The organism is Moraxella sp. K1664 (genome assembly GCF_039693965.1).
Lineage (GTDB): Bacteria > Pseudomonadota > Gammaproteobacteria > Pseudomonadales > Moraxellaceae > Moraxella.
The window spans coordinates 2,650,854-2,766,196 of sequence record NZ_CP155576.1; the positions used below are offsets into that span (position 1 = coordinate 2,650,854).

The 115,343-nt window shown below is 43.4% G+C and carries 110 protein-coding genes, 2 tRNA genes, 1 other RNA gene and 2 pseudogenes (2 of these 115 cut by a window edge); 64 read left to right on the forward strand and 51 right to left on the reverse strand.

Going from position 1 to position 115,343, the window contains the following annotated elements:
- Both AAHK14_RS12830 and AAHK14_RS12835 read left to right on the forward strand, forming a co-directional pair.
- On the forward strand, window positions 1-411 hold the 3' portion of the coding sequence (locus AAHK14_RS12830; protein WP_194092534.1) for a D-amino acid dehydrogenase. It extends 843 nt beyond the left edge of the window; only the last 411 of its 1,254 coding nucleotides appear in the window; its start codon lies off the left edge, out of view; the stop codon is at window positions 409-411.
- Between the two features lie 172 nt (window positions 412-583).
- Window positions 584-931: a RidA family protein gene (locus AAHK14_RS12835; protein ID WP_062498475.1), complete on the forward strand. Its 348-nt coding sequence runs from the start codon at window positions 584-586 to the stop codon at window positions 929-931.
- On the opposite strand, the gene AAHK14_RS12840 is transcribed toward AAHK14_RS12835, so the two are convergent.
- The 3 genes from AAHK14_RS12840 to AAHK14_RS12850 form a co-directional block, all read right to left on the reverse strand.
- Window positions 928-1,644, reverse strand: a complete 717-nt coding sequence (locus AAHK14_RS12840) for a 16S rRNA (uracil(1498)-N(3))-methyltransferase (RefSeq protein ID WP_062498474.1) — start codon at window positions 1,642-1,644, stop codon at window positions 928-930. The genes AAHK14_RS12835 and AAHK14_RS12840 overlap by 4 nt on opposite strands.
- A 431-nt stretch (window positions 1,645-2,075) precedes the next feature.
- A complete protein-coding gene (locus AAHK14_RS12845) occupies window positions 2,076-3,554 on the reverse strand; it encodes a pitrilysin family protein (protein ID WP_065255888.1) in 1,479 nt (492 codons plus the stop codon).
- A 558-nt stretch (window positions 3,555-4,112) separates the two neighbouring features.
- Window positions 4,113-5,567: a pitrilysin family protein gene (locus AAHK14_RS12850; RefSeq protein ID WP_172823610.1), complete on the reverse strand. Its 1,455-nt coding sequence runs from the start codon at window positions 5,565-5,567 to the stop codon at window positions 4,113-4,115.
- 312 nt (window positions 5,568-5,879) lie between these two features.
- Here AAHK14_RS12850 and AAHK14_RS12855 point away from each other — a divergent pair, with 312 nt between their 5' ends.
- From AAHK14_RS12855 to trpC, 8 genes are all read left to right on the forward strand, one after another.
- Window positions 5,880-6,143 carry a type II toxin-antitoxin system Phd/YefM family antitoxin gene (locus AAHK14_RS12855; protein ID WP_065255890.1) on the forward strand — a complete coding sequence of 88 codons (264 nt, stop codon included), beginning with the start codon at window positions 5,880-5,882 and terminating at the stop codon, window positions 6,141-6,143.
- Window positions 6,118-6,426, forward strand: a complete 309-nt coding sequence (locus tag AAHK14_RS12860; protein WP_065255891.1) for a type II toxin-antitoxin system RelE/ParE family toxin — start codon at window positions 6,118-6,120, stop codon at window positions 6,424-6,426. The genes AAHK14_RS12855 and AAHK14_RS12860 overlap by 26 nt, the downstream gene beginning before the upstream one ends.
- A 107-nt stretch (window positions 6,427-6,533) precedes the next feature.
- Complete coding sequence (gene rpiA, locus AAHK14_RS12865) at window positions 6,534-7,226, forward strand: ribose-5-phosphate isomerase RpiA (protein WP_065255892.1); 693 nt, start codon at window positions 6,534-6,536, stop codon at window positions 7,224-7,226.
- Between the two features lie 39 nt (window positions 7,227-7,265).
- Window positions 7,266-7,889, forward strand: a complete 624-nt coding sequence (locus AAHK14_RS12870; RefSeq protein ID WP_065255893.1) for an aminodeoxychorismate/anthranilate synthase component II — start codon at window positions 7,266-7,268, stop codon at window positions 7,887-7,889.
- A 267-nt stretch (window positions 7,890-8,156) separates the two neighbouring features.
- Window positions 8,157-9,185: an IS110 family transposase gene (locus AAHK14_RS12875; protein WP_346818194.1), complete on the forward strand. Its 1,029-nt coding sequence runs from the start codon at window positions 8,157-8,159 to the stop codon at window positions 9,183-9,185.
- A 178-nt stretch (window positions 9,186-9,363) separates the two neighbouring features.
- Window positions 9,364-10,425, forward strand: a complete 1,062-nt coding sequence (gene trpD / locus AAHK14_RS12880; RefSeq protein ID WP_065254937.1) for an anthranilate phosphoribosyltransferase — start codon at window positions 9,364-9,366, stop codon at window positions 10,423-10,425.
- A 284-nt stretch (window positions 10,426-10,709) separates the two neighbouring features.
- Window positions 10,710-11,738: an IS110 family transposase gene (locus AAHK14_RS12885; RefSeq protein WP_083108321.1), complete on the forward strand. Its 1,029-nt coding sequence runs from the start codon at window positions 10,710-10,712 to the stop codon at window positions 11,736-11,738.
- Between the two features lie 174 nt (window positions 11,739-11,912).
- Window positions 11,913-12,731 (forward strand): indole-3-glycerol phosphate synthase TrpC, encoded by an 819-nt coding sequence (gene trpC, locus AAHK14_RS12890; RefSeq protein WP_065256323.1) that lies wholly within the window; start codon window positions 11,913-11,915, stop codon window positions 12,729-12,731.
- Window positions 12,732-12,784: 53 nt separating this feature from the next.
- Here trpC and AAHK14_RS12895 read toward each other — a convergent pair whose 3' ends face one another.
- Window positions 12,785-15,748 (reverse strand): insulinase family protein, encoded by a 2,964-nt coding sequence (locus AAHK14_RS12895; protein WP_065256324.1) that lies wholly within the window; start codon window positions 15,746-15,748, stop codon window positions 12,785-12,787.
- 318 nt (window positions 15,749-16,066) lie between these two features.
- On the opposite strand from AAHK14_RS12895, the gene glmM reads away from it, so the two are divergent.
- The 7 genes from glmM (at window position 16,067) to AAHK14_RS12930 (ending at window position 20,135) form a co-directional block, all read left to right on the forward strand.
- The gene (gene glmM / locus AAHK14_RS12900; RefSeq protein ID WP_065256325.1) at window positions 16,067-17,422 is read left to right on the forward strand and encodes a phosphoglucosamine mutase; all 1,356 of its coding nucleotides are present in this window, start codon (window positions 16,067-16,069) and stop codon (window positions 17,420-17,422) included.
- Window positions 17,423-17,799: 377 nt separating this feature from the next.
- Window positions 17,800-18,048 carry a hypothetical protein gene (locus tag AAHK14_RS12905; protein WP_062498464.1) on the forward strand — a complete coding sequence of 83 codons (249 nt, stop codon included), beginning with the start codon at window positions 17,800-17,802 and terminating at the stop codon, window positions 18,046-18,048.
- The gene (locus AAHK14_RS12910; protein ID WP_065256326.1) at window positions 18,045-18,410 is read left to right on the forward strand and encodes a hypothetical protein; all 366 of its coding nucleotides are present in this window, start codon (window positions 18,045-18,047) and stop codon (window positions 18,408-18,410) included. The genes AAHK14_RS12905 and AAHK14_RS12910 overlap by 4 nt, the downstream gene beginning before the upstream one ends.
- 21 nt (window positions 18,411-18,431) lie before the next feature.
- The gene (gene pdxH / locus AAHK14_RS12915) at window positions 18,432-19,085 is read left to right on the forward strand and encodes a pyridoxamine 5'-phosphate oxidase (protein ID WP_065256327.1); all 654 of its coding nucleotides are present in this window, start codon (window positions 18,432-18,434) and stop codon (window positions 19,083-19,085) included.
- A gap of 2 nt (window positions 19,086-19,087) precedes the next feature.
- Complete coding sequence (locus AAHK14_RS12920) at window positions 19,088-19,417, forward strand: metallophosphoesterase (RefSeq protein ID WP_065256328.1); 330 nt, start codon at window positions 19,088-19,090, stop codon at window positions 19,415-19,417.
- Complete coding sequence (locus AAHK14_RS12925) at window positions 19,414-19,593, forward strand: hypothetical protein (RefSeq protein WP_065254970.1); 180 nt, start codon at window positions 19,414-19,416, stop codon at window positions 19,591-19,593. The genes AAHK14_RS12920 and AAHK14_RS12925 overlap by 4 nt, the downstream gene beginning before the upstream one ends.
- A gap of 32 nt (window positions 19,594-19,625) precedes the next feature.
- Entirely contained in the window at window positions 19,626-20,135 is a 510-nt protein-coding gene (locus AAHK14_RS12930; RefSeq protein WP_065254969.1) for a hypothetical protein, read from the forward strand.
- 2 nt (window positions 20,136-20,137) lie between these two features.
- On the opposite strand, the gene AAHK14_RS12935 is transcribed toward AAHK14_RS12930, so the two are convergent.
- On the reverse strand, window positions 20,138-21,070 hold the full coding sequence (locus AAHK14_RS12935; RefSeq protein WP_065254968.1) for a DUF2628 domain-containing protein: 933 nt from the start codon (window positions 21,068-21,070) through the stop codon (window positions 20,138-20,140).
- A gap of 222 nt (window positions 21,071-21,292) precedes the next feature.
- On the opposite strand from AAHK14_RS12935, the gene trmB reads away from it, so the two are divergent.
- On the forward strand, window positions 21,293-21,982 hold the full coding sequence (trmB, locus tag AAHK14_RS12940; protein ID WP_253842421.1) for a tRNA (guanosine(46)-N7)-methyltransferase TrmB: 690 nt from the start codon (window positions 21,293-21,295) through the stop codon (window positions 21,980-21,982).
- Window position 21,983: 1 nt separating this feature from the next.
- Here trmB and mtgA read toward each other — a convergent pair whose 3' ends face one another.
- Window positions 21,984-22,655, reverse strand: a complete 672-nt coding sequence (gene mtgA / locus AAHK14_RS12945) for a monofunctional biosynthetic peptidoglycan transglycosylase (RefSeq protein ID WP_065254985.1) — start codon at window positions 22,653-22,655, stop codon at window positions 21,984-21,986.
- A 167-nt stretch (window positions 22,656-22,822) separates the two neighbouring features.
- On the opposite strand from mtgA, the gene AAHK14_RS12950 reads away from it, so the two are divergent.
- The 3 genes from AAHK14_RS12950 to AAHK14_RS12960 all read left to right on the forward strand — a co-directional run bounded on the left by AAHK14_RS12950 (window position 22,823) and on the right by AAHK14_RS12960 (window position 26,632).
- The gene (locus AAHK14_RS12950; protein ID WP_065254966.1) at window positions 22,823-23,239 is read left to right on the forward strand and encodes a glutaredoxin family protein; all 417 of its coding nucleotides are present in this window, start codon (window positions 22,823-22,825) and stop codon (window positions 23,237-23,239) included.
- A 320-nt stretch (window positions 23,240-23,559) separates the two neighbouring features.
- Entirely contained in the window at window positions 23,560-25,320 is a 1,761-nt protein-coding gene (locus AAHK14_RS12955) for an L-lactate permease (protein WP_065254965.1), read from the forward strand.
- A 103-nt stretch (window positions 25,321-25,423) separates the two neighbouring features.
- Complete coding sequence (locus tag AAHK14_RS12960) at window positions 25,424-26,632, forward strand: alpha-hydroxy acid oxidase (RefSeq protein WP_065254964.1); 1,209 nt, start codon at window positions 25,424-25,426, stop codon at window positions 26,630-26,632.
- 84 nt (window positions 26,633-26,716) lie between these two features.
- Here AAHK14_RS12960 and lolD read toward each other — a convergent pair whose 3' ends face one another.
- Window positions 26,717-27,397, reverse strand: coding sequence for a lipoprotein-releasing ABC transporter ATP-binding protein LolD (gene lolD, locus AAHK14_RS12965; protein ID WP_065254963.1), 681 nt, complete (start codon window positions 27,395-27,397; stop codon window positions 26,717-26,719).
- Between the two features lie 9 nt (window positions 27,398-27,406).
- On the reverse strand, window positions 27,407-28,645 hold the full coding sequence (locus AAHK14_RS12970) for a lipoprotein-releasing ABC transporter permease subunit (RefSeq protein WP_065254984.1): 1,239 nt from the start codon (window positions 28,643-28,645) through the stop codon (window positions 27,407-27,409).
- Between the two features lie 174 nt (window positions 28,646-28,819).
- On the opposite strand from AAHK14_RS12970, the gene AAHK14_RS12975 reads away from it, so the two are divergent.
- Entirely contained in the window at window positions 28,820-29,776 is a 957-nt protein-coding gene (locus AAHK14_RS12975) for a hypothetical protein (RefSeq protein WP_065254962.1), read from the forward strand.
- Window positions 29,777-30,074: 298 nt separating this feature from the next.
- On the opposite strand, the gene AAHK14_RS12980 is transcribed toward AAHK14_RS12975, so the two are convergent.
- From AAHK14_RS12980 to AAHK14_RS12990, 3 genes are all read right to left on the reverse strand, one after another.
- The gene (locus tag AAHK14_RS12980) at window positions 30,075-31,796 is read right to left on the reverse strand and encodes an efflux transporter outer membrane subunit (RefSeq protein WP_194092529.1); all 1,722 of its coding nucleotides are present in this window, start codon (window positions 31,794-31,796) and stop codon (window positions 30,075-30,077) included.
- Window positions 31,797-31,871: 75 nt separating this feature from the next.
- Window positions 31,872-35,018 carry an efflux RND transporter permease subunit gene (locus AAHK14_RS12985; RefSeq protein WP_065254960.1) on the reverse strand — a complete coding sequence of 1,049 codons (3,147 nt, stop codon included), beginning with the start codon at window positions 35,016-35,018 and terminating at the stop codon, window positions 31,872-31,874.
- Window positions 35,019-35,027: 9 nt separating this feature from the next.
- Window positions 35,028-36,506: an efflux RND transporter periplasmic adaptor subunit gene (locus AAHK14_RS12990; RefSeq protein ID WP_065254959.1), complete on the reverse strand. Its 1,479-nt coding sequence runs from the start codon at window positions 36,504-36,506 to the stop codon at window positions 35,028-35,030.
- A gap of 540 nt (window positions 36,507-37,046) precedes the next feature.
- On the opposite strand from AAHK14_RS12990, the gene AAHK14_RS12995 reads away from it, so the two are divergent.
- Window positions 37,047-37,120: transfer RNA gene (locus AAHK14_RS12995), tRNA-Cys, on the forward strand.
- Window positions 37,121-37,143: 23 nt separating this feature from the next.
- Window positions 37,144-37,230: transfer RNA gene (locus AAHK14_RS13000), tRNA-Leu, on the forward strand.
- A gap of 530 nt (window positions 37,231-37,760) precedes the next feature.
- Here the strand turns inward: AAHK14_RS13000 and rpmG are convergent.
- The 9 genes and pseudogenes from rpmG to alaS form a co-directional block, all read right to left on the reverse strand.
- Complete coding sequence (gene rpmG, locus AAHK14_RS13005) at window positions 37,761-37,916, reverse strand: 50S ribosomal protein L33 (RefSeq protein WP_003659281.1); 156 nt, start codon at window positions 37,914-37,916, stop codon at window positions 37,761-37,763.
- Window positions 37,917-37,936: 20 nt separating this feature from the next.
- On the reverse strand, window positions 37,937-38,173 hold the full coding sequence (rpmB, locus tag AAHK14_RS13010; RefSeq protein WP_029102716.1) for a 50S ribosomal protein L28: 237 nt from the start codon (window positions 38,171-38,173) through the stop codon (window positions 37,937-37,939).
- A 251-nt stretch (window positions 38,174-38,424) separates the two neighbouring features.
- On the reverse strand, window positions 38,425-38,769 hold the full coding sequence (locus AAHK14_RS13015) for a HopJ type III effector protein (RefSeq protein ID WP_062498159.1): 345 nt from the start codon (window positions 38,767-38,769) through the stop codon (window positions 38,425-38,427).
- A gap of 91 nt (window positions 38,770-38,860) precedes the next feature.
- Window positions 38,861-39,028 (reverse strand): annotated as a pseudogene (gene csrA, locus AAHK14_RS13020) (carbon storage regulator CsrA); the annotation flags it as partial.
- 147 nt (window positions 39,029-39,175) lie between these two features.
- Entirely contained in the window at window positions 39,176-40,462 is a 1,287-nt protein-coding gene (locus tag AAHK14_RS13025; protein WP_065254957.1) for an aspartate kinase, read from the reverse strand.
- A gap of 36 nt (window positions 40,463-40,498) precedes the next feature.
- On the reverse strand, window positions 40,499-41,014 hold the full coding sequence (locus AAHK14_RS13030) for a hypothetical protein (RefSeq protein ID WP_156064956.1): 516 nt from the start codon (window positions 41,012-41,014) through the stop codon (window positions 40,499-40,501).
- Complete coding sequence (locus AAHK14_RS13035) at window positions 41,014-41,265, reverse strand: hypothetical protein (RefSeq protein WP_156064954.1); 252 nt, start codon at window positions 41,263-41,265, stop codon at window positions 41,014-41,016. Before AAHK14_RS13035 ends, AAHK14_RS13030 begins: the two co-directional genes overlap by 1 nt.
- Before the next feature lie 187 nt (window positions 41,266-41,452).
- Window positions 41,453-41,845 carry a carboxymuconolactone decarboxylase family protein gene (locus tag AAHK14_RS13040; RefSeq protein WP_065254955.1) on the reverse strand — a complete coding sequence of 131 codons (393 nt, stop codon included), beginning with the start codon at window positions 41,843-41,845 and terminating at the stop codon, window positions 41,453-41,455.
- 45 nt (window positions 41,846-41,890) lie between these two features.
- The gene (gene alaS, locus AAHK14_RS13045) at window positions 41,891-44,560 is read right to left on the reverse strand and encodes an alanine--tRNA ligase (RefSeq protein WP_197035869.1); all 2,670 of its coding nucleotides are present in this window, start codon (window positions 44,558-44,560) and stop codon (window positions 41,891-41,893) included.
- Window positions 44,561-44,835: 275 nt separating this feature from the next.
- Here alaS and AAHK14_RS13050 point away from each other — a divergent pair, with 275 nt between their 5' ends.
- Both AAHK14_RS13050 and AAHK14_RS13055 read left to right on the forward strand, forming a co-directional pair.
- The gene (locus tag AAHK14_RS13050; protein WP_194092530.1) at window positions 44,836-45,063 is read left to right on the forward strand and encodes a hypothetical protein; all 228 of its coding nucleotides are present in this window, start codon (window positions 44,836-44,838) and stop codon (window positions 45,061-45,063) included.
- A gap of 385 nt (window positions 45,064-45,448) precedes the next feature.
- Window positions 45,449-47,215, forward strand: coding sequence for a GspE/PulE family protein (locus tag AAHK14_RS13055; RefSeq protein ID WP_065254953.1), 1,767 nt, complete (start codon window positions 45,449-45,451; stop codon window positions 47,213-47,215).
- 89 nt (window positions 47,216-47,304) lie between these two features.
- Here the strand turns inward: AAHK14_RS13055 and AAHK14_RS13060 are convergent, their stop codons facing one another.
- The 5 genes from AAHK14_RS13060 to pgsA form a co-directional block, all read right to left on the reverse strand.
- Window positions 47,305-48,090, reverse strand: a complete 786-nt coding sequence (locus AAHK14_RS13060; RefSeq protein WP_346818206.1) for a hypothetical protein — start codon at window positions 48,088-48,090, stop codon at window positions 47,305-47,307.
- Between the two features lie 241 nt (window positions 48,091-48,331).
- A complete protein-coding gene (locus AAHK14_RS13065) occupies window positions 48,332-48,985 on the reverse strand; it encodes a ComF family protein (RefSeq protein WP_065254952.1) in 654 nt (217 codons plus the stop codon).
- Window positions 48,986-49,093: 108 nt separating this feature from the next.
- On the reverse strand, window positions 49,094-50,368 hold the full coding sequence (locus AAHK14_RS13070) for a phospholipase A (RefSeq protein WP_156064950.1): 1,275 nt from the start codon (window positions 50,366-50,368) through the stop codon (window positions 49,094-49,096).
- Window positions 50,369-50,618: 250 nt separating this feature from the next.
- A complete protein-coding gene (locus AAHK14_RS13075; protein ID WP_172823661.1) occupies window positions 50,619-52,769 on the reverse strand; it encodes a protein-disulfide reductase DsbD domain-containing protein in 2,151 nt (716 codons plus the stop codon).
- Between the two features lie 146 nt (window positions 52,770-52,915).
- Window positions 52,916-53,563, reverse strand: a complete 648-nt coding sequence (gene pgsA, locus AAHK14_RS13080; protein WP_065254950.1) for a CDP-diacylglycerol--glycerol-3-phosphate 3-phosphatidyltransferase — start codon at window positions 53,561-53,563, stop codon at window positions 52,916-52,918.
- Window positions 53,564-53,693: 130 nt separating this feature from the next.
- Between pgsA and AAHK14_RS13085 the strand changes: the two genes are divergently transcribed.
- The 3 genes from AAHK14_RS13085 to AAHK14_RS13095 all read left to right on the forward strand — a co-directional run bounded on the left by AAHK14_RS13085 (window position 53,694) and on the right by AAHK14_RS13095 (window position 56,476).
- Window positions 53,694-54,917, forward strand: a complete 1,224-nt coding sequence (locus tag AAHK14_RS13085) for an NAD(P)/FAD-dependent oxidoreductase (protein WP_065254949.1) — start codon at window positions 53,694-53,696, stop codon at window positions 54,915-54,917.
- Window positions 54,918-55,140: 223 nt separating this feature from the next.
- Complete coding sequence (gene pnuC / locus AAHK14_RS13090; RefSeq protein WP_065254948.1) at window positions 55,141-55,914, forward strand: nicotinamide riboside transporter PnuC; 774 nt, start codon at window positions 55,141-55,143, stop codon at window positions 55,912-55,914.
- 118 nt (window positions 55,915-56,032) lie between these two features.
- Window positions 56,033-56,476: an Mpo1-like protein gene (locus AAHK14_RS13095; protein ID WP_065254947.1), complete on the forward strand. Its 444-nt coding sequence runs from the start codon at window positions 56,033-56,035 to the stop codon at window positions 56,474-56,476.
- A gap of 443 nt (window positions 56,477-56,919) precedes the next feature.
- Here AAHK14_RS13095 and AAHK14_RS13100 read toward each other — a convergent pair whose 3' ends face one another.
- A complete protein-coding gene (locus AAHK14_RS13100; protein WP_065254946.1) occupies window positions 56,920-57,216 on the reverse strand; it encodes a hypothetical protein in 297 nt (98 codons plus the stop codon).
- A gap of 136 nt (window positions 57,217-57,352) precedes the next feature.
- On the reverse strand, window positions 57,353-58,000 hold the full coding sequence (gene nth, locus AAHK14_RS13105) for an endonuclease III (RefSeq protein WP_065254980.1): 648 nt from the start codon (window positions 57,998-58,000) through the stop codon (window positions 57,353-57,355).
- A 181-nt stretch (window positions 58,001-58,181) separates the two neighbouring features.
- On the opposite strand from nth, the gene AAHK14_RS13110 reads away from it, so the two are divergent.
- Complete coding sequence (locus tag AAHK14_RS13110) at window positions 58,182-58,784, forward strand: 4'-phosphopantetheinyl transferase superfamily protein (protein WP_065254945.1); 603 nt, start codon at window positions 58,182-58,184, stop codon at window positions 58,782-58,784.
- A 118-nt stretch (window positions 58,785-58,902) separates the two neighbouring features.
- Here the strand turns inward: AAHK14_RS13110 and AAHK14_RS13115 are convergent, their stop codons facing one another.
- The 4 genes from AAHK14_RS13115 to AAHK14_RS13130 all read right to left on the reverse strand — a co-directional run bounded on the left by AAHK14_RS13115 (window position 58,903) and on the right by AAHK14_RS13130 (window position 64,872).
- Complete coding sequence (locus AAHK14_RS13115; protein ID WP_065254944.1) at window positions 58,903-60,423, reverse strand: spermidine synthase; 1,521 nt, start codon at window positions 60,421-60,423, stop codon at window positions 58,903-58,905.
- Window positions 60,423-61,025 carry a fused MFS/spermidine synthase gene (locus tag AAHK14_RS13120; protein WP_065254943.1) on the reverse strand — a complete coding sequence of 201 codons (603 nt, stop codon included), beginning with the start codon at window positions 61,023-61,025 and terminating at the stop codon, window positions 60,423-60,425. Before AAHK14_RS13120 ends, AAHK14_RS13115 begins: the two co-directional genes overlap by 1 nt.
- A gap of 1 nt (window position 61,026) precedes the next feature.
- Window positions 61,027-62,391: a sulfatase-like hydrolase/transferase gene (locus AAHK14_RS13125; RefSeq protein WP_065254942.1), complete on the reverse strand. Its 1,365-nt coding sequence runs from the start codon at window positions 62,389-62,391 to the stop codon at window positions 61,027-61,029.
- A gap of 111 nt (window positions 62,392-62,502) precedes the next feature.
- Window positions 62,503-64,872, reverse strand: a complete 2,370-nt coding sequence (locus AAHK14_RS13130) for an ATP-binding protein (protein ID WP_065254941.1) — start codon at window positions 64,870-64,872, stop codon at window positions 62,503-62,505.
- A gap of 168 nt (window positions 64,873-65,040) precedes the next feature.
- On the opposite strand from AAHK14_RS13130, the gene rsmG reads away from it, so the two are divergent.
- Window positions 65,041-65,703: a 16S rRNA (guanine(527)-N(7))-methyltransferase RsmG gene (gene rsmG / locus AAHK14_RS13135; protein WP_065254979.1), complete on the forward strand. Its 663-nt coding sequence runs from the start codon at window positions 65,041-65,043 to the stop codon at window positions 65,701-65,703.
- 265 nt (window positions 65,704-65,968) lie between these two features.
- The gene (locus tag AAHK14_RS13140) at window positions 65,969-66,721 is read left to right on the forward strand and encodes a ParA family protein (protein ID WP_065254978.1); all 753 of its coding nucleotides are present in this window, start codon (window positions 65,969-65,971) and stop codon (window positions 66,719-66,721) included.
- Here the strand turns inward: AAHK14_RS13140 and AAHK14_RS13145 are convergent, their stop codons facing one another.
- The 12 genes from AAHK14_RS13145 to AAHK14_RS13200 all read right to left on the reverse strand — a co-directional run bounded on the left by AAHK14_RS13145 (window position 66,722) and on the right by AAHK14_RS13200 (window position 75,677).
- The gene (locus tag AAHK14_RS13145) at window positions 66,722-67,183 is read right to left on the reverse strand and encodes a threonine/serine exporter family protein (RefSeq protein ID WP_065254977.1); all 462 of its coding nucleotides are present in this window, start codon (window positions 67,181-67,183) and stop codon (window positions 66,722-66,724) included.
- Window positions 67,183-68,007, reverse strand: coding sequence for a threonine/serine exporter family protein (locus tag AAHK14_RS13150; protein WP_062498115.1), 825 nt, complete (start codon window positions 68,005-68,007; stop codon window positions 67,183-67,185). Before AAHK14_RS13150 ends, AAHK14_RS13145 begins: the two co-directional genes overlap by 1 nt.
- 133 nt (window positions 68,008-68,140) lie before the next feature.
- Window positions 68,141-69,073, reverse strand: a complete 933-nt coding sequence (locus AAHK14_RS13155) for an FAD-binding protein (RefSeq protein WP_065254976.1) — start codon at window positions 69,071-69,073, stop codon at window positions 68,141-68,143.
- Between the two features lie 149 nt (window positions 69,074-69,222).
- Complete coding sequence (locus AAHK14_RS13160) at window positions 69,223-69,972, reverse strand: electron transfer flavoprotein subunit beta/FixA family protein (RefSeq protein WP_065254975.1); 750 nt, start codon at window positions 69,970-69,972, stop codon at window positions 69,223-69,225.
- Between the two features lie 424 nt (window positions 69,973-70,396).
- A complete protein-coding gene (locus AAHK14_RS13165; RefSeq protein ID WP_062498109.1) occupies window positions 70,397-70,609 on the reverse strand; it encodes a cold-shock protein in 213 nt (70 codons plus the stop codon).
- Between the two features lie 291 nt (window positions 70,610-70,900).
- Complete coding sequence (locus AAHK14_RS13170) at window positions 70,901-71,422, reverse strand: hypothetical protein (RefSeq protein WP_083108092.1); 522 nt, start codon at window positions 71,420-71,422, stop codon at window positions 70,901-70,903.
- Between the two features lie 33 nt (window positions 71,423-71,455).
- Window positions 71,456-72,478, reverse strand: coding sequence for a ketol-acid reductoisomerase (gene ilvC / locus AAHK14_RS13175; protein WP_065254974.1), 1,023 nt, complete (start codon window positions 72,476-72,478; stop codon window positions 71,456-71,458).
- A 46-nt stretch (window positions 72,479-72,524) separates the two neighbouring features.
- The gene (locus AAHK14_RS13180; protein WP_194092531.1) at window positions 72,525-72,893 is read right to left on the reverse strand and encodes a PIN domain-containing protein; all 369 of its coding nucleotides are present in this window, start codon (window positions 72,891-72,893) and stop codon (window positions 72,525-72,527) included.
- Window positions 72,880-73,122, reverse strand: a complete 243-nt coding sequence (locus tag AAHK14_RS13185) for a hypothetical protein (protein WP_062498099.1) — start codon at window positions 73,120-73,122, stop codon at window positions 72,880-72,882. Before AAHK14_RS13185 ends, AAHK14_RS13180 begins: the two co-directional genes overlap by 14 nt.
- 37 nt (window positions 73,123-73,159) lie before the next feature.
- Window positions 73,160-73,447 (reverse strand): antibiotic biosynthesis monooxygenase, encoded by a 288-nt coding sequence (locus AAHK14_RS13190; RefSeq protein WP_062498097.1) that lies wholly within the window; start codon window positions 73,445-73,447, stop codon window positions 73,160-73,162.
- A complete protein-coding gene (gene ilvN / locus AAHK14_RS13195; RefSeq protein WP_063514543.1) occupies window positions 73,447-73,959 on the reverse strand; it encodes an acetolactate synthase small subunit in 513 nt (170 codons plus the stop codon). The genes AAHK14_RS13190 and ilvN overlap by 1 nt, the downstream gene beginning before the upstream one ends.
- Window positions 73,959-75,677 (reverse strand): acetolactate synthase 3 large subunit, encoded by a 1,719-nt coding sequence (locus AAHK14_RS13200; protein WP_227514644.1) that lies wholly within the window; start codon window positions 75,675-75,677, stop codon window positions 73,959-73,961. The genes ilvN and AAHK14_RS13200 overlap by 1 nt, the downstream gene beginning before the upstream one ends.
- Window positions 75,678-76,260: 583 nt before the next feature.
- On the opposite strand from AAHK14_RS13200, the gene AAHK14_RS13205 reads away from it, so the two are divergent.
- Complete coding sequence (locus AAHK14_RS13205; protein WP_062498091.1) at window positions 76,261-76,722, forward strand: hypothetical protein; 462 nt, start codon at window positions 76,261-76,263, stop codon at window positions 76,720-76,722.
- Between the two features lie 156 nt (window positions 76,723-76,878).
- On the opposite strand, the gene rpoN is transcribed toward AAHK14_RS13205, so the two are convergent.
- Window positions 76,879-78,483: an RNA polymerase factor sigma-54 gene (gene rpoN, locus AAHK14_RS13210; protein ID WP_065254972.1), complete on the reverse strand. Its 1,605-nt coding sequence runs from the start codon at window positions 78,481-78,483 to the stop codon at window positions 76,879-76,881.
- 293 nt (window positions 78,484-78,776) lie between these two features.
- Here rpoN and AAHK14_RS13215 point away from each other — a divergent pair, with 293 nt between their 5' ends.
- Window positions 78,777-79,643: a nitrilase-related carbon-nitrogen hydrolase gene (locus AAHK14_RS13215; protein WP_065254971.1), complete on the forward strand. Its 867-nt coding sequence runs from the start codon at window positions 78,777-78,779 to the stop codon at window positions 79,641-79,643.
- A 29-nt stretch (window positions 79,644-79,672) separates the two neighbouring features.
- Window positions 79,673-79,795 (forward strand): hypothetical protein, encoded by a 123-nt coding sequence (locus AAHK14_RS13220; RefSeq protein ID WP_255518660.1) that lies wholly within the window; start codon window positions 79,673-79,675, stop codon window positions 79,793-79,795.
- A 54-nt stretch (window positions 79,796-79,849) separates the two neighbouring features.
- Here the strand turns inward: AAHK14_RS13220 and AAHK14_RS13225 are convergent, their stop codons facing one another.
- Entirely contained in the window at window positions 79,850-80,995 is a 1,146-nt protein-coding gene (locus tag AAHK14_RS13225; RefSeq protein WP_083108095.1) for a tyrosine recombinase XerC, read from the reverse strand.
- Window positions 80,996-81,558: 563 nt separating this feature from the next.
- A complete protein-coding gene (locus AAHK14_RS13230) occupies window positions 81,559-81,819 on the reverse strand; it encodes a hypothetical protein (RefSeq protein ID WP_346818207.1) in 261 nt (86 codons plus the stop codon).
- 299 nt (window positions 81,820-82,118) lie between these two features.
- Between AAHK14_RS13230 and AAHK14_RS13235 the strand changes: the two genes are divergently transcribed.
- The 4 genes from AAHK14_RS13235 (at window position 82,119) to ssrA (ending at window position 85,877) form a co-directional block, all read left to right on the forward strand.
- Entirely contained in the window at window positions 82,119-84,251 is a 2,133-nt protein-coding gene (locus tag AAHK14_RS13235; protein ID WP_065256416.1) for an OmpA family protein, read from the forward strand.
- A gap of 386 nt (window positions 84,252-84,637) precedes the next feature.
- Window positions 84,638-85,087 (forward strand): transporter substrate-binding domain-containing protein, encoded by a 450-nt coding sequence (locus AAHK14_RS13240; protein ID WP_065256417.1) that lies wholly within the window; start codon window positions 84,638-84,640, stop codon window positions 85,085-85,087.
- Window positions 85,075-85,461 (forward strand): transporter substrate-binding domain-containing protein, encoded by a 387-nt coding sequence (locus AAHK14_RS13245; protein WP_065256418.1) that lies wholly within the window; start codon window positions 85,075-85,077, stop codon window positions 85,459-85,461. Before AAHK14_RS13240 ends, AAHK14_RS13245 begins: the two co-directional genes overlap by 13 nt.
- 57 nt (window positions 85,462-85,518) lie before the next feature.
- Window positions 85,519-85,877, forward strand: a transfer-messenger RNA (tmRNA) gene (ssrA, locus tag AAHK14_RS13250).
- 151 nt (window positions 85,878-86,028) lie between these two features.
- Here the strand turns inward: ssrA and AAHK14_RS13255 are convergent.
- The 4 genes and pseudogenes from AAHK14_RS13255 to glnE all read right to left on the reverse strand — a co-directional run bounded on the left by AAHK14_RS13255 (window position 86,029) and on the right by glnE (window position 91,556).
- Window positions 86,029-86,607: a TIGR03915 family putative DNA repair protein gene (locus AAHK14_RS13255; RefSeq protein WP_227712983.1), complete on the reverse strand. Its 579-nt coding sequence runs from the start codon at window positions 86,605-86,607 to the stop codon at window positions 86,029-86,031.
- Window positions 86,538-86,852, reverse strand: a complete 315-nt coding sequence (locus AAHK14_RS13260; RefSeq protein WP_227514742.1) for a hypothetical protein — start codon at window positions 86,850-86,852, stop codon at window positions 86,538-86,540. Before AAHK14_RS13260 ends, AAHK14_RS13255 begins: the two co-directional genes overlap by 70 nt.
- Before the next feature lie 96 nt (window positions 86,853-86,948).
- A pseudogene (locus AAHK14_RS13265) lies at window positions 86,949-88,213 on the reverse strand (putative DNA modification/repair radical SAM protein).
- Window positions 88,214-88,517: 304 nt separating this feature from the next.
- Window positions 88,518-91,556: a bifunctional [glutamate--ammonia ligase]-adenylyl-L-tyrosine phosphorylase/[glutamate--ammonia-ligase] adenylyltransferase gene (gene glnE / locus AAHK14_RS13270; protein ID WP_065256419.1), complete on the reverse strand. Its 3,039-nt coding sequence runs from the start codon at window positions 91,554-91,556 to the stop codon at window positions 88,518-88,520.
- Between the two features lie 112 nt (window positions 91,557-91,668).
- On the opposite strand from glnE, the gene AAHK14_RS13275 reads away from it, so the two are divergent.
- From AAHK14_RS13275 to AAHK14_RS13290, 4 genes are all read left to right on the forward strand, one after another.
- Window positions 91,669-92,052, forward strand: coding sequence for a DsrE family protein (locus tag AAHK14_RS13275; RefSeq protein ID WP_065256427.1), 384 nt, complete (start codon window positions 91,669-91,671; stop codon window positions 92,050-92,052).
- Window positions 92,053-92,054: 2 nt separating this feature from the next.
- Entirely contained in the window at window positions 92,055-92,375 is a 321-nt protein-coding gene (locus tag AAHK14_RS13280; RefSeq protein WP_065256420.1) for a hypothetical protein, read from the forward strand.
- A 22-nt stretch (window positions 92,376-92,397) separates the two neighbouring features.
- A complete protein-coding gene (locus AAHK14_RS13285) occupies window positions 92,398-92,739 on the forward strand; it encodes a TusE/DsrC/DsvC family sulfur relay protein (protein ID WP_065256428.1) in 342 nt (113 codons plus the stop codon).
- A gap of 176 nt (window positions 92,740-92,915) precedes the next feature.
- Window positions 92,916-93,056 carry an entericidin A/B family lipoprotein gene (locus AAHK14_RS13290; RefSeq protein ID WP_062498678.1) on the forward strand — a complete coding sequence of 47 codons (141 nt, stop codon included), beginning with the start codon at window positions 92,916-92,918 and terminating at the stop codon, window positions 93,054-93,056.
- Between the two features lie 86 nt (window positions 93,057-93,142).
- Here AAHK14_RS13290 and AAHK14_RS13295 read toward each other — a convergent pair whose 3' ends face one another.
- Window positions 93,143-95,689: a heavy metal translocating P-type ATPase gene (locus tag AAHK14_RS13295; protein ID WP_065256421.1), complete on the reverse strand. Its 2,547-nt coding sequence runs from the start codon at window positions 95,687-95,689 to the stop codon at window positions 93,143-93,145.
- A 386-nt stretch (window positions 95,690-96,075) separates the two neighbouring features.
- Here AAHK14_RS13295 and AAHK14_RS13300 point away from each other — a divergent pair, with 386 nt between their 5' ends.
- From AAHK14_RS13300 to AAHK14_RS13400, 21 genes are all read left to right on the forward strand, one after another.
- Window positions 96,076-96,813 carry a DUF4261 domain-containing protein gene (locus AAHK14_RS13300; protein ID WP_065256422.1) on the forward strand — a complete coding sequence of 246 codons (738 nt, stop codon included), beginning with the start codon at window positions 96,076-96,078 and terminating at the stop codon, window positions 96,811-96,813.
- 305 nt (window positions 96,814-97,118) lie between these two features.
- Window positions 97,119-97,610 carry a DUF1629 domain-containing protein gene (locus AAHK14_RS13305; protein WP_194092727.1) on the forward strand — a complete coding sequence of 164 codons (492 nt, stop codon included), beginning with the start codon at window positions 97,119-97,121 and terminating at the stop codon, window positions 97,608-97,610.
- Between the two features lie 30 nt (window positions 97,611-97,640).
- The gene (locus AAHK14_RS13310; protein ID WP_065256424.1) at window positions 97,641-98,339 is read left to right on the forward strand and encodes a hypothetical protein; all 699 of its coding nucleotides are present in this window, start codon (window positions 97,641-97,643) and stop codon (window positions 98,337-98,339) included.
- Window positions 98,340-98,370: 31 nt separating this feature from the next.
- Entirely contained in the window at window positions 98,371-98,781 is a 411-nt protein-coding gene (locus tag AAHK14_RS13315) for a hypothetical protein (RefSeq protein WP_065256425.1), read from the forward strand.
- Window positions 98,782-98,896: 115 nt separating this feature from the next.
- Window positions 98,897-99,838 carry a calcium-binding protein gene (locus AAHK14_RS13320; protein WP_065256426.1) on the forward strand — a complete coding sequence of 314 codons (942 nt, stop codon included), beginning with the start codon at window positions 98,897-98,899 and terminating at the stop codon, window positions 99,836-99,838.
- Window positions 99,839-100,310: 472 nt separating this feature from the next.
- Window positions 100,311-101,339: an IS110 family transposase gene (locus AAHK14_RS13325; protein WP_346818194.1), complete on the forward strand. Its 1,029-nt coding sequence runs from the start codon at window positions 100,311-100,313 to the stop codon at window positions 101,337-101,339.
- Window positions 101,340-101,532: 193 nt separating this feature from the next.
- Entirely contained in the window at window positions 101,533-102,123 is a 591-nt protein-coding gene (locus AAHK14_RS13330; protein WP_065255353.1) for a hypothetical protein, read from the forward strand.
- Window positions 102,124-102,478: 355 nt separating this feature from the next.
- Window positions 102,479-102,742 (forward strand): hypothetical protein, encoded by a 264-nt coding sequence (locus AAHK14_RS13335; RefSeq protein WP_156065005.1) that lies wholly within the window; start codon window positions 102,479-102,481, stop codon window positions 102,740-102,742.
- Between the two features lie 114 nt (window positions 102,743-102,856).
- Window positions 102,857-103,198 (forward strand): hypothetical protein, encoded by a 342-nt coding sequence (locus AAHK14_RS13340; protein ID WP_065255355.1) that lies wholly within the window; start codon window positions 102,857-102,859, stop codon window positions 103,196-103,198.
- A 104-nt stretch (window positions 103,199-103,302) separates the two neighbouring features.
- Window positions 103,303-103,899 carry a hypothetical protein gene (locus tag AAHK14_RS13345; protein WP_065255356.1) on the forward strand — a complete coding sequence of 199 codons (597 nt, stop codon included), beginning with the start codon at window positions 103,303-103,305 and terminating at the stop codon, window positions 103,897-103,899.
- 177 nt (window positions 103,900-104,076) lie between these two features.
- Window positions 104,077-104,535, forward strand: coding sequence for a hypothetical protein (locus AAHK14_RS13350; RefSeq protein ID WP_346818208.1), 459 nt, complete (start codon window positions 104,077-104,079; stop codon window positions 104,533-104,535).
- A 103-nt stretch (window positions 104,536-104,638) separates the two neighbouring features.
- A complete protein-coding gene (locus AAHK14_RS13355) occupies window positions 104,639-105,184 on the forward strand; it encodes a hypothetical protein (protein ID WP_065255358.1) in 546 nt (181 codons plus the stop codon).
- A complete protein-coding gene (locus AAHK14_RS13360; protein ID WP_065255359.1) occupies window positions 105,174-105,785 on the forward strand; it encodes a hypothetical protein in 612 nt (203 codons plus the stop codon). The genes AAHK14_RS13355 and AAHK14_RS13360 overlap by 11 nt, the downstream gene beginning before the upstream one ends.
- Window positions 105,786-105,963: 178 nt before the next feature.
- Entirely contained in the window at window positions 105,964-106,524 is a 561-nt protein-coding gene (locus AAHK14_RS13365) for a hypothetical protein (RefSeq protein WP_065255360.1), read from the forward strand.
- Window positions 106,508-107,125, forward strand: coding sequence for a hypothetical protein (locus AAHK14_RS13370; RefSeq protein WP_194092681.1), 618 nt, complete (start codon window positions 106,508-106,510; stop codon window positions 107,123-107,125). Before AAHK14_RS13365 ends, AAHK14_RS13370 begins: the two co-directional genes overlap by 17 nt.
- A gap of 102 nt (window positions 107,126-107,227) precedes the next feature.
- On the forward strand, window positions 107,228-107,791 hold the full coding sequence (locus AAHK14_RS13375; RefSeq protein ID WP_029103623.1) for a hypothetical protein: 564 nt from the start codon (window positions 107,228-107,230) through the stop codon (window positions 107,789-107,791).
- Window positions 107,781-108,383, forward strand: coding sequence for a hypothetical protein (locus tag AAHK14_RS13380; RefSeq protein WP_194092682.1), 603 nt, complete (start codon window positions 107,781-107,783; stop codon window positions 108,381-108,383). Before AAHK14_RS13375 ends, AAHK14_RS13380 begins: the two co-directional genes overlap by 11 nt.
- Window positions 108,384-108,714: 331 nt before the next feature.
- Window positions 108,715-108,999, forward strand: coding sequence for a hypothetical protein (locus AAHK14_RS13385; protein WP_066888294.1), 285 nt, complete (start codon window positions 108,715-108,717; stop codon window positions 108,997-108,999).
- Between the two features lie 17 nt (window positions 109,000-109,016).
- Window positions 109,017-109,538, forward strand: coding sequence for an SEL1-like repeat protein (locus AAHK14_RS13390; RefSeq protein WP_194092683.1), 522 nt, complete (start codon window positions 109,017-109,019; stop codon window positions 109,536-109,538).
- 8 nt (window positions 109,539-109,546) lie between these two features.
- On the forward strand, window positions 109,547-114,922 hold the full coding sequence (locus AAHK14_RS13395; protein WP_194092684.1) for a calcium-binding protein: 5,376 nt from the start codon (window positions 109,547-109,549) through the stop codon (window positions 114,920-114,922).
- A gap of 238 nt (window positions 114,923-115,160) precedes the next feature.
- A protein-coding gene (locus AAHK14_RS13400) for a hypothetical protein (protein WP_194092685.1) crosses the window boundary here: on the forward strand, window positions 115,161-115,343 show its beginning. It continues 2,157 nt past the right edge of the window; 183 of the gene's 2,340 nt are visible here — the first part of the coding sequence; the start codon lies at window positions 115,161-115,163; its stop codon lies off the right edge, out of view.

Genomic DNA, 115,343 nt, shown 5'->3' on the forward strand with positions numbered 1-115,343 from the left:
ATCATCGATGAGACCAAAGCCCCCATCTCTACCGTGCTTGATGAGACCTACAAAATCGCCATCACCCGTTTTGACAATCGCATTCGGGTAGGTGGCATGGCAGATCTGTCGGGCTTTGATTTGTCATTAAACCCTGCCCGCCGCGAGACTTTAGAGATGGTTACAAAAAGTCTGTTTGACGGTGGCGACCTGCCAAATGCCAAATTTTGGACAGGGCTACGTCCGATGACCCCAGATGGCACACCCATCATTGGGGCGACCAAATTTGACAACCTATTCATCAATACAGGGCATGGCACGCTTGGCTGGACAATGGCATGCGGCTCTGGTAAACTGCTTTCTGATATCATCATGGGCAAACAAACCGAGATTTCATTGGAAGGCTTAGATATGAGCCGTTATCAGAAGTAATGTAGTTTTGATACTGTTAATCAACACACCTTTGGGTGGATTTGTAGGGGCAAATCACATTTACTCTTTGATAAAACGTTGATTTTTGGGTAAATTGCAATTTGCTCCTACACGTCCAAATTTTAAAATGTTTCTTTATTGAACAACACCATTTATTTTTAAGGAAAATGTTATGAACATTCAAAAAATTGACAGCAACGACACCATCACCGAAATTGCCATTTATAATGGCGTGGTCTATTTGGCAGGGCAAGTACCTGATGATGACAGCCTTGATATCGTCGGACAAACTCGTGAAGTCCTAGCCAACATTGACAAAGCCTTAGTCAAGGCAGGCACGGACAAATCTCGCCTTTTGACCGCACAGGTGTTTATCAAAAATTTAGAAGATTTTGATGAATTTAATGCCGAATACGCCGCTTGGATAGCAGGCAACGTTCCGCCCACTCGTGCCACGGTTCAGGCAAATTTGGTAAATCCCAACTGGCTGGTTGAGATTGTGGTAACGGCAGGCATCTAATCTACCCCCACCACTTGTAGCCCTGCCAACGCCACCACCCCTGCCGTCTCGGTACGAAGTATCCGCTCGCCTATCGTCCACGACAAAAAGCCATGCTTGTGGCACTCATCTATCTCATCATCGGACAGTCCGCCTTCTGAACCGACCAGTATGCCTATCGTGGACGGCAAGGGGGCTTTTGGAGTGTAGCGGTGCACGTCGTCCGCTAGGCTCATGACGATTTTTAGCTCATCGGTACAACTTGCTAGGCAGTCCGAAAGTGCCACAGGGGGCAAAATGGCAGGGATGATATTAAGCCCGCATTGCTCACAGGCAGAGACAGCGATTTTTTGCCAATGAGCAAGTTTTTTGTTATCACGCTCATATCTGAGTCGCTCGGAGCGTTCGGTGGTGATGAGCTGTATGGCGGACACGCCCATTTCACACGCCTTTTGAATGGTGTAATCCATACGCTCGCCCTTACTCATCGCTTGGATTAGGGTAACACGGTAAGACAAGGTGCGATTGGTGGGGTTAAAGTCATCTATACGCACATGGGCGGACTTTTTGTCAATGTGGGTCAACGTGGCGGTGTATTCGCCCCCTTGCCCGTTAAAAAGTGTGGCACTATCACCAATATTTGCCCGCAAAACCTTTGTCCAATGATGATACACGTCATCAGGCAGGGTTATCGTGTCATGTACGGCTAGGGGCATATCTACAAAAAAACGCATGAAATCGCCTTTGAAATGATTTATTAAAAATAAATTGGCAACCATAAAATGATTTAATATTTCATTTATTTTTATTTGCCGATTTTATGTTTATTTTATGATTGTTTAACTTAAAAATACACCAATGGGCGTGTTCAACACGCCCCTACAAAAGTATTGTTTAAAAATGTAGAATTGGTGTGAATTGGGGTTAATTTACTACACCCGAGAAGCTTTAAAATTACCACAAACATAATGAAGTTTGGGTGTAGGGGCGTGCTGTGCACGCCTATAAAAATTGGCATGTTATCAAAGGACGTGCGGAGCCAGTCCCTACAAAGCCTGTGTTAAATATTAAGTTTGTTAGGTGTATATTAAAAGATGGATATTATAAATTGATAATGATTTGGGCAAATTGCAATTTGCCCCTACGCATTTATCCAAAAAATAACTCATCTCTTTTTTAAATCAACCTTTTTTGACTCTTTTTTATCTTGTTTAAACACACTTGATAAATCAGGTTTTTCTTTACCAATGGTAACGATGATAAATTCATCAGGGCGGATATAGGTATTTAGCGATTGATTGACCGTATCCAATGTCGCCTTGTCTAGTCGCACCAAATAATCGGTGATATGACTGTCGGGCAAATTGTCATAGTTTAGTTCAGATGCTTTGTTGTGAATGGCGGTATTGGTGGCAAGGCTCATGGGATAGGCGTATTTACGACTGGTGCGTTCTAGGTTAAACTCACTGTCTTTTATGCCATTTTTTCTTGTGTTTTCAATGACTTGTAAGGTTTTGATGATCGCCTCTTTTGCTTTGTCCGATTGGGTAGAAAAGCTGATACGATAATAGCCACGCTCATCAAAGACATTCATAGCACCTGTGATGCCATAGGTGTAGCCGTGCTTGTCTCGAATCTCTTTCATAAGATGGGCATTAAAATCACCCCCTGCCAGCACGCTGTTGGCAAGGCTAAAATTGGTGCGGTTTTGTAGCTCCACAGGATCTTTGGTCTCTTTTTCGCCCATGTGTCCGATATAGACGTGCGTTTGGGTGCTGTCATAGGGGATATGGACGTGCTGTGGCTTGGGGGCGATGGGCGTGGGCAAGTCGGCGGCTCTCTCGCCTTGGGGCAAGGCATTTATCAGGCGTTTGGCGATGGTGCGTGCATCATCGGCACTGATGTCGCCTGTGATGGCGATGTGGGCGTTGCCTTTGGTTAAGTATTTGTTTTTATAGGCGATTAGGTCATCTCGGCTAATGCTCGCCACGCTCTGTTGTGTGCCATGTGTGGATACGGCATAAGGATGCGTGCCATACATGGTTTTTAAAAACTCAACACTCGCCACATGAGCGGGGTCTTGTTTGGCACGCTCAAAACCGATGTCCGCTTGGGCTTGGTTGCGTTTTAGGATAGTTTCATCAAAACGGGGGTTTTGTATCATGTCGGCAAACAAATCAAGGGCAGGATACAGCTCTTTGTCGTCCGACAAACTTCTAAACGCATAAACAAACGTGTCTCGGTAGGCAGTCGCCCCAAATACCACGCCCAGCAGTTCGGCTTTTTCGGCAAATGTGTTCTCATCTAGGTGGGTTGTGCCTTGGGTCATCATGGTGGCGGTCATGCCAGCAATGCCGTAGCCGTCCGCCCGTATGGTGTCATCCTTGGCAGAACCGCCCTTAAAGGTCAAGCTAATGTCCAAAATCGGTAGTTCATCAATGGGCGTAAAAATCACAGGTACGCCGTCCACATCAAACCGCTCCATGTGCGGGATTTTTAAATCCAATGGCTTGTCATCTTTTAGGCTATCAAGCACAGGCAAAGGCTTATCGCTTGGGGCGACAGGGGCATGATGATGACCGTCCGCCCATGTGGTGTGGCTGATAAGGAATAAGGCTAAGGCGATTGGGGTAAGTTTTTTCATGGTAATTCCTGATATTGGGTTGGGGTTTTAATGGTTGATTTTATATAAATCATTTTGGCATTGTTGATTTGTGGTTTTTGATGTATTGATTTTGGGTGAATTGCGATTCGCCCCTACTATCCAAATTTTAAAATATGGGGTTTTTTAACAATACGCTATTTTAAAATATCCAAATTTAACAATACCTATTTATCTTTTCAATAAAATGATTTTGGTAAAATTTAATCGTTATTTTGTTTAAATTTGACCCATAATTTTTATCAATTTTTGGCATTGTTAATTAACCATACCTTTGGGGGATTTGTAGGGGCAAATCACATTTGCCCTGTGATAACGGATTGATTTTTGGGCGAATAAATTGCCCCTACACGTTTAAATTTTAAAATATATCTTTATTAAACTTCCTGCAAAACTAGTTTTCCGTTCACCCTGAGCTTGTCGAAGGGTAGCGGAAAACCGTCATGGTTCGACAAGCTCACCACGAACGGTTTTCTTTAATTCAGGGTTTTGCAGGAAGTCTTTTATTGAACAATACCCCATTTTAAAACCCTAAATCTATTATTCATCTTTTGGCAAAATATAAGCACTATACATACGCTCATCACTTAGGTATTTTTTGCCTGCGTTTTTAATTTCATCGGTGCTAATGGTGGGCAGAATTGCCAATTCTTCTTGGATTTTGCCAAAAGGGATATTTTCATTTTTTAGCATTCCCAGCAAATCCGCCTGCCCTGATACGCCTTCGGACGCAAACACCAAGGCGGTTTTTGTGGCAACCATAGAACGGTCAAGCTCTTTTTGGTCAATGGGGTCGGCCATGGTGCGTTTTATCTCATCTAAGACAAGGCGTTTGGTTTCATCAAGGCTCACCCCTGCTTTTGGCGTTGCCATGACCATAAAAAAGCCGTCCCCATAGCCTGTACTGTCATAACTACTATATACGGACGTAACGAGTTCTTTTTTGACCAAATTTTTGGCAAATCGACCAGACGCTCCGCCACTTAGCACGTCATCAAACAGCCCCAATGCCAACAGCTCTCGCTCGTTGTCGGCGGTGTGGTGATTGGTGAGTTTTAGGCCAGATACAGTCGGGGCTTGCCATGCCAAAATCAGCGTGGGAACTTGGACGGCTTCTTTGATGACGACATGGCGTTCGCTCACACCGCCTTTGCCTGCATTTAGGTCATCAGCGTGGATGAATTGGGCAGGGTCTCGGGCGGGTACGGGGTCGCCTTTGGGAATGTCGCCAAAATATTTTTTGATATGAGTTAGGGCTTCGTCTTTGTCCACGTCGCCCACGATGACGAGCGTGGCGTTATTGGGGACGTACCATGTGGCGTACCAGTGTTTTAGGTCATCCATGGTCAAGCCTTCAATGTCCGCCATGCTCCCAATAATGGGGCGACCCCGTGGCGTGTCGCCATAGACAAATGCTGAAAACCGCTCCCACGCTTTTGCCATGGGGTTGTCGTCCGTGCGAGAACGGCGTTCTTCTTGGACGACTTGGCGTTCGCTCTCTATCTGCTTAGGTTTAAACAGCACGTTTTTCATGCGATTGGCTTCTAGCTCCAACGCTAGGGCGTAGCGATTGGCGGGCAAAATTTCATGATAAACGGTAACGTCTGAACTGGTGTAGGCGTTATTACTACCGCCATAATGACTGATAAGACGGCTAAATTCATCGCTAGATACCTTTGGCGTGTCCTTGAACATTAAATGTTCCAAAAAGTGCGACAATCCGCCCTTGCCCACAGGCTCATCGTTTGCCCCCACGCCATACCAAATCTGGGTCATGACCACAGGGGCTCGTTTGTCTTCTTTAATGACGACTTTTAAGCCATTATCTAGCGTGTATTCGTGAATGTTGGCGAGCAGTTTTAGCTCTTGTTGGGGAGTGGTAGCAAGGGCGGTTGGGGCTTGGGGCGTGGCTGTTGGGGCGTGCTGGCAAGCGGTTAGGGATAATAATCCCAAGGATACGCATAAGGATAAAACAAGGCGGTTAAAGGTTTTCATAGACATTCCGATGAGTTTGGCGGTTTTATTGATTTGAAATTTTACCCATTAAAGATAAATCATTTGCCAATCAAAATACTGGCAGTGGGGCGTACGCCTTGACCGTTATTGGCACTGCACGCCACAAGCGTTAAAGGCAGGCATAAGGCAATGATGAGCGTGAATTTTTTCATGATAATTCCTAATTGCAAAAGGTTATAGTTTAGCATAAGTTGGGGTGGGTGGCAATTTTGGGAAAAAGATTGACAAAAAATGCTTTTAAAAGTATTATAAAAAGCACTTTTAAAATATTTTTAATAAAGAAATACCATTATGCTAAACCAAATCCATAGCCGTTATGTTGCCAGTATCAGCGATTTAAAGAAAAGCCCCATGGATACACTCGCCCACGCCAATGGCGAACCTGTGGCGATTTTAAATCGCAATACCCCTGCTTTTTATTGCGTGCCTGCTTCTTTATACGAAAAAATGTTAGACGCATTGGACGACCAAGAGCTCATCAAATTGGCAAACGAACGGCAAAACCAAAAAACGGTAAAGGTAACGATTGATGACTTACGAGCCAAATTCCAATAATGATGAAAATCGTGTTTATGAATTAGAATTTAACGAAACTGCGTTAAAAGAATTTGAAAAATTAAACGCCACGATTGCCGAACAATTTTTAAAAAAGCTAGAAAAAGTGCTGTTAAATCCACACATTCCCAAAAATAAACTACACGGGGCAAATGCTAAGAATTTATACAAAATCAAACTTCGTAAGGTGGGTTATCGTTTGGTTTATGAAGTTAGGGATGATAAATTGGTGGTGCTTGTGATTACGGTGGGACGACGTGATACGGTGTATGATAATATTTGACGCACTTATAGGCTTTGGCTCTATTTAGTATGGTAGAGCTGATTTTTTATGATTTATTTTTTGCTAAATTTAGCGTAAAATAACCCCAAATTTTTATGAGAATCATCATGTCTAACACCCAAGCCCACACCGACCCCAAACTTGCCCAAAAACAAGCCGTTGCCAAATCCGCCCTTACCTATGTCGAAGACGGCATGATTTTGGGGGTGGGGACGGGCAGTACGGTAAACTGCTTGATTGAGCTGTTGTCACAGGTTCGCCTAAAAGGGGCGGTGGCAAGCTCAAAAGTGACCGAAGATAAATTAAAAGCCTTGGGCATTGAGATTTTTGATTTAAATACGGTGGGCGAGCTTGACTTGTACATTGACGGGGCAGACGAGATAGACGCTCACGGCAACATGATAAAAGGCGGTGGCGGGGCATTGACCCGTGAGAAAATCGTGGCGGCAGCGTCCAAACGCTTTGTGTGCATGGTGGACGACTCCAAAACCGTCGCCAAACTGGGCAAATTCCCCGTGGCGGTGGAAGTGTTGCCCCAAGCCCGCTCTTATGTGGCTCGTGAACTGGTCAAGCTGGGGGGCGAGCCTGTGTATCGGGAAGGATTTGTCACCGATTATGGCAATGTGATTTTGGATACCTATGATTTGGACATCACAGACCCTGCCGAGCTAGAGAGCACATTAAACAACATTGTGGGCGTGGTGTGTAACGGCATTTTTGCCAGTCAATCGGCTCACGTCATGCTAAAAGCAGGCGATGATGGCGTAAGTACGGTGCAATTTGACAAGACGGCAAGATAAGGCAAATAAAAATAAGACAAATAAAAATAAGGATTTGACATGCTCTTAATGATAGACAATTATTGTAGTTTTACTTACAACATTGTTCAGTATTTTGGCGAATTAAAGCAGGACATTGTGGTAAAACGCAACAACGAGATTACCCTTGATGAGATAACCGACCTTGCCCCACAAGCCATTATCCTAGGGCCAGGCCCTTGTACGCCAACCGAAGCGGGGGTTACGGTGCCGATTTTGACGCATTTTGGCGGAAAGATTCCCATTTTGGGCGTGTGCTTGGGTCATCAAGCCATTGGGCAAGCCTTTGGCGGTGATGTCGTGCGAGCAGGCGAAGTCATGCACGGACGACTATCAGACGTGTATCATGACGATGTGGGCGTATTTCACGGCTTACCAAACCCTGTGTCGGTGGTGCGGTATCATTCGCTTGTCATTGACAAAACCACATTGCCTAAGCGCCTAGAAATCACCGCTTGGACACAAAATGCGGACGGCTCTATGGGTGAGATTATGGGTGTTCGTCATAAAGAGCTAGACATTGAAGGCGTGCAGTTTCATCCAGAATCCATTTTAAGCGAGCATGGTTATCAGCTTTTTAATAACTTTTTAAAACGCTGTGGGCTTGCTGTGTTAGATGATGAAAATTTGCCAACGGTGGCGTGATTTTTTATTTAAAAATGGCATTGTAGGGGTAATTTATTCACCCAAATTTGGTAAAACTATTCGTTTAAAAATTTGTAGTAGTCCAAAAAGTATGCTGAATTAGGTTTTCCGTTCGCCCTTGTATCAACCCAACACCAAACCTAGATTATCTGCTAGAATGTTGTTGGGTTATACAAGCAAAGAGAACACGGGTTCGCCCTTAGTGTCTTAACACTGGTGCTCAGATGGTGTCCTTTGCTTGTCATCTTAACTCTGAATGGTATCTAAGTGCGTTTATTAAAACAGACACTGCATAAACAAGGCAAGAGACAGATGATACACTATATTGGCATAGACATCAGCAAAGCAAAGTTTGATGTTGCATTTATAAACCCAAGCACAAATAAAGTAAAAACCAAGGTTTTTAACAACAACAAAGCAGGCTTTGATTTACTGCTTGCTTGGTTAAAAACCAATGTCAGCAATCATCTTGATGAGCTACACATCATCCTAGAAGCAACAGGGGTTTATCATGAACACCTAAGTGAGTTTCTTGATGATAATAATATCAAGCAAAGCATTGTCAATCCTAACTATGTCCGCAAATTTGCAGACAGTTTGGGGGTAATCCATAAAACTGATAAAAAAGACAGCATTATTTTATCAAGGTATGGTTATAGCCACAAGCCTGAGGTTTGGGTAGCACCTAGCATTGAAGCCAAACAGCTAAAAGCTCTATTGGCTCGCTTAGAAGCACTCAAAGAAGATTTGCAACGAGAGCAAAACCGACAAGAGTTGCTCTTATCACCCAATCTGCCCGATTTGGTTAAAGCATCCATGCAAACAGTCATCAATGTCCTTCAAGAGGAAATTGCCAAACTCACCAAAGACATTGATGACTTTGTTGACAAACAACCAAGTTTAAAGCAAGACAAAACCTTACTTGAAACCATTGACGGTATTGGTTCTGTTATTGCCAAAGAAGTGGTATGCTTAATACATACCAAACAATTTAAAAAAGCCTCACAGATGGCTTCGTTTTTAGGCTTAATACCCAAACAAAGACAGTCAGGTGTCTTTAAGGGAGCAACCAAACTGTCCAAACAAGGGCAAGTCTCTTTGCGTGCTAAGCTGTATATGTCTGCAATGAGTGCCATTCGTTATAATAGCACCATTAAGGCATTTTATGAACGATTACAACAAAACGGTAAAACCAAAATGCAAGCCTTATGTGCTTGTATGCGTAAATTGGTACATATCTGTTTTGGTGTTATCAAAACCCAAACATCCTTTGAGCAACAAGTATCTTTAAGTTAGTTTGTAAGATACTAGATACCAGATACTTAAAAAACCATTGACTTAGGTGGGGTATCATGGTATCTGAGCTATGCCTGCGGGTGGCGGAAAACCGTTATGGGCAGGCATAGCTCACCACGAACGGTTTTCTTTAATAGCATACTTTTTAAATCAGAGCCAAACATTTAAAAGGAAACCCATGTTAGACAACGACCACGACATTCACACTTTTTTAGTACACACCCTAAACACCCTAATCAATGGCGAAAACCTAAGCGATGACGACACCGCCACGCTCATGACTCTTATCATGACAGGCAAATGCCCTGATGTGCTACTGTCCGCCATTATCACGGCATGGCGTATCAAGGGCGAGACGGTGGACGAGATTGCCATTTCTGCTCGAGTCATGCGGTCGTTTGCCAATGCCGTTACTTTGGGCGTGGATAATGCGGTGGATATTGTGGGAACAGGCGGAGACGGAGCGAATTTGTTCAACGTATCCACAGCGTCCATGTTCGTGGTGGCGGTCTGTGGCGGTGTGGTCGCCAAGCACGGTAGCACGGGCGTGTCAAGCCGTTCGGGTGCGTCCGATTTGCTCACAAGTGCAGGCGTGAATCTCACCCTTGACCCAAGCCAAGTCGCCGACTGTGCCAAAAATACGGGCGTGTGCTTTATGTTCGCCCCCAATCATCACCCTGCCATGCGTCATGCCAAGGCGGTGCGTGGGGCGTTAAAAGTGCGGACGATTTTTAATATCTTAGGGCCTTTGACCAATCCTGCGTCCGCCCCAAACACCTTGCTTGGGGTCTATGATGTGGCGTTGTGCGAAAAACTTGCTCACGTCATGGGCAAACTTGGCAGTCGCCATGTGTGGGTCGTGCATTCTGATGACGGCTTGGATGAGATAAGTCTTGCCACGCCCACAACCGTATCCGAATACAAGGACGGCAAGGTAACTACCTTTAAAATCGCCCCCACCGATGTCGGCATTGCCATGCAGTCGCTGGACGGTTTGTTGGTTGGTTCGTCTGATGAAAGTTTTGACCTTATCAAATCCGCCCTACAAGGTCAAACCGACCCACGCACCCAAAAGGCGTGCGACATCATCGCCCTAAATGCAGGGGCAAGCCTGTATCTGTCAGGGGTATCAGACAGCTTTAAAGACGGTGTCGCCCTTGCCAAACAAGCCCTAGCAAGTGGCAAGGCATGGCAAAAAATGCAGGAATTTGTGGCATTTACCCAAACGTTTAATCATTGATTTTTATTATCCAAACGTACATTTAAAGATTTTCAATGTAGGGGCGAATTGCAATTCGCCCAAATTATATTTTCAAATTTAAAAAATTTTGGTAGTAGTCTAAAAAGTATGCTGAATTAGGTTTTCCGTTCGCCCTTGTATCAACCCAACACCAAACCTAGATTATCTGCTAGAATGTTGTTGGGTTATACAAGCAAAGAGAACACGGGTTCGCCCTTAGTGTCTTAACACTGGTGCTCAGATGGTGTCCTTTGCTTGTCATCTTAACTCTGAATGGTATCTAAGTGCGTTTATTAAAACAGACACTGCATAAACAAGGCAAGAGACAGATGATACACTATATTGGCATAGACATCAGCAAAGCAAAGTTTGATGTTGCATTTATAAACCCAAGCACAAATAAAGTAAAAACCAAGGTTTTTAACAACAACAAAGCAGGCTTTGATTTACTGCTTGCTTGGTTAAAAACCAATGTCAGCAATCATCTTGATGAGCTACACATCATCCTAGAAGCAACAGGGGTTTATCATGAACACCTAAGTGAGTTTCTTGATGATAATAATATCAAGCAAAGCATTGTCAATCCTAACTATGTCCGCAAATTTGCAGACAGTTTGGGGGTAATCCATAAAACTGATAAAAAAGACAGCATTATTTTATCAAGGTATGGTTATAGCCACAAGCCTGAGGTTTGGGTAGCACCTAGCATTGAAGCCAAACAGCTAAAAGCTCTATTGGCTCGCTTAGAAGCACTCAAAGAAGATTTGCAACGAGAGCAAAACCGACAAGAGTTGCTCTTATCACCCAATCTGCCCGATTTGGTTAAAGCATCCATGCAAACAGTCATCAGTGTCCTTCAAGAGGAAATTGCCAAACTCACCAAAGACATTGATGACTTTGTTGACAAACAACCAAGTTTAAAGCAAGACAAAACCTTACTTGAAACCATTGACGGTATTGGTTCTGTTATTGCCAAAGAAGTGGTATGCTTAATACATACCAAACAATTTAAAAAAGCCTCACAGATGGCTTCGTTTTTAGGCTTAATACCCAAACAAAGACAGTCAGGTGTCTTTAAGGGAGCAACCAAACTGTCCAAACAAGGGCAAGTCTCTTTGCGTGCTAAGCTGTATATGTCTGCAATGAGTGCCATTCGTTATAATAGCACCATTAAGGCATTTTATGAACGATTACAACAAAACGGTAAAACCAAAATGCAAGCCTTATGTGCTTGTATGCGTAAATTGGTACATATCTGTTTTGGTGTTATCAAAACCCAAACATCCTTTGAGCAACAAGTATCTTTAAGTTAGTTTGTAAGATACTAGATACCAGATACTTAAAAAACCATTGACTTAGGTGGGGTATCATGGTATCTGAGCTTGTCGAAGGGTAGGAAAACCGTTATGGTTCGACAAGCTCACCACGAGCGGTTTTCCTTGTAGCATACTTTTTGAACCAGAGCCAAAATTTTAAAAGGAAAAACCATGTCCACACCCACCATTTTACAAAAAATTGTTGCCACCAAACACCAAGAAATCGCCCAAGCTCGCACTCAAATCAGCCTTGACGAGTTAAAACAAAAAGCCAAATCCGCCCCTGCCGTGCGTGGGTTTGCCAAAGCCCTACGAGCGGTAGAACAAGGCAAAATTGGCGTGATTAGCGAGATAAAAAAGGCAAGTCCGTCCAAAGGCGTGATTTGCCAAAATTTTAACCCCGTTGCCACCGCCCAAGGCTACGAGACGGCAGGGGCGACTTGTTTGTCTGTTTTGACCGACCGTGAGTATTTTTTGGGACATGATGACCATCTTATCCAAGCCAAAAATGCTTGCAATTTGCCTGCCTTGCGTAAAGATTTTATGGTGGATGAGTACCACATTTATGAAAGTCGCACGCTTGGGGCGGATTGTATTTTGCTTATCATGGCGTGCCTTGATGATGAGACGGTGGCACAGTTGCACAAGGTGGCGATAGAACTTGGCATGGACGTGCTGATTGAGATTCATGATGAAGATGAGCTAATCCGTGCGTTAAAATTGCCCAAATCTACCCACAACATTTATGGCATCAATAACCGCAATCTTAACACCTTTGATGTGGATTTGAACACGTCCATTCGCCTTGCCAAGACCTTGCGTGAAAATGTGGGCGATGACGCTCTTATCGTGAGTGAAAGTGGTATTCATGGGGCGGACGATGTACACCTGATGCAGTCGCATGGTATTCATCACTACCTCATCGGTGAGCAATTTATGAAAACGGATAATGCAGGGCTTGCGTTACAAAATCTGTTAAAAAGCGTATAAATAATACACAAACCAAAACCCCACACCGCACGGCATGGGGTTTTTCATTAACTTTAACCAATCTTATGACAATCAAACCCAAGCTCTGCCATTTGGCTTTCTTTTTCAAGCGGAGCAAGGCTTGCCTTAACATGGGGCTTGTCTTTTAGATAGGTGCGTGCCACTCGTTTTAGGTCGTCTATCGTTACCGCTAAGAGCTTGGCTCGTATGGTCTCTTGCATTTCTTTGGTGCGACCGTGTAGCTCGCTAAAACACGCCTTGACCGCCTCGCCTGCTGGGGACGCAGGTTTGTCCATGCCACCGATAATCCCCAAAATCGCCTCTTCTAACTTATCAGCGTCATGGTCGTTGTCCAGTAGCCAGTCAATGCTCTTTTCAAAATGAAGAAAAGTCGCCACACAGTGCGGATCTCGGTAGCTATAAAAGCGAAAACTTGCCGAATTGGCATCAAAGCTCGCCCCACCGCCATACGCCCCGCCTTTTTCACGGATTGCCGAATGCAGATAGCCATTTCTTAAAAATGGAGCCAGCACCGTCAAGGCAGGCGTGTCCTCATGCCCTGATGTGGTCGCAGGATAGGCAGTGGCATTATGATAGACGTTGGTAGCGATAAGCCATGCGATGTCTTTGTTGTCATCGCTCTTGGCAAGCTCATCAAATGCCAGTGTATCATTTGCCACGACAGGCGATTTGGCAGGTTTATGCGGTGTATTTAGCACGTCTTTTATTACCGCCTTTAACTCGTCCGCCTTGTCTGCCTCGCATACCAAAACCACGTCTTGGGGTAGGTTTTGTATTTGCTCGTGGATTTGGGCTAGGCGTGCTGATAGCGTTTGCCAAACCGCTTGGTCGGTTTCGCTTTGCTTTAAAAACGCCTTTAATGCCGACAGGGCAGGTAAGCCCGAATAACGGTATTCTAGCGATGATAATTTGCTCATGCTCCGACTGGCGGTCTGAATGGCGTAGCTGTGTCCGCTTGCTGATAGGCGTGATTGCCAAGACGCTTGTTTTTGCTGTAACAGCTCACTCATGCGGTCGGTTTCGGTGAAAATGGTGTTGTTTAGCACGTCGCTCACCAGCTCCACCGCCTCAGGCTTACGGGCTAAGGCACGGGTCGCCAGCACGAGATAGCTTGTCATTTTATCCTTATCATGGCGGTCGGTACGCTGTGAAATGCGAGCGGTAACGCCTGATGAGACGGACGCTTGTACCGCTTGGAACGTGCGTGCGTCATAGTTGTCCGTACCTAATTCGGACAACAGCCCCAAATATAAAGGCAATATCGGATTATTTAAAATGTCTAAATTATCATTTAAATCAAGCACCACTTGATAATAATACAGCCCATTGGTGCCTGCATGGTACTCGTAGAGTTTGCGTTCGTCTTGCCCAATGATTATCGGCTGTTTGTTGGCGTGGGCGAATTTTATCGCTTGGGGAATGTCATCTAGCCCCACTTTTGGCAAAATATCCACGTCATCTATCAGAGCTTGGCGTGTGGCAAGTTCGGCAGATTTTTGACGAATGACCGCTTTATCGTCATCGCTTAACGTGGCATTTAGCTTATCCAAACTTGCCTTTTCGTCATCTATCAGGCGTTGGGCTTTGTCTTTATCAGGCGATAGGGTCAAGCGAACTCGGTGTGGGTTGTCAATTAGGTGCGTTTTGATGAGATTTTGCACCCAGTTTGGCTCTTTGACCTGCTCGGACAGCCACGACAAATGCTCATCAATCTCCCACATATCCACAGGATTACCGCCATGCAGTGCCGTGCCAAACCCTTCAAGCATGAGCGTCAAGCCATAAGGCATACTGTCGCCCCCGATGTGGCGTTGGTCTAGCTCTATCTGATGTAAAATGGTCTGTATGGTTTCATTATCAATGGGGTTTTCCGCCACAGAACGAAGTAGCTCCAAAATGCCGTTTTCCACGTCATCGGCAAGTTCACGCTCCGAGCCACGCACGCCTGCATAAAACGCCATTTCATAATGACTGTCATCTAGACCTAAAAGCGGGCTTGCAGACGTGCCAAGTGGCGAGCTGTCAAGATACGCTCTTAGGGGTGAACCTGCGTGTTCTATCAGCACCCCTTCCATAAGGCGAAGTGCCAAACGCTCTTTGGGGTCGGTAATGCTTGGCAGTAGCCACGCTAGCACGTTATGGGTCATTTTCTCGCCACTCACGTCGGCGGTATAAGTGTCATAAACTTGGGTTGGTGTGCTTAGGCGAGTCTCGGTCATGGAGACGAACTTTTTGCCACGAGACGGCTTTTCGTTGTCATCAAAACGCACTAGAGCATCATCGTGCAGGCGCGCTTGAATGTCCGCCACGTCAATGTCGCCAAAACTCATGATAATGGCATTGGACGGGTGATAATGAGCCTTGTGAAAATTGACCAAATCAGCATGGGTGAGCTTGACAATCTCTTTTGGGTCGCCCCCTGAATTATAATGATAAGTCGTGGCCGGATACAGGTGCGGTGCCAAAGCGTAGTAAAGCTGGTCAATCTCGCCACTCATCGCCCCTTTCATCTCATTAAAGACAATGCCGTGATATTCAGGTTTGCCCTGTTCATCAAGCTCCAAACGAATGCCTTCTTGGGCAAAGTCTAGCTCGTGAATGTTGGGGAAAAACACCGCATCAAGATAGACGGACAATAAGTTAAAATAATCGTTTTTGTTTTGACTGGCAAAGGGATACACCGTCCAATCACTTGCCGTCATGGCGTTCATAAAAGTCTGCAATGACCGCTTAATCATGCTAAAAAATGGGTCTCGTACGGGGTATTTTTGTGAACCGCACAACACAACGTGTTCTAGAATATGAGCTTCGCCACGAGAAGTCATGGGCTGAGTGGCAAAGCCAATCATCAAGGCGTTTTCGTCATTATCACACGCCAGATGATAATGGGTCGCCCCTGTGGCGGTATGCTCACAAAGTAGCACCGTAATGTCAAGAGCTTCTATGTGGTGCTGGGATTTTAGGGTAAAGGCAGGGTGTAGGTTAAATGTTGTCATGAATGGTTCCGTGATGAAAAAATGCTATATTGTGGCAAAAATTTGCAATTTAAACAAGGCTTTTGTAAATTTTGATAAAAATTCTTGTTTTTATGATTAACCGAAAAGACGTTGAACAAGGACTAATTTGGCGGTATACTTAGGGTTATCTTTTCTTATAATTTTACCCCATTCTCAACTTTATATAAGTGGTTGATTTATCAAGGGCGAATAGCGATTCGCCCCTACAACCCAAAAATGGTTATTGAACAATCAACAAGCTACCATTTTAAGTTGAGAATGAAGTTATCATTTTTTAATTTTAAAAAGGCAATCATCATGAGCTACTTCGGTACAGACGGCATTCGTGGGGCATTTGGACAATTTCCCATTACCCCTGATTTTCTACTAAGATTGGGTTATGCCACAGGGCAGGTTTTGACCGCCCAAAACACGACAGACAGACGACCCAGCGTGGTTATTGGCAAAGACACTCGTCTGTCGGGCTATGTGATTGAATCCGCCTTGCAAGCAGGATTTAACTCGGCAGGCGTGGACGTGCATTTGCTTGGGTCCTTGCCAACACCTGCCATTGCTCATTTGGCAAGAAGTTTTCATGCCGACATGGGCGTGGTCATCTCAGCAAGCCACAACCCTTATGGCGACAATGGCGTAAAATTCTTCTCAGACGAAGGCAAAAAAATCTCAGACGACACCCAATCCGCCATTAACGCCAAATTGGACGAGATGATACATGGCGACACGCTCTCACGCCTTGAACACTACCCCACCGAGCTTGGCAAAAGCTACCGCATTGATGACGCTAAGGGGCGTTATATTGAGTACTGCAAAGGCTCGTTCCCCTACCAATACGACCTGCGTGGGCTAACCATCGCCCTTGACTGTGCCAACGGAGCAGGGTACAGCGTTGCCCCACGGGTCTTGCGTGAGCTTGGGGCAACCGTCATCGCCCACGCCAACACGCCAAACGGCACCAACATCAACGACAACTGTGGTTCAACCCACCCCGAAACCTTGCAAAAATTGGTATTGGAACACAAAGCAGACTTAGGCATTGCCCTAGACGGCGACGGCGACCGCATTGTTATGGTGGATGAAAACGGACAAATTTTGGACGGCGACAGCATTTTGTACATTCTTGCCAATGGGGCAGACGAAACCCCAAAAGGCGTGGTCGGCACGCTCATGAGCAACATGGCACTTGAAAACTTGCTTAAAAATCAAGGCATTGACTTTGTCCGTGCCAAAGTGGGCGACCGCTATGTCATGCAGGAGCTAGAAAAACACGGCTACACCATTGGCGGAGAGTCATCGGGGCATATTCTTTGCCTTGATAAATCACGCACAGGGGACGCCATTGTAGCAGGCTTGCAGGTGCTGGCGATTTTGGTCAAAAAAGGCGGAAAATTATCCGATTTAACAAAGGGTTATACCCCATATCCCCAAACGCTCATCAATGTCCGCCTAGCCAAAATGAGCGACCCTTATGACAATGACGAGCTAAAATCCGCCTTCGCCCAAGCCGAGAGCGAGCTTGGCGACACAGGGCGACTATTAATTCGTAAATCAGGCACCGAGCCTGTGATTCGGGTCATGGTTGAAGCCCAAAATGGCGATACGGCACAAACATTGGCAACATCATTGGCGGACAAGGTAAAGGCGGTGCTGGGGTGATTTTTAAATCATAGACAATTTGAAATGGGTGTGTAGGGTAAATTGAATTTGCCCTATGGTAAATTTAACACAAGGGCGAATTGCAATTCGCTCCTGTATACACCCAAGAAACTTTAAAATTAACACAAGTGTAATGACGTTTGAGTGTAGGGGCGTGCTGTGCACGCCTATAAAAAGTGGTGTCTCAGCACGTCCCTACAAATACTGTGGTAAATATCAAGTTTGTTGGCTATATCTAATTTTAAAACATTTGTGATTTAACAATGGTATTTTATAATGATTTAACTTCAAAATATACTAATTGGTAAGGTGCATATCACGCACTCTACAATACTGCAAATAAAAATATCATTTTAATAGTTAAAAAGAGAAAATCCATGATATTAGACCTACCCCCAACCACCATAGAGCTAATTACCGCCAGAGCCGAACAAGCAGGTATGACGGTTGATGAATTGCTTATATCCACTTTTGCCAAAGATGATGAAGACGCTTATTATGATTGGTTTTATCAACATCATTTTGATATTAAGAAATTGGATAAATCAATCAAAAGCGGTTCTACCCCTGTGCCTCATTTTGACAGCGTAGAACAGTTGGCAGATTGGCTGGGTGGTGCAAGATGAAAGTGGAAACAAGTCTTGCCTTTGACGAACAACTTGCTCTACTTTCACACGCAGACCGTATAAAAATCGCTCTATTTGTCCAACAAGTTCAACAACACGGCTTGCATGGTCTGCAAGGTCGTAATAAATCATCTATTCCAACCAATCCCCATACCAAAAAAGAACGAGCTAATTTTGATTATGCCCAAAAATACTGTCTTTGGCATTATCATATCGGCATACCTAATTATGTGGGCGAGTTTGGCGATATGACAAGCGAATACATTTTACATTATCAACGCTTTGATGATAAAATTGTACTGGTGAGTATCAGTTCGCATCCGCCTTTTGAATTGCCAAGTATAGATAAATTATCATTTTAATAACCAACCAAAGGTAACAACATGGCTATTGATTTTAGTGCCAGCCGTCTATCCTATGAAAAAGACGAACTGATTGAAAAAAACATTGGCGATACCCCTTATCCATTACTTCAAAAATGGATAAATGACGCCATATCCGAGCAAATTGGTGAAGCCTATGCATTTAGCCTTGCCACCTGTGGGGCGGATAGGCGTCCGTCCGTGCGTACCTTGCTTATGCGTGAGATTGTCCCTAATGATGACGACATTCAGATGATTTTTTATACCAATTATGACAGCGACAAGGGGCAGGATTTGGCAGACAATCCCTTTGCCGAAGCCTTGTTTTTTTGGCATACGCTAGAACGCCAAGTGCGAGCATCTGGGCGTGTGGTCAAATTATCTGATGATAAATCAGAGACTTACTACCATTCCCGCCCAAAAGACAGCCAGCTTGCCGCATGGGTCAGTCGCCCCCAAAGTGGCGTGGTAGAGAGCCGTGAAATTATGGAGAGTGATTTTGCCAAGCTATCCGAGCAGTTTGGCGAACATATCCCCAAACCCGAGTTTTGGGGCGGATATTGCCTATTGGTGGATAAAATAGAATTTTGGCAAGGGCGAGCCAACCGTATGCACGACCGCATTGTATATCATAAGGGCGATAAGGGTTGGGAGCGTGAGCGGATATTGCCGTGATGATGTTTTTTAATAAATACAAAAAAGCGATGATAAGAATAGTCATCGCTTTATTGATGATAGTTGCCGTGATTATTTATAGTAATTTATTAAAGGTGGTGGATTATCAATTTGATGATATTGGCTATCAGAGCGATAAAACATTAAACATCGCCCTAATTACCGATTTACACGCTTGTTATTATGGTGATAATCAAAAATGGTTAATAGATATTTTAAAACAAAAACAGCCCGATGTGATATTATTGGGCGGGGATATTTATGATGACAAAATGCCTTTTGATAATGCCGATGAATTATTAGGGCGTGTTGAATATTGGTATTTGCCATGAAAAATGAGAAAAATCGCACGTTTTTCAAGGAAAAAACGCAGGCTGATAGTTATTCTATCAGACAAGTTTTTGACGCAGAAAAACAAGATTTAGCCATTTTTCATGCAAAAATTGATAAAAGCGTTAAATTTTCATCTTATTTTATAAGAATGTTATCAATGTTCAGCACGCCCTAAGCCAATTACCCAATATTGCCCCAACTTATTATGTGGACGGCAATCATGAAAATTGGCTAAGCCGTGCAGATTATAACAAAGTCATCAATAAAATCCACGCTCATGGCGTATCAATCATTCATGGCAAAAGTATATCCGTGCCAAATACCAATGTTGTCATTCACGGCATATCCGACCCAGACGGCGGAGCATTTGATAAGGATTTAAAAACAGTAACGGATAATTTAAATAATGATATTTATAAAAATCACGTCCACATTCTATTAACCCACCGCCCCGAGCATATTGATACTTATCTAAATTACCCTTTTGATATTATCATGGCAGGTCATGCTCATGGTGGACAATGGCGAGTGCCGTTTGTCATCAATGGCGTGTACGCTCCCAATCAAGGGCTATTTCCCAAATATGCAGGCGGATTGTATGAATTTGTCAATGACCATAACACCAAATTTATCGTCAGTCAAGGCTTGGCACGAGAAAGTACAAGAGTGCCACGCTTGTTTAACCGTCCTGAATTGGTGTTTGTGAGTTTGGAGTGAAACTACCCCACACAACGTTTTGGTGTTTGTTTTTTGTTCAGTGATGTCTGACACCGCCACACCTTATCATCTATTTGATGATAAATCGCCAAATGCCGACCGTTTAAATACCGCACCGGATAACTCGCCCCTGACACCGTTGCCACCACCGCACAATCGGTCTTGGCATAGGGCAGGCTTGCCACCACTTCCACGCTCACCCTTTGGTTGTCGGTAGTAACAGGCAGACCCACAGGGCAGTTACCTGTTTGCTCATAGATGAGCTCCACTCGCTTGGCAATGGCATTGGTACTGCGATAACTCTCAAAAATCACTGCCTGCTCTTTTTGAATGGCGATAATCGGCACAAATTGTAATACAATGATCGCAAGCAACGTCCCAAACATGGCAAACGCCACGCCAAGCCCCACCACACTAACCCCGCCATGCTCTGCCAAATATGCCTTTTGGGCGTCTTTGTCAGCAGGATACAACTCCACCACATCGGCAATCTCACGCCGTGCCATGCGATAATAATACGCGTCCGCCCAGCGTGCCACCATGCTCGACCAAAACAGCCACACCGCCCCAGCTATCATGAGCCGTGTGTACATCTGATAGTCATCGGGCAGTTTACCCACAAATAAAAACTCACACACCGCCAAAATAATGACGATGTTGAGCTTAATGAACGACCACCCTGCCACACAATACACCACACAGTCCAGATAACGCTTGCGGTATAACAACCAGCCAAACGTGGTGAAAAACGCCGACCAATTCCAACGGGCGTGCAGTTTGCCTGCCTTGTCAAATTGCTCAAATCGCTTTAAATAATAGCTTTGCGAGCGTGTGCCAATGAACCATTTATCAAGCTGTATCCGCTCTTTGTCGGATAAGTGGGGCAAATAAAATGGGGGCGGGGTCGTGTCTTCTAAAAATGGCAAACGAAACATAAATTTTGTACTTAACCGATGAATGCTTTATAATAGGCACTATTTTACGCCTTTTTTAGATAATATACCATGACTAACCCAGACCAATCCACCCCAAAAGCCCCCCTTGCCCCTGTTGGGGGCGACCGCCAAACCCCTGACATCTCTCGGGATACCATCAGCCAAGAAATCCAAAACTTATCTCGCACACCGACCGAGTATAGCCACGCCATCGCCACCTTTATGAGACGGCGAACGCACCTAAGCCAGTATGCCGAACAAGCCTTGACCGACCCCGCCTTTGCTCCGTACATCATCAATCACGGTAAGGATTTGGGCAAATTGGGCGATGTGTCCAACATCACCGATTTGCGGGCATTTTTTAAAGACACACCAAATGGCGAGAACGCCCCCTTGACCCTAGAAATCGGCTTTGGCATGGGCGACAGCTTGGTAGAAATGGCACAAGTCGAGCCAGCTCGTAACTTTGCCGGTATAGAAGTTCACGAACCAGGGATTGGGCGTACTGCTTACTTATCTCATGAATTGGGACTGACCAATTTAAAGGTGCTAAATGGCGATGCGATTGCCTTGTTAAATAACCTACCAGATGAACATTTAGATACCGTACAACTCTACTTTCCTGACCCTTGGCAAAAAAAACGACACTATAAACGCCGTTTTGTTACCACAGAACGCATGACCTTAGTGGCGGACAAATTAAAAACAGGCGGAATTTTTCACAGTGCGACCGATTGGGAGCATTATGCCCTATGGATGCTTGAAGTTTTGGATAATATGAGCCAATTTGAAAACATGGCAGGACATGGCAACTTTTCGCCACGTCCCGACTTTCGCCCTGCCACCAAATTTGAAAAACGTGGAGCAGACTATGGGCGTGCGTCTTGGGATTTGCTGTATAAAAAGGTGTAAGCTAAGGCAATACCGCACTGGGCATACGCTTCATGATAATCCGCTTTTTGTTTTGTAGGCGACGGTTATTGAGATTTTTTTGGTAATATTTGGGATTGGGGAGCATGCTGATGAGTAGTGCCGACTGCTCACGGCTTAGGTTTTTGGCAGATTTGCCATAATAATGCCGAGCCGCCGCCTCAATGCCATAAATGCCCTCGCCAAATTCCGCCACGTTCAGATACACTTCCAAAATCCGCTGTTTATCCCACATACCCTCCATCATCACCGTAATAATCGCCTCCTCACCCTTACGAATGTAAGAGCGGTGCGATGTCAAAAACAAATTTTTGGCAAGCTGTTGGCTGATGGTCGAGCCACCCATTGACACCGCCCCGCCTGCTTCGTTTGCCCTAATGGCACGCTCAATACCGTCCATGTCAAAGCCATTATGCGTGGCAAATTTGGCGTCTTCACTCGCCACCGCCGCCTGTTTGACCGCTTTGGCGATATTATCATAATCCACCCATACCTGTGTAACCTCGCCCCCCGATAGGCGATGAGCGACCATAAACATGGAGTTACCGACAGGGGCGACTTTCCACACACCCAGCATGGCAGCAATGAGCAGATGAAAGCTGATGACCAACACCAATAGCGGAGCTATCACCCATCGCCACAGCCATGCCACCAGTCCCCGTCTTTTGGGTTTGGGCGGAGTTTGTGGGTCGGGACTGGGCTGAGATGGCGTATTTGTGGTTTTTTTAAACATAAAATAAACTAATAAGATAAACTTGGGGCGTATTTGCTATAATAAACGCCCTATTTTACACGATTTTTTGCCACAGGGCATTATTTTTTATGAATAATATTAATTTTATCAAATACTTACAAAACTTAACAGATGACCGCTTTGCCCTGACTTGCCTAGACCATAACGAATACCGCACATTCCATACCCTACTATTGGCGACATTTGCAGGTTCGGACAGTCAGCTCATCCACACATCCAACCCTGCCACAGATTGGTATCTTTTAGGCACGGACGGTTGTCATCTGTGCCACGCCAGCCACGCTCTACTGACCCAAGCCCAAGCCATGAACCCACACATGCCTGCCATTCATGTGCTTGACCTAGCCGGCAGCGAAGAGTTAATTGACCATCTAGGCACGCTCATCCCCATTCTTATCACTCCCACCCACCTGCTGTGCTATCCGTTTGGTGTCATGGATGTCATTCATCTTTTGCCAAATCATCACCACAAACACATCAAATAAATAGACACATTTTCATTTTTATTAGTTTTTTAAATCACAAAAAACAATAAAATTTTATTATTTTTAAAAATCAGTTATTTATTTTTAATAAGTTTTTGAGTAAAATAGCATCTCACTCATTAGTTGTTAATGAGATTTATTGTAAATAACCATTTTTATATTGTGGCTTTTGTTAAATTTTATCAAAACAGGGCTTTGTGATGCCAAAATGACATTGTAAACCATTGTTTTTTGTATGACCCAACAATAAATGCCATTTCAAATACTGAAGTCACAATACAGATGGGCGTACGGTTTTTATATTAGACAAAGGAGTGTATATGCTAATCTTTTTGGCACTATTACCAATTTTAATTGTTTTTATCTTATTGGTCGTCATGCGATTGCCTGCCAAAATTGCCATGCCTGTGGCATATTTTGCAACCGCCTTGCTGTCATTGTTTGTATGGCAGACCTCTGGCAGTCAGGTTGCCGCTGCAACCATTCATGGCGTACTGACCGCTGTCAATGTGCTATTTATTGTCTTTACAGCGGTGTTGCTGCTTAACACCCTAAAAGAGAGCGGAGCAATCGTTGCCATTCGTCAAGGTTTTATGGGCATCTCGCCTGACCGCCGTGTACAAATGATTATCGTGGCATGGCTGTTTGGTTCGCTCATTGAAGGTTCAACAGGTTGGGGTACGCCATCGGCGGTCGGTGCTCCCTTACTGCTGGCACTCGGCTTTCCTGCAATGGCATGCGTCATGGCGATTCTCATCATTCAATCCGCTCCTGTCTCCTATGGTGCGGTCGGCACACCCATTCTCATTGGTGTGAACTCAGGTCTTGAAAACAAAGATGATGTAAGTGCTACCATTGGTCAGCAAGGCATCGCCTTTGGCGATTATATCGTACAGATTGGGGCAAATGTTGCATTTGTACACTCGGTTGTGGGTTTTTTAATTCCATTAATTCTGTGCTGTTTTTTAACCAAATTCTTTGGGGCAAAACGCTCGTTCCGTCAAGGCTTTGAAGCCGCTCCTTTTGCTATATTTGCAGGTCTTTGTTTTGTCATTCCTTACTACTTGACTGCCAAATTTGTCGGTCCAGAACTGCCCTCTTTGGTTGGGGCGGTGGTCGGTCTTGGTATCGTCGTACCAGCTGCCAAAATGGGTTTTTTGACCCCAAAAAACACCTTTGATTTTGAAAGCCGTGATACATGGGAAGAAGATTGGAAAGGCACACTGGCAACCACCAATGTTGATGTGAATGAAAAAGCCAAATTTTCCATTGTCAAAGCATTCTCTCCTTATTTATTGGTCATCTGCATCTTGATTGCCACTCGTACCATCAAGCCATTAAAAGACTGGTTAAGCAGCAATGCCGTCATTACGTTTAGTAATATCTTAGAGACTAACATCACCAATAAAACACAGCTTTTGTACTCACCTGCAACGGTGCTACTGCTTGTCTCTATCATCTGTATCTTTTTGTTTGGCATGAAAGGCGATACCATCAAAAAAAGCTGGTCAGCCTCAGGCAAAACCATGATAGCTGCCGCTCCTGCCCTACTGTTCTCCATTCCGATGGTGCAAGTATTTATTAACTCTGGTGCACCTGCTGATGCTGTCAAGCCAATTATATCCATGCCAAATGTACTGGCAGCAGGGGCGGCGGACATGTTTGCAGGGGCATGGCCACTGTTTGCTCCGTGGATTGGGGCGTTGGGGGCATTTATTGCAGGGTCTAACACCGTCTCTAACATGATGTTTAGTCATTTTCAGTGGAGCACTGCCACTCAAATCAACTTAGATGTCATGGATGCCGCCAAAGTAGTTTCTCTGCAAGCAGTAGGCGGTGCAGCTGGCAACATGATCAGTGTGCATAACGTCGTTGCTGCCTGTGCGGTGGTTGGACTGGTAAACCGTGAGGGTTTGGTCATTCGTAAGACGCTCATCGCCATGAGTTATTATGTGGTGCAAGGGGGTTTGGTAGGCATGGCGTTCATCTTTAACCCCATATGGTGGATAGCAGCAGCATTATGGGCGACGACTTTCTTTGTCATCATGACTGTTATTAGCAAAAAGAGTGAGCGAGTCTGATACTCACCACAAACAAAAGGGATTTTGATAATCCCTTTTGTTATTTTTTATAAAGTATTGTAAAATATACCCACCTTTAAAACTTTAAAACTAAGGCTGTTTTATGGCAGATTTAAGCAAAATCACCGAAATTGAAGACCTGCGTCGCATTGCTGAGCGTAAAGTACCACGCATGTTTTATGACTATGTGGACAGTGGTTCGTGGACTCAGACCACTTATCGCAACAACGAGACCGACTTTGACCGCATTAAGCTACGCCAGCGAGTACTGGTGGATATGGAAGGTCGCTCGCTTGCCACTCAGATGATAGGGCAAGATGTGCATATGCCTGTGGCAATCGCCCCAACTGGCTTTACAGGCATGATGTGGGCTGATGGCGAGATTCATGCTGCTCGTGCCGCTGAAAAATTTGGCATTCCTTTTTCGCTCTCAACCATGAGCATCTGCTCTATTGAAGATGTGGCAGAGAATACCACGAAGCCGTTTTGGTTTCAGCTGTATGTCATGCGTGATAAGAAATTCATGGAAAATCTCATCCACCGTGCCAAACAAGCCAAATGCTCTGCCCTTATCCTAACTGCTGATTTGCAAGTACTGGGACAACGCCACAAAGACATCAAAAACGGACTGTCTGCACCGCCCAAACCAACCCTGACCAACATCATCAATCTGATGACTAAGCCTGAATGGTGCTTTAATATGCTTGGCACCAAACGCCATACATTTCGTAATATTGTCGGTCATGCCGAGGGTGTGGGCGACTTATCTAGCCTATCATCATGGACAGCAGAGCAGTTTGACCCTCGTCTTAACTGGGATGATGTCGCTCGCATCAAAGAGTTATGGGGCGGGCCGCTTATCATCAAGGGCATTATGGAACCCGAAGATGCCATTTTGGCCGCCAAATCAGGGGCGGATGCGATGGTCATCTCCAACCACGGTGGTCGTCAGCTAGACGGAGCCCCAAGCTCCATCGCCAGTCTTGCCGACTGTGTGCAAGCGGTACAAGCAGAAAACTCAAAATGCGAAATCTGGCTAGACAGTGGTATCCGCTCAGGTCAAGACGTGCTAAAAGCCATCGCACTAGGAGCAAAAGGCACGATGATAGGTCGCTCGTTCCTATATGGTCTGGGGGCGTATGGCGAAGATGGCGTTCGCCGTGCCTTAGAGATTATCTACAAAGAGTGCGACATCACAATGGCGTTCTGCGGTCATACCAACATCAGCACCGTCAATGAAGACATCTTTGTCAAAGGCACTTATGAAAATCTCAAAGCCAGCAACCCACACGTTACGCCAATTCGTTGGTAAAAACACAAAACCACGTCTTAGGACGTGGTTTTTTTGCTGATGCACTTCCCTATGACAAGCCCATGCAGTCCATTCAATCATCCATCAAAACTCCGCCCACGTCCCACTTTTCATGTGTAGCACTCTATCAGCTCGTGCCGCCAATGCTCTGTCATGCGTGACCATGAGTAGTGCCATGCCAAGCGTGTCTTGTAGCTCTGAGAGTAGCTCAAACACCGCCAAAGCATTATCATCATCTAGGTTGCCCGTTGGCTCATCAGCCAACACCAAACTCGGGCGTGTTACCAATGCCCGAGCGATTGCCACACGCTGACGTTCACCACCTGACAACTCGCTTGGGCGGTGATGGGTACGGTGTGACAAGCCAACACGGTCAAGTAGCTCATTTGCCCTGTCTGTCGCTTCATTAATGCTCACATCAGCACGCATGAGCAGGGGCATGGCGACATTTTCGGTGGCATTAAACTCTGCCAGCAGATGATGAAACTGATAAATAAAGCCCAAATGCTCATTACGCATGTGCCCACGTGCCGTCTCACTCAAATGATTTAGGCACACGCCTTTGAGCCACACTTCGCCTGTGGTCGGTATATCCAAGCCCCCCAGTAAGTGCAAGAGTGTACTTTTGCCCGAACCACTACTACCGACGATGGCGACACGTTCGCCTTGATGAACAGTTAAATCAAGCCCTGTCAGCACGGACGTTTGAATTTTACCTTCATCATAGATTTTACTGATGTTTTTTGCCTGTAAAATAATACTCATGTCACCCCCTTATTCATAACGCAAAGTTTGGGCAGGCTGGATTTTTGCTGCTTTTAAGGCAGGATAAATGGTCATGATAAATGACAATAAAAATGACGACGACGTGATTAATAAAATATCCGTTACCTTAATGTGCGTTGGCAGATAATTGACAAAATACGCATCAAACAAGTGCAGACCAAACACATTATTAATAAAGCCCAGCAACTGACTGACGGTCAGCGTAAAAGTCACGCCCAAAATCGTCCCTGCCACCGTACCGATGACCCCGATAATCATGCCCTGCACCATAAAGACCTGCATGATGAGCTTAGGACTTGCCCCAAAGGTCTTTAAGATGGCAATGTCTGATTTTTTGTCCGTCACAAGCATGACAAGGCTGGATACGATATTAAAAGATGCAATCACCACAATCAAAAACAGCAACAGCCCAATCATCGCTTTTTCCATTTGAATGGCAGAGAACAGATTGCCATGCGTACTTGTCCAATCATCTGCCATCAGACGCTCAGGGGCGACATTTTGGGCTTTGACTGCTGCTTGGGGGGCTTTAAAAATATCATTCATTTTTAGGCGAATGCCCTGAGCTCCTTCGGGCAAACGCAGTAGCACGCCTGCATCACGCATGGCAACATATGCCATGTGATTGTCTATCTCTTGACTGATATTAAACATACCCACCAAGGTAAACCGCTTAAATCTAGGGACGACACCCGCCGCCGATACCGATGCTTCGGGCAGCACCAACGTGATCTTATCCCCCATGGTAAGCCCCATAGAACGCACCATGCTCTCACCCAGCACAATGCCAAATTCGCCCGCTTTTAGGGCATGGATGTCGCCTTGCACCATATGCTCGCCAATGATGGAGACCTTCGTCTCATGCTCAGGCTCAATGCCTGTTACCATAATGCCCGCCACCTGTCCATGAGCGGTCAGCATGCCTTGCAATCCAATAAACGGAGCAGTTGCCACGACATTTTTGTCATTCTCTTCAATCTTTTTGGCAAGTGTTTGCCAATCAGGCATGATCTCATAAGAGCTGACATTTGCCTGTGACACCATGCCCAAAATGCGGGTTTTTAACTCTCTATCAAAGCCATTCATCACCGATAAAACCGTGATGAGTACCGCCACGCCAAGGGTCAGCCCAATCATTGAGATGAGCGAGATAAAGGAGATAAAGCCGTTTTTACGCTCGGCTCGGGTGTATCTTAGTCCGATAAATAAAGCAAGGGGACGAAACATAAATAGGAATTGCCTTTTAAAATTTGACGCCATAGTTTACACCATTTTGGCGTGCTTTTGGGGATTTTGTCATTTATGATGATAAAATTTTATGAAAATCAGCCAGATAAGATGACTTGATTTTTTAAAATTCTCCCTTATTAAAGATGACATATTTATCCATAGGGAACACCCATGAGCATTCACTACGACTATAAACATGAAGTACCACCCCAAAAGATAGACTTGCCTTGTGACAAAAATGCAGGGCATGGCGACCATTGGGCAATTTTAACCAATAACATTGCCGATGACGTGCCAGATTGGCTCCAAGCCATGTTGGAGACCGCCACTTTACCCATTGGTTTGACCGTGGGGCGTACCGACCATAAGACCCTTTTGCTTGGGCAGGACACCCCTTGTCATATCAAGCAAATCCTTGCCATGGACAACGGCAAGCCCACCGCCTTTATCAACGCCTACCCTGCGGTACACAGCCCTTATGGGGTGCACTGTCAGATTGAGCGAGTGATTCGCTGTGAACGTACCGCTGATGCCATTTTACGCCTTAGAACCGCTGATGGCACAACCGTCTATGCCTTTGACCAACTCTACGCCATCAACCGCCATGAGTACAAAACCCCAAAAAACTACTTTGCTAATTTTAGTGCATGGGCGTACAACATTGAGCCAAGCAACAAAGATGAGACGCTATTGGTCAAAAATCCCAAAGCCATTCGTTATCATCGTGCCTTTAATGACATCGTGGCAGATAATGGCGGCGTGGTGCCTGATGACATTGATGAACAAATAAAAACATGGACGCCCAAAGACGGTGATGAAAACACACCCCTTGCCCCTGTAGAGATTAACTTCGGGGAAAGCTGTATTTATCTGTTTGGCGACACCTTTGGGCAAGAAGATGAAGCGTGGTGCCAAGGACAGGTATTAGGCATCAGTTACACCGAATTTTTTGGCGTGCCCATCACACTCTTTGATGTGGCGATTTTGCGTGAGCATAATGCCGAAGCCTTTGTGGTGCGTATCGCTGCCGTCAGCAACGAACAAAACAGCCAGATTCAAGCACAAGACTACATTCAAGCAAACATCTGGCTACAAGTGGCAATCTACGCTGACAACCAACAAAAGTAATCACGCCAGCGATTTTGGTGTATAAATTGCAATCCATTCCACTTCATATCTTAGGATGTGCCTACCATTGATAACATTTTTTGAAATAAAATGAAAATTTAGGGTGTGCCTACCTTTGGTATTTGCAATGAAAAATGAGAAAAATCGCACGTTTTTCAAGGAAAAAACGTAAGCGGGCATGCCCTAAAAGCCATGTTTAAACAGCATCTTTTAATAACATTTCTCATTCCATTGCTTACTTTATGACAAAACAAAAGTCCGCAACCTAACACAGATTGCGGACTTTTTGATGGTTAAATCAAGGGGTTACTTGCACAGGTTCACTCTCATCGGCAGGTGTGATGGCAGTTGTTGATGAGCCAGTGGCAGGCATGGTGGTCGCCTGTGTATCATTGGTTGTGGCAAGCTTTGTTGCCACACCATCGACATTCGATGGCTCTACCACGCTGATGTTATTAGGCTCAGGCTGTACAAGCTCTGGGCTGCTGACTGCACTTATCTCTTTGATGCGTACACTTGCCATCTGCTCGTCAGTGGCAATACTGGCGGTCTGCATGGCTGCACGCTGTTTATTAAAGCTTGTAATCTGCTCAGCCGAGAGTGTCGCTCCCCCGCCCAGCACTTGATACAGCTCAATCTGACTTAGGATTTTTTGCAACTCTAAATTTAAAATGCTTTGCTGGTTGGCAAACAGTGAACGCTCGGCATCTAGCACATTAAGATAATTATCAAGCCCTGAACGAAAACGTGCATGGGCGATGTTATAGGTTTCTTGATAATTTTTTTGTAGGCGATACTGTGAGCTTAGCTGATGCTCCATGGTGGCACGGGTGGCAAGCACATCAGAGACTTCTTTAAATGCGGTCTGAATGGCTTTTTCATACGATACCAACGCACTTTTTTGGGCGATTTGTGCCACTTCATAATTGGCTCGTCTTGACCCTGCATCAAAGATTGGTAAGCTAATAGACGGCCCTACCGACCAACTAAATGCCCCAGATTTGAATAAATCACTCAAGTCGGTTGAGCCATAGCCGATGTTGCTTGACAGCCTAATGCTGGGGAAATAGGCAGCACGAGCCACATTGATGTTTGCCCCTGCTGATTTTAAGCGATGTTCGGCTTGGACGATGTCAGGGCGATAGTACAAAAGTTCACTGGGCAAACCTGTACTAAATAGGCTCTGTGTGGTGATGTTATTTACCCCCATATCAGGCAACAGCTCAGTAGGAACAGGCGAACCGATAAGTAGTTGCAAGCCGTTGCGGGCTTTCAAAATATTAGTGTCAGCTTGATATACCGCCAGTTTCGCCGCCTCTAATGATGCTTCTGCTTGTAGGCTTGTTGATTTGGCATCAATGCCCGCCTCAAATCGCTTGTTATTAATAAACAGCGAATGCTCACGGGTTTTGAGTGTTTCTAGGGCAAGCTGTCTTTGGGCTAGGGCATAGCTTAGATTGACATAACCTTGGGCGATGGCTGAGATAATAGAAATCTGAGCTGCGTCTTTGGCGGAGTTTTGTGCCAAATAGTCATGCAATGCCGCCTCTTTGGCACTGGCAACCTTGCCCCACAAATCAAGCTCGTAGCTTGACAGGGCAAGCCCGACATTATAATTGGTGCTAGGATTTCTATCACGAGCATCTGCTCCACGAGTTGCACCGCCCGATATGCCAATATTAGGGTAAGCATTGGCATTGGTAATCTGATATTGAGCTCTGGCACTTTGTACCGCTAAGATGGCAGATTGTAAGTCTTTGTTATGGTTAAGACCCATGTCAATCAAGGCTTTTAGTTTGGGGTCGGCATAAAAATCCTGCCAACGCATGCCTGCCACGCTCGGCATCTCGGGCGTACTGATGGTTGTGTTGGCATCAAGCACTTCATAAGGCAACTCCACGGGCACTTTTGGCTGAGCCAGTACACTTTGTGATTTTTGGGGAATGGTGCTACACGCCGTCATGAACACGGTAAGTGTGCTTAGCATGAACAGACGTGATGTTTTTATGTTGTTTTTCATAATATCTCTCTTAACCAAATTAGCCCAAATCATGTCATGATACACAATGCAGGCTAATTTGGCAATGTCTTTGCCTTAGGCGTTATTTATGTCCACATTCGTTGTCTTGTTATATTTGTATGGGAAAATCGAACGCACCCACACATAGAACATCGGAATAAAGAACACGCCCAAGAAAGTCGCCGTGATTACCCCACCGACCACACTCGTGCCGACAGCGTTTTGGCTACCAGAGCCTGCCCCTGTGGCAATCATCAGTGGCACCACGCCAATACCAAAGGCAAGTGATGTCATGATAATCGGACGCAGTCGCATGCGTGCTGCTGTCATGACCGATTCTTTTAGGGATTTGCCCGACTCTTGGATTTCTTTGGCAAATTCAATAATCAAAATGGCGTTTTTGGCGGACAGACCGATGACCGTCAATAGACCCACCTGTAAGTACACGTCATTGGCAAAGCCACGAAGCATGGTAAAGATGACCGCACCAATCACCCCAAGTGGAATGACCAGCATGACCGAAAACGGCACCGACCAACTCTCATACAACGCCGCCAAACATAAGAATACCACCAGCATAGAGATGATATAAAGTGGCAATGCTTGACCGCCTGATTTACGCTCTTCTAGCGACAGACCTGTCCACTCATAGCCGATACCCTCGGGCAGCTGTGCAATCATCTCTTCCATGGCAAGCATGGCATCACCGGTACTCTTACCGGGGGCGGCAGCACCTTGGACGTTCAGCGATGATAAGCCATTATAACGGTTCAAACCGGGGCTACCAAACTGCCATTCGCTGTCTGAGAACGCCCCAAAGCTAATCATCTGCCCCTGAGCGTTACGCACGTGCCATTTGCTGATGTCCTCAGGCGTGGCACGGCTGTCAGGACTGCCCTGCATATAGACCTTTTTGATACGACCACGATCGATGAAGTCATTGACGTAGCTACCCCCAAAGGCTTGGGCAAGTGTGACATTGACGGTTGCCATATTTAGGTTATAGGCAGCCGCTTGTTCTTGGTTGATGTTGACTTTGAGCCTGGGGGCGTCTTCTTGACCATTAGGACGGACACCGACCACATTCTCATTTTGAGCGGACATGCCAAGTAGCATATTACGAGCTTCTAACAGTTTGGCATGACCCACACCGCCGATGTCTTGGAGTTGTAAATCAAAACCACTGGCGTTACCAAAACCTTGAATGGCAGGTGGAGCAATCGGATACACAAGTGTCGCCTCTGGAATCATGACATTTAGTGCCATGGCACGCCCTGCAATCGCCTGTGCCACGCTGTCTTTGGACGTTCGCTCGCTCCAATCTTTTAATTTGACAAATGCCAGACCTGCGTTTTGACCACTTGCCCCAAAGCTAAACCCTGAAATGGTAAAGACTGACTCTACATTATCCGCCTCTTGTTCACGGAAATAACCGCCCACTTTTGCCATGACCTCTTCGGTTTGGTCAAGCGTTGAGCCCGCTGGTAGTTGCACCAACGTCATTAGCATGCCTTGGTCTTCTTCTGGCACAAATGAGCTTGGCAAACGCATAAAAATCAATGCCATCACAGCAATCACGCCTGCATAGACAATGGCAAAGAGCCATTTGGCATTAAAGGTTTTACCAACAAAATTCTCATAACCACGACTGGCTTTAAAGAAAAAGCGGTTAAACCAACCAAAAAAGCCTTTTTGGGTGTGAATGTCTTTATGGGCTTGGCGTTTTAAAATGGTTACACATAAAGCAGGGGTAAAAATCAGTGCAATCACTGCCGACAGTGACATACTGGTAATAAGCGTTACGGCAAACTGACGATAAATCACCCCCGATGAACCACCAAAGAAAATCATCGGAACAAAGACCACCGACAAGATAAGGGCGATACCAATAACCACTTTACTAATCTCGCCCATCGACTGAACGGTCGCATCTTTGACCGAAATATTTGGGTCTTCTTCTAAGATACGCTCCACGTTCTCAACAACCACAATGGCATCATCAACCAGCAGACCAATGGCAAGCACCATCGCAAACATGGTCAAGATATTAATGGTAAAGCCAAAGAACAGCAGTACCGCAAACGTTCCTAGGATAACCACTGGCACGGCAAGCGTTGGGATAATGGTCGCACGCCAGTTCTGCAAGAATAAGAACATGACTAGGAACACCAACACAATCGCCTCTAACAAGGTCATGACGACTTGCTGGATAGATAACTTAACAAACGGTGTGGTATCATAAGGCACGACAATTTTAAGCCCCGCAGGGAAACCTTGTGACAACTCATCTAGTCGCTCCTGCACCGCTTCACGCACTTCCAGGGCATTAGCACCAGAAGCGAGCATGATGCCCATACCAGCGGCTTCTTGTCCATTATAGAGTGTTTTTACCGCATAACTCTCTGAACCTAGTTCAATATCCGCCACGTCTCGCAGATAGACTTTCGCCCCTGACGTGTCGGTTTTTACTAGGATATTACCGAACTCTTCAGGTGTCTGCAAAAAGCTTTGTACACTCACGGTGGCGTTAATCACTTGACGGTCAAGGTCGGTTGGCAAATTAGCAAGCTGACCTGCTGAGACCTGCACGTTTTGGGATTGTATCGCTGCCGAAATATCCGATGGCATGAGTGAGTAAGATGACAGTTTGGCAGGGTCTAGCCAAATCCGCATGGCATAAGGCGAGCCGAACACATTTAGCGAACCCACGCCATTGACACGGCTTAGACTGTCCACCACGTTTGAATTGATGTAGTCGGCAATGTCCGACTGGGTCATACTACCATCTTCTGAGATAAAAGACGCTACCATCAAGAAACTACTGCTTGACTTGTTTACCGATACGCCTTGACGTTGTACATCAGCAGGCAGTGAGCTGGTCGCTGCTTGTAGTTTGTTTTGTACCTGTACCTGTGCGGTGTCTGGGTCTACGCCATTTTCAAAGGTCAGCGTGATAGATGCCGAACCATTGGCTGATGAACTCGATGACATGTACATGAGTCCATCAAGACCTTTCATCTGTTGTTCGATGACCTGCGTTACGGTGTTTTCAACCGTTTCGGCATCAGCACCTGGATAGACGGCACTGACCGACACCGTTGGCGGGGCAATCTGTGGATACTGCTCAATGGGCAAACTGCGTACCGCAATGATACCCACCAGCATAATCAAAATAGCAATAACCCACGCAAAAATGGGTCGCTCAATAAAATACTTTGACATCACCTACCCCTATTGTGCCACGTCATCAGCAGCATCTGCCATCGCTTGGGCTTCTGCCTGTTCGTCACTATCATCTACTGGTGCTGGGTTTTGAGCAGGGGCTGTTGGTGCCTGTGCTTGTTGTGCCTGCTGTCCTTGACTGGCTCCACTTTGTTGTGGTGCTTGGGCGTTAGGAGCTTGGCTGGGGGCTTGGTTAGGGTTCTGTACAGGTCCTTGGGCGGGGGCTTGACCTGCTCCTTGGGTGTTTTGACCGTTTGGTGAGTATGGACGTGTCTCAACCGCTTGCTCGGGCTTGACCTTGGCACCGCCAACCACGACCACACTCTCGCCATTGGTTAGACCATCGGTCACCACCCATTGACCTTGGAACGTGCCTGCGGTCTTGACATTACGCACTTCAATTTGTTTGTTTTGATTAACCACATAGACCTGCGTTTCGCCTTTGGGTGTGCGAATGATGGCGGTTTGGGGCAATAGCATGGCGTTATGCACCACTGACTGGGCTAGGTTGGCATTGACATACATCCCTGGGATGAGCAGCCCGTCAGGGTTTGGAAATACTGCTCTTAGCTTGACCGCCCCTGTCGCCTCATCCACGCTGGCATCTGAGAGTGCCAAACGCCCGATGAGTGGATAAGTCTCACCATCTTCTAGGACGATTTGTACTTCTGTTGAGCCTTCACTGGCTTGACCACTTGCCATCTGCTGACGCATTCTTAGGAGTTCTGATGATGACTGACTGATGTCCACATACACCATGTCAGTGCGTGAGATGGTCGCCAGTGGCGTGGTTTGACTGGCGGAGACCAATGCCCCTGCGGTGACCGCCGATATGCCGATTTTACCACTAATCGGAGCCCGAATGATGGTACGACTCATGTCAAGCTGACTGGCATCACGATTTGCCTTGGCGCTGTTGATTGACGCATTGGCTTGATTGACACTGGCTTTGGCAGCCTCGACATTTGCCTGTGCGGTTCTCACGGCAGTTCTGTATTGGTCGTAGAGCTGTTTTGAAACCGCATCAATATCAACCAACCCCTCCACACGAGCCAAATCCGCCCGAGCTTGGGCAAGGGTCGCCTCTTGGGCAGCAAGACTGGCTCTGGCACTAATTAGGCTCGCCTCCGCCGTCTGAATGGCGGCGATACTGCTGTTGGCAGCACTGATGTAGTTATCACGGTTTAGGCGGTACAACTCTTGTCCTGCCTTGACATAACTACCCTCTTGGAAAGCAACAGACTCAATAATGCCCGTCACCTGTGGACGCACCTCAGATGTCTCAACCGCTGTCACACGCCCCGAGAAGGACTTGACCACGGGTATTGACCGAAGGGATACCGTCTGTACTTCTACGGTCGCTGGGGGCATTTGCTGAGCAGCACCCGCTCCTGCACCGCCTGCCCCTTGGTCGTTTTTGCCACAACCCACTAGGGCGGCGGTCGCCACAAGCACAGAAAATGTTAATACTTGTAAATTAAATTTCATAAAAACCTGCTTACTATATATTAGGGCGTGCCTACCATCGATAACATTTTATAAAAATAAGGTAAAACCCAACATTTTAAATCAATTTTTACATGAAAAACGTACAATTCCCCTGCCTTTTTAAACGGGCATTTTTCATTGCAAATATCAAAGGCAGACACACCCCAAAGCAATCATAAAAAAGAGTTTTAGGGTTTTGCTTTTTTGACTATATTAAGAATGTTCACTCCAAAGACTGATGTCAAATCACGGATTAATCAATAAAAACAAAACGCTAAAGCCATTGCATTTTGGATAAAATGCCTGTTTTTTTAAAACAGCTAAACTTGACTATTATACTCTAATTTATTCCAAAAGTTATGAATTTTATTGACCTTAGTACCAAAAAAAGTGCTTGATTTTTTGGGCTAGTTTTGAACAATACAACCGTTTTTTTATAAATTTTTGACGAAAATTTTCAAAATTTTTTAAAAAATACTTGCAATTTTTTAAAAACATGATATTATAGCGACCACTTAGCTCATTGACTGGCTAAGATATGGCTGGGTGGCAGAGTGGTCATGCAGCGGACTGCAACTCCGTGTACGCCGGTTCGATTCCGACCCCAGCCTCCATTTTTGATTGCTTTTAGCAATCCGCCCGGGTGGTGAAATTGGTAGACACAAGGGATTTAAAATCCCTCGCTCTTTTGAGCGTGCCGGTTCAAGTCCGGCTCCGGGCACCATTCATTTAAAATCCTTAGATACTCTCTAAGGATTTTTTATTTGTCCAAATAAATCATCTAACATCCGCCTCACTCCATCTATACTCCTTTAATTTAAAAATATACACCCAATAAACTTTAAAATTACCATAAACACAATGATGTTTGGGTGTAGCCTTGTGCAGTAATGTCATCAAAGGGCATGTTCAACACATCTCTACAAATCCGTGGTTATATCAAGTTTGTTAGGCATAAACCTTAAAACAATCCCATTTTATCAGCAAACAAAAAACCAAATCCGAATATCGAATTTGGTTTTAAGCGATTTTCTAGGGCGTGCCTGCCTTTGGTATTTGCAATGAAAAATGAGAAAAATCGCACGTTTTTCAAGGAAAAAACGTAGGCTGATAGTCATTCTATCAGACAAGTTTTTGACGATGAAAAACAAGATTTAGCCATTTTTCATGCAAAATGGCTTAAAGCGTTAAATCTTCATCTTATTTTATAAAAATGTTATCAAAGGTAGGCACGCCCTAAATTAAAGAGCAAAATTATTTGATTTTTGCTTCTTTAAATAGAACGTGCTGGCGAATTTTTGGGTCAAATTTTTTGATTTCCATTTTGCCAGGCATGGTGCGTTTGTTTTTGGTGGTGGTGTAAAAATAACCAGTGCCAGCCGTAGAAACGAGTTTGATTTTATCTCTCATGGTATTATCCTTTTGCTAAATTAAATCTTTTGACCTTGGGCACGCAAATCAGCAAGCACTTTGTCAATGCCGTGCTTGTCAATGATACGCATACCTTTTGAAGATACACGAAGACGCACAAAACGGTTTTCAGATTCTACCCAAAAACGATGGTTGTGTAGGTTTGGCAAAAAACGACGGCGGGTTTTGTTGTTAGCATGAGATACGTTATTACCCACTAGTGGGCGTTTTCCAGTAACTTGGCATACACGAGACATGATGAACTCCTATATTACGATGTGGCACGGATATTGAGCGGTATCGGTTGTGCCGTTTAAACAATCGCCACAAAATTAGGTATGGACTAGGCGGATTATTTAAACTTGTTAGTGATGTCATTTCATCATTATTGTTAAAGGCGACAATAAATAGAAAGTGACAGAAAAATCAAAGCCCGAATTTTACACCAATTTCACTCATATTTCAAGTAAAATTTTAAAATCAGGCTTATTTTATCAAATTTACAAAATTAGCGAGCAGTCAAAGCACTCACAGGCATGCCAAACCCTTGCCAACCATAATGCAAAAAGTTACGGATATTGGCGTGATCGGTGCCGTCTGGTGTGTCTAGCACCGCCTGATAATGCTCGGCAAACAGCTTTAAGGTATCAAGCTGATTTAGACCGTGCAGTTTGGCAAGACTAAACACCTTGGCAGAGCCTTCGTTAGTGCCGGCAGGATTGACCGCTTCGCCATTATGAAAGGCGACAGGCGTATAAGTGTAATTGGCATCAATAAAGGCAAGCACGTCTTTGAACGTCAAACCGCCCTGCTCAATGCCATTTAACAACCGTGAAATGTCAGTGTGATTCATCATGCATCCATTAGCGATTAAAATAATCGTCGTCGTCAAATGATGGTGGGGCAAAGTTGCCTTGTTCTAGATGGCTCATGTGCATTTGCATAGAGCGTTCGTGTTGGATACGCTGATAAATCTCTTCACGGTGGACAGCGATGTCTTTGGGGGCGTTGACACCAAGGCGGACTTGGTTACCTTTAACACCCAGCACAGTAACACTGACTTCATCGCCAATCATGAGGGTTTCGCCAACACGGCGAGTTAGGATTAACATAATAGCTCCTTGCTATAAAAACAATGCTAAAAAGCAGAAAAAATAAAAATTACCCAAGTTGTTATTATAAAACTTCTTGGGTAACTTGTCAGCTTTTTTTATAAAATTTTACGCAATCATTATGATTGGTAAATTTTATGGTTACAATTAAAGCCCTGCAACCTTGCTCTCACCGTCTTCACGGTCAAGACCAAAGGCGGTGTGTAGCGATTTGACTGCCTTTTCTAAATGCTCTTCTTTGATAAGTACAGAGACCTTAATCTCGGAAGTTGAAATCATTTGTAGGTTGATGTTCTCAGATGCTAATGTTTCAAACATTTTGCTTGCCACGCCTGCGTGCGAACGCATGCCCACGCCCACGATAGAGACTTTGACCACATCGCTCGCCCCCACTACATCACTGGCTCCGATGTCGTCTTTGACTTGCTCGTTTAGGATTTTCATGGCTTTGTCAAAGTCGCCACGAGGCACGGTAAAACTAAAATCGGTTACGCCATTTTCGGACATATTTTGGATAATCATATCCACTTCAATGTTGGCTTTGCCAATCGGGCTTAAAATGGCAGAGGCAATGCCAGGTCGGTCTGGCACACCAAGCACAACGATTTTGGCTTCATCACGGTTAAAGGCAATGCCTGAGATTACGGCACGTTCCATATCATCTCCTTCATCAGCGGTAATTAGCGTACCGACAGTTTGTTTAAATTCATCATCAAAAGCCCCGTCATTGCCTTCATCAAAGCTAGATAGGACACGAAGTGGCACTTTGTATTTGCCTGCAAATTCCACCGAGCGGATTTGTAGCACTTTTGAGCCAAGACTTGCCATTTCTAGCATTTCTTCAAAAGTGATTTTGGAGAGCTTTTTGGCTTTTGAGGTTACTCGTGGGTCGGTGGTGTACACGCCGTCCACGTCTGTGTAGATTTGGCATTCGTCCGCCCCAATGGCGGCGGCAATTGCCACGCCTGTGGTGTCCGAACCGCCACGACCGAGCGTGGTTAAGTCATTGTGTTCGTTCACGCCTTGAAAGCCTGCCACAATCAGTACTTTACCGTCAGCGAGTTCTTGTTTTAGGTTATCAGCATCAATATGCTCAATGCGGGCTTTGGTGTGGGTAGTGTCGGTCTTAATGGCAACTTGACGCCCTGTCATGGATTTGGCATCCACACCCAAATCTTTTAGTGCCATGGCAAGCAAGGCAATAGATACCTGCTCACCTGTGGCAACCATTTGGTCGTATTCACGAGGGTCTGGGTCGTTTGAAATTTCACGAGCCAAACCGATGAGTCGGTTGGTTTCTCCGCTCATTGCCGAAACCACCACCACCACTTGATGACCGTGGTCGTGCCAGCGTTTGACACGCTTGGCGACATTTTTGATACGAGTGGTATTCCCCATGGAAGTACCACCGTATTTTTGGACGATTAGTGCCATAATTTTTCCTTATAAAATAAAAATGGCTTTGGAAGATTAAATGAGTTTGTTTAAAAGTTGGGATTTTTGTGCTTCGGATAACCCTAATTCTTTGCCTAATTTGTTGGTATAATTTACCCAATGAATGTGGTCGTAAATTTTTTCAAAATTTTCTTTATCAAGAAAACCAATATCTGCCAATACACCCCTTTGTCTTTTATCTTTGATTTCAAGGGTACTATGCTCTCGCATAAAACCCCTTTCAAATTTTGTTATATTGTCATAATATATGGTAATAATATCATTTGATAATGGTTTTTTGGGAAAACGAATGTAAGTATCAGTTACAACAATCTTTTTAGTTGGTTGTAATGATTTAATAACTATGAACACTCCAAGCAGATTAAATAAAATTAACAATAATATACCAATCATAGAGATAATAACTGACATAAAGCCAAAAGAATTTTCAGGCAAAAATATCATTGCAATACTCACGATATTACCAATCAGCATTATCCTTATTCCAAATTTTGCAGGAATACGATAATCATATTCTTGATAATATGCCATTACAAATTATACCCCTGTAATTCAAAATAAAAGGCCACCGCCATTATCATCACCGCCACAAAAATCCATACCGCATAAAAAATCCAATAATTTTTGACTTTAAGTTTTTGGCAAATGGTTTTTTCGTCAATTGTCATTACTATACCAGTCAAAAAACTTACTGATGTCCAAACACTACTTTCATCAATACTACCAAGCATTAACAAAAAGAATATCAAACAAGTGGTATAGCGTACGATTTTAACAACCATTGCAATTTTCTAATTAAAAAGTTTTTGGGTGTAAGGTGCGTACCATGCACCAATTTGTGCAATCAGCATAAACTTGGTGCGTATTACGCACCTTACAAATTGGGATTGTCGTACAAAATTGTACGGGCGAATTGCAATTCGCCCCTACACGTCCAAATTTTAAAATGTATCTTTATTAAACAATGCCCTAAATTTTTTCCAATTCGGTCAAAATCTCCACTGCCACACGGTACGCTTCCTGAGTGGCAGGGGCTCCACAATACGGCAGGCTGTGCAATAACACTTCTTGAATTTCTTCAACGCTTGCTCCGTTGTTGATTGCCCCACGGATATGCCCTTTGAGTTCTGTGGGTGATTTTTGAGCAATCAAAAACGCCATGGTAACAAGCGAGCGTATCTTTTTGTCAAGCACACCCCTTTGCCAAGTAGAACCCCATGCGTGTTCGTTTATCCAATCTTGAAGTGGGGCGGTAAATGGCGTAACATTGCTCATCGCACGCTCCACATGAGTCTCACCCATGACGGCTTTGCGAGTGGCAATGCCGTTTTGGTAAGTGTCGTTATGGTTGCTATTTGACATAAATACTCCTTTTATCAAATTGACACAATCAAGATTGGATATGAATTAAGCCAGCTCGCCAGTTAATTTAGTTTGCAAAGCGGTCAAAATGCCGTCCAATTTATCCGACTTGTCCGCACCGCCTTGGGCGTAGTCAGGCTTACCGCCACCTTTACCGCCCAATTCGCTTGCCAAATGACGAATGATGTCGCCTGCCTTGACTTTATCAGTCAAGCCCTTCGCCACGCTTGCCGACAGTGCCAAATCATCACTCTCGCCCACCAGTACAATCACTCCGTCAAGGCGAGATTTTAGGGTGTCCATGAGTCCACGAATGGCTTTACCGTCCACGCCTGCCACTTTGGCGATGAGTAGGTTTGTCTCGCCCACTTTGACCGCATTTTGTAGTAGCGACACCGCTTGTAGGCTTGCCAGTTTTTGCTCGGTGCGTTCTAGCTGTTTTTCAAGCTCACGGTTACGCTCGGCAAGGCTACCGACACGGGTTTCAATCTCGCCACGTTTTGCCTTAAAATTCGTTGCCAAATTACCCAAAATCGTCTCGCCTGTCTGCACATAACGCACCGCCCCCATGCCTGTCAAGGCTTCAATACGGCGAACGCCCGATGCGATACCACTCTCGGAGACGATTTTAAACAGACCGATGTCGCCTGTTTGAGCCACGTGGATACCACCGCACAGCTCAATGGAGAACGTAGAGTTATCGGCATTTGTCCCCATGGTCAGCACACGCACGGTTTCGCCATATTTTTCGCCAAACAGAGCCATTGCCCCTTTGCCAATGGCTTCATCAATGGGCAGGTATTCAATCTGCACGGGGGTATTTTTTTGGATTTGCTCGTTTACCATGCGTTCAATGGTAGTCAGCTCATCATGACTGATTGGCTTATCATAAGAGAAGTCAAAACGAAGCACATCTGCCGACACCAGCGAGCCTTTTTGGGCAACGCCTGTGCCTAGCACCGCACGCAAACTGGCGTGTAGTAGGTGCGTGGCGGAGTGGTTTTTAGCAGACGCTTTACGCACATCGGCAATTACTTGGGCGTTGGCGGACTGATTTGGGGCAATCTCGCCCATTTTTACCGTGCCATAATGGATAATCGCCGTGCCTGATTTTTTGGTGTCTTCGACAAAAAACACCCCTGTGGACGTGCTAATCTCGCCTATCTCGCCCACTTGACCGCCACCTTCGGCATAAAATGGCGTGGCAGACAGCACAATCACACCTTCATCGCCTTCGCCCAGACGCTCCACCGCCTTGCCGTCTTGATACACGCCCATGATTTGGCTTTGGTTGTCTAGCAGGTCATAGCCGACAAATTCGGTTGGGGTCTCCACCTTTACGCTACTTGTGTAATCCACATCAAATTTACCCGCTTCTCTGGCACGAGTGCGTTGGGCTTCCATCGCCACATTAAAGCCGTCTTCATCAATACCCACGCCACGCTCACGAGCGATGTCGGCAGTTAGGTCGGTTGGGAAACCATAGGTATCATACAGCTTAAACACGGTCTCGCCTGTCAAGGTGTCGCCTGTGTTTAAACTTTCTAATTCGCCTGATAATAGGCGTAAACCCTGTGCCAGTGTTTTGGCAAATTGTTCTTCTTCTTTTAAAATGACCGCTCCGATTTCGTCTTGTTTTTCAATCAATTGCGGATAGGCTTCGCCCATTTCCTTGATAAGAGCGGGGACAAGTTTGTAAAAGAACGCCCCGTCTGCCCCCAGTTTATTGCCATGACGTACCGCACGGCGAATGATACGGCGTAGGACATAGCCACGCCCTTCGTTACTTGGGCGAACACCGTCAGCGATGAGAAACGACACGGCACGGATATGGTCGGCGATGACTTTAAAAGACGGCTCATAAGTATTTTCCACGCCAATCACTTGGGCGGTCGCATTCATGAGATTGATAAACAAATCCGTCTCATAGTTGCCATATTTGCCCTGCATGACCGAACTGATACGTTCTAGCCCCATACCTGTATCCACGGACGGCTTAGGTAAGGGTTCTAGCGTGCCGTCTTTTTGGCGGTTAAACTGCATAAATACACAGTTCCAAATCTCCACATAACGGTCGCCGTCTTCGTCAGGCGTACCCGGTAGCCCGCCTGCGATATGCTCGCCATAATCATAAAAAATCTCGGAGCAAGGCCCGCAAGGTCCTGTATCGCCCATCGCCCAAAAGTTATCCGACTGATAAAGTCCGCCTTTATCGCCAATGCGAATAATCCGCTCAGGGGCAAGCCCGATGTCCTTATGCCAAATGTCAAAGGCTTCATCGTCGGTATGATAGACGGTAACATAAAGGCGGTCTTTTGGCAAGGCAAGCCATTTGTCATCGGTCAAAAACTCCCACGCAAAGGCAATGGCATCCTTTTTAAAATAATCGCCAAAACTAAAATTACCGAGCATTTCAAAAAACGTATGATGACGGGCGGTGTAGCCAACATTGTCAAGGTCGTTGTGCTTGCCTCCTGCACGCACGCATTTTTGTGATGACACGGCACGCACATAGTCTCGCTTTTCTAACCCCAAAAAGGTGTCTTTAAATTGGTTCATGCCGGCGTTGGTAAACAGTAGCGTGGGGTCATTGTGCGGAATTAGGCTAGATGACGGTACAGGCGTGTGGTTTTTGCTTTTAAAAAAGTCAATAAAGGCTTGACGCACTTCGGTCAGTTGCATGGTTTTATTTAAGTGAGCGGTTGTCATGGTCATATCCAGTAGATTGCCTGTGATTTTTAAAAATCATGGGGCGAATTTAATTTTAAATAAACGGTTAATTTTATCACAAACCGCCATAATTAACAGTGATTTTAACCAATTTTTCACAAAATTTGGTTGAAAATCTAAAAATTTTAATAACTTTTTGGAATTAATATGAAACCCTTATAAAAATTATGGAATTTTAGATAAAAACGCTTAACATTCATGTAAAAAAGGTGTATAAATAGCGTATAGATTTTATCCATAAAAGTAATAGGGGATTTACCATGAACATTCCACTGTTTAGTGCCATCTTTTCGATTGCTTCTACCGTACTCATTGGGGTTTTGATGATTGTGGTGTTTGTCAATGACATGACCAATACGCAAACGGTGCTTGGTGCCGTGGTCGCAGGACTTGTGGTAAGCATTCCCATCGCCCTTGTCGTTACCAAACGTATCGCTGCCATGACAAACTCTGCCAGCCCCACTCCCAATCAACAAAAAACGCAGTAACGCTTTTGGCACAGCTTATCTAGCCTAATATCACAATACCAGCCAGAGAGCCAAGCCACAGCCGAAACAACAGATACGCCATGATAGCACGCCCTATCATGGCTTGTCTTTATTTTGGTTAGGGCGTGCCTGCCTTTTGTATTTGCAATGAAAAACGAGAGAAATCGCACGTTTTTCAAGGAAAAAGTGAAGTTTGATAGTCGTTCTATCAAACAAGCTTTTGACGCAGAAAAACAAGATTTAGCCATTTTTCATGCAAAAACGGTTAATTTATTTCTAAAATATTTTCTAAATTCTAAATAGTGTTATAAAGGGCAGGCACGCCCTAAACAAAGCTAAGTAATTCATGTTACAATAGCATTTATTTATCACAAATAGAGCTGTCATGAATGAGTTGTCCCTAATCGTCGATTTGCGTTGGTGCTTGGATGAGTTATTAAAAGAAGGTCGCATTGACCAAAAATCATACAATCTTGTCATCACCAGTCGTAACGACCCTGCCTTGCACCCTGTCCAAAACATCGCCCGTTTTAATCTGACCAATTTATTAGACCATCAGCCCCTAACTTTGGATAAGCTCAATCTGTGGTTGGCGGGCAAAGCTGGCGTGGACGTGGTGCGAATTGACCCCCTAAAAGTGGATGTGCCGAGCGTGACAGGTATTATGTCCTTTGAGTACGCCAAAAATCAGTACATTCTGCCCATTGCTGTGACCGACACAGAAGTCATCATCGGCACTGACCAACCTTTTTATCACGATTGGCATGCCAACATCAGCCACATCGTCCACCCCAAAACCATCAAAACCGTCTATCTGTCGCCCGAACAGCTAAGTCGCTACCGTGCCGAGTTCTATCAAGTAACAAAAGCCATCGCAGGGGCAGACATCGCCCACAAAAAAGCAAGTGCGGACGTTACCAACGTAGAAGCCCTGCTCCAACTTGGCGATAATAGCAATCCCGATGCCAATGACCAACACATCGTCAAGGTTGTGGATTGGCTCTTACAATATGCCTTTGAACAGCGAGCTTCCGACATTCATTTGGAGCCACGCCGTGAGACGGGCAAGGTGCGATTTAGAATTGACGGGGTGTTACATACCGTGTATGAGATGCCGAGTGCGATTTTGACAGCCGTTACCGCTCGTATCAAGATTTTGGGGCGACTAAACGTTGCCGAAAAACGAAAGCCCCAAGACGGGCGATTAAAAACCCGCACGCCAAAAGGACTAGAAACCGAACTTCGTCTATCTACGTTGCCCACCGCTTTTGGCGAAAAGCTCGTCATGCGTGTGTTTGACCCCGAAGTGCTGGTACGCACCTTTGCCCAGCTTGGCTTGACGGGCAAACAGCTAGAAACGTGGCACGCTCTCACCTCTCATCCCAACGGCATTATTCTGGTAACAGGTCCAACGGGTTCAGGCAAAACCACCACCTTATATAGCACACTCAAACAACTTGCTACCGAAAAAGTGAACGTATGTACCATTGAAGACCCGATTGAGATGATTGAGCCGTCTTTTAACCAAATGCAGATTAACTCGGCGATTGATTTGCACTTTGCAGACGGCATTCGCTCGCTCATGCGACAAGACCCCGACATCATCATGGTGGGCGAAATCCGAGACGGCGAGACGGCAGACATGGCGGTGCAGGCAAGTCTCACGGGGCATTTGGTGTTATCCACCTTGCATACCAATGACGCTCCAAGCTCCTTGACACGGCTACATGATTTGGGCGTTCAGCCGTTTTTGACATCGGCAACCATTTTGGGTATTATGGCTCAAAGGCTTGTCAGAACGCTTTGCCCCCATTGTAAATCCGCCCAAGACGTGAGCGAAAACTCGCCCCTAGCGGACGAATGGCGTGGGCTTGTCGCTCCGTGGAATGCTCCGGTACCGTCCAAAATTTATGTGCCTGTGGGCTGTGATAAATGCCGAAATACAGGTTATAAAGGGCGAATCGGGCTGTATGAGATTTTGCCGTTGTCTAACGAACTCAAAAAACTGGTTGCCAAAGACGCAAGCCTTGACGACCTAAAACGCCAAGCACACTCTGAGGGCGTACTGCCCTTACGCATAGAGGGGGCAAAACGTGTGGCAGAAGGTGTTACCACGCTTGAAGAAGTGCTAAGGGTGGTTCCATTAAATTGACCGACAATGCCATCTAAAAAATTCCAAAACCCGAAATCAAAACAAACCCCAAAGTTTAAAACTTTGGGGTTTTAAGTTGGATGCTTGGATTAGAAACGGTAGGTTGCACCAACTTTAACAATAGGATACCAAGTAGGGTTATTATCTCTGATGGTTTTTTCTAAGTCAGCTTTGAACTCTTTTTCACGTTGACCGCCTAGAACAGTAGCGTTATCCACATTCACCTCGGTTTTCCATTTACCAGTATAGGCAGCACCCACCTCACCAAAGAAACCTAGACGGCTGTTGCTGTTAATGTTTGGCTTAACACCCAAAGTCAAGTAAGGAGCTAGGGTATTACCAGACTTTGCCTTAACGTTAATGTCGCCATTAACCTGATACTCTTTGTTATCAATCTTAATGGTCGCTTTGCCCTCTTGGGAGGTTAGGGTGGCATTAAGCTTGTTGTCTTGCACAATGACACCAGTACCCACGGTCAAGCGGTTTTTCCAAGGACGTAGATTAACACCAACATAAGGGTTGCTATAATCACCATCAAGTCTTAGGTTGCCTTGGTAGTCGTCCCACTCATCGCCCAGTACTTTTTTCCAGTTGATGATAGAGTCGCTACCACCAATATCGGTATCCACATCAAAGCTACCACCATTCCAACCAGCGACCACTTCGGTTGATTCGTTGGCTGACCATGCGATGCTCGCACCATAGCCCAATGTACCAATCTCAGCATTGATGGCACCTGGTTTGGCTAGTGTGGTAAATACAGTTTTGCCACTGTCCACAATAGTGTGACCTGCATCAGTTACGACATTTGCCATGGCAGTACCAGAAAATAGTACCACAGTAGTTAGGGTTGCTAACTTTAAAGTTTTCATCATTTTTTCTCCAAAAGTAATATATAAACTAAATATTAATTTATATGCTTTCATTTTAATATTAAAAAGCCATAAAATCAATAGTCAATTCAAAGGGATTTGTGATATTTTGATGACTTTCATGTTTTGTTGTGTAAACGTATAGACTTCAAATTACCAAAAAAGATTGTTTTATAAAAACAACAATCTTATGTATGGCAAGACAAAGTTTTTAAATCGATTCTCATCCGTCAAAAGCCACCCATCACCTACCCCACACCGGCAGATGAATCCCATCTCGCCCATGCAACGCACAAACGCCATGAATCTTGGTAGTGGAATGTTCCGCCCAAATGGCATTTGCCATGGCAAGCAGTGTTGACCCTGTGGTTACGACATCATCCACCAGTATCGCATGACGAGTCGGCAAAGGGTCGGTCAGATAAAAATCATGCTTGACGTTATACAGGCGGTCGCTACGGCTAAGACCACGCTGATGAATGGCATTATCCAAGCGAGAGATGCCCTGCCATATCGGTATCTGCCACAAAAAAGATAAATACTTGGTCAAAATCAGCACAGGGTGAAAACCCCGTTCCACCAAACGAGTGCCTGTGGTCGGAGTTGGAACAAGCACGGCGTTATCGGCACTCACGCCTTGGGGTCGCCTGACGTATCTCATCAGATGATACAAAACCATAAGTGATGATACATTCGCTTTATCCTTAAAAACCGTCATGACCCGCTTTAATGGCACCTCATAATAAGCAGCTGCATACAAAGGCATCTCCTGCTTATCATCACGTATGACAAATATTGGCAATCTATCCGCCCATTGTGCATGGCAATAGATACAAAGTAATGGCGTACGATAAAAAGGGGCATGGTAAAATGGGGCATGCTGGATTGCATGTTCCATCTTTAAATCAGCTCTGACACCTATCGCTTGTCCACATAACTGGCAACACTCATGTATGTATGAAGCAAGCATGGCAAGGGCATATGGGGGCAGACGAGCAGGCAAGGATTATAACCCCATCCAATCGTTTAACATCACACCCACACCCACGGTTGTAGACTCATGATTATAATCAATGATGGATGAGCCATAGCCATGAAACAGCTGAACATAACCACTTACGCCTTTGCCGATGGGGCGAACATAGTCAAGTTGAATCGCTCCTTTGCTGTTCTTAGGATTATAACGCAAAGTGCCTGATACGTTATTACCCTTATCAAACTGATACATAAAACGCACATCACCATAACCATAATAATCCATGATATCAGGATTATCGTTGGGCTTGGAGCCATTGTCCTTTTTTAAGATACGCCCCCACACACGTGGCATGACCGTAAACTTACCCCACTCTGCTCCTGCCATGGCATAGGCACGATTCCACGAACGTGACAGCGGGTCACCCTCACCATTTGAGTGATGTACCACACCTGCACCCAACATACGCAACCTACCACCAAAGGGCAGGTCTGCCACCGCAGGCTGAGTGATGAACAGCTCTGGCTCATAGTCATGAGCCCTAAACGGACGTGAGTTATCTTCGTTATACACCTGCCAATGCGACTGCTGAGTATAGCCAAACCACATGTCTGCGTTCGTGCCAAACAGGTCTTCGACAACTTTGGATTTAAATGACACTTGGAATTTTAACTCGGTACTACGAATGTCATTGTCGGTATAGTCCACCACTTCTTGAGTTGAGGTGCTGACCGAACGGTTGGGTTTGGTATTGACAAACACCGGCAGGACATACATGGGGTTATGGGGACGAGCCTTCCACAGTCCACCACTGTTTTTGTCCAAGTCATAAGCCAGACTCATCGGAGTGTATCTACCACCATCCACACTACCAAAGCCGCTGGCACTGATGTTAGGACTCATATCATCACTCATCTCATTCATGCCATCGTCTGTTAAAGTCATATCAATGGCCGATGAATACTTGACAGGCTCAATAAAGGCAATTTGTGGACTGCCTTTTATAAGATGTCCAAATGTCTGTTTTAAATCAAGGGGACGTTTTTCATGAAGCACGCTTGGCACCCTACCTAGGGCAATGCTATCAAAACATGCCAAACGCTCGCCATCATTTAACACAGACGCACAATCAAAAAACAGCCGTTCATCGTATATGGGGCTTGCAATGTCAAGCTCACTTATCTGCACACGCTCATCAGAGATGGGTAGTATCATCTCTTCTGCCCATGCCTGCCCACTCATGACACCCAAACATGGTAACAAGAATGACACAGCAAGGCTCAATCGCTTTGGAATAAAATTCATAAATATCTCACACAAGCACATAACGCAAATGATGTTAGCCGCTCATCAAATAAGAGCGGTACATTGGGCATCATGTATCTAAACCTTATCTAATTTTATCAATCATTATACACTAGAACAAACAGCATATTTTAACAAAAATCAAACATGCTTGTAAATTGTAAATCAAACAGTAATTAGGACGTGCCCACCTTTGGTATTTGTATGAAAAACACAAAAGGTAGGCACACCCTAATTATTTAAAAAATCATCAAAATTTTGCCAATGCAGTCTCAAAATCGGTACGCTTAACCTCACCGAGCAACATGGTTTGTAATTGTCCTTGCTGATAAATGAGCAATGCAGGTGGCCCAAACAGCCCATAACGTGCCAATACGGCTCGGCTGTCGTCATTGGTCTCAGTGATATCCAGTTTAACAACTTGATAATTTGACAGCACCTCGGGGCGGTTGGTAAACAGTGTGCGTTCCATGATGCGACATTCCACACACCAATCGGCGGTTACATCCACCAGTACTTTTTCATGACTGGCAAGAATGGGGTCAAGTTCATCCAGACTGCTTATCTTAATATCTGCCCTAGCATCTGCGATGGTCGCTGTCGCTGTTGTCCCAAGTTTGCTCAAAGGTCGCCATGGGTCATTTGCCCCCATGCTCGCCCCCACCACAAGGCACGCCGTCCAAACAACCCCTACCAAGGCAAAGGCATGGGATGCCATATTTTTTATTCTAAACAGCCATACCGCCGTCATCGCAAACCACACCGCCCAAATGACAAGCATGACAGGCGAGAACAGCAGTCGCTCTAATAGAGACAGCGACACCGCGAGCAATAACAGCCCACAAAATTCCTTGACACGGTTCATCCACTCGCCTGCTTTGGGCATAAACTTGCCCTGTGCCAGACCGATGAACATGAGCGGTATGGACAAGCCAAACCCCAACGAAAACAGGGCGATGAATCCAAAAGGCACGCTACCACTTGCTGAGACTGCCGTCAAAGCCCCTGCCATGGGAGCAGACACACAAGGCGACACCACCAATGCCGACAACGCCCCAGCAACAAAGCTACCGCCCACACTGCCGAGCTTATCATCGGCAGATTGGGATTTTCTGTGCAAAATGTCTCGCACGCCCGACGGCAAAGTTATCTTGATGATGTCAAACATATACAGGGCAAGCAAGGCAAAAATAATGGCAAACACCCCCAGTACATAAGGGTTTTGCAGTAGTCCAAGCACACCCACCGCCTGCCCAAACCACGCAATCAGACCGCCCAACACGCCATAAGCCGTCGCCACACCCAGTCCATAACTGCCCGACAAAACAAAGCCCTTTAAAGCGGTGTTAGATTTGTTGTGCGTTACAATATTAGCAACAATCGGTATCATTGGATAGACACATGGTGTAAAGGATAACAACAATCCTGCCAAAAAGAGCAACAATACCGCCAAAGCAGGGTTTTTGTTAATACCAAAGGGGTCGCTTTGGCTGCTGAGCGCCTGATGATTGGTGTCTAAGGTTGTCTTAGTTTGGGTATTGGTTGAGGCATTGGTTGAGAGATTGACCCTACCATCAGAGGTATGACTGTCCAAACCCATATTTGGCTCACCCATGACCCCCCCTTGCTCATCATCAAGCACATGAGTTACCAATGGCGATGATGGGGTTGATGATGTTTGATCAAGCGTGGCATTTTGGTTGGTGGATAAACTCACCTCATTTTGATTTGTCGCTGTCTGTCCAGATTGGGCAGGTGCTACATTTGGATTTCTTTTATCCAAAGCATGGTTTGAGTCATTATTTAAGCCAGACCCTGCGTCTTTGGGTGCACCTTTTCTAGATGGGCTTGTCTTATTTGTGGTCTGAGTGCCTGTGTCATTATTTTTTGATGAATCAGAACTGCCTGTCAGATTGATGGTGGTATTTAGCGTCTCAGGAGGATAGCATAGCCCCGCCTTGGCACAGCCCTGCCAGCGAATACTTATCGGAGCATTCGTATCAGCACTGGCGGTCAATTTAACAGTTGCCACCACGTCATCATCAAACACCGCTACCCGTCCAAACTCAGGGTCATCTATCATGGTGTGTGTTTTATTAAATGACCATGTTCCCATGCTCACACCATCAGGTAGGGTCAGTTTGATTTTGTCTTTATATACATAATGCCCAGGCGTTACGCCAAATGTGAGTGTGAGTAGGTTACCTTGCTGATGGGCAGAGACGTTAAAAGCCTGATGAACAGGTAAAAATTTTGATTTGGGTTGCTGGGCGAATAAACTTGATACACTGCCATCACTTTTGGCGGTATCAGCAGACAATGCCATCGCTGGCAAGGGCAGAGTCAAAGACAAAGCAATCGCTAGGATGGAAAAACGGGGCGAACAGGTGAATTTTGACATATTTTTAGCCATGATGAAATGATAAAATGGCATAAGCCACAGAAAAAACGGCTTATTATATCATAAGCCGTTTTTGGCAATTATACGCAACTTACACATGATTGTGGATTTTTGTTAATTTTACTTCAAATTTAATTACTTCAAATTTAATTTTGCTTTAAATAAGGCCATGCCGCCCTAAGATAAATCATCATTGACCATAAGGTTAATATCACCGCAACAACCATCAAGGCATAACCCAACGTCTCCAAACTCTCCCAGTTAAGCAGCAACACAATAATGGCAATCATTTGAAATGTGGTTTTTAATTTACCCACATATGAGACCGCCACACTGGTACGATTACCAAGCTCTGCCATCCACTCACGCAGTGCAGACACAGCAATTTCACGAGAGATGATGACAATGGCACTAATCGCCATCACGATGTTTGGATGCCACTGTACCAAAACAATCAGTGCTGCTGCCACCATCAATTTATCCGCCACAGGGTCTAAAAAGCGTCCAAATGCCGAACTCTGGTTCAATTTACGTGCCAAATAGCCATCGAGCCAATCGGTCAATGCCGCCAATATAAAAACAAATGTCAGCAAAAAATGACGGAGCATGTTATCGCTGTATTCAAGCATGCCAAGGCGGGCAATGGCATTATCAGGAATGGCAGGCACACCAATGCCAAGTGCGGGGGGAATGTATGCAATTGCCACAAAGAGTGGTATCATGACAATGCGAGCAATCGTCAAGTTATTGGGCAGGGTAAAAATGCTAGTCTTATTAGGCTTATTGTTAGACATGGCAGATTAAAACATGAAAATTTGAGCCTATGATACCCTAAAATGGGGGGCTTTTGTGTAAAAATTTAAGATTTTTACACAGATTTTGGGTAAAATAAAACAATTTTCATATCTGGTTTTGTATCGTCTTATGAGTCATCTACTCCCATCATCACCCAGTACCCACTTTGATGCCATCATCATCGGAGCAGGAGCTTCGGGGCTTTTTTGTGCTTTTCATCTTGCCCAGCGTGGCAAAAGTGTGCTGGTGCTTGACCATGCCAACAAAGCAGGTAAAAAAATTCTCATGTCAGGGGGCGGACGGTGCAATTTTATCAACATGGACGTACGCCCTGAGCATTTTATCAGCCACAACCCACATTTTGTGCGTTCAGCATTAGCAAAATTCACACCCCATCATTTTATGAATTATATTTATAAACACGGCATTGGCTTTCATGAGAAATCGCATGGACAGCTGTTTTGTGATGAATCATCCAAAGATATTCTAAACATGTTACTAAACGAGTGTCACCATCATGGCGTTACCATTTGGCTAAATACAAAAATTAACACCATCAACAAAAATAATGAATTCATCCTAAGCACACATAAAGACAGCCGTGAGCACATCTTATCTGCTCGCTCACTCATCATCGCCACAGGTGGCTTATCCATTCCCACACTTGGGGCAAGTGGTTTTGGTTATGAGGTGGCAACTCAGTTTGGGCATCATATACTACCAACATCAGCAGGGCTTGTACCATTTACCTTTACCGACCATGTCGGACACATGGCAAAAGCATTAAGTGGCATTAGCACGGATGTCATCGCTTTTAATGATAAAGCCCAATTTGCCCTACCGCTTCTATTTACCCATCGGGGTCTGTCTGGCCCTGCCATGCTCCAACTGTCCAATTATTGGCAATTAGGTGAACACATTCACATCAACCTACTACCACACACAGATGCAGGCAAATTATTAATCAAACACAAAAACGCACACCCCAAACAATACATTCGCACCGCCTTAGCACCATATTTTGCCAAAAAATTATTATTGGCGTTGGAGAGCAACTTTTGGCATACTTACAAAGACAGCGAACTTGGCAACATTAAAGACAAAGAACTCATCACCCTTGGTGATACCTTAAATGACTGGCAAATCAAGCCATCAGGCACCGAAGGCTACCGAGTGGCAGAGGTAACTCGTGGCGGTGTGGATACTTGTGAAGTATCTGGCAAAACCTTTGAAAGCAAGCTGTGCGATGGATTGTACTTTATCGGCGAGGTACTAGATGTTACAGGTTGGCTTGGCGGTTATAATTTTCACTGGGCATGGGCAAGTGGTTTTGCTTGTGCAATGGCGGTATAAAACCTAACAGATTTTTAGCCATTTTTACACAAAAATGACTTGATAAAATACGCAATCTTTTTTAAAATGCCTTAAAAATACCTTAAAAGCAATCATTGCCTTGCTTTTTAAAAAGCCAATGACAAAAATGCAAAATCAAATACATATTTATTTTAGGAAAATATAAAGCGGATTTAATTTTTAAATGGTTTTTAATAATTTGCTTAAACAAATAGGATGACCCATGCAATTTAAATTTTTGGACAATATCACAGGATTTGGCGATAAAGATTGGTCAAAGCAATGGATAATCGCTTGGTTTGTGGTTGGGGTCATCGCCCTATTTGTCGGCTTTTGGCAAACCACCGAACACACAGGGCTTGACTGGTTTTATCTTATCGTCTCCTACATCGGGCTTTTGTGCGTGGTCGGCTTGTCCTTTCGCAAAAACGTCATGGGCAACGGCTTTGGTATGCTTGCCACGGCAGGCGAAGTGGTCGTGCAGGGCAGTCGTGGAGCGATTGGACTCATGCTTGCCCCACTCTTTAACTTTTTTACGCACGTTTGGGGCGTGATTTATTGGAAAAAGAACACGGACGCAGACGGCGATATGCTTCCGCAATCGGCAAATAAATATGTGTGGATAATTACCGTTTTATTTATCGGCATTGGCATTTATTTATTTCCAATTATCAATGATTGGCTTACCACTCATAATTACGCCATTTATCAAGATGACGGCACTACCTTTATGGGGATTAGCTTTTATACCATTAACATTTTGGCATTTATTTTATCCGTTACCGCCCAAGCCACGATGATAATGCGATATTCATTTAATTGGTATTTGTGGATTATTGTTAATATGGTTTGGCTTATTGTCAATATCATGACCGCCAATTATATTTTTGCCATTCAGACCATGGTTTATCAGGTCAATGCCATTGTTGGGTTATATGGCTGGTATCGCAGTGAAAAGATAAATAAAGCCAAAATAAATAATCAAAAATCCATTTAACAGTAATTTAAAAATCTTAACCTTAAATTTTTATCATGGCAAACGATTGACAATGTTTTTACAATGGGTTAAATTATATAAATAGCCATGGTTTAACCCACTTAAATAAGGACATTTTATGCACCCATTCAAATCCCAAAAACCCTTATCACTTTGGCTGTCCGAATATGCCGTCAGCCATCAAAATCCCACTAACAAACGCATTCATTATATCTGTGTGCCGATTATCTTTTTGACCATTGTCGCCCTACTTTATCACATTTCTGTGTATCTGCTCGCAGTCGTTACGATAGGCGTGCTGTGGTTTTATGTGCGATTGTCTTTGTCGTCCTTTATTGCCATGCTTGCCTTTTATGGGCTGTGTCTTGGTATTGCCGTGTTTACCCCTGTTGGTATTTGGTTTTGGGTTGGGGTGTTTGTGGTGGCGTGGATTGGGCAATTTGTTGGGCATAAAGTCGAAGGGGCAAAGCCGTCATTTTTTGAAGATTTGCAATTTTTGCTGATTGGACCTTTGTGGGTGGCATTTGCACTGCTTGGCAAAACCCCTGCCCGACAATCATAACCCCAATTTTGTCATGGCTTTTTGCTGATAAAATGATTATAATGTCATCACAATGTTCTGTTATGGCATTATTAACTTTATTTTATCAGTAATAAAGAACAAACTTGGCAAGGGATTTTTGATATTGACAATACGCCTGATAATTACGCCATTCAAGCGGTATTTTGGCAATTAAAATATAAGTGGGTAACGCAAGTGGATTATTTTAAGGCAAGATAAATGATTATTTAAACCGATTTTCAATCCTTGATGAATTGCGATAAGGTTGCAAAAATGTCATTGGTTCTTTTGGTTGATTTTCTACAAAACTAATGGTTAGAGTGTCTTTTATATCTAGAGTTTTGCTAAAAATTTCACATTGATTGTTTGGGTGGCATTAAAAAGCCTAACATCACTTACGCTCTACAAAATGAAAAAGCACCACGGTTTTTGTTCGTGGTAAGCTAAGTCGAACCACGAACAAAAACCGACCCGTAGGCAAGCTTATGGCGAACGGTTTTTGTGGCAAAATTCAATTTTGTTGGCTGTAATATAAATGTTTGGTTATTTTTAACATGTTCTTTTAATTGACTTATGGTGCGATTTAGGCTTTTTGTACCGCTATTTAGTGTAAATAAATTATTAAAAAATAATTCCAGCTTGTCGTCCCACTCCCATTCTCTATATTCTATTTTTAAAGTTACTTGCTTACAGCTTTCTAAGGAGTAAGGGAAATTTTTGATACCATCATTTTCTAACATTCTAAAATAAATGATATGCTCTTTTTTAGAAACAGTATGAATGTCATTGATTTGAATAGGAAAGACTGCACCGCCTGCAAAACTTACCGATGAATATAGACATATTGCAAATACGCTACTGCCTTTTTAAAAATCGTTACGCCAAATCCGCCCATTTGTCCTTATCCTTAAACATACATTCATCAAACACCACGCACGAGCCACATTTTGGTGAGCGAGCCATGCAAGTATAACGCCCATGCAAAATCAGATAATGATGAGCATCCACAAGATACTTGGCAGGAATGCGTGTCATAAGAGCCTTCTCTACCGCCAGCACCGTTTTGCCTGTGGCAAGTCCTGTGCGATTGCCTACCCGAAAAATGTGCGTATCTACCGCCATGACAGGCTCGCCAAAGGCGGTATTTAGCACGACATTGGCGGTTTTTCGCCCCACACCTGCCAACGCTTCTAGCTCATCTCGGGTACGTGGCACTTGTCCGCCGTGCTTGTCTAGCAGGTCTTGGCAGGTCTTGATGACGTTGGTCGCTTTGGAGTTATAAAGCCCGATTGAGTTGATGTAGCCCTTTAAGCCGTCCAGTCCCAAATCCAAAATCGCCTTTGGCGTGTTCGCCACGGGAAATAGACGAGCGGTGGCGATGTTCACGCTTTTGTCGGTGGCTTGGGCGGAGAGCATGACGGCGATGAGTAGCTCAAAATCGGACGAGTAGTTGAGCTCAGTCACAGGCTCTTTGATATGCTCGGACAGCTTGGCAAAAAACCGCTCACGTTTTTCGGCATTCATCGGACGAGATGCTGGCGTGTCGGCAGTTTTGGCAGTGGTGAGTTTCGTTTTTGTGGTTTTGGCTTGGGTGTTTTTGGCGGTCATGGCAAGGGGCTAGACAAAATCAGAATTGATGATTATTATACCACAACTGCACCGCTCGTTATTTTAAAAATCTCAATATCGTTTTTATATCTTGCTTATGATTTATTTATACCATACGCCATTATCAAATATCGCATCAAATGATTTAACACCGCTTGATAAAAAACAAATCATCGTCAATCATCGTCATACTCATTTAATTAACTTTTGCCAAAATAATCATTTACCCATACCCATTTATGATAAAGAAGATAATGGCAAACCCTTTATAAAAAATATTCCCAATCTGCATTTTAATCAATCACATTGCCAAACTGATTATGTCTTAATATATAGTTTAACCATTCAAAATATCGGAGTGGATATTGAAAATGCCAATCGTAAATTAAATAAAAACGCCCTTGCCAAACGTTATTTTCATGATGATGAATATCATGCTTGGCAAAATAGTCAAGATGATAAATTGTGGTTTGTCTATTGGACAATCAAAGAAGCGGTATTAAAAGCACATGGCTTGGGCATTCGTCTGCCACTTCATGAATTAAAGGCGGTATTTATAACGGACGATAGCGGATATGTGTGCCATGATAAGATTGGGGAATTTTATTTTAAAAACATCTGGATAGGCGAATGTGTGATAACGGTGGCATATCCGTTTTATTATGGGGTGATTTGTCTTATTGATTTGGTTGCACATTGAAATGAAAGTATGCTAATCAATAACAAATAACCAAAAAACAGCTTATGATAAAAATATTAATTTTATAATAAGCCATTGCAATAGAAAAATTAGGGTTTATTTTTGTTATTTTACACGACTAATCTCTATTAAAATACCCATATTTATACTCGTTAATCATATTTTGATCGGTAATTACCTCAAGTTTTGTCTTATCTATGCGAAATTTGATATCTTCAAATTCAACCGCAGAGCTTTTCATGATATTTACAGCTCTTTGTAAATCTTTTGATGTCTGAAAAACAGGTTGTTGGGTGTGTTGCCATTTCAGTCTAGAAAGTCTCTCATAAAGTTGTTGCTCGTTGGGGTGTTTAATGGGGTTATTGCTTGCAATCGCCATGTTTTCATATTGATAAACATAAGGGAATACACTTTTGGCAGTAAAAAAACTATGCTCAAAACCTGTGGTGTTATAAGTTACAATACCATTTGAGCTAAGAGATTTTTTAACACCTTCTAGAAATTGCTGACTTAAAACAGAAGTGGCTTGATTGCGATAGTAGTGAGTGGTATTCATTAGGATTAGGTCATATTTTTTATCCTGATTGCGATTGATAAAACGACGACCATCGTCGGTAATTATGGTAACTTTTGGATTTTCCACCAAGGCTTTCATATCGGCAGAGAAGGCTTTGAATTCGGTGTATCCAGGATTTAATTCAACAATGGTTATGCTTTCAAGGTTGGGTAGTAGAGTCAAAATTTGAGTCCAAGAACCAGTGGATAAACCAATAACCAAAACATCTTTAGCATCGGGGCGTACAACCAAAGGATAGTAGGCTCGTGATACACGATTGACGATATTAAATAGTGAAGTATTTATGTGTCCATCATAAGCGTTGCCACCATAAACAATATGTTCCCCATGACCGTCATTAAAAACCTGAATAACTCCATGCTTATTTTCTATAAGGTGTTCCAATTGCCAATCTGGGCTTTTGCCAAAATTTGAAAGGTTGTACATAAGTTTCTGCGGAAATATAAGTAATAATCCACAGGCAATCAAGGCGGTGATATTGAATATTTTATTTCTTTTGTCATCAAGACAAAAATAAGAAACAATCATGGTTGACAGGGCAATGATTAAATATACCGTTTGTGTGGTAAAATAACCTAACAGTACAAACCCAATTAAAATAGGAGCAATCGTAGAACCAACAACATTGGCAAAATATACATTAGAGATGCCAGCCCCGGTTTTATTGGTCTGTGTGCCAATGTGGTGTACAATGGGGAAAGCAACACCTCGCAAAGTGGCACAGATAATCATGCCGACAGCAAAAACAAAAACAGTAGATGCTGGGATAAAAATTAACAAAGATAAAAGTATTAAATCAGCAACCCCGGCTAATAAAAAATATTTACCAATTTCATTTAATAATTTATTAGAATTCGAAGTTTCTTGGCAAATTCTTTTGCCAAATAAAGCACCAATAGCAATACCAAATAAAAATAAAGCCAATGTTACAGAAAAGACCTGGGGCAATCCACCACTAAAAAAACCAAATAAACGAATCCAAATGACTTCTATGGATAGGCTTAGAAAGCCACTTAAAAAAGACAGAATGATTGCTTTTTTTGTTAAAGAGAGTTTTGTCATCATTTCACCTTTTTATTAAAGTAAATAAAAGCAATCATGCTTGCAATGATAAGGTTGATAAGACCAGCCAAGTAGATGGTTTGATTTAGTGTTAAAAATAAGAATAATACAAAACTTGTCATAAGACAAGCAGTCATCGCTCCAATGGTGTTGGCAAAATATAACCAACCGATGTTGTTGCCGGTATTATTATCGCGTTGATTAAGGTAGCTTGTTAGTAGTGGAAGTGTAGCCCCCATCAAAAAAGTTGGAATTATCAATAAAATAAAATTGGCAAGTGCAATGATCAATTTGCTTGATAACAAAAAGGTGTCTTGAATAAAATGTATCAGTATGGGCGACAACAAACCAAATACACCAATACCACACTCAATAAGCGCAAATATAAGAAGGAGTTTGGTAGGAAATCTATCGGCAATACGCCCACCGAAATAGCCACCAACCCCAAGACCTGCCATAAATATGGAAATGATGATTGTGGTGGCTTCTAAATCCACACCAAAGGCTTGAAAGAGCATTCTTTGCCAAGCTATCTGATAGATAAGTGCCGAAAAGCCCGAGACGAAAAAAACAATTTTGATAAAATTTTGAGATGAATTCATGTTAATTTTCTTTTATTTTAAAGTGTAGCCAAGCCACATCAACCCCTTTAAATGCAGTCAAACCCTCTTTTAGGTTGGTTAGAGGGGGTGCGTGGTCACCTACAACATACACCTCCAGTCCTTTCATGTTTTCATCATCAATTAACTGGCTTAGGGTGTGAAAAAATTGGTAGTGCAGTCTGTAATTATTGCAAGATTGCGTACTGTCTTTTAAGCCAACAGACTGGCAATCGATACCGTCAATAAATATCTTGTCATCATAAGGGGCGTGGCTATTTAAGGTAAGCCAGTATACAAAACTTTTATCAGAGCTTTGTAATGCATTTTTCACATATGGCAGTAGCTGTACATCACAACGTCCGTCAAAAGACATGCATTGACCGCCGTTAGGTAAGTCATCAACGAAATGGCGATTATCCAATCCTGCAAGAGGATACCAATAATTAGGGGAGTATAGTCGGTCATCTGCACCATAAATTGAATGGGTGGTATAGCCCTGTTGTTTTAGTAAATTAGGCAGACATTGTTCAAATTCATGAGGTGGTATGTTTTTACTATCCATAACCATAAGTTTCTTTTTGCAGAGCTCTCTAAATTCACCCATGACAGTTGCACCTACAAAGGGAAAGGAGCCTTGCTCAATGAACTGTAATTTGTCTTTTTTGTCATAAATGGGTTTGAGTATGGCTTGTTGTTGATTAGGGCGAGCAGTCTCACCCCAAGATTCACTTACCACGAATAATATTTTATCGGAAATCGGTTGCTGATTTAACACACTGTCATACAAAGGGCGACCAGCGTATTCGGTGGTTAAGTCTTCTATGGGCTTTTTATTGGTGATAGTAAGTAAGTTGGATTGACTGTTTTTAATAAAAAATATTGTTTGACTTGTAATTATTTTTTGTGGAACAAAAGACCAAGTTGTGGCAATTGCAGTAAAAATAAACAGACTTGCCCATATGTGATTTTTATTGATGTTAATTCTTTTACCAAAGAAATCTCTAACTATAAAAAAGGAGGTTAGTATAAAGATAATTGAAGAAAAAAATAGAACTTGATAGAGTGCAGGTCCACTAAAAATAAAACTAGAAAGATAAAATAAGTTGTTTAATTGTATAAATGGAAATACCTGTAAAACAATCAACAATTGCTCAATAAATAAAAATAATGATAAAAAAATAAATAATAATGTATTGCCTATAAAATTTCTTTTATAGAAAAATAAAATGAGTAACAGATAATCAATATTAATAACTGGTCTTTGAAAGCCATACTTGTAGCACACCAATAAAAATATAGCATTTATCAAAAATATGAAAGATGCTATATAGAAAATATTGGATTTTTGATAGTTTTTGTTTGCCATAGTAGGTTTTGTATTAAATAAGGTTTATTTTATCATAAAAAAGAGACTTTTCAAGCTCAATAAATCAAGATTTGAAAGCTAAAGCTTTCAAGGATTTCACAATAACTCCATTCATTTCTTCACTCCATTATCATCATCTTCCCACGCCATAAGCCGTCTTACAATTTTGCCAAATAGCGTATCCTTTTTATAATCGCCTTTTTTATTTTTATCATGAATCGACATATCGGTCAAAATAAACAACGCTTCATAAATGCTGCTTACCGCATAAATATGAAACTTACCACGCTCTACCGCCCCCACGACATTATCAGGGAGCATAAGCTGTCCGATGTTGGTTTTTGGGATAATCACGCCTTGCTCGCCCGTTAGTCCACGCTCAAAGCAAGCGTCAAAAAAGCCGATAATTTTTTCGTTCACACCGCCAATCGCCTGAGCGTCCCCAAGCTGATTCATGGAGCCTGTGATTGCAAGTGATTGATTTATAGGCACATTTGCAAGGGCGGACAGTAGCACGGCACATTCGGCAAGGGTGGCACTGTCGCCGTCAATGTGGGCGTAACTTTGCTCAAAGGCAAGGCTTGCTGAGAAGTTAAGCTCGACAAATTGGCTAAATAATGAGCGTAAAAAGCTCGTCATGATAAGCATTCCCTTAGCGTGCAAACTTCCGCCAAGCTCCACGTCTCTCTCTATGTCTAGGATTTCGCCTGTGCCAAACTTAGGGGCGATGAGCGCGGTAAGCCGAGCAGGTAAGCCAAATTCGCTGTCGGCATAGGCAATCACGGTCAAGGCGTTGATTTGCCCGACTGCTTTTCCTGTGGTATTGATGAGCTGTTGTCCGTTTTGAATCTCTTGCCAATATAATTCTTTTAAATAACCCTTTCGTTCTTTGATATCATCTAAGGCATTTTGGACATGGGTTTTATTGACGGTTTTGAGGATATTTTTATTATCATTTTCATGAGAATGATAATAAAACTGCCGTGCCGATTCTACCACAAGTTGTAATAATCTGTCGCTGTGCAAATCCAATTTGTCTTTATCGTCAGCATAGACGGACAATTCGTCCAATATCGCACCAAAGGCAGTATTATCAAATATGGGCAAGTCTTGTTTTTTTATCATGTCGGCAATTTTTCCAATGATAAATAATTCGCTGTCGTGATTGCGTGGCAAGGTGTCATTAAAATCGGCTCGGATTTTAAATAGGTTATTAAATTCAGGTTCAAATTCTAATAATTCATAATATAAATCAGGCTCGCCCAATAATATCACTTTTACCGATAATGGCGTACTATCAGGCGATAAAGATACCGAGCCTGTTAGGGTTAGCATTTGTTCAAGGCTTGATATGCTAAGCGATTTTGATTGCAAAGCTCGCTTTAATCCTTGCCACGCATAGGGGTGTTCTAATAGCGATGACGCTTCTAATAACAAATATCCGCCATTGGCTTTATGCAATGCCCCTGCCCGTATCATGCTCGCATCTGTCAAAATCGTGCCAAGCTGAGTGATGTATTCAATATGCCCCAACAGATTGGGGTGGGTTGGCATATCTTCAAAGACAATGGGCGAACCGCTATTTGGCGTATGGCTGACCGCCACATTGACATAATAGCGATTGGGGATATTTGCCGTTTTTACCATAAAGTCTTCATCATGCTCTACGATAAATAGGATATTTTCTATGATGTCTTTTTGATAGTCGTTTAAATATTGGCTGATTTTTTTATCGGATTTTGCAACATATTTTTTTAAAATGGGGGTAAATAATGGCGTGATGATTTTAATCAAAAGCGTTTCGTGAAGTTCATCTATTTTTTGATTGACTTCATCATCTAAATTGTCCAATTCTATGTTTATTTTGGTTAATTTTTTTTGTAATTTATCAAGGGCGGTATTGTTAATGGGTTTTTTGTCATCAATGGGGGTAAATACTGCTTTTTGGTCGGCAGAGTGTAATAAGGTCAAATTATGACTTTTGGCGGTGGCGTTGATTTCATCAAGCAAATTTCTTTCTTGTTTTTGGGCGGATTGCTTAATGGCGGTAATGCTGTTTTGGTAGCTAATACTATTAAATTTGGCGATGATTTTTTTATACAATTCATGCCAAAGTTTGTGCATATCTTTGGCAAAAATCGCCCCTTGACAGCTTGGCAGGGTCAGTGCAATGGGGTGGCGAGGTGCGTCAAAATTATGCACATACACCAAGTCGGGCGGGGTCGGCTCGTGTTTGGCACGCTCGGCAAGCAGGCGTGTGATGAGCGTGCGTTTGCCAAGCCCGTTTTCGCCCACGGCAAAGACGTGGTAGCCGTTTGCCTTGATGTCAAGGGCGGTCTGTATGGCATTGACGGCTCGGCGTTGCCCAAAGTGGTGCGGTGCGGGGCGTGCGTGCGTGCTGTCGGGCGGTAGGGCGTGGGTGTCGGTGTAGCGTTTTAGGGCGGTAGGCGGTAGGCGGTAGGCGGTGAATTGGTCGGTCATTGTTGTTATTAAAATATGAAAAAGGGATATTTTAACAGATTAAAACGTGATAAAATAGGGGATTTACAAATTGACGGTGTTTTTGCGTTCGCCCTGAGCTTGTCGAAGGGTGTATAGCAAAAAGCCGTTAAAATCAACTTAAACAACCCAATTATTATTTATAAAAACATGACTTATCATAAAATATCCACCCATGCCGATGAATTTGCTCGTGAATTAGAGCGAGTTTCTGATAAGCTAAATTTAACATTTGGTGAAGTACAAATAAAACAACTGCTCGGCTATTTGGATAATCTTTTGCTTTGGACAAAAGCGTACAATCTCACCGCCATTACCGCCCCAAAAGAGGCATTTATCAAGCATATTTTGGACTGTTTGGCGATTGTGGCGGATTTGCCTTTTGCTGATAAATCAGGCATAAGCGTGCTTGACATTGGCACAGGGGCAGGTTTGCCGTCTGTGATTATCGCCATTATGCGTCCCGATTGGCACGTTACCGCCCTAGATAGCAATGGCAAAAAGGTGCGATTTATCCGTCAAATGGTGGGCGAATTGGGTCTTGCCAACGTCAATCCTGTGGCAAGTCGCATTGAGGATTTTGACGGGGCGTTTGATGTCATTACGTCTCGGGCGTTTGCAAGTTTAGATGATTTTGTCAATCTTGCCAAGCCCTATTTAAAGGCGGACGGCGTGTTATATGCCATGAAAGGTAAAGCCCCGACTGGCGATGATGTGGCAAATTTGACAGATTGGCAAATTGACATTAAGCCTATTTTTGTGCCACAAATGAGCGATGAGCGGTGTGTGGTGTATTTAAAGCGTTGGCAGTAGTTCAAAAAGTATGCTGAACTAGGTTTTCCGTTCGCCCTGAGCTTGTCGAAGGGTAGCGGAAAACCGTTATGGTTCGACAAGCTCACCACGAACGGTTTTCTTAATAGCATACTTTTTAAACCAGAACCAAAGCGTTAAAGTTATTTTAAAATTTGGACGTGTAGGGGCAATTTATTCGCCCAAAGGTATGGTTAATTAACAATACCAAAAATTGAAATATTGGGTAATTTACCCTAATCTAACAAATTGATAGTAAAGGTATTTTATGGAAATTATCGCAATCGCCAACCAAAAAGGCGGGGTCGCCAAAACCACAACGGCGGTTAATCTGGCAAGTGCGTTGGCACTTATCGGCAAAAAACGGGTGCTACTCATTGACCTTGACGCACAAGGCAACGCCACAACCAGTCTGGGGCTTGATAAAAATGAGCTAGATTATACGGTGGCGGACGTGTTGCTTGACGATGTGCCACTTGTCAAGACCATTGTGGCAAGTCAGCACCTTGATGTGGTGGGGGCAAACCGTGATTTGGCAGGGATTGATGTGTCGCTTGCGGACGTGGCGGACGCACCGCTTTTATTAAAAAATGCCCTACAAAACGCCAAGCTAGACTACGACTATGTCATCATGGACTGCGCCCCAAGTCTTAGTATGCTGACCGTGAACGCCCTTGTCGCCACAGACGGCGTGATTATCCCCATGCAGTGCGAGTATTTTGCCTTAGAAGGCATTGCTGATTTGATAGATACGATTGAAAAGCTGACCCAAATCAACCCCAAACTGCACATTCGTGGCGTGGTGCGGACGATGTATGACGGGCGAAGTACGCTTGCTCAAGATGTGTCGGCGGAGCTTGAAAATTATTTTGGCGAAAAATTGTACAAAACCGTCATTCCAAGAAGTATCCGATTGGCAGAAGCTCCAAGTTTTGGCAAATCTATTTTTGAATACGAAAAATCGTCCAAGGGGGCTATCGCTTATCATCAGCTCATGAATGAAGTGTTGGGACAGCCTTAACTACACAATGGGCTTTCTGCGATAAAACAAAATCCCTGGAATCGACAGCCCCAACACCAATGCCGAGATGACAAAAATCGCTTCAAAAAAGTAAGTCATCATCAGTACAAACAGCTCCATACTAAACCCAAAATACCCTATCTGCACCATACTCACCATTGCCTTATACGCCACGATACCCGGCATGAGAAAAATCACGCTCGGCACGATGAGTGCCTTTGGCGGTAGCCCATGTTGCTGAGCAAAATACACCCCCAAAAAGCTCGGCAACATCGCCCCAAAAAATGTCGCCACCGCCAGATGACTCCCCACCGCCAACAGCCCTGTTTTGGTAACATAACCCAATGCCGTCATGATAAGACACAGCCCGACATAACGTCTCGGTAGCGTAAACATCAAGCACCACCCCAGCGTAATCACGCAAGACAGCCCCACATTCGTCAGTAGCGTTAGCACGGTCATCACAGCCCCCAATGCGGTATGCGTAACAAAATCAAGGCGATGACAATCCCCACACACGCCGACAACGTCAGCATGGTTGCAAACATCCACCGCCCTACCCCCATGTTGATATACCCCTTTAAAATGTCCGATAAGGCGTTAATGATAGGAAAGCTCGGCACCAGTAACAGCACGCTAGACGCCACCGCCACATCGGCATTGACCCCCAGCTCTAAAAAGTACGCCACCGCCCCAAGTAAAGTCGCCACAAAGGCGGTGATGATGACCACCACAAAAGGGTTAAAATGATGAGCGGACAGATACATGCGAGTGCGTATGGCACAAAACCCTGCCACGAGCGTTACCAGCGAGATAGCCAAACCACCGCCGTTAAGATAAGCAAAACAAGCACAGGACATACCCACAAAAAATGCCATGAGCGTGTTGGGATATGTGGTGCGGTCAATATTATCCAGTCGCTTTTCGGTGTGGGTAACGGCGTGTTCGTCTCGTCCGCCTGCTTGTCTTTGACGTTCGACATCTAGGACGATTTGCTGAATCTGCACCAAGATACTCACATTAATCCCCTGATGAACGGTGTTGCGTACGGTTGTGATACAATGTCCATTATACAGCGTGGTGAGCGTAATGGCATTAAAAGACAATCCGCATTCCACGCCCCCAACGCCCAACGCCACGCCCAAACGTTTGGTCAAATCCACCACAACCACTGACTCCGCCCCATACTGCATGAGCAACAACGCACAGCGAACGCACAGGCGAGTGATTCGCTGTTGCTCTTCGTGCGACAGATAGGGCAGTTTTTTGGGCATCACATCGGACATGGCAGAGATAACGGCAAATGGCTAAGAATAAGGCGATTATTGTAATCCAAAATGGACGAAAAATACAGTATGAACTCGCCTAATAAAAAACGCACTTGATATCATCAAATGCGTTTTTGGTAAGTCTTATCAATTACAATTTAGAAGTCAGCTCAGGCACTGCCACTTGATAATCCGCTTCCAAGAAATAATCCGCCACACTCGCAATCGGAGCTTCTGGGTCGGTGTTAATCGCCACAATGGTCTTAGAGTCTTTCATACCTGCTAGGTGCTGAATCGCTCCCGAGATACCCACGGCAATGTACAGATTTGGGGCAACGATTTTGCCGGTTTGACCCACTTGCAAATCATTGGGTACAAAACCTGCGTCCACCGCCGCACGGCTAGCACCCATGGCGGCACCGAGTTTGTCCGCCAGTGGCTCGATGTATTTGGTAAAGTTCTCGCCACTTGCCAACGCTCGTCCGCCTGATACCACGATATTGGCAGATGTTAGTTCTGGACGGTCAGATTTGGCAAGCTCTTCACCCACAAAGCTAGATTTGCCACTATCACCGCCCACGCTCACGCTCTCAACGCTTGCACTACCGCCTGTGGCAGGTGCCGAGTCAAACGCTGTACCACGCACGCTTAGCACGATTTTATCTTCTGCCGATTGTACGGTTGCTGTGGCGTTACCTGCATAGATAGGACGCTCAAAAGTCTTGGCATCAATCACTGCCGTGATGTCTGATACCATGCTCACATCAAGCAGAGCTGCCACACGGGGCAAAAAGTTCTTACCTGTCGTGGTCGCAGGGGCGATGATGTGGCTATATGCACCGGCAAGCTCTACCACCAATGGGGCGACATTTTCGGCAAGCTGATTGGCAAAGGCAGGGTTATCAGCAAGTAGCACTTTACTCACGCCTGATACTTGGGCGACGCTGTCGGCAACGGCTTGGGCGTTTGAGCCTGCCACTAATACATGAATGTCGCTGTCAATTTGACTGGCGGCGGTGATTGTGGCAAGGGTCGCCGATTTTAATTCTTGGTTGTCGTGTTCAGCATAAACTAATACGGTCATGGCTGTATCCTTTTTATCTTTACAATAGTCAAATAAATGGTCAAATTAATTTGGGAGATGTAAGGGCAAATCACATTTGCCCTAATTTGGACTTATGGGTGAATAAATCACCCCTACATTTCCACATTTTAATTAATTTTGAAATTACTTTAAATTACCTTCGCTTCGTTTTTAAGCTTATCAATCAACTCATCAACGCTCGCCACTTTTACGCCTGCACTACGCTCGGCAGGGGCTTTGACTTTTAATGTGGTCAGTTTAGATGTCATGTCCACGCCAAAATCGGCAGGGGTTTTGGTGTCTAGTGGCTTTTTCTTGGCTGCCATGATATTAGGTAGTTTTGGAAAGCGTGGCTCATTAAGACGCAAATCTGTGGTAACAACCGCAGGCAGTGGCAAATTCACGGTTTGCAAACCACCGTCAATCTCACGAGTTACTTTGACCGCACCGCCTTCTACCACCACTTCGGATGCAAAGGTGCCTTGACCGACATTCATGAGTGCCGCCAGCATTTGCCCTGTTTGGTTATTATCATCATCAATGGCTTGCTTGCCGAGTAGGATAAGCTCTGCCCCTTCGGCTTCTGCCACGCCTTTTAGGATTTTGGCGACTTGTAGCGGATATGGTTTGGCGTCCGTCTCAACCAATACCCCACGGTCAGCACCTAATGCCAATGCCGAACGCAGTTGTTCTTGCGATTGACTGGTGCCGATAGATACAGCGATAATCTCGCTTGCCACGCCCTTTTCCTTTAAGCGAACCGCTTCTTCAATGGCAATTTCACAAAATGGGTTTACGCTCATCTTGGCGTTGGTCAAGTCCACGCCAGACTCATCTGCTTTAACACGCACTTTGACGTTGTGGTCAACAACACGCTTGACGGCAACTAATACTTTCATGGTTACTCCGTTTTTTGGGTTTTAAAAATTTAATAAAAATATATCACATTTATCAGCTTTATGCCATGCTAGATTGTCTAAAATTTACAAATTTTGGTCAAATACTTAACGTGAATGAGCAGTCATTTTTATTTTTGGCGGTTTGGGTATATGGAAATTAGGTAATGAAAAACAGCACTCTTTTAAAAATCTAACCATAGGATAAATTGCAATTTACCCTTACACGCTTTTCCAAAACATAATCCTTTAACGTTAAAATACACCAATGACAGTAAAGTGCGTACCACACACCCTACCATGCGACAAATGAATTTTTTAAAATTAGCATGGGTGCGAATTAGGGTTAATTGATTATACATTGCTAAAATAACAAAAACAAAAAGCACCCAAATTGCTTTGAGTGCTTAATCAATGATATTGGCAATTAGATTTTTTCAATCTCTTCGGCTTGTGGGCCTTTTTTGCCTTCGCCTAGAATGAACGCCACTTTTTGACCTTCGGCTAGGGTTTTAAAACCAGAACCAGTAATGGCACTGTAATGGGCGAATACGTCTTGACCGCCTGCGTCTTGGGCGATAAAACCAAAACCTTTGGCTTCATTGAACCATTTAACGGTACCAGTAACTTTGTTTGACATGAGAGTTTTCCTTGAAAATGGGGAAATAATGGCAAAATGCCGTGAAAATATTTATGTTGCCAAAACCGCAAAATAAGTTAAAGATACGACGCTTAAACTCTATATCAAACCGATAAGTTGCCTTAATGGTTCAGTAATAAATCTAACATACGCCCTGATACCAGCACTCGTCCGCAAGTTATCAAAGTCGTTTTTTCGCACAAGGCGAGCAAAACACAATCTATGGTACATAAATACCGTACAGCTAGTATAACAAAGTTTTCATCAAAAAGGGGATTTATTTTTGTAATTTTACAAAAAAGGCAAATCGGTATAAGGCAAGGCAAGCATACTCACGCAAAGCACGGCAAACACAAGGGCAAACGACTGCGAATAGGTGAGATATTTGCTTGGTAGGACAATGTCTTTTGGGTCATCAGGCAGGTCATCTCCGATGAGTTTCGCCCCTTTTATCCAGCTTAGCAATGAATACACGCCATACACCACTGGCACACTCATCAATACCCCGTCAAATTCTAGAAAATACAACGCAAGCCCCGACACGATGAGCCATGATGACGTTAAAATGCTAATAACGACAAAGGGCGTGTTTTGGGGCAATTTGCCACCGTTACGGGCAACCCACGCCGACTCCACCCAAATCAAAATGGCAATGATAAGACTTGCCAAAATATACAAAATGGCAAAATCGGACAAACTGTTTAAAAAATGGTGAATATTATAAGCTATCATTAAAAAATAAATCTGCACAAATGTGCTATTATACGCTGATTGGGGCGTGCTGGCAAGGCATGAAAAAACAACCGCCCACATGGACGGTCATTTTTATTTAAAAAGAAAATTAAATTAGTTTTTCTCTTTATCAATGATTTTGTTACCGCCAATCCAAGGCATCATCGCACGAAGTTTTGCCCCAGTTTTTTCAATTTCATGCTCGGCAGTGTTACGGCGACGGGCAGTCATTGACGGGTAGTTTAGCTGACCTTCGGCGATAAACATTTTGGCATATTCGCCTGATTGGATACGCTTCAATGCATTTCTCATTGCTTCACGAGATTGGTCGTTGATGACTTCTACGCCTGTAACGTATTCGCCATATTCTGCGTTGTTAGAAATTGAGTAGTTCATGTCGGCAATACCGCCTTCGTACATCAAATCTACGATGAGCTTCAATTCGTGCAAGCACTCAAAATACGCCATTTCAGGGGCATAGCCTGCTTCTACTAGGGTTTCAAAGCCCATTTTGACAAGCTCAACCGCACCACCACACAGAACGGCTTGTTCGCCAAATAGGTCGGTTTCGGTTTCGTCTTTAAAGGTTGTCTCAATGATGCCCGAGCGACCACCGCCCACGCCTGACGCATAAGACAAAGCCACTTGCTTGGCGTTGCCTGACACATCACGCCAGATAGCGATAAGGTCGGGGATACCACCGCCTTTAACGAATTCAGAACGCACGGTATGACCAGGGGCTTTTGGAGCAACCATAATCACATCAAGGTCGGCACGGGGCTCAACTTGGTTGTAATGAATGGCAAAACCGTGAGCAAAGGCAAGGGTTGCACCTTGTTTGATATTTGGCTCAATGGTCTCTTTATAAAGCTGACGCTGAAATTCATCAGGGGTCAAAATCATCACCACGTCTGCACCAGCGACCGCATCGGCAGTTTCGGCAACTTTTAGACCAGCGTTCTCGGCTTTTTTCCAAGAAGCAGAGCCTGCACGCAAGCCTACGGTTACATCAACGCCAGAATCTTTTAGGTTTAGGGCGTGGGCGTGACCTTGTGAGCCGTAGCCGATAATGGCAACTTTTTTGCCTTGAATGATAGACAAATCACAATCTTTGTCATAATAGATGTTTAAGCTCATACGAGTTTCCTTAAAATAATGCCCGTAATTTAAGGGCGTGGGTTAATTAAAAACTTATTCTGTTTAGATAATTATTGACTTTTTTATCAAAAGAAAAAATTACGCTATTATCAATGATGCGATAAGCAATTAATAAGCAATCCATAGAAGTTTCTTTAAAAATTGATAAGGATTTTAGGATAACTGACTTATTTTCACTTTCAATCACATCATTTTCAAATAGTATCAAAAGTTTATCAGCAATCAATGCTCCGTCAATTTTATAAACGCTTTGTAATACGTGAATGACTTCATAAATGACGGCATTTAAACAAATCACATCATTATCATCAATGATTTGCTTGGCTTGTTGGCTTAATATATCGTGGTATTGCAATAAAAAACGCAACAAAATATTTGTATCAATCAATGCCATATTTTTTCCTGATTGCCATCTCTACCGCTTGTTCTTCTTTTGGCATTAAGTCAGAATTCGCAAATTGTGCCAACCCCCCTGCAAAATCGGATTTTTTGGTTGGTTGTGATACAAATTGATGTAAGGGCATTAAATGCACCTGCTCATCTTTGACAATGACTTGTAGTTGTTTTTCATCTTTGATGTATGCCTGCACCATTGGCGGTAGGCTGGCAAGCTCTATAATCATTTTTATCTCCTTAAATCATTTTGGTAGATAATCAATACTAATCATCTATCATGATTAACGGCTCATAATGTCGCTCTACATCAGCAGATACCACGCCCCACGCAGACAAACGCACACGAGCTTGATGAAAGTCGAAGGCTTCTTTGTTCACAAATTCTTCATAAACCCAAAACTTATCGACATCGCTGTTGTCTTGTGTGATTTGAAATATCAAACAACCACTTTCTTGGCGTGTTAAGTCAATGTGTTTTTTAAGTTCATCTAAAATAACTTGCCGATTGGTTTTAGGAATGATGATATGACCTTTTAAGACAACTTTTGCCATCACAAAGAAAGCGTCCGCTCGCCCCGTGCAATACCAATCACGCCAGAGCGTACCACTTCTAGGATTTTATCACGTCCGATGACATCAATAAAACCGTCTAGCTTGCCTGCATCCCCTGTGATAAGAATGGTATAAAGGTTTGCCGACACGTCCACGATTTGGGCTCGGAATATGTCCGCTGTACGGTACACTTCTTCACGGTATGCCCCTGTCGCTCGTACTTTGATTAGCATAAGCTCACGCTCAATCTGACTACCGCCAGAGACTTCCGATAGATTTTGGACTTTGACCACTTCAATGAGTTTATGAAGTTGTTTGGTAATCTGCTCAATCTTATCGGCCGTGGTAATCGTGGTTAGGGTAAGCCGTGATAACGTCGGGTCTTCGGTGGCAGCAACGTTTAGCGTATCAATGTTATAACCACGCTGACTAAACAGCCCCACCACACGAGACAGCGAGCCTGCTTCGTTTTCCATAAGTACCGAAATCAAGTGTTTTTGTAACTGTGCCATTAGGTACGCTCCCCTTTTGATAACCACATATCACGCATGGACTGCCCTGCCACTTGCATGGGATAGACGTGCTCACTTCTGTCCACATACACATCAATAAATACCAAACCGTCCATTTCTAGGGCTTCTTTTAACTCTTGTTCCATAGTGGCAGGATTGGTAATTTTTACGCCTTTATGCCCATAGCTTTCGGCAAGTTTGACAAAATCAGGCAAGGATTTCATATAGCTTTGGGCGTGGCGACCTTCATACAGCATATCTTGCCACTGCTTTACCATACCAAGTTGGGCGTTGTTTAAGTTTAAAATCTTAACAGGCAAATTATACTGCAAGCACGTTGATAGCTCTTGGATATTCATCTGAATGGAGCCTTCGCCTGTGATACAGACGACCGTTTTTTCAGGGCAGGCAAGTTTTGCCGCCATGGCATAGGGTAGACCTACGCCCATGGTGCCAAGTCCGCCAGAGTTTAGCCATTGGCGTGGCTCGTCATATTTATAATATAAAGCAGCGAACATTTGGTGCTGACCGACATCAGACGTGATAATTGCTTTACCGTCCGTGAGTTTACACAGCGTTTCAACGACTCGTTGTGGCATAATCGCATGAACAGGTGCGTCCGTGTCATCGCCATAACGCAAGCCATGACGTTTACGCCATTCGTTGATTTGTGTCCACCAATCAGCAAGGGCGTGTTCGTCTAGGCGTTTGTCGCTGGATTTGACAATGCTCACCATTTCGGTCAAGACAGGCTTGACATCGCCCACGATAGGGATATGGGCGTTAATGGTTTTTGAGATAGACGTTGGGTCAATGTCAATATGGATAATGGTTGCGTTTGGGCAGAATTTTTTGACGTTGTTGGTAACACGGTCATCAAACCTTGCCCCCACCGCCAAAATAACGTCCGCATGGTGCATGGTCATGTTGGCTTCATAAGTGCCGTGCATACCGAGCATACCGACAAACTGCTCGCTCGTGGCAGGATATGCCCCTAGCCCCATGAGCGTGTTGGTAACGGGCAAGTTTAACAAATTGGCAAGTTCACGCAGTTCATCGCTTGCCCCGCCTTGTACCACGCCACCGCCTGAGTAGAGTACAGGGCGTTTGGCGGAGAGTAGCAAATCCACCGCTTTTTTGATTTGACCGCTATGTCCTTTGGACGTTGGCTGATAAGAGCGAATGTGAATCTCGCTTGGCATAACGTAGTCAAATTTATCGGCAGGGTTCGTCATATCCTTTGGAATATCCACCACCACAGGGCCGGGACGACCTGAGCTTGCGATAAAAAAGGCTTTTTTGATAATCGTGGGAATCTCGGCAGGATTACGCACTTGAAAACTATGCTTGACCACAGGGCGAGACACGCCAATCATGTCGCATTCTTGGAAAGCATCATCGCCAATCAAGGTGCTTGGCACTTGCCCTGCCAGTACCACCATAGGAATAGAGTCCATGAACGCTGTGGCAATGGCGGTTACGGTGTTGGTAACGCCCGGCCCTGACGTAGCTAGCACCACGCCTGTACGTCCTGTAACACGGCTATAAGCGTCCGCCATGTGTCCTGCCGCCTGCTCGTGGCGAACTAGGATATGCTCAATCTTGTCTTGCTTAAATAGAGCATCATAGATATGTAGCACCGCCCCACCAGGGTAGCCAAAAATATGGGTTACGCCTTCATCAACTAAGGCTTGCACAAGTAGCTCCGCCCCACTCATGGCAACGGTTTCGCCACGGGCAAGTTTGGCTTGATTTTCATGGAAATGTTTGGCAGCGTCTGCCGTCTGAGTATGCCCCGTCATGTTGGGGGCTTGGGTGGTTTGCTCTGTCATATCAATCCTTTTTCCCAAAATGGGGTTAAACAAACACAACTTACCAAAGACGTGGTACAAGGACTGACAAAGAGATGAGAATGTCGTCTTGCAGACCGGTAAGTCTTGTGCAATGTTAAATCGGTGTGAATAAACGGTAATCTATTCGCTTGGACTTAACAAACGTCTTTTTGATAAAGAACGCTGACTTCTATAACTAATTTTTATAAGTTAAAAAACTTTTGACAAATTTAGTTATTAAAATTAAGATTTGGCTATCTTACCCCAAAACATCTTTTTTGCCAATAGTTTTTTAAAGATTATTGTTAATTTTTTCAAATAACACCAAAATTTGTTCAAAAAGCGACAAATACCGCATTTATTCGCCTAATTGGTCTTGATTTTATCGTGGTTTTGTTGCAATATTAGCATTAATTTTTTGCCGATTTTGGATGGGCAATTCACACCGTCCAACAGTAAGGATTTTTTCATGAAACTTCATACCTTAACCGCCCTACTTCTTAGTGTTGTCACTTTTGGCATTACCGCCAATGCCAATACCACCATCTATGAGAGCATTGGCAAGCATGGCGAAGTGGTTTATAGCCAAATGCAACCAAAAAATACCACCAATTTTAAAGTTCACTCCATGCGTAATGATGGGCGTGTCGCTGATGCAGGTCAGCTGTCAGAACAAACCCAACAACAAGCAGCACCATCACCCGAAGCTCAGCGTATTGCCGACCTAGAACAGCAAAATCAAGCCCTACAAAATCAAGAGCTTGCCAATCGCTGTCAGTCATTGCGTGCCAACTTTGCCAACCTAACCATCGGTGGTCGTATTTTTGAGACCAACGCCAATGGCGAGCGAGTCTACCTAAATGATCAAGAGATTAGCTCAAAACGTCAGCAACACCAACAACTGATTAATCAGTACTGCCAAGGTGTATAAGACACGCCATGCCACTCATGAGAAAAAACTCCACACTTGAGCGTGGAGTTTTTTATGGCTAGGGCGTGTCTGCCATTGATAACATTTTTATAAAATAAGATGAAAATTTAACACTTTAATCCATTTTTCATTGCAAATACCAAAGGCAGGCACGCCCTAGATTTTTTGTTTGCGTAGTGTTGATGGCAAAATCCCCATCGCTTCACGATATTTGGTTACGGTTCGCCGTGAAATACTTACGCCCTGCTCTTCTAACACGCCAGTAATATAAGCATCTGACAGTGGTTTTTGGGGGTTTTCGTTTTGAATCATGCTTTGGATTTGGGCGGAGATGGCAGTTGATGATATCTCGCCATCTTCACTGCCCACACTGGATGAGAAAAAGTACTTTAAGGGATACAAGCCCTGCGGGGTGAGCATGGTCTTATTGGTGGTCAGTCGCGAGACGGTGGACTCATGCAGTCCAATCTCATCGGCGACATTTTTTAGGGTCAAAGGAATCATCGCTTCCACACCCCGCTCCAAAAACCCCTGCTGGCGACGAACGATACAGCCTGCCACTTTAAGCAAATTTTGGTTACGCTCATCAATGCTGCGAATGAACAGACGGGCATCATTTAGCTTATCTTTGAGATAAATATTATCATCGCCATCATCGCCTTTTTTGATGAGACTGGCGTATTCTTGGTTGATTTGTAAATTAGGGATAACTTCTTGGTTTAGCACCACTCGCCATACATCGGTGTCGGTGACATTAGCCAGTGACTTCTTGGCATATCTGCCTTTGGTCTCTTCTAAGGCGATGACCAAAATATCAGGAATATCAATACTTTGGTCGATACTGCCTTCATTTTTATAAAACTCAGATGCAGGCTCGGGGTTAAGACTGCGGATAATCGCCATCGCCCCTTTTATCTCAGCAGAGCTTAGGTCGGTGTCTTGCATGAGTGCCTTGATGTTGTTCGTCTCCAAATGAGTGGTCGCCCCAAGCACCATATAAGCTTCATCAGCAAAAGGCAGATCAGGGTCATCTTTGGTCAGCTCGTCAAGTTGCAATCTTAGGCACTCGGGCAGATTTCTCGCCCCGACGCCCGTTGGCGAACACGCCTGAATGCGTTGTAACACCGAGACAATCTCAGGCGGACTAATCGTCTCTTCCCACTGATAAAAACTGGCAAGGGTCGCCAAATTCTGATACAACTCATCCACACCCAGACGGATATAACCCATCTCATCCATGGCGTCCAGCAAATAATCCAAAATCAGCGACTCTTTGGCATTCATGGGACTAAAATTCATCTGAAAACGCACATGCTCTTGGATGCTGGTGTGTGTCGCTCCCAAAAACTCATGCTCATCATCATGCCTGCCTGCCACACCAAAATCGCCATCATACTCAAAATCAGGGGTATAGACATTATCCCAGTCACTGTCCATCGCCCCGTCATCCAACCCCGACTCAGTCAGCTTATCATAACTGTCACTCTCAAAGGACTCATCAAAACCATCTGAGCCACCTTGACCGTCATTTTTTTGCCAATTATTATCCGTCCAATCGTCCAAACTTAGCTCATCACGGTCAAACTCCGTCTCAAAACTCTCATCAACCCGTTCAAGCAAAGGATTACTGTCTAACTTCATCTGCACTTCTTGCTCCAATTCAAGGTGCGACAAAGCCAGCAAGCGAATCGCCTGTTGCATTTGTGGGGTGAGTTTTTGGGATTGGTTTAAGCCAACGCCCAAGCCAAATGAGAGACTCATGGGTGTACTACTGTCCTAATTGTTAAAATATCTACTAACTTTTAAATTTTACAACATTTTGGCATAATTTTTGCATAGATTTTGCCAAAAGGCGTAAATTTTACGACATAACACCCCAGTAACGCCCATCATTGTTATTTTATAACTTATTTTCCCACCTAAAATCTCATCACAACCCCATCCATCATGACCATTACACCAACCATCAAGTCACCCCAAATTTATCCAAAAGTTGCCTAGCTTGATAAATGGCTTTATAATAAATTCAACATCATGCACCAACAAGGACAACCATGCCAAAGATTGCCAACATTCAGCTAAATTCCCAAGATAACATTGATAACAACCTAGCCATTATCAAACAGGCGGTCTCCACCGCCAAACAAAACGGGGCGGATTTGGCAGTTTTGCCCGAAAATGCGTGTGTCATGGGGTCACAACGTGAGCTTGCCAGTCGTTTTGATGAGATGGTGGATTTTTATGCACGCCTTGCCCGCGATACGAGCATTCATATCTTAGCAGGGACACTGCCTTGCCCCACTCGCCCCGATGGCACGCCCATAGACGGCAAATTAGACGGCAAATTTCGCCAATCCAGCCTACTGTTTGACAATACAGGCACACTCATCGCCCGCTATGACAAAATCCACCTGTTTCGGGCATCGGTGGCGGACGGTGTGGGCAGTTATGATGAAGGTCGCACCTTTGAAGCAGGCGATACACCTGTCGTGGCTCACTGTGTGCTGGACGGTGTGGCAGTTGGCATTGGCATGACCGTGTGTTTTGATGTGCGATTTCCCACACTTTATCAAAAACTTAGAGACATGGGGGCGGACATCATCACCGTGCCGTCTGCCTTTACCCACACCACGGGCAAGGCTCATTGGCAATCCTTGCTAACCGCTCGCTCGCTTGATGGTCAATGCCTTATCATCGGCTCGGCACAAGGTGGCACGCACCATTTCACCCACAAGGACAAACCCCAAACCCGCCAAACGTGGGGGCATGGCATGATGGTGAACGCAAACGGGCAAATCGTGGGTAGTACAAATACGACAGACGGTGGCGATTTTACAATCATTTATGCTGATTTTGATAAAGATGAGCAGGATAATATTCGTAAAAATATGCCGATATTTGAATGTCGGGTGGAGTTATAATTAGGGCGTGTTGAACTTTGGTATTTGCAATGAAAAATGAGAAAAATCGCACGTTTTTCAAGGAAAAAACGCAGGCTGATAGTTATTCTATCAGACAAGTTTTTGACGCAGAAAAACAAGATTTAGCCATTTTTCATGCAAAAATGGATTAAAATTATCAAATTTTCATCTTATTTTATAAAAATGTTATCAATGTTCAACACGCCCTAGGACTTTTTGGCGGTCGCCCTAGGATGTGTCTTATCATAAACCTTGGTCAGCGACCCAAAGTCCACATGGGTATAAATCTGCGTGGTGCTAAGATTACTATGCCCCAACAGCTCCTGCACCGCACGCAAATCACCACTCGATGACAACAGGTGCGACGCAAAACTATGCCGAAGCAAATGTGGGTGCAAACTCTGGGCGATGCCTGCCCGAGTGGCACACAGTGACAGACGAAGTTGTATCGCACGCTCGCTTAGCCTTTTGCCGTGTCGCTCACTAATAAACAGTGCCTTGACGGTACTGGTAGGCGTAATGCCATCAGGCTTGGCAGTTTTGGCGACTTTTTTGGCTTGCCATGATGTGCGATAAGGCAGGTAGGCATTGATGGCTTGTATCGCCTTGGTGCCGACAGGGACGACACGCATTTTTTTGCCTTTGCCCAGCACCCTAACCGATTTGGCGGTCAAATCCACATCCGCCACATCAAGCGATGCCAGCTCCGCCAAACGCAGACCGCTACTGTACATCAGCTCAAACATCGCCTTATCTCGTACCCACAAATCCGCCTGCTCGGGGTCATCGGGCGGGGCTTGCTCCAACAGATGTTTCATCACATCCACATCCAACACCACAGGCAAGGGCTTGGGGGCGGGTTTTAGGCGATAACCGATGGTCGGGTTACAGATGGTCGCTTTGTCGTCTGTCGTCCGCTCCTGCTCGTTGATGGCAAACTGATAAAACCGCTTAATGGCAGAAATGTCCCGTTTAACACTCACCGTCTGCACCCTGTCCTGCTCCAACCGTGTCACGACATACCACTCCAAATCCTTAGGGCGACAGTCCTGCCAGTCCACACCATAACGCCCCAAAAACTCACCAAAGCGGTACATGCTCGCCCGATATGCCGACAGCGTGTGGGGCGAATAATTCTGCCCTGTCAGCGACGACAGCCAACGCTCTATCGCTGATAACAGAGTCTGACAGACGAACTGAGAGACAGTCTGAGTCTTGGCTTGTCTTGGGTCTGTATCATGGCTAATGGGCATATCATGAGCCTGCTCTGCTTGCCTAGCTAGGCTTGGCAGATGGGCATCACTGGGTGACTGGGCGGAGTGGGTCTGGTTTAAAATGGCGGACAGTCGCATGGCTATGGGTTATTGTTGGGTAATGCTAGATAAATATTGGATAAATATCGGGCAAATTATTGGGGTGGATTTGATGAATCGGCAAAATTAGATTGGGGCTTTTAAGAATAACCACACCTAACAAACTTGATATTTGCTACGGCTTTGTAGGAATGTGCTTTCCACGCCTTTTAATGCCATCATTTTTATGGGCGTGCACAGTACGCCCCTACATCCAAACATCATTGCGTTTGTATTAGGGCGTGCCTACCATTGATAACATTTTTATAAAATAAGATGAAAATTTAACGCTTTTATCAATTTTTGCATGAAAAATGGCTATCCGACCACTTAATTTGGAAGGTTAAGTTAAAATTTTAAAATTTACATGGTTAAGTGGTCGGATTGTTTTTCTTCGTCAAAAGCTTGTTTGATAGAACGACTATCAAACTTCACTTTTTCCTTAAAAAACGTGCGATTTTTCTCATTTTTCATTGCAAATACAAAAGGCAGGCACGCCCTAATTTTAAAATTTCTTGGGCGTATCTTACCACGATTTGTCATGACAGCCAAATCATTTTGGATTATGTTAAATAATTTTCCCAATTTTCCCAATTTTCCCAATTTTCCCAATTTTCCCAATTTTCCCAATTTTCCCAATTTTCCCAATTTTCCCAATTTTCCCAATTTTCCCAATTTTCCCAATTTTCCCAATTTTCCCAATTTTCCCAATTTTCCCAATTTTCCCAATTTTCCCAATTTTCCCAATTTTCCCAATTTTCCCAATTTTCCCAATTTTCCCAATTTTCCCAATTTTCCCAATTTTCCCAATTTTCAATTTTCAATTTTCAATTTTCAATTTTCAATTTTCAATTTTCAATTTTCAATTTTCAATTTTCAATTTTCAATTTTCAATTTTCAATTTTCAATTTTCAATTTTCAATTTTCAATTTTCAATTTTCAATTTTCAATTTTCAAAAGATTATCGCACCGCCCAACACCATGTCAAGCCCTTACCGCATCAGATGATAAAACAGCACAAAAACAAGACAAAAGGCAAGGCGATGACGATGATGGTACAGATTTTTGGGAAAATTTGCGGTATAATAAAGGGTTAGCATAAAAACAGTTGATAAGGTGAGCGATGGACATCGTACAGTATTTGCATGGGTTGGTATCAAGCTCCATGGGTATCTCAAACGAAGATACGAGTGCGGATTTGTTAAAGCAGTATTATGCCCTAAGTACGGCACGTTTGATTGAGCTTGATGATGGCTTTGACAGTACCAATGCCAAAAATCACAGCCTGACCGCCTTGTGGGGCATACAGGCAGAGCCTTTGGCGGGGCGTTTGGCACGCAGTTTTTACATGGATGAGCAGTCCACGATGACGCTTCTAAAAGCCATTACCCCGCCGATGATGGTTGAAGTGGCGAATTTGGCAGGGGGTCAGGGGCTGATTGCTTTTTTGGCACAAAACTTTGAATCAAGTCGCACGCATTTGCCTGCGTGGTCGCCCCAATTTATCCAAAGCTCGCTGGCTCAAAAGATTGAACAATTAAATGGGCAAACACCAACTGCTGATTCGGCATTTATCAATTCTGACAATCAGCCCAATCAAGCAGATGAAGATATTGATAATACTCCCATCGCCACAGATGACTCACCAATTATTAGTGTCACCAAAACTGCCGATATTAATGATAATATCAATACACCCTTTGATAATGACAAACAAGGGGATGATTTAAATACTAATGGCATTTATCAAGATGGCATAAATGATGATATTAATGGCAGTATCAATGGCAGTATTGATAATAATATTAATGATGATATTAACACCGATACAACCGCCGAAGATGGTATAAATGACGATAATCATCTTGATGGTCATGAGTCCATTAATTCCCCTATTAAACCCCCTATCAAGCCTAAGTTGGCACGCCCCAATCCTTTATTAATGGGACTTGGAGCAGGGCTTATCGCCTTGGCTGTCGGGGGCGGAGCGTGGTATCTCTTAAAAGACAAATCAGGCTCATCGGAGACCGCCCCCGTCCATGACCCCAATGTCGCCACACCGACCGTCAAATCGCTAAATCCACCCCGTCTGTCCCTAACATCGGGCGAGAACGGCACGCTGTACGCCTGTCAAGCCGAAGTGGGCAACAGCCAGCTCCAAGAACAACTGCTCGGGGTGCTACAAAAAAACTTCGGGCAAATCGGCTGTATTATGGACATCGATGATAATTTTGGCACATCGCTGACAGGGCTAGAACGCTTGGAGAGTATCATGGCGATGGTCAAAGCTGAGCCGTTTACCAGCATTGAGATTATCGGCGACCACATCTATGTCAATACGCCAAAGACGGACATCCTACCCAGAATCGTCAATGACATCGCCCTGCTCGCCCCACAGTTTGATGTCTCGCCTGCCCCTGCATTGAATAAAGCCAATGTCATCAATCAAAGCTTTGAGCGTGCCACGACCGCCCTAAATGCTCTGGATAATCCGCCCAACAGCTATGATTTGTCACGCTCGGCAAGCCTTACGGTGATTGACTTTAACGGCACAAGCGAGTTGCCTGCCAACACCCATGGCGTGCTGTCACTACTGGCAGAGAAAATCAAAGCCAATCCGAGCATCAAGCTCATCATCGCAACTCATACCAGTGGCGGAGATGGCACTGACCGCATGGCAAATCTTAGCCTATCACAAAGCCAAGCCGAAGCGGTCAAAGCCTTTTTGGTAGAGCAGGGCGTGAGTGACACCCAGCTGACCCCCAAAGGCGTGGGCGACAGCTTTCCGATATCGGACAACGTGACCGAACTGGGTCGCTTTAAAAATGGGCGGACAGAGTTCTTGGTGTTTGATGAAGCGACCATGACCGCACTCAACGTGGACATGACCCAGCTTGTGCCAGCACCAAACACCGCCATGCCTGCCCAAAGCATGCCCATGCCCGTCCAAGATATGCCTGTGCAAAATGCACCCATGCAGACCATGCCAGAATCCATGCCTATGCAAAATATGCCCGTACAAGGCATGCCCGATGGTAACTACCTGCCCCAACCTGTACAAAATGCACAGCCCATCATCACAGACAGCCATCCTGTTCAACAAATCCAAGTCCCCACCCCATCAGGTTATATTGGCACCACCCCGCCCCCTGCCCCGTCAGCAAGTACACCTGACCTGCCTGATGACTTTTTTGAGCTTAGTAATGCCACAATTAGCTCTGAGCAAGGGCGGGGCACAGAAAGAGAGATACGTTAGGCACAAAACGTGAGTTTAACCCATTTTTAAACAGCAGACCCGTGATAAGTCACGGGTTTTTTATAAAAATAAATTACAGTATAGAAACAAAATTGAAATAAAAAAAGCATGCCTAGCACCCGTCAATCAGAACAAAGTAGTTTGTCATTTATTAGATTTCATGAAAATTAGGATTGATATTTTTGGCTAAATATATAAAAATATAATAATTACAGATACTTATAAAAAATCCCTGATATCATTAATGAATTTTTCCAATATTAGTCATTGCAAAAATCAATGTTATTTTATACAATATTGTCAATATTTAGTATGATTATTGTTAATAAATCTACCCAATATTGTTAAGAAAGGTTAAATAAACATAAAAGTCGTTAGGAGCGGTTATGAAATATACTTCATTTTTAGGTCAAGGCGTCATGATTGGTGCCATTTGCATGGCTGGACTTTTATCAGCTTGTGGCGATAAGGAACCCACCATACAAAACACTGCCAACCCCGACACTGCCACCACTCACACCAAAACCATCAAAGTAGCAGTCAATAGTGGCATGTCGCCTTTTGCTTATATTGACGGCAAGGGCAACCCTATCGGATTTGATGTGGAACTTATTACTCACATCGCTCAAAAAAATGGCTATGCGGTCAAATTTAACGTCCTGCCATGGCAAGATATGTTCAAATCAGTAGAGCAAAACATAAGCGACCTTGCCATCTCATCCATCTCTTATACCGCCGAACGTGAAGGCAAATATCTACTTAGCAATCCGTATGTATATATGCCTGCGGGGGTTTTGTCTTTAAATGACACAACCTCAACTCAATGTCAGATCTAAAACCCATGCGTTTGGGCGTTCAAGATGGAGCGATTTTTGTAGATGTCGCCAAAGAACATGGAATTGAACATGTGATAACCAAAGAAAAGATGTTTTTGAGCTTTCAAGACTTAATCAATGGCAAAGTAGATGCCATCATGAGCGACAAACAAATCGTCCAGCACTTTGCCAAAAGCTATCCCCAATATAAAACCAATCTTTTAGAGCATGGTAATGTCAATGATAAAGGTTCGTATGCCGTCGCAATAGCACCTAAGAATAAAACTCAGGTCATCGAGATGTTCAACCAAGGTGTCGCAGAGATGAAAGCATCGGGCGAGCTGGCAAAACTTGAAACAAAATGGTTTGAAAACAGCACCGATAAACCAATGTAACCATGATGTGATTAAGTGCTTGATTTGGCAGGTGGTTTTTGTTATAATCAAGCCATTGGGGATGTTCTGGCTTCGACGCTGGTAATGAAACCTAATGATGCACGTCAAGAGCGTATGTCTCTTGTAAATCAACATACAATTTAAAATAGTCGCAAACGACGAAACTTACGCACTAGCAGCCTAAGGGCTACTTGGGTCGGCACAGATTGCCTTTGGTCTGGTTGCTCACCCCGATGCGAACGCACAAAGGATAGCATCTGTTAGCGTTGCGATGGCAGGTGTGAACTCTTAGCAAATCGTCCAATCCACCCTGACTGTCGGGTCGGTGCGGATTAAAGCCAAAGACAGACTCTAAGCGTGTAGAGTCATGGGCGTAGTGCTGGCGGACGCGGGTTCAACTCCCGCCATCTCCACCAATTATTATCATAAAAATCAAAGACTTGGCTCATATTTTGAGTTAAGTCTTTTTTGTAGGTAAAACCAAACACTCCATAAGACAAGAACCCAAAACATAACAGCTTTTCAAATCATATTCTAATAATCACCCCATTGACAAAGAAGAAAATATCAGCGTTTTTTCTTCAAAAAATCTTCATCGCCACGCACTTGTTTCTCAGACAGATATCGCCAATAGCGAACGGGCAGATACTGCTTGTGTAGCTTGGGATTGATACGTTCTTTGATGGTTACATTGGCAAAATATCCCTGCCAAAATCGCTGATAACGAGCTTCATCATCACTCCACACCGAGCGACTGTCCGCCAATACATCATCATCAATCCCGACAATCATCTGCACGTCTGTATCGCCCTGTCTTGACAAAATGCCATAACCCCGCTTGATGTCATAAATGGCAAAATCTTGGTCTTGATAGCGTGCCTTAAAGTGATTGGTGATGAGTGGCAGAACATTAAAATCGGGATTGATTTTGGCAAAATACACCCCGTCTGTGGTATGCTCAAAGCGGACAAAGGCTTTCATGCGGTGTCGCTCTCGCCCGACTGATTTGACCGTTTGGTGCAGAGTCATGACATCGGGGTGGGCATGGTCTTTTAGGATGTTTTTTGTGGGGTTGGCTAGGGCGTATTTGACCACACCAAACAGCACGTTTGGGATATAATCAAACTCGGATAAGTACGCCCACATGAGCTGTCTGATGCCATCTTTGCAAGCGTTTGGGTGAGCTTGGTCAGCACCCGTTCGGCTTTGGCAGGGTCGGTTGTTACGTCCATGACCGTGCCAAAAAACTGCGGTGCGTACTGATGACGACACACCAATGTCGCCCTGTCTGTGTACTTTTGCTCATAGCAGACAAATACCGCCGTCAGCCAGCCATCAAAATCGCTGTCATGGGTTAGGGTAATGCCATCATCAAGGGTTAATAAATCCAAGTTATTTCCCAATTTGTCAAAATAAAAATATCATAGGAAGCAAACACCATTACACGCCCATATGACAAAAACATCTTAGGGCATATTGATAAAACCTTAAAACAAAGCAAGCTGTCCCGTTCGTTCATCTTTGAATTTGGTTTGAGTTTGTCCGATAAGATATTGCCTAAAATTATCCTTGGTCAAATGTGCCAAATGCTCATTTTTGCCCGACAACGCCATAAAATACTTGGCACGATTGACCGCCGCCCCCATCTTTTGGACATGCTCCAAAGTCAGCGTACGAAACTGCCTTGCTTTGATGATTTTTTTGGCGGTCTTCACCCCAATGCCAGGTATGCGAAGTATCATCTCATAGGGAGCAGTTTGGATATGCACGGGGAAAAACTCACGGTGGCGTATCGCCCACGCCAATTTGGGGTCGCACTCTAAGTCCAAAAAAGGCTCGTCAGGAGTGACAATCTCATGAGCCGAAAAACCATAAAACCGCATGAGCCAGTCGGCTTGATACAGGCGATTTTCACGCACCATCGGCACAGGCGTGGAGAGAGCAGGCAGATTTTTGTCTGCCAACACAGGCACATAGCCTGAATAATACACCCGCCTTAGGTCGTATTTTTGATAAAAATGACTGGCAAGACTCACCACTTGTAAATCCGTCTCCCCCGTTGCTCCCACTATCATTTGGCTAGTCTGTCCTGCAGGAACGAATTTGGGGGCTTTTTTGTGGTGTTTTTTGCTGTCTTTGAACACCACAATCTCATCTTTGACCGTCTGCATGGGGGCTTTTAGTTGGTCGTGAGTTTTTTCGGGGGCGAGCAGTTTTAGCCCTGAGATGGTCGGAATCTCGATATTGGCACTTAGGCGGTCAGCATACAGACCCGCTTGGCGTAACAGCTCAGGCGATGCCCCTGGTATGGTTTTTAGATGGATATAACCGCCAAAACGTTCTTCTTCACGCAGTCGCCGTGCCACTTCAACCAGTCGCTCCATCGTATAGTCAGCACTTTTGAATATGCCTGAGCTCAAAAACAGCCCTTCGATGTAGTTTCGCCGATAAAATTGCATGGTCAAATCCACCACTTCTTCGACCGTAAAGGCGGCTCGGGGCGTATCATGGCTACGTCTTGACGTGCAGTAACTACAATCATAGATACAGTGATTGGTAAATAGGATTTTGAGCAGGCTCACACACCGCCCATCTTCGGTAAAACTGTGACAAATGCCCGATGTGGACGAATTGCCAAGAGAGCCCCTTGGTTTTTGCGGTTCGAGCCTGATGATGAGCAAGAAACGTCATATTTGGCGGCGTCAGCTAGGATGTTAAGCTTGCCTTGGATACGGTCAAAATTAATGGTCATGGTGGGTGATAATAATCCTTGATAAAATAAAACTTGATAAATATATGTGTTGATAAACTGTCTTAGTATCGGAGTATAACTTTATGATTTTATTAAAATTTTAAATTAAATGGGGTGTGATACTTCAATTTTCAATTTTCAATTTTCAATTTTCAATTTTCAATTTTCAATTTTCAATTTTCAATTTTCAATTTTCAATTTTCAATTTTCAATTTTCAATTTTCAATTTTCAATTTTCAATTTTCAATTTTCAATTTTCAATTTTCAAAAGATTATCGGCGAAGATTTTGTTTTGTCAAGTTTTTTATTCACCAATCACTTCACCCCACACGCCACACACAAATGCCCGAATCGCTTGCCAGCTCTCATCATCGACCACGACCTGTTTTTCGGATAATGCCAGCTCGTGCGTGGTCTTTCTAAGTGCCAAATACGCCTGCGTGAGTCTGTCGCACCAGTCATCAGACCACAGTCCCGTCTTCGCCACTTCTTCAAAGATACGCACGTTATCTGACCAAATGGCAAGTCTCGGGTGAGCATGGGCATGGGCAAGCACCATAAACTGAGCCAAAAACTCAATGTCAATCAGCCCGCCAAAGTCCTGCTTGATGTGAAAAGGTTGAACCAGTCCGTGGTTGTTGGGCTGACTGGGTGATTTGGTACCAAGATGTTCTTTCATCTTTTGACGCATGGACAGCACGTCTTGGCGTACCTGCTCGGACTCTCGGTGAGCGGTCAGTACCTGATGGCGAGTGTTATCAAAAGCATCCAGCACCGCCTTATCGCCTGCGATACCCCTAGCCCGTACCAGTGCCTGATGTTCCCACGCCCACGCCTTATCACGCTGATAGCTGTCAAAGCCCTGCACCGACACGACCATCACGCCTGCGTTGCCCGATGGTCGAAGACGCATGTCCAACTCATAGGCACGCCCATCACGGGTCTGCGTGGTCAGATAGGTGATGACCTTTTGGACAAGCCGAGACGCAAACTTCATGCCACTAATCACCTTAACATTGTCGCCCACGGTATCGGCTTTTTCGTCAATGTCATGCAAAAACACCACGTCCAAATCTGACGCATACGACATCTCAATCCCGCCCAACTTACCATAGCCAATGACGGCAAAACCACACGCCGTCTCATCGGTGGGCATGCCATCGGCACGCACAGGATGACCATGCTTGGCAACCAGCTCATCATAAGCCCTGCTAAGTGCCGATGACAGCACAACTTCGGCAATAAAGGTCAGGCTGTCCGAAACTTTCATGATATGACGCAAGCCTAGAATATCAGCAGTCGCCACAGCCAGCACTTGTGACTTTTTGAAGGTGCGGATGGCGGTCAGATACTGCTCATCATCAAAGGGTAATACCCGAAGCAGCTGTTGCCTTAGGATGTCGGTCAGCTCTGCTTTGTCGGGCAAATGCAAATAACGCTGTTGCAAAAAGTCATCAAGGAGCATGGGGTGCAAGGCAAGCTCTCGTGCTATCCACGGACTGGCTGAGAGCATGGGAATGAGTCCCATGGTCGCATTCGGGTTCTCGGCTATCATCACCAGATATATCGAGCGACGACAGATGGACTCTAACAGCGTAATAAGGCGTGGCACCGCATCATCAGCACGCTCCGCCCCATCGCTCTTGGCATGATGACAAAGTGCATGTAGCAAAATCGGATACGCCCCATCAAGGCGTGCCTTGGCATCAGGCTCTAAGCTGGTGACCAGTTTGGACTGCCAAAACTCATCTAGCAGATGTAAGCTGTCAGCACTGAGCAGTCCCTGCAACGCTCGCTCCATCTCCGCCGTCTCGCCCAGTGACTGCGTGGGGCTTTGGCGGTCGGTGACCATGCGGTTAAAGGGGGCAAAGACATTTTGCCGATGACGGGCAAGTACCGCCTGAAAGTCCGCCACACTCTCAAAGCCTAGCACCTGTGCAATCGCCACCAGCTCATCGCCCATCGGCAGTCTCTGGGTCTGCTCATCATGACGGGCTTGGATGGCGTGTTCTAATTGCCGTAAAAAGCGATAAGCGTCCATGAGCTTGGCGCATTCATCATCATCTAGATAATCAAGCTCGCCCAACATGGACAGCACATCCAGACAAGCCGACCGCTCGCCCAATGCCAAATGATGACCACCATAGATGAGTGAGAATGCCTGTGCGATGAACTCAATGTCCCGAATACCGCCCACGCCCAGTTTGACATTATCAGTGTCTTGGCGTTGGGCTTGCTGTGCCATGATGAGTGTTTTCATCTCACGCAGTGCCGAAAAGGCGGTATAATCGATATAATAACGATACACGAAATTCTTCATCACTACCGACAGCTCATCGGCAAAGGGTGTGGATACGGGATTGACCACTCTCGCCTTTAACCATGCAAACCGCTCCCATGTCCGCCCATGCTGATTAAAGTACTTCTCCAACGCTGACAAGCTCATGATGAGCGGACTGCCATCGCCCCACGGACGCAGTCGCATGTCCACCCGAAACACAAAGCCATGCTCGCTGTGGTCGTTAAGCAGGCGGATGAGCACTCGCCCAAGCGTGGTCATAAACTTCTGATTCTCCACGCTCTTTTTGCCCTGCTCGCTGATGTCAGTATCGCCCGCCCCCAAATGCACAAAAATCAGGTCAATGTCACTCGATAAATTCAGCTCTCTTGCCCCGAGCTTGCCCATGGCAATGACGGCAAATTCATCAGGCATGATTTTGGGGCTTTTTTTACCCATGCTTCCCATGCCTGTCTGTGCCAACTGCACGCTACTGGTCATGGGGACTCCATACCGCTCTGCCGTCTTGTGCCATGCATAGTCCTTGGCAAAGCACACGCACGCATCGGCAAAGTCCGACAGCTCTGTGGTTAGTCTCTCTAAGCTGATGACCCCCAACGCATCTTGCCATATCCATTTGACCATCAGCATGACTCTAAGCTCTCGCATCGCTTGCATGACCGCCGACTCATCAGCCCCATAATACCGCACATCGGCATGGTCTACATCGCCTGTTTTGTCTGTTGTCTGCTCTGTATCGCTTTTTATATCATCCTTATTTATGCCATCTTTTACATCACTCCCTTTTACACCATTCTCTTTTACATTATTTCCTGTTACATTATTCTCTTTTATGTCATCTTCTGCACCGCTTATGCCGGCACAAATCGCCACAAACTCTCTAATTAAGCCATCAAACACCGCACGGTCAAGGGGATGTGTCAAGCCAAACCGACCCAAAAACGCACTGACCTGTGACGGCTGTTTTTGATAAACACCAAAGGCAAAAGGACTGGCAAGGGCGAGCGTGGCAAGCTCGCTATCACTGGGGCAAAAATCAGACATGGCAACTCGCTAGATTTGTTGATTTGGGATTTATTGATTGATGATTTTTGCTTATTTTACACCAAATTTAAAAATTTACGCTATAATATCCAAAAAACAACCCATCATCATCATGGCACACACCCTACTACTCATCACCAAAAGCCCCCACGACCGCCAAGGCAAAGAAGCCCTAACGACCGCCACCACGCTACTAGACAGTGGCGAGCGTGTCTCGGTGTTTTTCTACGGTGACGGGGCATACACCGCCAATCGCCTAGCGTGGCAAAGTGCGGACGTGCCTGATGTCGGTCGCCTGTGGGTCGCCCTTGCCAAGCGGTATCATCTTGATTTGCCTGTCTGTGTCAGCACTGCTTTGGCACGGGGCATCAGCGATGCCGATAACGCCAGTCGTCATGGCTTGGACGGTGAGAACATCCTACCCCCGTTTCGCTTGGTCGGACTCTCCGAGCTGGCACTACACATCGATGATGACACCCAACTGGTGCAGTTTTAACCATGAATATTCTAATCAAACTTGCCAGTGATAACGAACTCATCGCTTATGAAGCACTCGCCCTTGCCTTTGTACTGGCGACCTTTGACCATGATGTCACGCTGTTTGTGAGCACGCCCACCCATCTACTGCTTGGCGACCCTGACAGTCGTATATACGGCATGATACAGTCGCTTGATTTGTACGACATAGACAAGGCATGGCATGGCTTTACTGATGAGCAGATGGCACGACTTGATGATGACATTCGGCACGCCCTAGCTGATGAGCGGTGCGTGTTCGATGATAAACGTGCGTTGTTTGACAGCGTGCTTGAATTTTAATCATACAACCTACCCCATGACCATGACCGACACCACAACCCCATCGCCTAATGAGCTAACCTTGGACGCTGACGGGCATTTGACCGATCACACCCTTTGGACACCTGCCATCGCCCAACACCTTGCTGATACCTTGGATATACAGCTAACGGACGTACATTATCGCATACTGGCACAGGTGCGGGCATTTTTTGACAAATACCATCACAGCCCTGCCACTCGCCCACTCATCAAGCATCTATCCATCGCCCTGCCCGATGATGAGATTAACAACGCCAAACTCCAACAGTTCTTTAACACAGGACTGGTCGCACGTCACGTTAATCGCTTGGCAGGACTGCCCAAACCGCCCAATTGTTTATAGATGATTGATTAAAATGTGCATGTTCTTTATTTAGACAAATTTAGACAATCCAAAATTTATAAATAAACCACTTTTTGCAAGGTTTGATTACATTTTATTACAGTAAAATGATGAATATTTAGATAATATAAGTTTTGAGAGTTTTTCTCACCCATTTTTTAACTAGGAGTTATCTTATGAAAAAGCTACTTGTTGTTGCCCTAGCTGGCATGTTCGTTCTAACAGGTTGCAACACCATCAAAGGTTTTGGCAAAGATGTTTCAAAAACTGGTGAAGCTGTTACTGGCAGTGCCCAAAAAGTTCAAAACAAAATCTAACCGATGCCCATCAAACAAGCCCAGTCTACACCAAGATTGGGCTTGTTTTTGTGTTTAATTTAAATTTGATTTAGCTTAATTTCAGTTCAACTTCGCTTTATCCGCATGGCATTTGCCACAACAAACAGACTGGACAAACTCATGCCAATGGCGGCAAGCCAAGGCGGTACATAGCCCATACCTGCTGGCACTAGGATAAGCGTGTTATACACCAACGCCCACCGCAGATTTTGGCGGATGATTTGGTGAGTTTTTATTGACAGATTGATGGTATGATTGATGATGGATAATCTGCCATCAAGCAGTACACCATCTGCCGACACCTGAGCCAAATCGCTCGCCCCTGCCATCGCCACCGACACGTTGGATGCACCAAGCACAGGGGCGTCATTGATGCCGTCTCCCACCATCAGCACGGTATGTCCGTCTTTTTGTAGCTCTTTGATATGATTGACTTTATCGGTTGGCGATAGACCATGATAAGCGTGTTCTATGCCAAGCGTTTGGGCGACTGTCAAGGCGTTGTCGCTTGGGTCGCCTGTTAGCATGAGTGGGGTAATGCCTTGTTTTTTTAGGTTGTCTATCGTCTGCTTGGCGTCCGTGCGTACCACGTCATTAAAATAAAAACGTGCCACCATGTCCCAACTCTCGCCTGCCTTAACCGACAACGCCACCGACATATTCGCCCCAAAGGTATCGAGCCGTTCGACTATCACATGACCGCCACCGCCATTTAACACAAATCCGTCATGCCCGATACGATACCACACCCCGTCCACACAGCCTTCCACGCCCCCTGCCGTGTGGTGCGTGGCGTTTTGTACTTTTGGCAAATGCAAACCGTGAGCGGACGTCAGGATAGCCCGTGCCACAGGGTGCTTTGAGCCGACTTCTAAGCTTGCCCCAACTTTTAGCCAATGCGTTTTGTCATGGGTGGTATAATCCACATGCAGTAGGTTGGCTTGCCCGACCGTGAGCGTGCCTGTTTTGTCAAATGCCACATGGCTGACTTCCGACAGGCTTTGAATGGTATGCCCCCGAGTCGCCAAAAAGCCCAAACTTGCCAGTCGGTTGGTCGCCATGGTCAAGGCAATGGGCGTAGCAAGGCTCAACGCACACGGACACGTCGCCACCAGTACCGCCACCGTTGCCCATAGGGCTTGGGTTTTATCCACAAACAGCCAAATGACAAAAATCAGTACCGACAATACCAGTACCCGAGCGACAAACCACCGTGCCATGCGGTCAGCGTCTTGGGCGATTTGTGGTTTTTCGCTCATCGCACGGTTCATCAGGCGGTCTATGAGTGCCATTTGACTGTCGTCCGTTTGGGCGGTTACAAGCATGACAAAAGGCTGTGCGTCATTTTGTGAACCACCTGCCAACGTGTCGCCTTGTTTTTTGACAATCAAATCACTCTCGCCTGTCAAAAGACTCTGCGACACCGTGGCAGACTCCGACAACAGCACGCCATCACAGGCGATTTGTTGCCCTGCCTCTACCCAAATAACATCGCCGACCGTTAGGGCTTGGGCAAGCACTTTACCATCGTCCGCCACGTCATGGCTGGCATGAGCATTTCGCCAGTCTTTGATGAGTTCGTTATCCAATGAACCATTGGCAAATTCTGCAATGAGTTCGTCCGAATGCCCAAGCCGTTTGATAAGCACAGGCTCAATCACGACCAAATCGCTTGCCATGTTGGACGCTTTTAACCGTGCGTTTTGCTCAATGTAGCGACCGGCGAGCAAAAAGAAAATAAACATGGATACTGAGTCAAAATACGTCTCGCCTGATTGGGTCAGCGTGGCGTATAGGCTTGCCCCAAAGGTTACGATAAGGGCGATAGAGACAGGCACGTCCATATTGACCTGCCGAGCCTTTATGGCGTTATAAGCGGAACGAAAAAATGGTACGCCTGCATAAAAAATGACAGGCATGGTAACAAACAACGCCACCGCCCTTAGAAAATGACGATGTTCGTCCGCCATGCCCGAATAATCGCCAAAATACAGCCCAATAGAAAACATCATCGCCTGCATCGCCCCGACCGCCGCCACGCCCAGACGGATAAGCATTTGCTTGTTTTGGCGTTTCATCATCGCTTCATGCGTGTCCTGTCGATACGGACGAGCGTCATAGCCGACCGAATGCACCGCCCCCAAAATATCGCCAATACTGCAACGGCTCTCATCCCAGTTTACACGCATACGCTGTTGGGTGAGATTAACCTGACACGCTCGCACCCCGTCCAGACCACGCAGGCGTGTCTCTATAAGCCATGTACACGCTGTGCAACGCAAATCTGTCACCGACAGCTCTGCTGTGCTAGCACCATCTTCACGATAGACGAATTGGGCTTTGACATCGTCATGATTATAAGCGTCAAAATTGGCAAGCGGTAGTGGTGCGGTCGGACTTATCTCACGGCGGTCAAGATAATACTGTGATAACCCAAGCTCTACAATGCTCTCTGAGGCAAGCTGACAACCCAAACAGCACATCGGGCGTGGCTTATCAAAAATCACGGTAAAAAACGGCTCACTGGGCAACTTCTCGCCACAATGAAAACAATGCCCGTCAGGGGGCAACACTAGGCTGGTGTCAATAGGGTCTTGAGGGGTGTCGGTCATGGCGTGTCATGCGTGCAAAAGTGGTATTATAACATGGCTTGGGTAGAATGGGTGGAGCAGGGTGTGGCAAGCTCATTGCTTTTTAAATTTGACATCAGCTAACAAAATTGAATTTTGCCACAAAAACCGTAGCACTTTTTCATTTTGTAGAGTGTATCAAGCTTTGGAACGTACAAACCCGCCAACGTGGTGAAATGGTCATCACTTTTTATCATAAAATTGGTTTGATTGGCAAGAGTGGTAATCGCCAATCAACGATACAACCCCAAACCAACATCTACATCAAAGCAATTATTAACTGAAAAACCTTTATTTACAACCCGTTAGATCTAGAATAGAATAACAGTCATTCTTACTTTAATTTTTAGCAAAATTTGGAGAACCCCATGCTAGAAAATGGCTTTGTACTATTAACCACCCCCACCTTTGACAACCATCAGTTTTTACAAAACTTACAAACAGACTGGCAACTTCCTATTCACAACCCTGAACCACAAGAGGGTTCACTTACCTTCTTGGTCGGAGACTTTTTATGTGCCATCGCCCTAATGCCCGCCCCCATTCCTAATGATGAGGCGGTACATCAGGCTCACGGCAATTACTTTTGTGATGATGCTGTGCAGATTGCCGAGGCTCATCAGGCTCATCTTATGGTAACGGTTATGACTCAAGAAGACAACACCGAACTACAAGGGATGAAACTATATACCAAGCTCATCAGCACCGCCTTATCACAAACGAACGCCACAGGGGTTTATACATCAGGGACGGTATTTAGCAAAGGCTTTTACCAAACAGTTGCTACTCAATACCTATCCAAAGATGAAATACCTGCCATGATTTGGGTCTTTATCCGCTTAGGGCAAACCGAAAACGGCAATCAGCTCTACACCATAGGCATGAACAAATTTAATAAAGACGAGATGGAAATTCTAAACAGCTCCCTACCCATGCAAACCCTACACACATCTCTACTAAGTATGTGTAGTTATATCATCACTGCCAATCTAACCCTAAAAGATGGCGAGACTGTAGGCTTTAGCGAAACCCCAAAATGGCAGATTGAACGCTCAAAGAGCGTCTATGCAGACAGCGATATGTCATTGAAGATTGAGGTTGTGTAGAAATTGTTATTTCACAAACCAAACAAATATTTGGTTTATGAAATATTTTAAAATAGAGAAATTTAAATTTTAGGAGATAGTTATGTCAAATTATGTGTGGTTGTATGAGTATCGTAGCTTTTCCATAGCGAATACTTATGGAATTGTGGTGAAAACAGTTGAATTTGATGGGTCAGAAATTTTTTTTCTTGAAGAGAAAAAAATATGGTACACTAGATTCTTTGGAAGAAAGTAAGTTGGAGTTGTTAGACAAGATACATCTAGATTTTGATGACACTTGGCACGATTACGAATATTTATAACATTTGCCAGTTAAATTATTTAAAGAACCTGATATAAATTATAGTAATTTACCAAAAGAAAACAAAATATTCTTTAGAATTACCAACGGATATTTAATAATTAATGAAAAACTATACGATGTTATTTCCCAATTCAATCTAGGAAAAACCCATTTTAGTCAAGTACACATTTACAACATTGAGACTAAAGAGCAGCTTTCCGATGTGCCTTATTATTTTATCAATATTGCTGAAAAAAGAGATTATTTAGATGTTGATAATAGTAAAGGTTTGGGGGTTAGTATGTATAACCCACAATGGAAACAACGATTTATCGGTATATCAGAAGATGATGATATTAAATTATCTCATGCTTGCTTGGCAGATGATATAGATTTATGGCATGAACCGATACTACTTAAATCATTATTTTTTTCGGACAGATTAGCTAATGCGTTGCTTGATTCAGGATTTACCAAAGAACAACTTGGCTTAATTCGTTGTATAATTCAATAATTTTTTACTTTTTAATTTAGGAGCTTTAAAATGGCAGGCGAAACTTTAGGCTTTCAAGTTCATCATGTTTTTCCAACTGACTTTTTTAAGAATAACTCTAAATTAGTTGATGATTTGAATAGAGTGATGGGCGATAGCCTTATTACCAAAGATGATTATAGCAATCGCATTAATCTGTTTAACAATCAAGAAATGGCGGATGTAATGAAATCTTTTTATGCCAGTCAAAATGGTATGATGAAAGTAGCTGATAGCTTTGGTTCTGTTATGCATAAAGGCTCCGAAAATAATCATTTGGATTATAATAAATTTATAAAAGAATCTATTGAAAAAATTCTAAACATGAATTCTGATGATAGCACCAAAAAATACCTAATTCTTGATTTGCACAAAAAAGTCTCTCACGTCTTAAAAGTAGGCGATATGGATTTGAAAGGTGATATTTATTATTACGATGAAAAACTATCTAATAAATTGGTAGATGTAGATGATTTAGCTGTATTAGATAAGAATGGATTTTATAAATTTAATTCAAATTCGGAAGCTGTCAAGGTTTTACAAACCTATGAAAAATCCTATAACAGAACTTCTATGGTTAGCAATGAAACTGTTGTTAAAGAAGACTTTAACAAAGCAATTGCCGAAATTGACTTAAGTTCAAAAGTCTATGATGTGCCCTATTCTCAAATCACCATAAATAGCATTAAAGAATGCCTTAGCAAAAAATGATACAAATATTATGCGTAGAGCATTGGGGTAAATGGTTTATGATGAAGCTGATAAAGCCCATCTCATCGTAACCAAAACAGTCATTAAACAATTTCAAGAAATGGCTGATGATGACCCTAATAAAGAATTTTTGGCAGATAAGATTGTCAAAAATCCAAATGTTCCACAAGAAATCAAAAATGAAGCAGTAAAACATTTGCAAAATGTTAGTATATTGCAAGATACGATTGTAAAGAATGGTTTTGGTTCTGGTTTTGATGGTTTGGCAGAAATACAAAATATTAAGGATATCAATCTTGAATTTGCAAAAAGATTGATAAAAGAGGCGAATTTTTCCCAAAGATTTAATAGACTTCTTTCCAAACCCCGATTTTTGTGGATTTTTAAAAACTTCAACCCCAATACTTATAAAGGTTTATTTTTAGTTTGGAAAGAGATTTAATATTGCCGCCAATGTAACTGATTTTTTAAATCATATCTATGATAGCTTTATTGAAGGATGGAAAACGGGGAATTGGGATAAATTTAGGGATGATATTGCCGAGTATGGGCAGGAGATGGTTCTAAGCATTGTTGTGGGCTATGTGGTTATTACTGGCTTAACGGCGATGGCTGCGGCAGGCGTTGTTGGTGCAGAAGCTGCATTAGTTGCTCTTGCTGTGGCGGGTGTGGCAGCAACTCTGTATGGTGTTTATGAGCTTTATCAAAAAGTTCGAGATACTGATTTTAATGAACTTATTGATATTACAAAACAAAATTTTAAAGAACTCTTCGAGAATAATAAGGATTGGTTGAATAAGCAATATAACGATGTTATTAAAGGGTTTGCAGATGTTTTAAATCAATTTACAGCTTGGGGAGAGCAAGGCAGTCTTCAACCATTGCTTTTAGCGTATAAGGATACTATAGAGCAAAGTAAAGGTGCGATAGATTTTAAATATATTAAAACGCAAATTGAAAAAGATAATCAACTTGCAGGCACAGAAGAAGATGACATTTTAAGTGCCAAGACATCTAAAAAAGGTGTGGTTGCATATGGCGATAAAGGAGCGGATAGTATTATTGGTAGCCAGTATCAAGATATTTTGTTTGGTGGTGAAGGTAATGACCGTTTATATGGTGAACAAGCTAATGATACTTTGATTGGTGGACTTGGCAACGACACCCTAAACGGCGGTGAAGGCAATGACACTTTAATTGATGAAAGTGGCAATGAAACGTACGATTTTATCGGCGATTTTGGACACGACACGATTTACGACCAAGACGGTAGTGGTGTAATCAAGATTAACTATTTAACTTTAAAAGCGACTAAAAAAGTTACAGATGGTAGTTGGGAAACATCACATCAAGACTATGTGATTACGGTTTCAAAAACACAAGAAAATACGGAAGGCTATTATAGTAGACTTCTTTCCAAACCCCGATTTTTGTGGATTTTTAAAAACTTCAACCCCAATACTTATAAGGGTTTATTTTTAGTTTGGAAAGAGATTTAATGATGACAGTCCTTACCGCCCACGCCCAGACGAATCCCCCACCCAAGGCTACATAAAAAAATACTACGACCCCATCATCCTAGACCTAGATGGTAATGGTGTGGGTACAGTATCTAAGTTTGGTTATCATGGAGCGATGTTTGATCATGATGGGGATGGTATCGCTACACAGGCAGGGTGGGTGGCGGTCAATGATGAGTTATGGGAGATGGTGGTGTAGGGACGGTATTTTTGAGATTTATGTTGGGTGTTTATTGCAAAGTAAGTATTTATTGTGATACTATTTTAATAGATTTCCTGTAAAACTAGACTTCCGTTCGCCCTTGTATCAACCCAACACCAAACCTAGATTATCTGCTAGAATGTTGTTGGGTTATACAAGCAAAGAGAACACGGGTTCGCCCTTAGTGTCTTAACACTGGTGCTCAGATGGTGTCCTTTGCTTGTCATCTTAACTCTGAATGGTATCTAAGTGCGTTTATTAAAACAGACACTGCATAAACAAGGCAAGAGACAGATGATACACTATATTGGCATAGACATCAGCAAAGCAAAGTTTGATGTTGCATTTATAAACCCAAGCACAAATAAAGTAAAAACCAAGGTTTTTAACAACAACAAAGCAGGCTTTGATTTACTGCTTGCTTGGTTAAAAACCAATGTCAGCAATCATCTTGATGAGCTACACATCATCCTAGAAGCAACAGGGGTTTATCATGAACACCTAAGTGAGTTTCTTGATGATAATAATATCAAGCAAAGCATTGTCAATCCTAACTATGTCCGCAAATTTGCAGACAGTTTGGGGGTAATCCATAAAACTGATAAAAAAGACAGCATTATTTTATCAAGGTATGGTTATAGCCACAAGCCTGAGGTTTGGGTAGCACCTAGCATTGAAGCCAAACAGCTAAAAGCTCTATTGGCTCGCTTAGAAGCACTCAAAGAAGATTTGCAACGAGAGCAAAACCGACAAGAGTTGCTCTTATCACCCAATCTGCCCGATTTGGTTAAAGCATCCATGCAAACAGTCATCAATGTCCTTCAAGAGGAAATTGCCAAACTCACCAAAGACATTGATGACTTTGTTGACAAACAACCAAGTTTAAAGCAAGACAAAACCTTACTTGAAACCATTGACGGCATTGGTTCTGTTATTGCCAAAGAAGTGGTATGCTTAATACATACCAAACAATTTAAAAAAGCCTCACAGATGGCTTCGTTTTTAGGCTTAATACCCAAACAAAGACAGTCAGGTGTCTTTAAGGGAGCAACCAAACTGTCCAAACAAGGGCAAGTCTCTTTGCGTGCTAAGCTGTATATGTCTGCAATGAGTGCCATTCGTTATAATAGCACCATTAAGGCATTTTATGAACGATTACAACAAAACGGTAAAACCAAAATGCAAGCCTTATGTGCTTGTATGCGTAAATTGGTACATATCTGTTTTGGTGTTATCAAAACCCAAACATCCTTTGAGCAACAAGTATCTTTAAGTTAGTTTGTAAGATACTAGATACCAGATACTTAAAAAACCATTGACTTAGGTGGGGTATCATGGTATCTGAGCTATGCCTGCGGGTGGCGGAAAACCGTTATGGGCAGGCATAGCTCACCACGAACGGTTTTTTCTAATTTAGGGTTTTGAAGGAAGCCTAATATATCCCAATTTAATTGCAAAAGGCTGGCATAGTATGGAAACCAACCATGTAATATCTCATCAAACTCTCATAAATATATTAAATGATTTACTTCCCTTTAAGTATTTTCATATTTTATTATTATCATTTTTGTATATAATTTTTAATTATAATAACACTTTATTTTATGAAGGGTATAATGGTTTTTTTCCTTCAACTATTTCTATAGGTTTTAATTCAGAAAACAAGAAAATATTTTATGATTTTTATTTGATGTATTTTTTGTCAATATATATCTTTATGGTTTTTAGATATATTTTAAAAGGTTTGAGCAAAAATGTTCAAAATGAATTCTTATCAGCTCATCTGTCGGGTCTGAAATCAAGACGAAAAAAAATAACACCAAATCCTAACGCAAATAAAATCATTAACACTGGAATTATTTTATCTCTTTTTGTACCACTATTTTGTTTTTTTGTTTTTGGTATGATGGATGTTGGTCAAACTAAATTTTTTATGAGTTTAACAAATAGTTCCGATTTATTTTTTTATATATTTTTAACCCAACTAAGCATTGGTAATATTTATGCTATTCTTTTCTCAGTCACTCTAATGGAGATGAAAAAATATGTCTTGTTCAATTAGCAATCCTACGCACACATGGATGGCAGGTAGTGCAGATTTAGCAGCAGATGGAATTTCCAATAAATTCAGCTTCCATCCTGATAACACCCAATTTTTAAAGTTTGGCTCTATGTATACTGCTTGGGGTATTGGTCAATCTTTAGGAAAGGGGCAATATTATGATGCCATGCAAGGAATTGCCTCAGCTTCTATTGGTTATGCAGCTGGTGCCACTACCACATTAGTGTTGGAAGCAGCTATTTTGACGGCTATGGGTTCAACAGCAATTGTGGCAACTGGCGTACTTGCAGCTGGAGTACCCTTAGTGATAGGAGCTGTAGTTGGTACCGCTGTGACAGTTGCCATTGATAGTTATATGGATTCATTTCAAACCTGCGACAAAGACCCCACCGAACCCTATCGCCCACGCCCCGACGAATCCCCCACCCAAGGCTACACAAAACAATACTACGATCCCATCATCCTAGACCTAGATGGTAATGGTGTGGGTACAGTATCTAAGTTTGACGTGCTATTTATGATGAGTGGGGGAGCGATGTTTGACCATGATGGTGATGGTATCGCTACACAGGCAGGGTGGGTAGCGGTCAATGATGAATGGTGGGAGAGGGTTGGGTAAGTAGTGGTATTTTGAGATTTATGGTGGGTATTTTGTCATAGATTATAGAATTTTATATTTATATGATATGACCCATGATAGTTTTTTATTTATTAATAATAAGGCAAATGAACCATGAATGACAGCCCATCTATTTTTTGGAGATTATCGGAAGAATTATTTATATATCCAAAAACAATAATTTTCTCAACTTATATAATAGCTTTTTTTTCTCTATTATTTATTGTTTCAGATGGTTATCAACCATTCTTTCTTGTAAATGAGAGCTTATCCATACCAAATAAAAATAAATGGGTTGCAGATGCTAGCATTATTTACACTATTACTCTAATAATAATTTTTATTTTTAGAGCTACTTTTTTATTTATTAGTAACGATACAAAAGAAATAAACCACGAACAGTTTTCTTTAATCTTTAATTCGGGCTTTGCAAGAAGTCCATTGAACTTCTTGTGAAATTACGATTTTATTGGTTTGTTATAATTTTAAGTTTAATAAAATTAAGGCTTACACATTGAGATTTTTAAATTTCACAAGAACCCTATTATAGGCTGGATAATATGCACGATATATTTAATAAATTAAATAGAAAAAGAAAATACCAAAAACACCCAAATTCAAAATATTTCTTTTTTGGTATTTTAAACATGTATTCTCCAATAAAATATTTTTATTGGTGGGGAAATATTGCTTTTATTATTATATACTATTTTATCTTACAAATAGATAACAATATTAAGATTACAAATGTTTCAAAAACAGTTGATTTGGGATTATTTTATAATTCTGTTAATGATGCCATGTCAATATTTACAATACTAACAATAATCTTACTTGGTATTATGACTTTATTTTTTAAAAGAAAAAATGATGATTTGAATATTGGAATAAAAAATTCTATAAATTGGATTAATAAAACTGAAAAACCTGAAGATGAAATAACAACAAATGATTTGAATGTTATGAAAAGATTATTGTCATTATTTGTTTTAATGTGTTATATACTAATACCATTTCTATATTTTAGAGATATTTCGGATGGTTCTAAACTTTCTTATATATCTCAATCAACTCTTGGTAATTTTATTTTTTTAGAATCTTTACATATTTTCGTCCTTTATGTTTTTAGTTCCCACATATTTTTAAGAGAAGTATAGGAGTTCATTATGAGCTGTAAAACTAATTCCAATCCAACTGGTAGAGATGTATTTGCTAGTGGCGTTGATTCTTACTTGGATACAATTACGAAATACGCTGGTAAAGATTTACCGCTTGATTCACAACCTAAGTTGGCTGGTTGGGCTAAACTTGGGACTGCCAACACTGTCCTATCTATGGCACAAGCCGCTGGAAAACAGGATTATTCAGGTATGGCTAAAGCATATTCTGCTGGCGTGGCTGGCTATGTCGTGGGAGATGTTGCTTTTACTGCCCTAGCTGGGGTTGCAATCACGCTCGGAGGAGGTTTTGTTGCAATCGGTGCGGCTGCCGTTGGCGCGGCCGCACTAGGAATGCTAGCTACTTGGGGTGTTGGCACCACGATCGATTTAATTAACTGTCATATTTACGATAATGATGACAGTCCTTACCGCCCACGCCCCGACGAATCCCCCACCCAAGGCTACACAAAACAATACTACGACCCCATCATCCTAGACTTAGATGGTAATGGTGTGGGTACAGCCTCTAAATTCGGTTATCATGGAGCGATGTTTGACCATGATGGGGATAGTATTGCCACAGCGACAGGATGGGTAGCGGTCAATGATGAATGGTGGGAGATGGTGGTGTAGGGGTGGTTTTTTGAAATTTATGTTGGGCATTTGTTTGTGGAATTGGAAAATGAAGGGTTGTTGTAGTATATTATTTTGAAAAAACTCAAATCTTGGAGTTATTGTGAATAAAGAAATTAATGTTGACGATTTAATGTTGTGTATATTAAAAGAAACATCTCCTTTTAATAGATACTACCAATTAACTTTTTTTACGATATTTATACTTGTTGCTTATTCATTTTTTTTTGATATTAGTCATATGGGAATTTTACCATCAACAAAATCAATGTACTATTTAAGTGAAAAACACAAATTAATCTATGATGTTTTTGTTATTGGATATATACAAATATATTTTTTTATACTTTCTAAATATTTTATTTTTGGAATATCCAAAAAAGGTAAAATTATTTTTAAGAAATATGAAGATAATTTAATAAAAAATTTACCAGAATTTTCTTACGCCAACAAAAAAATAAAAATATTACTTTGTAATATTTTCTTATTTTTTATATCATTTTCTGTGCTTTATTGCATATCTTTTGGTGAGTTTAACTCGGCAAACCCAATATTAGTTTTATCGTTTGTTTTTTTATTACTTTCATCTATATTTGCTATCATGATTGCAAATATAATGGCTATAGAGAGGCTAAAATATGTCTTGTAAATTCGATTGGCTTGGTGCAACCAACACAGCAGTTGGTAATTTTGCAAATGGTCTGGCTGATTCAGTGGATAAAATGACTGGCGAAAGGCATTTATTGCCTTATTTTGCAAAATTAGGCAATATTGTCTCCATAGGCAATATTGTTAATTATAGTCTTCAGGGAGAGACAGCAGAAGCTAAGCAAGCCACCGCTTCTTTTGTTGGCGGTATGATTGCAGGAAGAATTGGTGGGGCTCTTGGCGGGGCGTTAGTAGGTGGTAGTGCTCTCACTTTAAGTGGAATTTTAATTCCCATTGCAGTTGGCTTTGTTGCTGGTACATTAGCAAGTTGGTATATTGACTACCACTATGATCAACAACAATGCAATGACGATAACCCTTATCAATCCAAACCAGACGAATCCCCCACCCAAGGCTACACAAAACAATACTACGATCCCATCATCCTAGACCTAGATGGTAATGGTGTGGGTACAGTATCTAAGTTTGACGTGCTATTTATGATGAGTGGGGGAGCGATGTTTGACCATGATGGTGATGGTATCGCTACACAGGCAGGGTGGGTAGCGGTCAATGATGAATGGTGGGAGATGGTTGGGTAAGTAGTGGTATTTTGAAATTTATGTTGAGTATTTGTTTGTGGATTGTTAGGGTTTGGCGTGATATGATGATATAGTCTTACAAAAAGAGGCTTTGTAACACCATAAGCAGTTATGATAGGCTTTTAACTTTGTTAAAGGTTAGTATTGGAAACATTGATTTACAGAGGTTTAAAAATGAATGACAAATACAAGCGATGAGATGTATTATTTATGGAATAATGCAAATAAATATTTGTTATTAATTCCTAGAGTTTTTTTCTTAATTTTACCAATCATTATTTTGTTTTTCTCTTTTTTTGTATCGGAAAACTATGATGGTTTTTTTGGAAATAATATTGCTTCTGTTATGCCTGGTAAAAGCAAGTGGATCGCTGATATGATTCAGTGTTTAACCATCATAATTGCAATAACATCCACATGTAGGTTTTTTTATATTCTTAAATCTGGTAAACTCCGAGAATACGTCAATATTTTTATAAAAAATGAAAACAAAAGAGAATACCCTATAAAGAGTTACAAGATGCTTTTAATGACCTTTATAGTGATATATGCTTTTCTTTTTCATAATTTATTTGACGTAGCTTCCTACTCTCCAGTTCATAAGAATATTTTTGATGCCATGCACCAATTTCCGTTTATTTATTGCATTGTAAGAATAATCGGTCTTTATTTTTTTTGGCTTATTCAAATTTCAATTTTTCTCTTTGTTGGAGTAAATATTTATGAGCATGAAATGTAATACTAATGGTACTTTTGATTCATTGTATAGTTACCTTGCCACGTTTGCTGATACAAGTAAAAATTTATTTGAATCTGCATTTAGTAATCATGCAGATGACTTGAAGTACGCCAAACTCGGTAATACCTTAACTGTGATTCAAATAGGAAATCACTTATATCATGGAGAGGTGGGTAATGCATTCCAAGATGTCATTACATGGGGAGCATCAGAAGCTGGTCAAAGAATCTTATGGGGTGCAGCAACGAGACTGCCTTTTTTATTTACACCAGCTACCGCTGTTGTCGGTGCAGGTCTTATAGCTGGAATGGCTATTTACTTCGCTGGAGAGTACTTTGATGGCAAACATAAGTGCGATCCAAAAGACCCCACCGAAGATTTTAAACCCAACAAAGACGAATCCCCCACTCAAAACTACACCAAAAAATACTACGACCCCATCATCCTAGACTTAGATGGCAATGGTGTGGGTACGGTGTCTAAGTTTGGCGTGCTATTTATGATGAATGGGGGAGCGATGTTTGACCATGATGGGGATGGTATCGTTACGGCGACAGAGCGTATGGCGGTCAATGATGAATGGTGGGAGATGGTGGTGTAGGGGTGGTTTTTTGAAATTTATGTTGGGCATTTGTTTGTGGATTGTTAGAGATTGGTGTGGTATTATTAAGCTTATTCATAATTGATTGGTTTTGAGTGTCTAATGATGGATTCTAAGAGTTTGGATATAAAAATTCTACTGATTGTTTTTTGGGAAATGGTGATTTTTCCAAAATTTGTTTATATTATTGTTCCTTGCATTTTGTTTTCAAGCTTATTTTTTATCCCTGATAATTATGATGGTTTTATTGCATACGCTAAAACTATGGATGGAACAATTCAAAATAAATGGATTTATGACACTGTATTCTTTTACCAGATATTCATTTTATTTTTGGTTTTTTGCAAGAGTCTTATTTTAGGTTTGACAGATAGAAATCGGCAAATTATATCAACTTATGTAAGAAAAGTTATTAGAGAAAATCATGGTGGTTATCCGAACACAAACCCATTGCATTCTGCATTTTATTTTCTATTTCTAGCTTGCATATTTATTTTTTTTAATGTTTTTGATGAATATTCCGAATTTGAAAGAACAGACGTTGCAAGAAATGGCAACTATATCTTTAACTTTATCATACAGTTTTTTGTCAAAACACAACTTTTTATAGCATTTTTTTTAGCGGTCTTTGTCCGAAAAATAGAGGAGAATAAATATGTCTTGTAAAGACTTAAATAAAGGCAACTTTGATGATGGCGTAACCTATTTGGGTGCGACTTATGATGGTGCATGGAATACATTTAAATCTCATATGAATCCGCCAGATAGGTTGTCTGATGTTGGAAAATATAGCTTTTCCAAATTCGGCAATGGATTGACATTGCTACAAATGGGCAACCATGCTTTGCATGGTGAGTGGTCTAATGTTGCACAAGATGTTGTTGTTTGGAAAGCTAGCTCTTTGGTATATGCTGGTATTGTCGGTGCGTTTGTGCCAACCATACCAGTTATTATCGGAGCAACCATTGCCGCAACAGCCACAAGTATATACCTAAATCGTCTGATTGATGGGCTTGAATGTGATAGCCACGAAAAATTCAAACCACGCCCCGACGAATCCCCCACCCAAGGCTACAAAAAACAATACTACGACCCCATCATCCTAGACCTAGATGGTAATGGTGTGGGTATGGTGTCTAAGTTTGGCGTGCTATTTATGATGAATGGGGGAGCGATGTTTGACCATGATGGTGATGGTATCGCTACACAGGCAGGGTGGGTGGCGGTCAATGATGAGTTATGGGAGATGGTGGTGTAGGGACGGTATTTTTGAAATTTATGTTGATTGCCTATTGCGAGTCCAAACAGCCTTTGATAAAATAGGTGTGCTATATTTGATATTGGAGTTGTTAAGAAATAACATTTCCAAAGTATTTTGAAATTAAATATCAGAGTCTGTAAGATCTATTTTTTATAGACTTCCTGCAAAACTAGCCTTCAGTTCGCCCTGAGCTATGCCTTCTGGTTGGTTTCCGTCATGGTTCGACAAGTTTACCACCAACGGTTTTCCTTGTTTTTGGGGTTTTGTGGGAAGTCTTATCTCACGTTATGTCTATTACATCCATTTATCTCTGCCATTAGGTGTACTCATGAATTCTTTTTTATTATGGCTAACTATGAATATTTTTTATGGTTGGATTATATTTGGTAATGGTTCAAGAGTTTTTGAGTATTTTGAAGATTTGCCCATTATTTCTTTTTTAACTTCCAATCGAAGCCAAGAAGTGATTCGCCGTACTGCTATTATGGCATGTATCGTCTGTAATATTATGATGTTTTATGACGTATTTATTAAGGAACAGCAGGCAGAAATCCCACTTCATCATGGGTATTTTAAGATGTTTTGGCGAACTTTTGAGAGAATATTTTTATGAAACTTTGTATATATTTAATGAGTATTTTATTAATAGGTTGTTCTAACCCTAGCTCCAAAGAGAGTCATGGCAAAAATAATAGGGTAAAATCTCAAAAATATGAGAAGTATTGCACGAATGATAAACCCAGAGTAGAAATTTTAAATCTAGCAAGCCAAGGAGATGTTAAACAACAATTACTACTTGCCATGATTTATGATGCAGGTTACTGCCAAGTTGCAGATTTGAAACTTGCGGAATCGTGGTATACGAAGTCAGCCAATCAAGATTATGTTCCTGCTCAAGCAAGCTTGGGAGCATTTTATTTATCACCCACTTATCATCAACACTACAAATCTTTCAATATTGAAAAAGCCAACTACTGGCTTGATAGAGCTATTGATCAAAACAGTAGTCAAGCCATGCTTTATAAATCAGCACTGTATTGTGACAATACATACAATCTTGAGAATACCTCAGAGTGTAGATACTGGCTACAAAAATCGTCAGAAGCTGGCAATAAACAAGCTATTGAAATTTTATCCAATCTAAACAAATAGGAATTTTTATGTTAAAAATCATTAAAAATCTTGCGGATGCTTATAAAGCAGCAAATGAAAGTGTCGAAAATTGGGCGAGAGATAAAGTTCCCGATCCTATCGATGGGGCAAAAGAATCTGCCGAAACAGGTTATGGTATTTATGAAAAACTCTCTGAAGCAGAAAAACACAGAGAAAATGGAGAGCATGAAAAGGAGGGGGAAGCTGCTGGGGAAGCTGCTGCTGATATGCTTGATTATCATCCATTAAATTGGTTCGATCCCACAGGAAAAGTAATGGATCCCTTAAAAGAAAAAATTGCAGAAACAGGAAAGATTATTGGTGGTCGCCATGACTACATAGAAGATATAGTTGATGGTGCTACAGGGAATTCCGATCCTGATAAGAGCTCGAAGAAGGGAGACCCCACCGAACCCTACCGCCCACGCCCCGACGAATCCCCCACCCAAGGTTACAAAAAACAATACTACGACCCCATCATCCTAGACCTAGATGGCAATGGTGTGGGTACAGCCTCTAAATTCGGTTATCATGGAGCGATGTTTGACCATGACGGTGATGGGGTAGCGACAGCGACAGGGTGGGTGGATAAGTCCGATGGGCTGCTTGTCCGTGATGTCAATGGCGATGGCAAGATTAATGATGGCTCAGAGCTGTTTGGGGATAATACACGCCTTGATAATGGCGAGCTTGCCACAAGTGGCATGGAGGCACTTGCCGACCTTGATGATAATGGTGATGGCGTGATTGATGCCAATGACAAGGCATTTGCCCAATTAAAAGTATGGCAAGATAAAAACGGCGATGGCATTAGTAGTGATGATGAACTTATGAGTCTGGCAGAGCTTGGCATTGAAAAGATTGACCTAAACAATAAAGAGACTGTTAATAAAGAGGTTGATGGCGGCATTATCAAAGAGCAAGCAACATTTATAAAAACAGATGGCTCCATCCATACCTTAGCTGATGTCAACTTTGATGCGGACAGCATTCATACTCGCCATCTAAATAAAGTAGAGCTAAGCGATGAAGTCAAAGCTCTACCGGGTGTCTATGGCATGGGCAGACTGGCTGACATACAGCAATCCGCCATGAAATCATCTGCCTTGTCCAGTCTTTTAAAACAATACAGCAACAGCAATCGCACGGCACAAAAAGAGCTGCTTGATAAACTCATGCTAGAATGGGCAAAGACCGACCCATCATATCAAGATTCAGACATTTTAATCATGAAACAGCAAAACATCAGATGGACACAAAGCAGTCAAGACGACAAGAATGCTGTTGAAGTTTTGTTAAGACCAAACGAAGCATTGCCCGCCCACATCACTCATTACACCCCACCAACAACAGCGAATGATGAACTAAAAGCCAAAGTTAAATTTATTGATGCCATTATGGGCATATCGCCTACCAAACATTTGTATGAAATTAATCGCAGTCAAACCAAAATCTTTGAAGATAAGTACAACGAAGTCAAGGACAGACTCTATCACAATCTACTTAATCAAACCATCTTAAAACCCTACCTAGAAGCCATCGATGTATATACCAATGGCAAAGAAATGGTGATGGATTTTGGCAAATTTGAATCCATGCTATTATCCAAATATCAAACTCGTCCATTAGAAGCCTTGGAGGACTTAAAAGATTTGATTAAGTTAAATGGCGGTGTTATTGAAGTTGGTGGTTATGAAAAAGCGTTTGCACTGCTCCAAGAGTGGCGAGTTGAGTTATCTGACAAATACAGTCTCAAAGAGCATGTTGATAGGATGTTTGCAGACTTTGATGTTGTCAATGCAGATAAATCAAAATTCAATAATATCATCAGCCTAGATGATAAAAATGATGAAACCTACAATGCCAATGCCGGCAATGACATTATCATGATCAACGCCAAGACTGGCAAAACCGTTCATGGCGGTCATGGCGATGATGTGATTGTGTCTGGCGTAGGAGATGATTATCTGTCAGGTGGCGATGGTCGCAACACTTACATATTCACCAAAAACTGGGGCAAAGATTTTGTAAATTATGATAATGTGGGCGATGGCTATGACAAACTTGTCTTTGCAGGTGGCAACCATGCAGACTTTGATTTTTATCGCCAAAACAGCAATCTTATTGTCAAGTCAGGCGATAATCAGCTAACTTTGTTGGGTGTAATGGATGCACATTCCACCAAAGAAGTTTATTTTAAATTTGATGATAAAATAATTTTACTCACAGAGATTTTGAAAGAGCCGATACAAAACCTACCAGTATCACAAAGCGATATTTACATCAACGGATGGCGTGGCTCTGACATTCTAAACGGCAACGCAAACAATAATCAGCTCTTCGGCTTTGATGGTCATGATGTGCTTATCGGCGGTACTGGCAATGACATTCTAACAGGCGGTGCTGGCATAGACAGTTACCATTTCTCTTTGGGAGATGGTATTGATACGATTATTGAAGAAGATTATTCAAAAGAAGCAAGTCATATTGTCTTTGATGACGTTGTTTCTGATAAGATTGGACAGGTGATTTTTAATGGTAATGACTTGGTTATTCACTATGGCGATGATGACAAAATTATCCTAAAAAGCTATCTAAATAATAGCAATAACGCTAAGTTAAGTATCGGCTTTGCTGATGATAGCGTTTGGTATCATGAGGATTTGATGTCTAAGGTGGTTTTTGTGGGCGGTGATACCCATGATGTTATCACAGGGACACTAGACAACCATCTTAACATCATCAAAGGTTTATCTGGCAATGATACTCTGCGTGGCAATCTCCATGCCATCAATCACATCTATGGTGGGCATGGGTCTGATACCATTTATGGCGGTAGCAACCATGACATTATTCATGGAGGTGATGATAACGACACTTTGCATGGCAATGGTGGCAATGATATGCTGCATGGCAATTTGGGCAATGATTTTCTTTATGGTGGTGAAGGTAACGACATCTTGGAGGGCGATGCAGGGCATGACACCTTATATGGTGATGAAGGTGATGACATACTGATTGGTGGTGATGGCAACGACTGGCTAGAAGGCGGAGCAGGTGCCGACACTCTCATCGGCGGTCTTGGCGATGATACTTACATTGTTGATGAATTTGACACCTATTTGGAAGAAGGCAAAGACTTAGAGGGTGGGTATGACACCATTCACATCGCCTCTGATTTTGATTTGTCCAGCAACAACTTTGAGGCGGCAACCTTGCTAGGTGATGGTGATTTTAGTGTGATTGGTGATGAGTTTGATAACATCATCACGGCGAATGGTGGTAATAATCATTTGACTGGTGGTTTGGGTAATGATACCATTCATGGCAATGCAGGTGATGACATGATTTATGGTAATGAAGGCAATGACACCCTTGATGGCGGTGATGGGGATGATTATTTGGATGGTGGCACAGGCATTGATGAAATGATTGGTGGCAATGGCAACGACTACTACATTCTTGACAACGAATTTGATACTGTCATTGAGCATTTTGCTGCTGATAGTGGCACAGATACCCTAGAACAACACATTGACCGTTCTTTCTATAACTTTGACGAGTTTGGTAATCCCATTAAAACAGGTTCTTATCATCAGCTCTTTGACAATGTAGAAAACCTTATCTTAAAAAGCACAGCCAAAACCGCCTTTGGTAATGACCTAGATAACATCATCACACTAAACAACAAAGACAACTTTGTTAATGCCCTAGCAGGTAATGACACCATCATCTATCAAAAAGGCGGTGGGCGTGATACCATCCTAAGCAATGACAGCTTAGAGAGTAAAGACACTTTGGCGATTCATGGCTATGATTTGTCAGAGGCGATGTTTGTGCGTGTGACCAACACAGCAAGCAATCATGACATGCTCCAAATTCGCTTTAAGGGCACAAGCGACCAAATCACGCTCATAGACTACTTTGCAGAGCAGGTAGACGGCTTTGACAATCGCATGGATGAAATTACCTTTACAAAAGGCGGTAATACTACCACGCTATCTCAAAGCGAATTTGAGGCAAAAATATTTGCCCAGACTAATAACCACACCCCTTGGGTGAACAAACATCCAAGACCCATTAAAGGTGAAATTGGCAAAGCCCTATCCATTACCTTTGATAAAGACACCATCAAAGACGTGGATGTTTATGACAGCGAGCTGTCTTATCGTCTCACACTTGCCAGCATGGGGGCTGATGGACAGTACGAGCCACTACCTGATTGGCTAAACTTTGACCCCAGCACACTCACCTTAACAGGCACGCCACGTAAAGGGACGGCAGGCAATCTTCAATTCATCTTATGGGGTGAAGACAGCTTTAATCACAGTGCAGGGACGTATATCAACCTTAGCATTGCTAGTGCCACAGTGGATAAGCCAGCAAAGACACCTCCATTGGCCCCTGTTGCCGTCGGTGATACCATAAAAGACACCCAAGGCAATGACACCCTAAGAGGCACGACCGCCGATAATACTTTTGTCTACACAAAAGGTGCTGACACCATCATTGATAAAGGCGGTAATGACACGTTGGTGTTTGGCAATGGCATTACCTTTAATCAGGTAGGTTCTGGTCTTTTGATGTCAGGCAATGATTTGATACTGCGAGTAAACGGCAGCACCACCAATCAAGTAACGCTAAAAGACTTCTTTGGCAGTGCCGACAGCGTTATCGAGACCATCAAGTTTGAGACAGGCGGTCAGATTGATTACAAGAGAATCTATGAGCTTTTTGGCAAAGAAGTACCAACAAAGTCCGATGAATCAGCTCTGCCACCTGCCGTAAGTCCAGATGTTCATGATGATGCACCACTAACCATCTCAAAAGACAATCACATCATCGCAGATGCTCGTGACAACAAGCTTTATGGTGCAGACGGTCACGACCAATTACAGGGCTTAGCAGGGGCAGACACCTTAGATGGTAAAGCAGGGCATGATATTCTCATCGGTGGCAGTGGCAATGATATTCTCATTGGTGGCAGTGGCAATGACCTATACTACTTCACCAAAGACTTTGGCAAAGATACCATCGTTAATACAGGCGGTGGCTATGACAACATCTACTTTGATGGCATAAGCTTTAACCAAGTTGGCAGGGCTCTTACCAAGATGAATGATGACCTCATTCTAAAAGTATCTGGAAGTACCGATGAGCTGACCATCAAAGACTTCTTTACAGGAGGCGATAATGCTGATATTAATATCAGCTTTGCTGATGGCGGTAGCATTAGTGCCACAGAGCTGCTCGGTCTGTTCAAGTCAAGTAAAACCGCCACTCATACAGACATTGACGGCTTTCACAAAGCACTTGATGTGTCTTTGGCACTCATGGAGGAGTTTAAGACTCTTACCACAGAGGGTGGTACGACAATTATTTAAGCTTGGCTTTATTTGTGTTTTATCTTACGTCCTCAAATTTAGGTTTGGGGGCGTTTTATTTGGGTTGTCTGGGGTGGTGTTTTGCAGTTGGTTAATGCACCCAACCCAAATCCATGAATTTTTTATGGAAAAAACATAGAAAACACAAAAACCAATTTAAAAATGGTAAAATTTGTGTATAATCTAATCCACTTATCATTTAGATTAAAAGTATCAATAACTCACCCAAGGATACGTTATGCCCAAAATACCCAAAATATCTAAGCCATTCCCCAAAGCACTAAGCCTAGCCATGGCAGGTGTATTACTCTCTGCTTGCCAGTCTGCCCCCAGCACGCACAGCACCACACCCACGCCTGCCCATAACATCACGCACATTGACAAAAGCCTGTCACCATCCAAACTGGCACAGCACGACCTA

Bases quoted from the DNA above. Each gene is read 5' to 3' on its own strand.
- AAHK14_RS12835 (WP_062498475.1), top strand. From the start codon at position 584: ATGAACATTCAAAAAATTGACAGCAACGACACCATCACCGAAATTGCC.
- AAHK14_RS12840 (WP_062498474.1), bottom strand. From the start codon at position 1,644: ATGCGTTTTTTTGTAGATATGCCCCTAGCCGTACATGACACGATAACC.
- AAHK14_RS12845 (WP_065255888.1), bottom strand. From the start codon at position 3,554: ATGAAAAAACTTACCCCAATCGCCTTAGCCTTATTCCTTATCAGCCAC.
- AAHK14_RS12850 (WP_172823610.1), bottom strand. From the start codon at position 5,567: ATGAAAACCTTTAACCGCCTTGTTTTATCCTTATGCGTATCCTTGGGA.
- AAHK14_RS12855 (WP_065255890.1), top strand. From the start codon at position 5,880: ATGCTAAACCAAATCCATAGCCGTTATGTTGCCAGTATCAGCGATTTA.
- AAHK14_RS12860 (WP_065255891.1), top strand. From the start codon at position 6,118: ATGACTTACGAGCCAAATTCCAATAATGATGAAAATCGTGTTTATGAA.
- rpiA (WP_065255892.1), top strand. From the start codon at position 6,534: ATGTCTAACACCCAAGCCCACACCGACCCCAAACTTGCCCAAAAACAA.
- AAHK14_RS12870 (WP_065255893.1), top strand. From the start codon at position 7,266: ATGCTCTTAATGATAGACAATTATTGTAGTTTTACTTACAACATTGTT.
- trpD (WP_065254937.1), top strand. From the start codon at position 9,364: ATGTTAGACAACGACCACGACATTCACACTTTTTTAGTACACACCCTA.
- trpC (WP_065256323.1), top strand. From the start codon at position 11,913: ATGTCCACACCCACCATTTTACAAAAAATTGTTGCCACCAAACACCAA.
- AAHK14_RS12895 (WP_065256324.1), bottom strand. From the start codon at position 15,748: ATGACAACATTTAACCTACACCCTGCCTTTACCCTAAAATCCCAGCAC.
- glmM (WP_065256325.1), top strand. From the start codon at position 16,067: ATGAGCTACTTCGGTACAGACGGCATTCGTGGGGCATTTGGACAATTT.
- AAHK14_RS12905 (WP_062498464.1), top strand. From the start codon at position 17,800: ATGATATTAGACCTACCCCCAACCACCATAGAGCTAATTACCGCCAGA.
- AAHK14_RS12910 (WP_065256326.1), top strand. From the start codon at position 18,045: ATGAAAGTGGAAACAAGTCTTGCCTTTGACGAACAACTTGCTCTACTT.
- pdxH (WP_065256327.1), top strand. From the start codon at position 18,432: ATGGCTATTGATTTTAGTGCCAGCCGTCTATCCTATGAAAAAGACGAA.
- AAHK14_RS12920 (WP_065256328.1), top strand. From the start codon at position 19,088: ATGTTTTTTAATAAATACAAAAAAGCGATGATAAGAATAGTCATCGCT.
- AAHK14_RS12925 (WP_065254970.1), top strand. From the start codon at position 19,414: ATGAAAAATGAGAAAAATCGCACGTTTTTCAAGGAAAAAACGCAGGCT.
- AAHK14_RS12935 (WP_065254968.1), bottom strand. From the start codon at position 21,070: ATGTTTCGTTTGCCATTTTTAGAAGACACGACCCCGCCCCCATTTTAT.
- trmB (WP_253842421.1), top strand. From the start codon at position 21,293: ATGAGACGGCGAACGCACCTAAGCCAGTATGCCGAACAAGCCTTGACC.
- AAHK14_RS12950 (WP_065254966.1), top strand. From the start codon at position 22,823: ATGAATAATATTAATTTTATCAAATACTTACAAAACTTAACAGATGAC.
- AAHK14_RS12955 (WP_065254965.1), top strand. From the start codon at position 23,560: ATGCTAATCTTTTTGGCACTATTACCAATTTTAATTGTTTTTATCTTA.
- AAHK14_RS12960 (WP_065254964.1), top strand. From the start codon at position 25,424: ATGGCAGATTTAAGCAAAATCACCGAAATTGAAGACCTGCGTCGCATT.
- lolD (WP_065254963.1), bottom strand. From the start codon at position 27,397: ATGAGTATTATTTTACAGGCAAAAAACATCAGTAAAATCTATGATGAA.
- AAHK14_RS12970 (WP_065254984.1), bottom strand. From the start codon at position 28,645: ATGTTTCGTCCCCTTGCTTTATTTATCGGACTAAGATACACCCGAGCC.
- AAHK14_RS12975 (WP_065254962.1), top strand. From the start codon at position 28,820: ATGAGCATTCACTACGACTATAAACATGAAGTACCACCCCAAAAGATA.
- AAHK14_RS12980 (WP_194092529.1), bottom strand. From the start codon at position 31,796: ATGAAAAACAACATAAAAACATCACGTCTGTTCATGCTAAGCACACTT.
- AAHK14_RS12985 (WP_065254960.1), bottom strand. From the start codon at position 35,018: ATGTCAAAGTATTTTATTGAGCGACCCATTTTTGCGTGGGTTATTGCT.
- AAHK14_RS12990 (WP_065254959.1), bottom strand. From the start codon at position 36,506: ATGAAATTTAATTTACAAGTATTAACATTTTCTGTGCTTGTGGCGACC.
- rpmG (WP_003659281.1), bottom strand. From the start codon at position 37,916: ATGAGAGATAAAATCAAACTCGTTTCTACGGCTGGCACTGGTTATTTT.
- rpmB (WP_029102716.1), bottom strand. From the start codon at position 38,173: ATGTCTCGTGTATGCCAAGTTACTGGAAAACGCCCACTAGTGGGTAAT.
- AAHK14_RS13015 (WP_062498159.1), bottom strand. From the start codon at position 38,769: ATGAATCACACTGACATTTCACGGTTGTTAAATGGCATTGAGCAGGGC.
- AAHK14_RS13025 (WP_065254957.1), bottom strand. From the start codon at position 40,462: ATGGCACTAATCGTCCAAAAATACGGTGGTACTTCCATGGGGAATACC.
- AAHK14_RS13030 (WP_156064956.1), bottom strand. From the start codon at position 41,014: ATGGCATATTATCAAGAATATGATTATCGTATTCCTGCAAAATTTGGA.
- AAHK14_RS13035 (WP_156064954.1), bottom strand. From the start codon at position 41,265: ATGGTTGTTAAAATCGTACGCTATACCACTTGTTTGATATTCTTTTTG.
- AAHK14_RS13040 (WP_065254955.1), bottom strand. From the start codon at position 41,845: ATGTCAAATAGCAACCATAACGACACTTACCAAAACGGCATTGCCACT.
- alaS (WP_197035869.1), bottom strand. From the start codon at position 44,560: ATGACCATGACAACCGCTCACTTAAATAAAACCATGCAACTGACCGAA.
- AAHK14_RS13050 (WP_194092530.1), top strand. From the start codon at position 44,836: ATGAACATTCCACTGTTTAGTGCCATCTTTTCGATTGCTTCTACCGTA.
- AAHK14_RS13055 (WP_065254953.1), top strand. From the start codon at position 45,449: ATGAATGAGTTGTCCCTAATCGTCGATTTGCGTTGGTGCTTGGATGAG.
- AAHK14_RS13060 (WP_346818206.1), bottom strand. From the start codon at position 48,090: ATGATGAAAACTTTAAAGTTAGCAACCCTAACTACTGTGGTACTATTT.
- AAHK14_RS13065 (WP_065254952.1), bottom strand. From the start codon at position 48,985: ATGGAACATGCAATCCAGCATGCCCCATTTTACCATGCCCCTTTTTAT.
- AAHK14_RS13070 (WP_156064950.1), bottom strand. From the start codon at position 50,368: ATGAATTTTATTCCAAAGCGATTGAGCCTTGCTGTGTCATTCTTGTTA.
- AAHK14_RS13075 (WP_172823661.1), bottom strand. From the start codon at position 52,769: ATGTCAAAATTCACCTGTTCGCCCCGTTTTTCCATCCTAGCGATTGCT.
- pgsA (WP_065254950.1), bottom strand. From the start codon at position 53,563: ATGTCTAACAATAAGCCTAATAAGACTAGCATTTTTACCCTGCCCAAT.
- AAHK14_RS13085 (WP_065254949.1), top strand. From the start codon at position 53,694: ATGAGTCATCTACTCCCATCATCACCCAGTACCCACTTTGATGCCATC.
- pnuC (WP_065254948.1), top strand. From the start codon at position 55,141: ATGCAATTTAAATTTTTGGACAATATCACAGGATTTGGCGATAAAGAT.
- AAHK14_RS13095 (WP_065254947.1), top strand. From the start codon at position 56,033: ATGCACCCATTCAAATCCCAAAAACCCTTATCACTTTGGCTGTCCGAA.
- AAHK14_RS13100 (WP_065254946.1), bottom strand. From the start codon at position 57,216: ATGTTAGAAAATGATGGTATCAAAAATTTCCCTTACTCCTTAGAAAGC.
- nth (WP_065254980.1), bottom strand. From the start codon at position 58,000: ATGAATGCCGAAAAACGTGAGCGGTTTTTTGCCAAGCTGTCCGAGCAT.
- AAHK14_RS13110 (WP_065254945.1), top strand. From the start codon at position 58,182: ATGATTTATTTATACCATACGCCATTATCAAATATCGCATCAAATGAT.
- AAHK14_RS13115 (WP_065254944.1), bottom strand. From the start codon at position 60,423: ATGACAAAACTCTCTTTAACAAAAAAAGCAATCATTCTGTCTTTTTTA.
- AAHK14_RS13120 (WP_065254943.1), bottom strand. From the start codon at position 61,025: ATGAATTCATCTCAAAATTTTATCAAAATTGTTTTTTTCGTCTCGGGC.
- AAHK14_RS13125 (WP_065254942.1), bottom strand. From the start codon at position 62,391: ATGGCAAACAAAAACTATCAAAAATCCAATATTTTCTATATAGCATCT.
- AAHK14_RS13130 (WP_065254941.1), bottom strand. From the start codon at position 64,872: ATGACCGACCAATTCACCGCCTACCGCCTACCGCCTACCGCCCTAAAA.
- rsmG (WP_065254979.1), top strand. From the start codon at position 65,041: ATGACTTATCATAAAATATCCACCCATGCCGATGAATTTGCTCGTGAA.
- AAHK14_RS13140 (WP_065254978.1), top strand. From the start codon at position 65,969: ATGGAAATTATCGCAATCGCCAACCAAAAAGGCGGGGTCGCCAAAACC.
- AAHK14_RS13145 (WP_065254977.1), bottom strand. From the start codon at position 67,183: ATGACCGTGCTAACGCTACTGACGAATGTGGGGCTGTCTTGCGTGATT.
- AAHK14_RS13150 (WP_062498115.1), bottom strand. From the start codon at position 68,007: ATGTCCGATGTGATGCCCAAAAAACTGCCCTATCTGTCGCACGAAGAG.
- AAHK14_RS13155 (WP_065254976.1), bottom strand. From the start codon at position 69,073: ATGACCGTATTAGTTTATGCTGAACACGACAACCAAGAATTAAAATCG.
- AAHK14_RS13160 (WP_065254975.1), bottom strand. From the start codon at position 69,972: ATGAAAGTATTAGTTGCCGTCAAGCGTGTTGTTGACCACAACGTCAAA.
- AAHK14_RS13165 (WP_062498109.1), bottom strand. From the start codon at position 70,609: ATGTCAAACAAAGTTACTGGTACCGTTAAATGGTTCAATGAAGCCAAA.
- AAHK14_RS13170 (WP_083108092.1), bottom strand. From the start codon at position 71,422: ATGTGGGCGGTTGTTTTTTCATGCCTTGCCAGCACGCCCCAATCAGCG.
- ilvC (WP_065254974.1), bottom strand. From the start codon at position 72,478: ATGAGCTTAAACATCTATTATGACAAAGATTGTGATTTGTCTATCATT.
- AAHK14_RS13180 (WP_194092531.1), bottom strand. From the start codon at position 72,893: ATGGCATTGATTGATACAAATATTTTGTTGCGTTTTTTATTGCAATAC.
- AAHK14_RS13185 (WP_062498099.1), bottom strand. From the start codon at position 73,122: ATGATTATAGAGCTTGCCAGCCTACCGCCAATGGTGCAGGCATACATC.
- AAHK14_RS13190 (WP_062498097.1), bottom strand. From the start codon at position 73,447: ATGGCAAAAGTTGTCTTAAAAGGTCATATCATCATTCCTAAAACCAAT.
- ilvN (WP_063514543.1), bottom strand. From the start codon at position 73,959: ATGGCACAGTTACAAAAACACTTGATTTCGGTACTTATGGAAAACGAA.
- AAHK14_RS13200 (WP_227514644.1), bottom strand. From the start codon at position 75,677: ATGAGTGGGGCGGAGCTACTTGTGCAAGCCTTAGTTGATGAAGGCGTA.
- AAHK14_RS13205 (WP_062498091.1), top strand. From the start codon at position 76,261: ATGAAACTTCATACCTTAACCGCCCTACTTCTTAGTGTTGTCACTTTT.
- rpoN (WP_065254972.1), bottom strand. From the start codon at position 78,483: ATGAGTCTCTCATTTGGCTTGGGCGTTGGCTTAAACCAATCCCAAAAA.
- AAHK14_RS13215 (WP_065254971.1), top strand. From the start codon at position 78,777: ATGCCAAAGATTGCCAACATTCAGCTAAATTCCCAAGATAACATTGAT.
- AAHK14_RS13220 (WP_255518660.1), top strand. From the start codon at position 79,673: ATGAAAAATGAGAAAAATCGCACGTTTTTCAAGGAAAAAACGCAGGCT.
- AAHK14_RS13225 (WP_083108095.1), bottom strand. From the start codon at position 80,995: ATGCGACTGTCCGCCATTTTAAACCAGACCCACTCCGCCCAGTCACCC.
- AAHK14_RS13235 (WP_065256416.1), top strand. From the start codon at position 82,119: ATGGACATCGTACAGTATTTGCATGGGTTGGTATCAAGCTCCATGGGT.
- AAHK14_RS13240 (WP_065256417.1), top strand. From the start codon at position 84,638: ATGAAATATACTTCATTTTTAGGTCAAGGCGTCATGATTGGTGCCATT.
- AAHK14_RS13245 (WP_065256418.1), top strand. From the start codon at position 85,075: ATGTCAGATCTAAAACCCATGCGTTTGGGCGTTCAAGATGGAGCGATT.
- AAHK14_RS13255 (WP_227712983.1), bottom strand. From the start codon at position 86,607: ATGTGGGCGTACTTATCCGAGTTTGATTATATCCCAAACGTGCTGTTT.
- glnE (WP_065256419.1), bottom strand. From the start codon at position 91,556: ATGTCTGATTTTTGCCCCAGTGATAGCGAGCTTGCCACGCTCGCCCTT.
- AAHK14_RS13275 (WP_065256427.1), top strand. From the start codon at position 91,669: ATGGCACACACCCTACTACTCATCACCAAAAGCCCCCACGACCGCCAA.
- AAHK14_RS13280 (WP_065256420.1), top strand. From the start codon at position 92,055: ATGAATATTCTAATCAAACTTGCCAGTGATAACGAACTCATCGCTTAT.
- AAHK14_RS13285 (WP_065256428.1), top strand. From the start codon at position 92,398: ATGACCGACACCACAACCCCATCGCCTAATGAGCTAACCTTGGACGCT.
- AAHK14_RS13290 (WP_062498678.1), top strand. From the start codon at position 92,916: ATGAAAAAGCTACTTGTTGTTGCCCTAGCTGGCATGTTCGTTCTAACA.
- AAHK14_RS13295 (WP_065256421.1), bottom strand. From the start codon at position 95,689: ATGACCGACACCCCTCAAGACCCTATTGACACCAGCCTAGTGTTGCCC.
- AAHK14_RS13300 (WP_065256422.1), top strand. From the start codon at position 96,076: ATGCTAGAAAATGGCTTTGTACTATTAACCACCCCCACCTTTGACAAC.
- AAHK14_RS13310 (WP_065256424.1), top strand. From the start codon at position 97,641: ATGGCAGGCGAAACTTTAGGCTTTCAAGTTCATCATGTTTTTCCAACT.
- AAHK14_RS13315 (WP_065256425.1), top strand. From the start codon at position 98,371: ATGGTTTATGATGAAGCTGATAAAGCCCATCTCATCGTAACCAAAACA.
- AAHK14_RS13320 (WP_065256426.1), top strand. From the start codon at position 98,897: ATGGTTCTAAGCATTGTTGTGGGCTATGTGGTTATTACTGGCTTAACG.
- AAHK14_RS13330 (WP_065255353.1), top strand. From the start codon at position 101,533: ATGGAAACCAACCATGTAATATCTCATCAAACTCTCATAAATATATTA.
- AAHK14_RS13335 (WP_156065005.1), top strand. From the start codon at position 102,479: ATGGATTCATTTCAAACCTGCGACAAAGACCCCACCGAACCCTATCGC.
- AAHK14_RS13340 (WP_065255355.1), top strand. From the start codon at position 102,857: ATGAATGACAGCCCATCTATTTTTTGGAGATTATCGGAAGAATTATTT.
- AAHK14_RS13345 (WP_065255356.1), top strand. From the start codon at position 103,303: ATGCACGATATATTTAATAAATTAAATAGAAAAAGAAAATACCAAAAA.
- AAHK14_RS13350 (WP_346818208.1), top strand. From the start codon at position 104,077: ATGGCACAAGCCGCTGGAAAACAGGATTATTCAGGTATGGCTAAAGCA.
- AAHK14_RS13360 (WP_065255359.1), top strand. From the start codon at position 105,174: ATGTCTTGTAAATTCGATTGGCTTGGTGCAACCAACACAGCAGTTGGT.
- AAHK14_RS13365 (WP_065255360.1), top strand. From the start codon at position 105,964: ATGACAAATACAAGCGATGAGATGTATTATTTATGGAATAATGCAAAT.
- AAHK14_RS13370 (WP_194092681.1), top strand. From the start codon at position 106,508: ATGAGCATGAAATGTAATACTAATGGTACTTTTGATTCATTGTATAGT.
- AAHK14_RS13375 (WP_029103623.1), top strand. From the start codon at position 107,228: ATGATGGATTCTAAGAGTTTGGATATAAAAATTCTACTGATTGTTTTT.
- AAHK14_RS13380 (WP_194092682.1), top strand. From the start codon at position 107,781: ATGTCTTGTAAAGACTTAAATAAAGGCAACTTTGATGATGGCGTAACC.
- AAHK14_RS13385 (WP_066888294.1), top strand. From the start codon at position 108,715: ATGAATTCTTTTTTATTATGGCTAACTATGAATATTTTTTATGGTTGG.
- AAHK14_RS13390 (WP_194092683.1), top strand. From the start codon at position 109,017: ATGAGTATTTTATTAATAGGTTGTTCTAACCCTAGCTCCAAAGAGAGT.
- AAHK14_RS13395 (WP_194092684.1), top strand. From the start codon at position 109,547: ATGTTAAAAATCATTAAAAATCTTGCGGATGCTTATAAAGCAGCAAAT.